The following is a 112,065-nucleotide window of genomic DNA, read 5'->3' on the forward strand; positions in this document are numbered from 1 at the left end:
CCTACTCGTAGGACCCGAGTTCACACTCGGCCGCCGGCCCCGCGTCGCACGCGTAGCCGAGGTCGTCGCGGCTGGTGATGTTGACGATGTTGAAGTACGATCCCTCGCCCTGCTCGGACGCCGGAAGCCCCTGCACGACCGGCACGTCGCGCTGCGCTTGGTGGTCGCACCCGCGCATCGTCTCCGCGCCCATGCCGATGTTGTCGTACTCGTAGTCTTCGAGCTGCTTGATGACCTCCGGCGGGTAGAACGTCCCCGCGCGCTCGACGGCGGCGGCGTACTGGAGCGTCTGGGCGTACGCCAACTGAGCGGGACCGGACGGCGTCCGGTCGTACTCGTCTCGGAACGCCTGCGTGAACTCCTGCGACGGCGTGTTGTCTATCTGGGAGTCCCACGCGACGGTGCCGTAGATGCCCTCGATCGCGCCGCCCGCCGCCTCCGCCATCGGGCGGTTGTACAGCGGAACGATGATTTCCATGTCCTCGTCGATACCGGCGTCGACGGCCTGCTGGACGGAGTTCGCGCCGTCGAGGCCGTAGTGGTTCAAGATGAGCACGTCCGCGCCCGAACTCTGTGCCCCCGAGAGATACGTCGAGTAGTCGGTGGTCCCGAGCGGGGTCGCGACGGATTCCACCTGCTCCCAGCCGGCGACGTCGGTCATGAACTGCTCCATCGACGCCTGCTGGGTCTGCCCCCAACTGTAGTCGGCGTAGAGCTGGTAGAACGTCAGGTCCTCGCCGTATGCGTCGCGGACGACGGGGGCGAGCGCCTGACCGGTCATGTACGCGTTGAACATCTCCCGGAAGGAGTAGCGGACGCAGTCCTTTCCGGTGGTGTCGTTCGAGTGCGTCAGACAGCACATGAACATGACCTTCTCGTTTTGACACAGCCCCTGGACCGCGATGGCGACCGCCGAAGACGACCCGCCCGAGATCATGATTGCGCCGTCGCGCTGGATCATCCCCGAGGCGGACTGCCGCGCCTGGTCCGCGTCCGTGGCCGTGTCGCCGTCCACGTGGTCGATGGTGTAGCCGAGGACGCCGTCGCCGGAGAGGTCGTCGAACTGCGAGTCGACCCAGCCGCCGCCCTCGTTGAGGTGCTTCACCGCGAGCTGATACGCCCGGAGCTCGTCTTCGCCCTCCGAGGCGTACGGTCCCGACTGCGGGACGTTGAACCCGAACGTGGCCGTGTCGCCCTCGATTGGGAAGTTGCCCAGCGCCGGGTACTCCTCCCCGCCGTCGCCACCGTCTCCACCGTCGCCGCCACCGCCGCCGTTGCCAGTGTCAGTGTCGGTGTCACCACCGCCGTCGCCTCCGCCAGTACATCCCGCCAGCCCTGCCAAGCCGGCGGTTCCGACAGCACCAGTCGCCTTCAACACGTCTCGTCGATTGAGCGGCTTGCTATCCCGTGCCATAACCACATCGGCGGATACATCCTTAATAATAGTTATGTATGAATTCCCTATTACATGTGCAATCAATCATTATAGATTGGTGCTGTCTACGGTATCATATAAGGTCCCCGTCGGGCGACGACTGCTGCCCGGCTCTCGAAGTGAGTCCTCCGCGGCACGGAACGCGCCACAGACGCAAAATACACGCCGGTGTCGGACTGGCCCGCCGCGTTGGTCCGACCCGTTCGGGCGTCGACGCCGACGAGTCGGCCGCGCGGGTCGTCTCCTCGCGGAACGCGTCGATCCGATTTCCTCGCGTTGGCGACCGCGTGAGCGGGTCGAACCGCGGGTGACCAACTATCAGAATACTAGATATATATCCCCGAATAGCACCGTTTCAACGCGCTTTCTGTTCGTGCACAGACCAGTTAATCTCGTGCCGTCGTGAATGTCCGATTTATAACTAACCCCGCAAAGCGCGAATAACGCGGCAGCCACGCCCGTGGCACCACTATGACAAACGACTCGAACGACGGATTCAGACCGACTCGGCGCTCCGTGCTCCGACTCGGCGCGATGTCGGCGCTCGGCATCGGTATCGGTATCCCCGCGGTCTCCGGCTCCGCGGCGGCGACCATGTGTCCCAAGACGCCCGGCTACTGGGCGAACAACCCGGACTACAGCAGTTCCACCGACAACTGGGCGGTCCTCGGCCCGGATGGCACGAACTATACCCTCCGCGGCGTCACCATGACCCACGACGAGTGGCGCGAGTTCCTCGTCGCGCCCACGAAGGGCGACAAGGCGAACATCATGGCGAAACACTACCTCGCCATCGTCCTCAACCTCCGGAACAGACCGGGCAGTGACCCGGGATGCACGAGCGACGGCGCGACCATCCAGTACGGCGACTACGCGGGCTACACCATCGAGGAAGTCAAGAATATGGCCGGTTCGTGGCTCACAAACTCCGCGTGGTCGAACGGCGGCAAACAGACGAGCTGGTACGTCAGCGTCGGCGGCGACATGGTCGACGGCGAGCCGCTCAAAGACACCCTCGACGCGTTCAACAACAACCCCGGGTCGCTCGGCCTCGACTGCCCCTGCAACGACCGCTGAACCGCGTTCGCTTCCGAAACGAGACACCTCGGCCGCGGTTAAGGTCCCGCTACGCCCCGAAAGGCGGGCTTAACGCGGTCGTTCCTATCCCTCACCCACCATCCGTCCCTCGTCTTCCCACTCGCGCTCGCGCAGTTCGTACTTCTGAATCTTCCCGGTCGCGGTCTTCGGGAGCTCGGCGACGAACTCGATTTCCTTCGGCACCTTGTACGTCGCAATCCGCTCTCGACAGAACTCGATGAGCGCCTCGGCGGTGACGCCCGGCGCGTCGGGGTCGCCGTTCGTCGGCACGACGAACGCCTTCGGCGACTCGCCCCACTCGTCCGACGGGACGGGAATGACCGCCACGTCGGCGACCTCGCCGTGGTCGAACAGCGTGTCCTCCAGTTCGATGCTGGAGATGTTCTCGCCGCCGGAGATGATGATGTCCTTCTTGCGGTCCTGAATGCTGACGAAGCCGTTCTCGTCGACGACCGCGAGGTCGCCCATGTGGTAGTAGCCCTCCAGCCGCGCCGAGAAGGCCGCTTCGGTCTCCTCGGGTTTGTTCCAGTACTTCTCCATCACCTGATTGCCCGCGACGACGATTTCGCCGATGGACTGGTCGTCTCTCGGCACGTCGTTTCCGTCCTCGTCGACGACGCGAACGTCGGTGCCGAGGTAGCCGATGCCCTGTTTCTTCTTCACGCCGAAGCGGTCGTCGCCGTCCGTCAGGTAGCGCCCGGCCTCCGAGGTCGTGATGAGCGGGCCGGTCTCGGTGGCCCCGTAGACGTGCATGAGCCGCCAGCCGAACTCGTCTTCGACGGTCCGAATCGTCGCCTCCGGCGGGGCCGCGCCCGCGGTCGCCGCGCGAACGGGGCTCGCGCCGGTCGTCTCGACGCCGCCTTCCTCTCGGTAGCGTTTCATCAGGATGTTCAGCACCGTCGGCGCGGCGCAGAGATACGACACGTCCTCGTCGCGGATGGCGTCCAACACGGCCTCCGCCTCCACCCCGCGGGTGCAGACGTGCTTCGCGCCGTGGCCGGTAATCGCGTAGATGTGGCCCCAACCGTTGACGTGGAACATCGGAAGCGTCCAGAGGTAGACGTCGTCGTCCGCGATGTCCTGATGCATCGAGATGAGATAGGCGTGAATCGTCTCGGCGCGGTGGGTGCGGCAGACGCCCTTCGGGTCGCCGGTCGTCCCCGAGGTGTAGTTGATGGTGGTTATCTCGTCTTCGTCCATCTCGGGGCGCTCGTAGTCGGTCGACTCCGCGACCAACTCGTCGAAATCGAGCCACTCGCCGTCGGTCGACTCCGCGGCCTTCTCGGGGTCGTTCGTGACGAATATCTCGGTCGGAATCTCGTCGCGGACCTCGTCTATCTTCTCGGCGAAGGCGTAGTCGGCGTAGACCGCCGTCACGTCCGCGTCGTTCAGCATGTACTCGAAGTCGGCCGGGACGAGCCGGTAGTTCAGCGGCATGTGGACGGCTCCGAGCTGCATCGACCCGTAGGCGGCTTCGAGGTGGTAGTGCGTGTTGGGGTCGAGCACCGCGACCCGGTCGCCCTTCTCGACGCCGCGGGACTGGAGCGCCGCCGAGAAGCCGTCGGCCCGCTCGCCGAGTTCGTCGTAGGTAAAGCGCTCGCCCGTCGTGGCCACGACCGCCTCCTCGTCCCCGTAGTACCGCCGCGCGCGGTCGAGGAACTCCGTCACCAGGAGTTGTTTCTTCATACGCGGTATCCTTCACTAACGTTCAAAATAAATATGCGGGCTGGTGTCAGACAGAACCCGAATGAGAATAATTGGCACATCGGGTCGCAATATAGCACGTCTCGCGCCGCGGGAGACTATATTACTATGCGAACTATGCAGGAAAATATCTTGTTCGGAGAGCCCGTAGCGCGCGTATGGCGCTTTCGGACTACACCGGACGCTCGCCGACGGGCCGGGACGAGACGATCGTCCGCGTCGTTCCCCATCGGCTGTGGCGACCGGGCGACGAGCGTGTCGAACCGTGTACCTACAGCGGCGAGGAGATTCGGCTCTCCGAGAAGCACCTCCTCGCCGTGGTGGAACGCGACGGCGTCCGCGAGCGACGCTACTTCCGCGACGAGCAGTCGCTGTCGGCGTGGATGGACGAACCGGAAAATTCGCGGTAGGGCCGACGGCGGCGGTGCCGAGAGTTACTCGTCTTCGACCTGCCGCTGAATCGACTCGACGATCTCTGGGTTCCGCAGCGTCGTCGTGTCGCCGAGTTCCTCGCCGTTCGCTATCTCTTCGAGGAGGCGGCGCATAATCTTACCAGACCGCGTCTTCGGCAGTTCGGGCGTGAACACGACCATCTCGGGGCGAGCGATTGGGCCGATGGCGTCCTCGACGCCCTCGATGATACGCTGTCGCATCTGGTCGTCTTCCTCCTGACCCTCCTCGGTGATGACGTAGGCGTAGACGGCCTCGCCTTTCACCTCGTGATTCCCGCCGACGACGGCGGCTTCGGCGACGCCCTCGACGCCCACGATGGCCGACTCGATTTCCATCGTCCCGAGGCGGTGGCCCGAGACGTTGATGACGTCGTCGACGCGACCGAGGATGGTGATGTAGTCGTCGGCATCGATTTTCGCGCCGTCCTCGGGGAAGTAGACCCAGTCGTCGGGGTCGTTACTGTCCACGTCGGAGTACTCCTGCCAGTACTCCTGAATGAACCGCTCGTCGTTGTTGTAGAGCGTCCGGAGCATCCCGGGCCACGGCCGGTTCACCGTGAGATAGCCCGCGCGCCCGGCGTCGACCCGCTCCCCGCTCGTATCGACGATTTGGGCGTCGATACCCGGCAGGGGCGGCCCGGCGGACCCCGGTTTCATCTTCTTGATGCCCGGCAGGGTCGTTATCATCATCCCGCCGGTCTCGGTCTGCCACCACGTGTCCACGACGGGGCAGTCCTCGTTGCCGATGTGCTTGTAGTACCACTTCCACGCGCGCGGGTTGATGGGTTCGCCGACCGTCCCGAGCAGGCGGAGACTCGACAGGTCGTGCTGTTCGGGGAACTTGCTGCCCCACTTCATGAACGCGCGAATCGCCGTCGGCGCGGTGTAGAAGATGTCGACCGCGTACTTCTCGATGATGTCCCACAGGCGGTCGCGGTCGGGGAAGTCGGGCGTCCCCTCGTACATCACCGTGGTCGTCCCGAGCGCCATCGGGCCGTAGACGATGTAGGAGTGACCGGTAATCCAGCCGATGTCGGCCGAGCACCAGTAGGTGTCTTCCTTCTCGATGTCGAGGACGGCGTGCGATGTCCACGCGGCGTACGCGAGGTAGCCGCCGGTGGTGTGTTTGACCCCCTTCGGTTGCCCCGTCGTCCCCGACGTGTACATCAGGAACAGCATGTCCTCGGCGTCGCGCTGGACGGGGTCGACGCGCTCGCCGGCGTGCTCGTCGAGGAGGTCGTCCCAGTCGTGCTGGTTGCCCTTCAGGTCGTGGCCGAAGCCGTCGTCGCCGAGGCGGTCGACGACGACCGTCGCGTCGACGCCGTGGTCGACGCCGTCGAGGCCCTCGTTGGCCTTGTCGAGGTGGTCGAGCGGGTCGCCGCGGCGGTAGTAGCCGTCGCAGGTGACGAGGAATCGGGAGTCCGCGGAGTTCATCCGCGTCGCCAGCGCGTCGGCCGAGAAGCCGCCGAAGACGACCGAGTGCGGCGCGCCGATGCGGGCACAGGCCAGCATGGCGATGGGGAGTTCCGGAATCATCGGCATGTAGAGCGTCACCACGTCGTCTTCCTCGACGCCGAGGTCGCGCAGGGCCGCCGCGAACTCGTTCACCTCGCGGTAGAGGTCCTGATAGGTGTAGGTCCGCGTCTCGCCGTGCTCGCCCTCCCACTTGATGGCGACGCGGTTCTTGTCCCCGTTTTCGACGTGGCGGTCCACGCAGTTGTACGAGACGTTGAGCTTGCCGCCCGTGAACCACTCGTAGAACGGCGGGTTCGAGTCGTCCAACACCTCGTCGTAGTCTTCGTCCCAGTCGAGCATCTCGGCCGCCCGCTCCCAACAGTCCGGCCAGTTCTCCTCGAACTCCTCGTAGACGGCCGGGTCGGAGACGTTCGCTTGCGCGACGAACTCCTCGGAGGGTTCGAACTCCTCTTGCTCGACCAGCCGTGCCTCCAGTTCGGTGTCTCCGTCTGCCATAGTACGTGTTAACTACACCAATCCTCCATGATAAATCTATGTAGTCCCGCAGTCCGGACGGGGGCGTCATCAGCGGGCGGTCGCCGGGCCGTCGGTCGGTTACGAACCCCCGTCGACGCTCGTTTCCATCAACGAAAGGTCATGTCATCCCGGTCGGTGATGGCGGTACCGCGTCGGAGCCCTCACATCACGCCGATGGTCTCGCGGTAGGTGCCGTACTCCTCGGCGAACACGTCCATGATTTCGCCCATCGTGACGTACTCCTTGACGGCGTCGACGAGCACCGGCATGACGTTGTCGCCGTCGCGGACCGCCCCGCGGAGGTCGGAGAGCGCGGCGTCGACCGCCTCGTCGTCGCGCTCGTCCTTGACGGCTTCGAGGCGCGCGAGTTGTCTGTCCTGCACCTCGTCTTCGACGTGGAGCAGGTCGGGGCGGGTGTCCTCGTCGGAGGCGTACTTGTTGACGCCGACGACGACCTCCTCTCCGTCTTCGACCCGCGACTGGTACTCGTAGGACGCCTCGCTTATCTCGCGGTGGTAGTAGCCCTCGTCGATGCCGGCGAGGACGCCGTCGCGGACGGAGCCGTCGCCCATCTCCCGAATCTCCTCGATGTAGGCCATCGCCTCGGCCTCGATCTCGTCGGTCAGCGACTCCACGAAGAAGCTCCCGCCGAGCGGGTCGATGACGTCGGCCGCGCCCGACTCCTCGGCGAGTATCTGCTGAGTGCGGAGCGCGACGGTGACGGCCTCCTCCGAGGGGAGCGCCAGCGCCTCGTCGAAGCTGTTCGTGTGGAGCGACTGCGTGCCGCCGAGGACGCCGGCGAGCGCCTGAATCGTGACGCGGACGACGTTGTTGAGCGGCTGTTGGGCCGTCAGCGACTGCCCCGCGGTCTGGGTGTGGAACTTCAACTGCGTCGAGCGCTCGTCCTCGGCGTCGTACCACTCCGACATCACGTCGTGGTAGATGCGGCGGGCGGCGCGGAACTTCGCCACCTCCTCGAAGATGGAGTTGTGGGAGTTGAAGAAAAACGACAGCTGGGGGGCGAACTCGTCCACGTCGAGGCCGCGGTCGACCGCGTCTTCGACGTAGGCGAAGCCGTCGGCGAGGGTGAAGGCGAGTTCCTGCACCGCCGTCGACCCGGCCTCGCGGATGTGGTAGCCCGACACCGAGATGGGCCGGATGCGCGGGGTCTCCTCGGCGGCGAACTCGACCGTGTCGGTGACGAGTTTGAGCGACGGTTCGGGGGGAATCACCCACTCCTTCTGCGCGATGAACTCCTTGAGCATGTCGTTCTGGAAGGTGCCGCCGATTCGGTCGCGGGAGACGCCGCGGTTGTCCGCGAGCGCGACGTACATGGCGAAGACGACCGGCGCGGAGGGGTTGATGGTGAAGGAGGTCGTCACCTCGCCGATGTCGATGCCGTCGAACAGCACCTCCATGTCGCGGAGGGTGTCGACCGCAACGCCCTCCTTGCCGACCTCGCCGTCCGAAAGCGGGTCGTCGGAGTCCTTGCCCATGAGCGAGGGCATGTCGAACGCCGTCGAGAGGCCGGTCTGGCCGTTCTCGATGAGGTAGTGGAAGCGCTCGTTGGTCTCCGTGGCCGTGCCGAAGCCGGCGAACTGCCGCATGGTCCACGTCCGCCCGCGGTACATCGTGGGGTACACCCCGCGCGTGTACGGGGCCTCGCCGGGGAAGCCGAGGTCCGACTCGTAGTCGAGGTCGGCGACGTCGGCGGGCGTGTAGAGGTCCCGCACCTCGTGGTTGGAGACGGTGGCGAACCGGTCTTTGCGCTCGCCGCCCTTCTCCACGAACGGGTCGCGGGTCTCCGATTCCCACTCGTCGCGCGCCTCGCGGATAGACGCCAAATCGTCCTCGTCGTACATGTCCACCAATCCGTATGGACGATGATTAAGGATTCGGGTCGGAGCCGGCCCGCTGGTCGGTTCGTCCCGGCCCCGAGGCTTCGACGCACAGACCATCGCACATATCACCCCCGGACCGCCTAGCCCTCGCCATGCACGACCGCGCGACAGCCACAGCGCGCCTCGACGCGGCGACTCAGCCCGCCGCAGGCCCCGACCCCGCGGGAGCCGAGCGCTGACCGATGGCGCTTCTCACGCCCGAGACGACCCGCTGGGTCGCCGCCGCGACGGCGCTCGTCTTCGTCCTCGCCAGCGTCTCCTTCGTCGTCCCCGCCTCCGGGTCCGTCTCGCCGGTCGCCTTCGACGATACGGTCAAGACCGGCGGAACCTCTGTCGACGTTCGCACGGCGGAGGTCGAGGGATTCGAGGTCCCGCTCGCGCAGGTCCACTTCTCGCGGTACCGCTACATCATCGGCTACTACGACGTTCGCACGGCCGCCGCCGACGTGTCCACCCCCGAGAGCGCCCGGCAGTTCGGCGACCCGCTCGCGGTGTTCGTCACCGACTACGCGGCGGTCTCGCCCGACCTCGACGACGACGGCTACCTCAGAACCGAACACAACCGCAACCCCGGCTGGACGAGGGCGTCAGAGGCGTCGTTCGTCGTCGACTCCGGCGCGCGAGTTCCCTCCGGCCCCATCGCCGTCCCGTTTTCCGACGCCGACGCGGCGCGCTCGTTCGCGGACGCCCACGGCGGCGAAGTCGTCGATTGGGCGACGCTCCGCGACCGCGCCGGCGACCCGCTTTCGTCCCGCCTCGCCGCCTTCGAGTCGTCGGTCGCCGCCCACCGCGAGTGGGGGAACCAGACCACCGCTGCGAGTGATGCGCTGTTCGACCGCCCCGTCTCGACCGTCGTCGGCGAGGACGCGCCGACCGTCGAAGCCGCGGTCGCCTCGGCCCCCGCGAACACGACCGTCTACGTCCCCGCGGGGACCTACTCGGTCGATGCGGTCGAACTGAACCGCTCGGTGACGCTCCGCGGTGCCGGAAGCGAGACGCGACTCGTCGGCGACGGAAACGGGAGCGTCGTCCGTCTCAGGGCCGACCGGAGCGCGGTCGGTGACCTCGCCATCTCCGGCGTCGGCGAGGTGGGGACACGACGGGTCCGCGCCCAAAACGAGTCCGTCGACTGGGACACCCGCGTCGAACTCGCCTACGGCCGCGGCGACGCCGGCGTCGTCCTCGACGGCGCGAACGAGTCGGCGGTCCGCGGGGTCGAAATCGACACGCCCGCGAGCGGTATCATCGCCCGCGAGAGCGCCGACAGCGTCGTCGACGATGTAACCGTCCGCGGGTCCGACGTGCCGTCCGACGGCTTCATGGGCGTCGTCCTCATCGGCGAGCGGGCGGTCGTCCAGGACTCGACGTTCCTCGGCGGCCGCGACGGCGTCTACACCCACCGCGCCGACGGGAGCGTCGTCCGCGGCAACCGCATGGAAGACGGGCGCTACGGCGTCCACCAGATGTACACCTCAGACGCGCTCGTCGCCGACAACGTCGTCCGCGGGGACCGCATCGGCGTCGTCCTCATGACCCGACCCGTCGGCAACCTCGTGGTCGGAAACGACGTGCGCGAGTCGGACTTCGGGTTCATGCCCGCCGGCAGCGACACCTACGTCGCAAACAACGTCTTCGCCGACAACGACTACGGCATGGACGTGAGCGGCGACCGACAGGTGTACGTCGGAAACGTCGTCGCCGGCAACGGCGTCGGCGTCCGCGGGAGTTCGACGTTCCCGACGAACGTCGTCGTCCGAAACGACATCGTCGACAACGACGTGCGCGTCGAGTCCTCGCTCGGCCCGATGCGGACGTGGACCGCCGGCGGCGCGGGCAACTACTGGGGCGCTCTCCCGCTCGAAGACGCCGACGGCGACGGCGTCTACGACCGGGCGTACCGGCCCTCCGGGCCGGTCGACGCCGAACTCGGCCGCGAACCCGGCGCGCTCGCGCTCTCGGAATCGCCCGCGATGCGCGCGCTCCGCCGCGCCCGCGACGCGGTGTCCGGGGTCCGCGGGTCCGGCGTGGTCGACGCCGCGCCCCGGACCGAGCCAGTTCGACCGGAGACGCTCGCCAGCCTGAACGCGACGGAGGAGACCGATGACTGACGAATCCACCACGATGCCGAACCGCGAACCCGCGACGACCGCCGAGACGGATTCCGCCGAATCGACGGGCGAGAACGCCGACGCCGACGCTGACCCAGAACCCGACCCGAACGCCGAGGGCGACCGGCCGGCCGTCGCCGCGACCGACCTCGGACACGCCTTCGGCGACCTGCGCGTCCTCGACGGCGTCTCGCTGTCGGTCGCGCCCGGCGAAATCGTCGCGCTCGTCGGCCCCAACGGCTCGGGGAAGTCCACGCTCTTACGGTTTCTCGCGCGTGTCCGCGCGCCCGACGAGGGGACCGTCACTCTATCCGGTCACGGCCACGCCCGCGTGGGCTACCTCCCGCAACAGCCCGGCTTCCGCGCCGGCTTCTCCGCGGCCGACACGCTCGAATTCTACGCGCAGTTCGTAGACGAAGACGTGGACGTGGCCGGGGTGCTGGAGCGTGTCGGCCTCGCGGACGCCGCGGACCGCCGGGTGGGCGCGCTCTCCGGTGGGATGACGCGCCTGCTCGGCCTCGGGCGGGCGCTCGTCGGCGACCCGGCAGTGGTCGTCCTCGACGAGCCGGCAAGCGGCCTCGACCCCGGCATGGTCGAGCGGCTGTTCGGTATCGTCTCCGACCTCGCCGACGCGGGCGTCGCGGTCGTCCTCTCGTCGCACAACCTCGGCCCCGTCGAGCGGACCGCCGACCGCGTGGCCGTCCTCGACGGCGGGCGGTTCGTCGCCGACGGCGACCCGCGGGCGGTGGTCGAGTCGGTCGGCGCGGCGGACCTCCAGACCGCCTTCGGCGACCTCGTGGCGACCGAGGAGGTGACGGGCAGATGAGCGTCGGCGACCTCGACGGCGTCGGCGACCTGTTCGCCATCGCGGCGCGCGAGCTTCGGACGGTCGTCAGAACCCCGGCGGTCGTCGCGCTCTCGGTCGTCTTCGCGCTGACCGTCGTCGCGGTCGCGGCCGCCGGGTCGGGCGCGCGCGGCGGCTACGTCCCGCTGGTGCTCGATTTGCTCCCGTTCGTGGAGGCGCTCGTCCCGCTTCTCGCGGTCGCGCTCTGCTACCGCGCGGTGCTGTCGGACCGCGAGTCGGGCGAACTCGACGTGCTCCGCACGTTCGACGTGTCCCGACCGGCCTACGTCGGCGGCGTCTACCTCGGCCGGGGACTCGCGCTCGCGTTCGTCGTCTTCGGGTCGCTCCTCGCCGCGGGGGCGACCGTCCCGGTGCTCTCGCCGCCGGACCCGACGTTCCTCGCGCTGAACGAGGCCGCAGACTCGCCGGTCGCGTTCCTCCGATTTTCCGTCCTCGCGGTGCTGTTCGCCCTCGCGGTCGCGGCCGTCGCGCTCGCGGTCTCCGCCGCCGACCGCGGGGCCGACGCCGGGCCCGCCCGCGAGGACGACCACGCGCGACTCGCCGTCGTAGTAGCTCCGCCCGAACGGCCCGGAAATCTCGACGTCGTCGCCGGCGACGAGCGAGTCGAGGTGCCGGCTGAACGGCCCGGCCTCCTCGGGGTCGATGCCGACGGTCACCTCGAAGGTGTCGCCGACGCCGGGCGACGACAGCGTGTAGAACCGCGCGTACGACTCGCCGTCGACCTCGGCGGAGAGCTTGACGAACTGGCCCGGCTCGGCCTCGAAGCCGTCCGGCGTCTCGAACTCGATGGCGACCGTGCCGGGACCGACGTCGCTGACCGCGGCGACGGTGACGATTGCGTCCATGCCTCCGGGTTGGTCGCAGGCTCACAAGGGCCTTGCCTTCCCGGACGCGCGCGCCGGGGGCGGGGCGAACCGCGTGAGCCGCCCGAACGGTGTGAACCGGAAATAATTGTCACGAGAGGGCGAAACACACCATGATTGGACATTCGTTCAGTAAAATGCCGCCCACACACCGTTTGGATAGACAAATGGGGCTCAATAGCGATATATAAACTTGTTCGTGAGGTTTCTATCGGTTATCAGTACCGACGTTTAACACCAATTTTCAGAAGGCTTTTGACCCGGCTATGGGTAGATTTCACCCAGCATGCCTGCGGACTTCAACTGGGCCATCGGCGGCGAGGCTGGCGATGGCATAGACTCCACGGGGAAGATTTTCGCTCAGGCACTCTCCCGGGCTGGACGCCACGTGTTCACCTCTAAGGACTTCGCTTCGCGAATCCGGGGCGGATACACGGCGTACAAGGTTCGGACTGCCATCGACCCCGTGCAGAGCGTCGTCGACAGACTCGACGTGCTCATCGCGCTCACACAACGAACAATCGACGAGAACCTCGACGAACTACACGAGGGCTCCGTCATCATCTACGACGGCGACCGCTCCACCATGGCGGACGTCGAAATCCCCGAGGGAATGGTCGGGCTGGACATCCCCCTCAAGGCGCTCGCCGAGGAGGCGGGCGGCGCAATCATGCGCAACGTCGTCGCGCTCGGCGCGGCGTGCGCCGTCGCGGACTTCCCCATCGAGAACCTCGACAGCGCGCTCCAGAAGCGCTTCGGCGGGAAGGGCGAGGCCATCGTCGAGAACAACAAGAAGGCGGCTCGCGCGGGACTCGAATACGTCCACGACGAGTACGACGTCGAGTTCGACTACGACCTCGAAACGACCGACGAGGACTACGTGCTCATCAACGGCGACCAGGCCATCGGCATGGGCGCCATCGCCGCCGGCTGTCGCTTCTACGCCGGCTACCCCATCACGCCCGCGACTGACGTGATGGAGTACCTCACCGGCCGCATCGAACGCTACGGCGGGCACGTCGTGCAGGCGGAAGACGAGCTCGCGGCCATCAACCTCGCGCTCGGTGCGGCGCGCGCCGGCGCGCGGTCGATGACCGCCACGTCCGGTCCGGGTATCGACCTGATGACCGAGACGTTCGGACTCGTCGCCACCTCCGAGACGCCGCTCGTCATCGTCGACGTGATGCGCTCGGGTCCCTCGACGGGGATGCCGACCAAGCAGGAACAGGGCGACCTCAACATGATGCTCTACGGCGGCCACGGCGAGATTCCGCGGTTCGTCGTCGCGCCGACGAGCATCGACGAGTGCTTCTGGAAGACCGTCGAGGCGTTCAACTTCGCCGAGAAGTACCAGGTTCCGGTGTACGTCGCCGCCGACCTCGCGATGGCGGTCACGGAACAGACGTTCTCCCCCGAGACGTTCGACATGGACGAAGTCGAAATCGACCGCGGCAAGGTCGTCGACGACGACTCCATCGACGAGTGGCTCGACGAGGAAGGTCGCTTCCAGCCGCACGCGCTCACCGACGACGGCGTCAGCCCGCGCGCGTTCCCCGGTACGGAACAGGGCGCGCACATGTCGACGGGGCTCGAACACGACGAGCTCGGTCGGCGGACCGAAGACCGGTCGATGCGCGTCGAGCAGGTCGACAAGCGCGACCGGAAGGTTGAGACCGCAAAGGAGACGGAAGACTTCTCGCCGCGCGAGTTCGGTGACGCCGACTCCGACACGCTCATCCTCTCGTGGGGCTCCAACGAGGGCGCGCTCATCGAGGCGCTCGACTTCCTCGAAGAAGACGGCATCGACGTTCGGTTCCTGTCGGTTCCGTACATGTTCCCGCGGCCGGACCTCACCGAGGAAATCGAGGCGGCAGACGAGGTCATCGTCGTCGAGTGTAACGCGACGGGGCAGTTCGCCAACGTCGTCGAGCACGACACATTGACCCGTGTCAAGCGCATTAACAAATACGACGGCGTCCGCTTCAAGGCGGACGAACTCGCAGACGAAATCAAAGCCACCCTCGACGCAGAGGAGGTCTCAGCATGAGCTCAAACGTCCGCTTCACCGACTTCAAGTCAGACAAACAACCGACCTGGTGTCCCGGCTGTGGGGACTTCGGGACGATGAACGGCATCATGAAAGCCCTCGCCAACTCCGGCACCGACCCCGACAACACGTTCATGGTCGCCGGTATCGGCTGTTCCGGGAAAATCGGGACGTACATGCACTCGTACGCCATCCACGGCGTCCACGGGCGCTCGCTCCCGGTCGCCGCCGGCGTCAAGCTGGCGAACCCCGACCTGACCGTCGTCGCCGCCGGCGGCGAGGGTGACGGCTACTCCATCGGCGCGGGCCACTTCATCCACGCCGTCCGCCGCAACGTGGACATGGCCTACACCGTCATGGACAACCGCATCTACGGTCTCACCAAGGGACAGGCCTCGCCGACCTCGCGCGAGGACTTCGAGACCTCGACGACCCCCGAAGGGCCCCAGCAGCCCCCGGTCAACCCGCTCGCGCTGTCGCTGGCCGCCGGCGGCACGTTCATCGCGCAGTCGTTCGCGACGGACCACAAGCGCCACGCGGAAATCGTCCAAGAAGCCATCGAGCACGACGGCTTCGGCTTCGTGAACGTGTTCAGTCCCTGTGTCACGTTCAACGACGTGGACACCTACGACTACTTCCGCGACAACCTCGTTGACCTCGCGGACACCGACCACGACCCGACCGACTACGACGCGGCCAAAGAGAAGATTCTCGACTCGTCGAAGGAGTACGAGGGCATCATCTACAAGGACGAGAGCTCCGTCTCCTACGAGGAGAAGTTCGGCGTCGACCAGAACATGTCGGACATCCCGTCGGGCGCGCCCGACGACGCGATGGACCTCGTCCGCGAGTTCTACTAACGACGACCGCCGAACTCGCGGTCGACGCCGCGCCGCCCGCTCACCGAACTTCGACCGTTCTTTCGACCGTCCCCGGATGCTCGACAGCGCCCGCGAGCGCCGCGACCGCCTCGGTCTCGTCCACGTCGGCCCCGTGGACCGCGACGACGACCACCACGTCGCCGTCGTGTTCGACGGTCGCGAGGTGGAGTCGCACCTCGGCCGTCCCGCCCCCGTAGGAGACCGTCTCGCCGTCGACGGCGGTCTCGCCGGGTTCGACCTCGACCGTCCCCGCGTAGGTGACGAGTTCCGTCTCCGACCCGAGCATCGTGACGTTCCGCGCGCCGACCTCGCGGACGCCGGTGACCTCGGGGACGTTCCCGAGCGCCTGCGCGTCGGCCAGCGCGTCGAGACCGGTAGCGACGAATTCGCGGTTGCCGAGGTTCGAAAGCGGGTTGACCGACTGCCCGGCGACCTCGGCGTTCGGCGACGAGACGACTACGAGGGCCGCGATATCGTCGTCGTCGGTCGTCTTCGAGTATCCGGACACCCAGACCTCCGCGCCGACAGAGCGGGAGGCGGGCCCGACGCCCACGTCGTAGGAAAGCGGGACGGCGGTGCTGTTGCCGTGGACGTAGCCGTGTGCCTCGTAGGCCGACGCGGGAATCGTCGCGGGCTGGGCCGCGAACGTGGTCGAACCGCCCACCCCGCCGAGGCAACCGGCGAGGGCGACGACGAGCGCGAGCGCGAGGGCTGTGCGTGGTTGAGGCATACCCTCTAGAGGCGCGCAGAGAGCATGACCGTCTCGCCGCTGGGAAAAAGAGCCGACCGACCGAGTCGGTCCGAGCGGGACCGAGCGGGTCCGGCCGACCGGGCTGACCGAACCGCTACCGGGAGCCCCGCCGACCCGCTCGTTACTCCACCGTCTCGATGTTGAGTCGGTAGCGCGTCCCGCAATCGAGACACCGCGCGTCGTCGGACTCGATGAGTTCCGTCACCAGCACCTCGCCGAACTCGCAGTTCGGACACTCGTAGACGAGCGAGTCACCCGCGATGCGGTGTGCGAACGCGTTCGTGTTCTCTTCTGTCAACGGCTCTGATGCGGACGACATTCCAGACCACCGTACAGATATGCTACCACACACCACATAAAATATCCGCCGCCGAGCGTCGGTCGGCGTCGAGTGACGAACGTCCGAGACCCCGTGTGACATACTCTCAGGCCGTGAAAGCCGGAAATTCGTCCGCCCTTTCGGAACGCCTTTTCAACTCGCGGCCCACCACTCACCCATGACGGAGAACCCCACCTCAGTAGACGACACACCGCGAGCGAACGGGATGCCGATGCTCGGCCTCGGGACGTGGCAGAACACGGACGCCGACGAGTGTCGCAACGCGGTGCAGACGGCGCTGGAGATGGGCTACCGCCACATCGACACCGCCCAAGCGTACGGAAACGAGGCGGAGGTCGGCGCGGGCATCGCCGCCGCCGACGTCGACCGCGACGACGTGTTCCTCGCGACGAAAGTGTGGATTGACGAGCTCTCTTACGACGACGTCATCGAGAGCACCGAAGCGAGCCTCGAAAAGCTCGGCGTCGACTACGTCGACCTCCTGTACGTCCACTGGCCGTCCCGCGAGTACGACGCCGAAGAGACCCTCGCGGCGTTCGACGAACTCGTCGAACGGGGGCTGACGGAACGCGTCGGCATCTCCAACTTCGAACCCGAACAGCTCCGCGAGGCCGTCGAACTGTCCGAGTCCGGCGTCTTCGCCAACCAAATCGAGATGCATCCGCTCCTCCAACAGGAGGAACTCCGCGAGGTCTGCGCCGAGGCGGACATCGAACTCGTCGCGTACTCGCCGCTGGCCCGCGGGGCTGTGTTCGACGTCGACGTGCTGTCCGATATCGCCGAGAAGCACGACGCGAGCGAGGCCCAGGTGTCGCTGGCGTGGCTCCGCGAGAAGGGCGTCACCGCGATTCCGAAGGCGACGAGCGAGGGACACATCCGCGACAACTGGGAGTCGCTCGCGCTCGAACTCGACGACGAAGACGTCGCGGCCATCGACGCCATCGAGACCGAAGAGCGCCGCATCGACCCCGATTTCGCGCCCTGGTAAGCGACCGAAACCGCGTTTTTCCGGTTCGACGCTCGATTCGCAGTTCGGAGCCGCAACGGATTTGTCGAACGAGCCCCGACAGAATTTCATGGAGTTCGACCTCCCCAAGACAGTCGCGTTGCTCGTCGCGCTCGTCGTCGTCGGAACCGCGGCCCTCGTCGGAATGGACGCGATGGCCACCAGTACGGTCCTGATGATGGTGACCCCCGCGATGCTCGTCTTCGGGGCCGTCTGTCTCGCCCTCGGCGTCAAACACGGCGAGTACCGAGCGTCGAACTAACGACACGGCACGGAGGGAGAAAGCGGAACGGAAGGACCTCAGCTCTCGTTTTCTCGCGGCGCATCGACCACGTCGTCCAGCGTCTCGTCCGAGACGCTCGCCGAGATGCGGACGCCCACGACGCTCACGACGATACCGGCGACGATGAACATCGCCAGCCGCTGGACCGGCGTGAGCGCGAGTCGCCCGAGGAGTTCGAGGTTCGCCAACTCGCCCTGTCGTTCGAGGAGGAAGCCGGCGAAGCCGCGGACGACCAGCCCGATGGCGACGACGCCGAACGGGAGGTTCATGTACGACGTGGAGACGCGCTCGCTCCCGATGAGTTCGTCCAAGAGGCGACCCGCGCTCGCGGTCAGCGCGGCGAGCGCCAGCCACGGGACGCTGTGGTAGACGAACAGGAGCGACGGGACGAGCACTTCCTCGCTCCCGCCGACGCCGGGCGTCCGAATGGAGAGCGCGCCGAGGAACAGCCCGACGATGGCCAATCCCGCGGCGACCGCGTAGGTGACGACCGACACCTGCCCGGAGTAGAGGGCGTCGCGAATCTGGTCGGGGGCGTCCGAGAGGAACTCGTCGATGGCTAGCCCCTTGTAGAGGAGCACCGCGCCCATCAGGGCGGCGAGGCCGGCCAGCGCGACCTCAGGCGTGAACTGGACGAGAAGTAGCGGGACGAGAAGCAGACCGACGCCGAGCGGGACGAGTATCGTCGAACGAAGCTCCTCGTCGCCGAGGAACTGCTTGAGCAGGTAGTACGTCGACTCGATGTCGTGGGCCTGCCGGACGACCACGCGGTCGACCGCGTCGACCCGGAGCCTGCTTTCGACGACGGGGACGAGTCGCTCGTCTTCCGCGCTGTCGATGACGATGACCGCGGACTCGACGTCGTACCGCTCGACGAGGTCGTCGAGCTGTCGCGCGACGGCGCGGTCGGCCCCGACGGCGCTGTCGTTCGTCCCCGAGACGACCGCGATTTCGGCGTCCTCGCGGTCGTCTCTGAGCTCGCGCGTCGTCCGCAGCGCCGCGAGAAGGCAGTTGACGCTCGAATCCTCGGGGTCCGCGAGCCCCACGTCCGTCACGAGCGACCTGACGGCTTCCCAGCCGACGACGGGCGTCGAGAGCCCGGACTTCCGGCCGATGTCGTTCGCCCGGTCGACACAGAGGACGAGCGTTGTCACGTGGCAGACGAACGCGGGCGCGGGCTAAAAAGCCTCCCAGTCGTCAGAACCGAAACGAGAAGCCGTCGTCGGAGTCGACCGACGAGGCGAGGCCCGCGCCGAAGGCGTACGCCGCCCCCTCGACGCCGCCGCGGAGGCGGTCCGCGAGGCCGACCTCGGGGGTGAACTCCTCGACCGACACCCCGTCGCGGCCGAGGAGTTCGGCGAGTCGGTCCTCCACGTCGTCGCGGGTACCCAGCGAGTCGACCAGCCCGAGTTCGCGGGCCTCCTCGCCGAGGTAGACGCGGGCTTCCGTGTCGCGGACGACCTGCGGGTCCATGTCGCGACCCTCGGCCACGCGCTCGACGAAGTCGTCGTAGTAGTCGTCGATGAGCCCCTGCAGGTACTCGCGTTCGTCCTCGGTCGGCTCCTTGAGCGCCATCCCGGCGTCCTTGTACTTCCCCGCGGCGAACCGCTCGTAGGAGAGGCCGAGTTTGTCGGCCAACTCCGAGGCGTTGACCGACGAGCCGATAACGCCGATTGAGCCGACGACGCTCACGTCGTGGGACCACAGTTCGTCGCAGCCGCTGGCGATCCAGTAGCCGCCCGAGGCGCAGGTGTCGGTGGCGTAGGCGACCGTCGGCCCGTCGAAGTCGGCGACGGCCCGACGGATGTCGTCGCTCGGCAGCACCTCGCCGCCGGGCGTGTTCAGTCTGACGAGCAGCGCGTCGACGTTCTCGTCGTCGGCCGCGGCGTCAATCTGTTCGACGATGTCGTCGGCGGGCGTGCCGCCGCCGCGACCCGGAACCGGCCCGCCGCCGCCGTCGCGGGATATCGGCCCTTCGACGGCGACTTCGGCCACGTCGTAGTCGGGGAACGCCGAGGCGGCGAGCCTGCCGCCGACGCGGAGCGCGGCGACGACGACTCCGACGACCAAGAGAAGCCCCGCGAGGTCCGCGAGCGTGTCGGGGACGCTGTAGAACAGAATCCAGCCGACCGCCGCCGCGACGACGGCGAACACGACCACGATGGTCAGCCGGTAGATGCGCGTGAAGCTATCGGTCACGGTGAATCACTCATGGCTGTCGCTGGGGCTTCGAACGGGATAAAAATGATACGTCGCAAGCGCGACGAAGAGAGAGAAAGTGACCGAAGTTTAGAGCAGACCGGACTTCTGGAGCTTCATCAGGTCCTCGGTTTCGAGGGTCTCGCCCTCTTTGAACTTCTGGTAGATCTCCTCGGCCTCGGCCTTGGCGGCCTCGCGCTCCTCGGCGCGGGAGTCCTTGCGCTGGCGCTCTTCTTTCTTGTCCAGCTCGCGGAGGCGCTTCTGGACGCGGACGAAGTCCTCGTGGTGACGGTCGGCCGCTTCCTGGGCCTCGACGAAGAGCTCGTGCATCTCGTCGGCCTTGTCGCGGATGTCGTCGGCCTCGCGGTAGGCCTCGATCATCTGGTTGTGGTGTTCCTGGGCGTCGTCGGCCAGCTCGGTCACCTTCTGGTGGTGCTGGGACGCCTCGGAGCGGACCTCTTCTGCCTCTTCGATGAGTTCTTCGAGGTCACCGCTCTCTTCGACCTTGTCCTTTTTCTGGCGAAGCTCTTCGCGCTTGTTCTCGATCTTCTCGATGAGCTCGCGCTCGTCTTCGGTCGAGAGGACTTCGGTCTGCTGGCGGAATTCGAGTTGCTCGATCTCCTCTTTGAGCTCGTCGATGTCCTTGCCGTCGTCGAGCTCGAGGTCGCTTTTCATCTCGTCGACCTCGTCGAACAGCTCGTTGGCCTTCGCGTTGAGCTCGTTGCGGCTCTGCTTGTGTTCCTGCACCTGCGAGTTCATCTCGTCGCGCTTCTCGCGGTGCTTCTGGGCTTCGTCGACCTTCTCGCGAGTCTTCGCGTTGAGGTCGTCGCGCTTGGACGCGCGCTCAGAAGCCATCTGGTTTAGTTCATTGCGGCGGTCACGGAGTTGACCGGCGAGTTTGATGAGTTCGCCTTTCGAGCCGCTCTCGAGCTTTTCGTCTGGGAGATCGATGTTTCGTGCCTCGTCGAGTTCCTGCACGTCGAACTCGCTAAGTACTTCCTGCTTCGTTACCATGCGTAATCAATCCTCGATACCATCACCACTCCGTGCGTGGCGGCTGCTCGTGGGAGTGCGACCGACCGTGGATAAGAATTCCCGATCATTCTGCGTGCGATGCCGCCGGAACGCCGGAGGCGCTCAGGTACATACACATACAGGCGACCAGTTAATAAATACTTCGGTGGAAATTCGGGTGAAAACAGTTACCACACCGCTCGTATCGACCGTATTCACTATGTTAGTCTTTGCCATGGCCATATATAAAGGGGATGCGAACCGTGGGGGCTAAACCGAGTCGGGTCGGATGCCACGCCATGAGAGAGGTCATTCGCGCACGCGGCCACGAACACGTGCGCGCCGAACACGCGAGCACGTTCGAGGTGACGACAGACGACTGGCTCACCCCCGCGGGCGACTGCATCATCGGCGTCGAGGCCGACCGCACGCCCGCCGACTTCGACTCGGCGTTCGTCGAGGCCTGCCAGTCCCGCGACGCGACTATCAACGTGCACGTCCGCGTGGGCGCGGGCGACGACGCCCACGAGCAGACCGTCAGCGCCCGCGGGCACCCGGACCTCACGTTCGAGGGCGACCGCAGCATCGTCTTCCGCACGAGCGACTACGTGGACGACCGGACGGGTGCGGTCGGCGCGGCACACGCCGCGGCCGGCTTCGACCGCGACCTCGTCTCGGCGCTCGCCGACGGCGCGGAACTGACCGTCACCATCGAAGTCGAGTAACTCCGCGCCCGCGACGGACCGACGCGAGACGACCGACGGCGTGGGCTTTTCACCGCGCGGTCGTAACCTCCGGACATGTCCGACGAACCCTCCGAGAACATCAGCGGCGGCGCGAGCGGTGGCGGCCGAGAGACGGCGTTCGACCCCGCCGACCCCGAGACCGCGACGCGCGCCGAGGTCGTCGTCGACCGGCTCGGCGAGCGCTACTGGCGGAAGGCCTACGGCGGGCAGGGCGGCTTCGAGTGTCTCGTCCGAACCATCCTGAGCCAGAACACGAGCGACAAGGCGAGCCAGCCGGCCCACGACGAACTCATGGCGCAGTACGGCGGCGGCGACCTCGCCGAGTCGCTGGCGGCGGCCGACCGCGAGGGCATCGTCGAGGCCATCCGCTCCGGCGGGCTCTACAACCAGAAGTCGAAGCTCATCCAAGGGGTCGCAGAGGAGGTGCTGGCCGACTTCGGGAGCGAGGCCGACTTCGACCGCTACGTCCGCGAGGAAGACCCCGCGACGGTCCGCGACCGCCTCTTGGAGATGAAGGGCGTCGGTCCCAAGACGGCCGACTGCGTCCTCCTCTTCGCGGGCGGTCGCGGCGGCGTCTTCCCCGTCGATACGCACGTCCACCGCATCGCTCGGCGAATCGGACTCGCGCCCGCCGACGCCGACCACGAAGGCGTTCGGGCGGCGCTCGAACGCGATATCCCCGACGAGAAATGCGGCTTCGGCCACACCGCGATGATTCAGTTCGGCCGCGAGTTCTGCAAGGCACGGAAGCCCGCGTGTCTCGACGGCCCCGAGGCGTGCCCGATGGCCGACGTGTGCGAGATGGTCGGCGTCGACGCGGCGGCGCAGTCCGTCACCGACCCCGCGGCCGCGGACGACTGACTAACAGGACTTCGTTTCGAGCCCGCTCACCGGCGAGCCGTCGTCCTCGTAGCTCGATTCGACGCCCGAGTCGGCGAACATCGGGAGATTCATCGAGTAGTCGTAGACGACGCTGAACCGCGAGAAGGGGTTCGAGAGGAACGCCGCGGCGGGGCCGACGCCGTCGAACGCGACGCCCGCCCGGAGTTGGACGATGGAGTCGTTGCCGACGGAGCCGCTGGCTTCCATCCCGAAGCCGCCCTCGCCGCCGAGGTTCTCGAAGACGGAGAGGAAGACCACGAGGTCGATGCCCGCGCCCTCGCCGCCGATGTCGAACTGGTGGCCTTCGCCGGGGAAACACGGCGAAGTCGGACCGGTCGCGGCGGCCGCGGCGGCGACCGGAGCGGTCGCGACGACGAGAATCACGGCGAGCGTCAGGGGCGCGCGGGTCGCGGCGTTCATACCGTCGCCTCCGGCGCGCTGCTAATTAAGGATACGCCGCGATTCTCAGGCGTGATACCGCGTGTCGAAGCGAAACGAGGCGGCGGGCGCGGCTCGGTACGACGCGTGCGACCAGCGCGGCGCGGCCCGGTGCCTGCGGTTACTCCTCGCCGTCGAGTTGCCGGATAAGTTCGTCGAGGACGGCGTCCGCGCTGGCGAGGTTGGTCGCCAGCGGCGTCTGGTGAACGTCGCAGATGCGGAGCAGCGCGCTGATGTCCGGCTCGTGGGGCTGGGCGGTCAGCGGGTCGCGGAGGAAGATGACGCCGTCGCAGGTCTCGCTGGCAATCTCCGCGCCGATCTGCATGTCGCCGCCGAGCGGCCCGGACTGCTTGCGCTCGATGTCGAGCCCCGTGGCGTCGATGAGTCGCTGACCGGTCGTGCCCGTCGCCATGAGCTCGAAGCGTTCGAGGTCGGCCTGCCGCTCCTCGGCGAACGAGATGAGGTCCGGCTTCTTCTCGTCGTGCGCGATAAGTGCGAGACGCATGGCAACCACTCGTTCGAGAGTCCTGATTAATGTTCGCCAATCGAAGTTCGTTCGCGGGGTTGACTACGCGCTAAACCGACCGACGAGTTCGCGTCCGTCGCCGCCCACGTAGACGAGTTCGACAGTCTCGCCGCTCGCAACGTCGAACGAAATCGAATCGCCCCGTGCTACGGGTCCGTCTTCTCCCGACAGCGACGCCCACGACTGTTCGGTCTCACCGACGACCACAATCATCTCACCCGCCGAAAACGAGTCACCGCCGGCGTGCGCTATCGTCGCCGTGCCGTCGCTGACGCCGAATTGGAACGACACGGACGGGGCGGGACCAACCTGCTCTCCCGCGCTGAGTACGAAGGTACCTAACACCGCCGCGAGAACCACTGCGCCAACGATGGCGAAGACAATTCCGACGAGGACGATAGCGATGATAACGGGGATGTCACTCCCGTCTGGTTTGCGGTTGAGAACGTTCATCGAGGTTCTATCGGCTCGCTGGTATTTATACTAGGCAGACAGGATAGCTGCCGAACGGGAAACGCGGTCCGTTACTTGAAGCGGAACGTTTCGAGGTTCTTCGGCGCGAACGTCCGCATGTTGTAGTCGTGGTAGAGCGCCGACGAGAGGTCCTGCACGGAGCGCTCGTCACCGTGGACGCACAGCACCTTCTCCGGGCGGGGGTTCATCGTCTTGACGAAGTTTTCGAGGCCCTGCCGGTCGGCGTGACCGGAGAAGCCGTCGACCGTCTCGACGTCCATCTTGAGCTTCAGTGTGTCCGACCGGCCCATGCCGTCGCGGCCGTTGACGGGAATCTCGTCCCAGCCGTTCTGGATGCGGCGGCCGAGCGTTCCCTGCGCCTGGTAGCCGACGAAGACCAGTCGGGACTTCGGGTCGGGGCCGACGTGGCGGAGCCACGACATGATGGGGCCGCCGGTGACCATCCCGGAGGTCGAGAGGATGATGGCCTGCTCGCCGTCGGCGACGTCCTGGCGCTCCTCTTCGCCGCCGTCGATGTGGTTGAACTCCTCGGCGAGGAACGGGTTTTCGTCCTCGTGGAAGATGCGGTCGCGGAGGTCGTCGCGGAGGTACTCGGGGTAGGTCGTGTGGATGGCCGTCGCCTCCCAGATCATCCCGTCGAGGTGGACGGGCATCTCCGGAATCTTGCCCGAGCGCATCGCCTCTTCGAGGACGAGCATAATCTCCTGGGAGCGACCGACGGCGAACGCCGGGATGACGACCTTGCCGCCGCGGTCGTACGTCTCGTTTATGACCTCGATGAGGCGCTTTTCGGAGTCCTGCTGGTCGGTCTGGTAGTCGTTGCGGCCGCCGTAAGTCGATTCGAGGACGAGCGTCTCCACGCGCGGGAAGTCGTTGACCGCGCCGTTGAACAGGCGGGTGTCCTCGTAGTGGATGTCGCCGGAGAACGCGACGTTGTAGAGGCCGTCGCCGATGTGGAAGTGCGAGACGGCGGAGCCGAGGATGTGACCCGCGTTGTGGAAGGTGAGCTTCACGTCGGGCGCGATGTCGGTCACGTCGCCGTACTCCAGCGGGATGGTGTGCTTGATGGCCTCGCGGACCATCTCGGACTCGTACGGCGGGGTGCGGCCTTCCTTCGAGGCGACGTCGAGGTAGTCGAGCGTGAGCAGACCCATGAGGTCGCGGGTCGGCTCGGTCGTGTAGATGGGGCCGTCGTAGCCGTACTTGAACAGAAGCGGGATGAGCGCCGAGTGGTCGAGGTGGGCGTGGGTGAGAACGACCGCGTCGAGAGAGTTCGCGCCCGACCCGAGCGCCTCGGGGACCTGCAGATACGGCACGTCGTCGGAGCCGGGCTTGTCGCCGCAGTCGACGAGGATGCGGGTCTCTGGCGTCGAGACGATAAAGGAGGCGCGGCCGACCTCGCGGCAGCAGCCGAGCGTCGTGATGCGGACCCACTCGTCGTCCGAGAGCTGTTCGCGGTGAATCTGCCGGCCGGTCCGTTCGAGGACGCGGCGGCGGTCCTCGCGTTCCTGCTTCAGGAAGTTGCGGACGTTCGAGACCGTCGAGGACTCGATGGGCGGCGTGCGGACGACTTCGGGCGTCCAGCCGACTTTCTGCGTGATTTCGCGGAGCGTCGAGCCGTGGCGACCGATGACCATCCCCGGCTTCTCGGCCTCGATGACGACTTCGCCGGTGTCGATGTGGAAGTCGAGGTCGGTGACGCCGGCCTCCTCGGGGATGACGCTCAGAATCTTGGGTTCGGCCTCGCGGGGGTCCGACAGCACGTCCGGGTCCGGGCGAACCGTGATCCGCTTTCGGAGCTTACTCGCGAGTTTCCGGATGAGGTCGCCGTTCTGAGCGAACTTCTTCGGGTCGCGCGTGTAGACGACGAGTTCGGGACCCTCGTACTTGACGTCGGAAACCGAGATGTCGCGGGGGAGTTCGTTCGTAATCTCTGCCTTCAGATTCTCGAGTTGTTTATCTACGGAGCTCATAGTTACGAGCGACCCGTCCGGTCCTGCGCCGGCAGGTCTCGGGAACCCCTACCTCAGGAGCGTCGACGCGAGCCGGTTCACGTGTACGAGTGCCAGTCTCGGCCGACTGCGGAGAGAGCATAGTGAACTGAATACGGTTGTATCTCGACTGCGGGAAGAGGTAGGGAAAACCCGCTTACCCGACAGTACCATGTCGCCAGTATAAAACCCTTCGCAAAGCCGAAGCGTCTCGGGGGCGTTCGACGACCATGAACCTCACACCGGCGGCCGTCTCGGCGGAGCACGACTGGGTCCGAGAGCGCGCCGACGTGGTCGTTCCGCTCATCAACGAGACGCGGCGGCGACTCGGCGAGCAGTTCGACACCCGCGTCGGCGAGGTCGACGACGCGGCCTACCGCGACGCGGTCGACGCGGTGTTCGCCGACGGCGAGGTCGGCGTCAACGTCGCGGCCTACGTCCGCATCCTCAAGGAGTTGGACGTACAGGACGACTACCCGGGCTTCGTCGTCGACGAGGTGCTCGGCCGCGAACTCGCCGCGACCATCGCCGGCGGCGAGCCGCTCCGACTCCTCGCGCAGGCGACGTTCCACTTCGCGGACGTGGCAGTCCACACCGACGGCCCCGCCGGGCGCGACGACCTCGACGTCGACGCCGCGCTCGCCGCGGGCTTTCAGACGCGCCTGCCGGGCTGGTCGTGGCGCGAGGGGGACTCGCCGTTCGACAGCCGGCGCTGACGGCGGAATGGTATCGTCGGAAAAGCGGATTTCGGGGCAGCTACCACTCGATTCGGACCGGGTCAGACGGCCGCTCGCGTTCGGCCGTCGAGTCGAGGTCGCGGAGCCGTCCGCGGAACGCGCCGACGCACTCCTCGCACGCTGTCACGTGCGCGAGCACGCCGTCTTCGTACTCCGCCATGATCGCCCGCGGCGTCCGCCGCGTCGGCCGCTCCGGTCCCATTCTGCCGACGCCGCGCACCGTGAGGTCGCCTAACCCCGTCAGCCGCTCGCCGCGCGTCGCCGCCCAGCGCGCGTACGACGCGAGCCGGTCGCGGGCGCGGCGCTCGCGCGGGCTCAACTCCCCACCGAGGTCCACGAACCGGTCCCACGTCTCGACCGTGTACTCCGAGACGAGGCCGCGCTCGACGGCGTCGTCCAGTCGCTCGATGACCGGAGTGAACTCCGCGCGCTGGCCGCTCGGAACCCACAGCTCGATTCGAACCGTCCCCTCCCGAGGAGTCGGCCGCTCGTCGCTCACAATTGTGTCCATTGTTAGCACGCCAACCACCACGTGCTGGTAGGGCAGCCGGCGATATGTATCTATGCGTCCGCCGGAACCGCCGAACGTCGCCCGCGAGAGATGGTCCGCGCGGCGGAGCGGCGCGCCGGCACCTTCGGGGCGTTTAAGGGTTCGCTACGGCTACCGATGGGCAATGAGCGACGAGCAGGAACTCGGTATCACCGAGTCGAAGCAGTACAACACCGGCGAGTGGTACGCCGAGGTCGTCCAGAAGGCGGGCCTCGCGAACTACGGCCCGGAGGGCATGAGCGGCTTCATCGTGACTCGCCCGCGCGGCTACGCGCTGTGGGAGTCCATCCAGAACTACCTCGACGCCGAGTTCAAGAAGACTGGTGTCCAGAACGCGTACTTCCCGCTGTTTATCCCCGAGAGCTACCTCGAACGCGAGAAGGACATCGTCGAGGGCTTCGACCCCGAGGTCGCGTGGGTCACCCACGGCGGCCACGAGGAACTCGAAGAACGCCTCGCCGTCCGCCCGACGTCCGAGTCCATCATCGCGCCCTACATGGCCCGGTGGGTCCGTAGCCACCGCGACCTCCCCCTCCGCGTGAACCAGTGGGCCTCCGTCGTGCGCTGGGAGGCCACGGAGACGAAGCCGTTCTTCCGCACCAAGGAGTTCCTCTGGCAGGAGGGCCACACGGCCCACGAGACCCGCGACGGCGCGTGGGACGAGACGATGACTCGCCTCTCGCAGTACCAGTCGCTCTACGAGGACGTGCTCGCCATCCCCGTGCTCCGCGGCGCGAAGCCGGAACACGACAAGTTCCCCGGCGCGGACACGACGACGACCGTCGAGGCGCTCATGCCCGACGGCAAGTCCGTGCAGGCCGGCACCTCCCACTACCTCGGAACCTCCTTCGCCGAGGCGTTCGACCTCACCTACACGACCGAAGACGAGGACGAAGAGCCCGCCCACACGACCTCGTGGGGGCTGTCGTGGCGCTCGCTCGGCGCGCTCATCATGACCCACTCCGACGACCAGGGCCTCGTCCTGCCGCCGACCATCGCGCCCGAGCAGGTCGTCATCGTCCCCATCTGGCAGGCCGACACGCAGGAGAAGGTCCTCGACTACGCCGAGGACATCGCCGACGAGCTCGAAGCCGCCGGCGTCCGCGTCGAACTCGACGCCCGCGACGAGCGCAACCCCGGCTTCAAGTTCAACGAGTGGGAGCTCAAGGGCGTCCCCGTCCGCTTCGAAATCGGCCCCAACGAGGTCGACGACGACGTCGTCACCGCCGTCCACCGCCCCGACGGCGAGTCGGTCGAACTCGACCGCGAGAACATCGCCGAGGCCGTCGAAGAACAGTTCGACGAGGTGTACGCGAAGCTCTACGCCGCCGCCGAAGAGAACCTCGAAGCGAACGTCCGCGAGGCGTCCGCCCGCAACGAGATTCTCGGCACCATCGGCCAGCACGGCGGCTACGTGAAAGCGCCGTGGTGCGGTGACGAGGACTGCGAGGACGAGATTAAGGACCAGATCGCCGCCGAAATCGTCATGGTGCCCCTGAACGACGAGGACGCGGAGATTCACGACGGCGAGGACTGTGCGGTCTGCGGCGACGACGCCGAGGAGACCGCGTACTTCGCGAAGTCCTACTGAACCGGCTCCCGAAGCGACCTACACGGTTATTCATATCTTTCGTCGTCCGTCGAATCATCATTAGTCGACATACTATGTATGGATACATCCTTATATGACATTGTAACACCCTTATGGTTTCAGGAAAAGTTGCTTATGGGGGTAGCTGTACCATTGGCGTATGACCAAGCCACACATAGACGCACCCTTCGCTCAGGACGGGTTAGCCGACCCGACCGACGAGCGGTCGAACTGCGGCGTTGGGGCCGTCGTAGACCTCGAAAACGGCGCCTCGCACCGAGTCGTCGCAGACAGCCTCGAACTCCTGGAGAACCTTGAGCACCGCGGCACCACGGGCGCTGAAGAGAACACCGGGGACGGGGCGGGCATCCTGTTCCAGCGACCGGACGAGTTCTTCGAATCCGTCCTCGACGGGGAGCTTCCGGACCTCTACGCGGCCGGTTCGGTGTTCATGCCGACCGACGACGAGGTCCGCGAGCGCGTTTCGGCGGTTGTCGAGGAGTCGCTGGCCGACCACGGGCTGTCCGTGTTCGACTGGCGCGACGTGCCGACCGACAACGCAGAGCTCGGCGCGACCGCGCTCGAATCGGAACCGGACGTCTGGCAACTGTTCGTCGAGCCGACCGACGAGCTGACCGAAGACGAGTTCGACCGGGCGCTGTACCTCGGGCGTCGAGCCGCCGAGAAAGCGGTCGACGACCTCGCCATCGAGGGCGCGGGACGATTCTACGTCTGCTCGCTCGACCGGAAGACCATCGTCTACAAGGGACTGCTCACGGCCGAACAGCTCCCGAACTACTACCCCGACCTCGGCGACGAGCGAATGGTGACCGAACTCGCGCTCGTTCACGCGCGCTTTTCCACCAACACGCTGGGCGCGTGGCACCTCGCCCACCCGTACCGCCAGGTCATCCACAACGGCGAGATAAACACCATCCGCGGCAACGTCAACTGGATGCGGGCCCGCGAGACGGACCTCCAACACGAGGCGTTCGGCGACGACATCGAGACGCTCAGGCCCATCACGAAGGCCGACCAGTCCGACACCGCGAGCGTCGACAACGCGGTCGAACTGCTCCTCAAGGGCGGCCGCGAACTCCCGCACGTCCTGCGGATGCTCATCCCCGAGGCGTACCGCAACGACGACGCGATGGACCAGGCGCGCCGCGACTGGTACGACTTCCACGCCTCGTTGGTCGAGCCGTGGGACGGCCCCGCGCTCGTCGCGGCGACTGACGGCGACCGCATCGCCGCCGTCCTCGACCGCAACGGCCTTCGGCCGTGCCGCTACGAGGTGACGACCGACGGCCGCCTCATCGTCGCCAGCGAGGTCGGCGCGCTCGACACCGACCCCGCGGAAATCGAGTCCCGCGGTCGCCTCCAGCCCGGCGAGATTTTCATGGCCGACCCCGAGGAGGGTCGCGTCATCCCCGACGCCGAGGTGTTCGACTCCCTCACCGACGAGAAGTACGGCGAGTGGGTCGACGAACAACAGCGCCACCTCGACGACATCGCCGGCGAGGTGGATTCCACCTCGCGCGGACAGGTCGAGTCGCTCCGCGCGACGCAGGCCGCGTTCGGCTACACGCACGACCAGCTCAACCACATGATAGAGCCGATGGCCCGCGACGGCAAGGACCCCGTCGGCTCGATGGGCGACGACACGCCGCTTTCGGTGCTGTCGGACCTCAACCGCCCGCTGTTCACGTACTTCAAGCAGCTGTTCGCGCAGGTGTCGAACCCGCCTATCGACTACATCCGCGAGAAGCTCGTGACGAGCCTGGAGTCGCGGCTCGGCTTCCAGCGGAACCTGCTCGACGAGTCGGCCGACCACGCGCGCCAGCTCGTCCTCGACTCCCCGGTCCTCACGGACGCCGAGACGGCGGCCATCAAGGACCTCGACGACGACATGCGCAGCGCCGTCGTCGACACCACCTACGAGAAAGGCGGCGACATCCGGGAGGCCATCGAGGCCGTCCGCGAGGAGGCCAAGGAAGTCATCGAAGACGGCGCGGACATCGTCGTCCTCTCCGACCGCGCGGTCGGCCCCGACCGCGTCGCCATCCCGAGCCTGCTCGCGACGGGCGCGGTCCACCACAGCCTCGTCCGCAACGGCCTCCGGAACCACGCCGGCCTCGTCGTCGAGTCCGGCGACCCCCGCGAGGTCCACCACCTCGCCACGCTCGTCGGCTACGGCGCGGGCGCGGTGAACCCCTACCTCGCCTACCAGACCATCGAGGACATCGTCGCCGGCCCCGACGGGGCCGACGAGGGCGAGGCCATCGACGCGTACGTCCACGCGCTCGAAGACGGCCTGCTCAAGACGATGGCCAAGATGGGTATCTCGACGGTCGAGAGCTACCGCGGCGCGCAGATTTTCGAAGCCGTCGGCCTCGACTCCGACTTCGTCGCCGAGTACTTCGAGGGCACCGAAATCCGCACCGAGGGTATCGGCCTCGACGTCATCGAGGAGGACCTGCTGACCCGCCACGCCGCCGCCTTCGGGGCGGACCCGAAGCTCGAACGGCAGGGCGAGTACGAGAACCGCTCGGCCGGCATCCACCACGGCTGGAACCCCCAGACCGTCGGCACGCTCCAGCAGTCCGTCCGCACCGGCGACTACGAGAAGTACGAGGAGTTCGCCGAACTGGTCAACGACCAGTCGAAACAGCTGAAGGCGCTCCGCGGTCTGCTCGAATTCGACTCCGACCGCGAGCCCGTGGACATCGACGAGGTCGAACCCGTCGAGGACATCGTCAAGCGCTTCTCGACGGCCGCGATGTCGCTCGGCAGCCTCTCGCCGGAGGCCCACGAGAACAACTCCATCGCGATGAACCGCATCGGCGGCAAGTCCAACTCCGGCGAGGGCGGCGAGCCGCCGGAGCGCTTCGGCACCGAAAAGGAGTGTAACGTCAAGCAGGTCGCCTCCGGCCGCTTCGGCGTCACCTCGGAGTACCTCTCGTCGGCCGACGAGATTCAGATCAAGATGGCGCAGGGCTCGAAGCCCGGCGAGGGCGGCCACCTCCCCGGCAAGAAGGTAAACGAGATGATCGCCCACGTCCGCTACGCGACGCCGGGCGTCGGCCTCATCTCGCCGCCGCCGCTGCACGACATCTACTCCATCGAGGACCTCAAGCAGCTCATCTTCGACCTGAAGTCGGCCAACCCCGACGCCGACATCAACGTCAAGCTCGTCTCCGAGGCCGGCATCGGCACCATCGCCGCCGGCGTCTCGAAGGCGAAAGCCGACGTGGTCCACATCTCGGGCTACGACGGCGGCACCGGCGCGTCGCCGAAGACCTCCATCAAGAACGCGGGGCTCCCGTGGGAGCTCGGCCTCGCCGAGGCCAACCAGATGCTCCGCGCGACGGGGCTTCGCTCCCGCATCCGCGTCTCCGTCGACGGCGGGATGAAGACCGGCCGCGACGTGGCCGTCGCCGCCCTCCTCGGCGGCGAGGAGTACGTCTTCGGGACCGCGTCGCTCGTCACCTCGGGCTGCGTGATGGCCCGTCAGTGCCACGAGAACACCTGTCCGGTCGGCGTCGCCACGCAGGACGAGAACCTGCGCCGCCGCTTCCCCGGCGAGCCCGACCACGTCATCAACTACATGACGTTCATCGCGCAGGAACTCCGCGAGATCATGGCCGACCTCGGCTTCACCTCGCTCGACGAGATGATCGGCCGTCCCTCGCTCCTCCGGCAGGTCGAGACGGACCACGAGAAGGCGAAGCACCTCGACCTCTCGTCGGTGCTGGCCGAGCCCGAGACGGGCGCGCGCCGCAAGACCGAAGACCAGGTCCACGCGGACATCGAGACGCACGTCGACCACAAGCTCATCGACGAGGCCGAAGACGCCATCGAGAACCGCGAGCCGGTCGTCATCCGCCGCGACCTCTCGAACGTCGACCGCGCGGTCGGCGCGATGCTCTCGAACCGCATCTCGAACGCCCACGGCGGCGAGGGACTGCCGGACGACACCATCCGCTGTGAGTTCGACGGCATCGCCGGACAGACGTTCGGCGGCTTCCTCGCCCGCGGCGTCACGATGCGGCTCACCGGGGCCGCGAACGACTACGTCGGCAAGGGGCTGTCCGGCGGTCGCGTCATCGTCGACACGCCCGCCGAGGCCAACTACGAGGCCGCCGAAAACATCCTCATCGGCAACGTCGCCCTCTACGGCGCGACGCAGGGCGAGTGCTACGTCAACGGCCTCGCCGGCGAGCGCTTCGGCGTCCGTAACTCCGGCGTGAAGGCGGTCGTCGAGGGCGTCGGCGACCACGGCTGCGAGTACATGACCGGCGGCGTCGTCGCCGTCCTCGGCGAGACGGGCCGCAACTTCGCCGCGGGGATGTCCGGCGGCGTGGCCTACGTCTACGACCCCGACGAGGAGTTCGCAGCGAAGGCCAACACCGAGATGGTGACGCTCGAAGACCACCTCGACGACAAGGACGAGGCGATGCTCACCCGACTCGTCGAGAACCACCTCACGTACACCGACTCCGACCGCGCGGCCGAACTGCTCGACGACTGGCAGTCGGTCCTCGGCGACTTCGTGAAGGTGATGCCCGACGCGTACGCCGAGGTCATCGCCGAGGACGGCCGCGAGGACGTCCGCAACGAACTCCCCGCGAAGGCGGGCGCAATCGTCGACGCCGGTGCCGACAAGGTCGGCGCGGCGACGACCAGCGACGACTGAGGGCCGACTCGACCGTCAGCGACTGACGGTTCGGTCGCCACCCCGCGTTTTCCTGCTGTTCGGCGTGTTTTCCCGGACTGTTTCGTATCACTTACCGAACAGATAATGATGTGCCGTCCGGGGCCATGTCGGCGTGGATATGTTCGGAGACCACTCGCGGCGGACGCTCCTCGCCACGCTCGGTGCCCTCGCGGCATCCGGCGTCGCCGGCACGTCGCTCGCGGACAGTCACTCGACGGCAGAATCGGACACGGTCACGACCGAGGATTGGTCGCAGTCTCGTGCCGAACCGGGGCGAACCGGCGCAGTCGCTCCCGAATCTGCACCCGACGACGAGTACGCAGACCTGTCGTGGCTCGACGGAACGTGGCATAAGACCAGCGCGAACGAGGTACTCGTCGACGACGGGGCCGTCTTCCAGACGTTCTACACCAACGACAGCACGTTCCGCGGGGGCGTCGTCGCCTACGAGGCCGACACGGGCGAAGAGCGTTGGAGATACATCGCCCCGGAGTACGGGGCATCAGAACCCGGAATCGGCCGTGTGACCGACACGCCAGCCGTGGCAGAAGGGACGCTCTTCGTGACGAGCGAGGCAGGGTACACCGATTCGGACGTCAAGTACGGTGGACTCCACGCGCTCGACCTGGATACCGGCGAAATTAATTGGCAGAAGACACCAACTGACTACGCGAGTCCGGACGCCAAGTGGCTCGGGACGCCGCTCGTCGCCGACGGCTCCCTCTACGTCCAACACCTGACAAACGCCAGCGCAGACCCGGACCAGCAGGAGTCGGTCATCGCGGAACTCGACCCCGAGAGCGGCGAAGTCGTGTGGCGCTCCGACGCGTCGTACCGGTCCTACCCCTACATCGGCGACGACGAGACCCTCTACGGGATGGCGACGTACACCGACGAGAAGAACGAACTCGTCGCGTGGAACGCGAACGACGGGAGCAGACGGTGGACGGCGGTGGTGGAAGACGGTGTGAGCTTCGTCGACTCGGCCCACAAAAACGGTCGTATCTACCGTTCCTCCGGGAACCGGTTCCGAACGGACGAGATAAACCGAGTCGTCGCACACAGCGACGAGGACGGGAGCGTCGAGTGGGAGACGAGACTCACGCCCGAAGGCGAGGAGTCGGCGCGGTTCATCAGCGCGCCGGCCGTCGCCGACGGCACCGTCTACGTCACCACCGCGCTCGACGTGGACTCGGTGGCCGAAGAGGGCGTCCTCTCGACGGTCTACGCGCTCGACGCCGACACCGGAGACATGCTGTGGACGCACGACACCTCGACGGAACTCCACGGCGACCCGAGCGTCGCCGGCGACACCGTCTACCTCGGCGGGAGCGCCATCCCCAAGGCTATCGGTGACCTCGAACGCGAACGACGACACCCCACGGTACACGCGCTCTCGACCGAAGACGGGTCCCAGCAGTGGGCCTATCTGGTTCGACACGAGCAGGGCGCACCGTCCCGAAAGGCATCGACGCCGGCGCTCGCGGGCGGGCGAGTCCTCACGGGCTATCTGGAAGAGGAGTCCACCGAGCAAGCCGGGGTGTTCGCCCTCGAAGGGAGTCCGGAGGCACCCGATTCGAGGAACCTCCCGCGCTCCTCGGACGCACCCGTTGCCCGCATCGTCACCGACCCCGAAGACGCCGAGACCGCGGACCTCGACTCCGGAACCACCGTCGGCCTCGACGGGACTGCCTCGACGGGCGAAGTCGAGACCTACGAGTGGCAGTTCGGCGAGGGCGCGTCGTTCCGAGAGCGCGGTTCGACGACCGAGATTACGCTCGACTTCTGTGGGACGCTCGACGTGACGCTCCGCGTCACCGGGCCGGACGGGAACCAGAGCACCGACACCGTCAGTCTCTCTACCGACGGATAGCGGACCCAGCCTTCGACCCCTCCCCGACGCCCCTTTTTTCACCGAGCGCCCGAACTCGACAGTATGACCCGCGAGTACGACAAACTCGTCCGCGACGACGTCCCTCGAATCATCCGCGAGTCGGGTGAGACGCCGGTCGTCCACGTCGCCGACGACGAGGAGTTCGACCGGCGACTGCGCGAGAAACTGGTCGAAGAGGCCGAGGAGTTCGCCGAATCCGGGACCGTCGAAGAACTCGCAGACGTGTTCGCCGTCGTCGACGCGATACTCGCCCGACGCGACGAGGACTGGGAGACTGTCGAGACGGCGGCACGAGAGAAGGCCGCAGAGCGCGGCGGCTTCGAAGACGGCGTGGTACTCGAACGGGTGGAGTGAAACCCACGCGGTCGAAGCGGGTTCCCGGCACCCGCCACCGATTCTCGCACGTTTTTCACCGCGCGCACCCTCGACCGGGACATGGACAACGCACTCGTCATCGGCGGCACGCGGTTCATCGGCCGCCACCTCGTCTCGGAACTCCTCGACAGCGGCTACGCGGTGACCATCTTCAACCGCGGGAACCACGACAACCCCTTCGAGGACGACCCGCGCGTCCAGCACGTCCAGGGCGACCGAACGGACGACGAGGCGCTCCGAACCGCGAAACTGACCGTCGAACCAGACGCGGTGTTCGACTGCGTGGCGTACAAGCCCGCCGAGGTCGCTTCGGCGGTCGATATCTTCGCCGACGTGGACGCGTACGTCTACATCTCAAGCGGCGCGGCCTACGGAAGCGAGGTCATCCCGAAGCGCGAAAACGAGACGCCGCTTTGCGACTGCACCGACGAGCAGGCGGCAGACGACTCGGGCGCGAGCTACGGCCCGCGGAAGGCCGAGGGCGACCGCGTCGTCTTCGAGGCGGCCTCGCGGGGCATCAACGCGATGTCCGTCCGCCCGTGTATCGTCTACGGACCCGAGGACTACACTGAGCGCCTCGACTACTGGATCGACCGCGTGCTGAACTACGACCGGGTCGTCGTCCCCGGCGACGGGACGAACGTCTGGCACCGCGCCTACGTCGAGGACGTGGCGAGCGCGATGCGAATCGTCGCCGAGGAGGGCGAGGCGGGCGAGGCCTACAACGTCGGCGACAGACGACTCGTCACGCTCGAAGAGATGGTCGAGGTCATCGCCGACGCCGCGGGCACCGACGTCGAGGTCGTCCACGCGGGCGAGCGCGAACTCGCCGCGGCCGACCTCTCGATGGACGACTTCATCCTCTACCGCGACTACCCGCACGTCCTCTCGACGGACAAACTCGCCAGCCTCGGCTGGGGGTCCACTCCCGTCGAGGAGGCGATGCGCCGGTCGGTCGCCGACCACCGCGAGAGCGACCGCGACGGCTCCGAACACGACCCCGGTCGCGACGCCGAAGAACGCGTGCTTTCGATTCTCGACACGCTCTGAGGCGGGGAGACTCGCTCGAAGAACCGAGGCGGCGAGGCGGCGAACCAGACGAACTCAGCCGCTGAACTGTCCGTCGTGGTCCATCTCGGGGACCTCCTCTTCGAGCCACTCGCGGAACCACTTGACGCGCTTGAGCCGCTGGTGTGCGAAGCTCTGGGCCGTGTCGGTTTCGAGTCGCGCGGAGGCGTCGCGGCCGCGTTCGAAGACGCGCTCGACCATCTCGGCGGCGTCCATGTGGGTCCGCGCCTCGTAGCCCATCCGAAGGAGCATCAACGCGGTGCCGTTCGCGCCGATTTTGTCGAGGATATCCGCCTCGATGAGACAGCGCGTCTCCAGCGACACGTCCGTCAGCGACCCCTGATACGAGTGGTCGGAGACGACCTGACACACCTGGTCGACGAACGACTCGGGGTAGTCGCCGTGGCTGCTGAGGAACTCGCGGGCGACGCGAGCCCCCTCCTCGGCGTGGACGTCCTGGTCGGCTTCGAGCTTCGAGATGTCGTGAAAGAGGGCGGCCACGCGGACGACGTTCACGTCCGCGCCCTCGCGGTCGGCGATGCGCGTCGCGAGGTCGACGACGTTGAGGATGTGGTTGAACCGGTACTCCGCGGAGTGCCACGGGTACCAGCGCATCCGCCCGCCGTCGTCTTCGTTTTCGACGCTCGCAGAGAGATAGTCCGAGACGAAGCGCTTCATGTCCTCGAACTCGGCGTCGGAGACCGCCGACTCTTTGATTTCAACGCCCACGGCAGAACCTCCGTCGGTGTTGGCACGTGCGTATTCTCATTACACGGAATGAGGGTCGTTCCACTCTTAGGCGTTACGACACCCTGAGTCGCGGGAACCGTGCTCTCGGGCGAACAGACCGGGTCTCGTGGCCGGTGGTGTGAACCCGTGGCACATCGGCGAGAGTTAACTCACCCGGCCGCATCGTCTCCGCCGTGACCGACGCACGATACCTCGACGACGCGGAAACACACGAGTTCGAGGCGACCGTCGAGACGGTCCGCGGAAGCGACCGCGTCGTCCTCGACCGGACCTATTTCTACCCGACCGGCGGCGGCCAACCGAACGACACGGGCACCCTATCGAGAGACGGCGAGAGCGGCGACGGCGAGACGTGGGACGTGACGGACGTACGGAAACGCGACCGAATCGAACACGTCGTCGCGGGCGACGCCCCCGAGCCGGGAACGGCCGTCTTCGGACGCGTCGACGCGGCGCGGCGGCGGGCACACAGCCGCTACCACACGGCCCAGCATCTCCTCTCTGCGGTCCTCCTCGACGAGTTCGACGCCGAGACGACCGGCAACCAACTGTACGCCGACCACGCGCACCTCGACTGCGCCTACGACCGCTTCGACGACGACGACCTCCGGACCATCGAGACGCGCCTGAACGACCTCGTCGCGTCCGATCTCCCCGTCCGGTGGTACAGCCTCGACCGCGAGGAGGCCGAGGCGACGCTCGACCCCGAGCGAACCCGCCTGCACCTGCTTCCGGACTCGATTCGCGAGGTCCGAATCGTCGAAATCGGCGACGCGGACGACCCCTTCGACCGAACCGCCTGCGCCGGGACCCACGCCGCGTCGACGGGCGACGTCGGCCCGGTCTCCGTCACCGGCCGGACGACCCAAGGCTCGGCGCACGAGCGCGTGAACTTCGTCCTCGAATAACCGATTCGGCCCGACCCCCCACCGACTACCCCGACTGGGTCGCGTCTGTCCGCGCCCGCGGCTCGCAGACCCAGCCCTCGCGGACCGGGACCAGTTCGTAGCCCGCCTCGCGGAGCAGGGCCTTCGCCGCCGCCTCGTCGTGGCTCCCGCGGGCGTCGTGCAGTTCGAAATACACCGTCGGCCGGTGCTCACCGAGGACCGCTTCCGCCCCTCGGAGCACGTTCAGCCCGAACCCTTCGACGTCGACTTTCAGGTGGTCCGGCGGCGGGACCGTCCCAGAATCGACGAGCGAGTCGAGCCGCCGCATCGACACCGACGCCGTGTCGACGACCCGCGCCGCCCACGCGCTCGCGTGGTCCCGCGAGAACGACCCCAGTTCGTCGTAGCTCGACAGGTGGAACGCCCGCGATTCGTCGGCTTCACCGAGGCCGCAGTCGAGCAGGTCCACCCGGTCGTCGAAGTCGTTGACCTCGACGTTCGCCCGCAACTGGTCGACGACCCCGGGATGCGGCTCGACGGCGACCACCCGCGCCGAGGGCTCGCTGGCCGCGACCGCGAGGGTGTAGGTGCCCGTGTTCGCGCCCACGTCGACGACCACGTCGCCGTCGTCGAGACCGAGCAACAGCGCCTGTAAGAGCACGTCGTTGCCGTGGCGGTTGTACAGTTCGTAGCTCCTGAAACTCGTCCGCCCGACGTGTTTCTTCGTGGCGACGAGCCGTCGCTCGTAGTTCGCCCGGACGAGCGCGTAGTGGAGGGAGTACGCGAGGTGGCGAGCGGCCGACACCGGGTGCAGGAGAGACACGTTGGTGTACTGTCATTGTGTGCCGATAAAAATCGCTCGGCGGCGAAGCGCCACGCTCTTCGCGGTAGGTCGTCGGAGAAGTGTCGAGTAGTCCCGGGCGGATTCGAACCACGAAGACTCGAATCCTCTCGTCTTCTGGGTGTCGAATCGCCTTCCGTGACAAATTCGTGGCTCACCGTTCGGTTCGCCACAGAATTAGTAGTCCCGGGCGGATTCGAACCGCCGTCAGCGGCTGTCTTCTCGGCACGCATTGAACCGTACCAATCCAAAGGCCGCTATGATTGGCCACTACACCACGGGACTTCGGTGATGTCGTCCACTCGTCGGTTGTCCGCTGGTAAATGAAAACGCTTCGGTTCCGGTCGGTCGCGTCAGCGACTAATCGGCGGCTTCCGTCTCCGTCTCGGGTTCCGCGCCGCACACGTCGAGATACTCGCAGGCGTCGGTCTCGGGGTCGAAACAGTCGGGACAGTCGGAGTTGCGGTCGATGATGGTGTCGAGTCGCTCCGCGATCATCCCGTCGATGACGGGTTCGAGCTCGCGGGCCTCCGCGCGGAACTCCTCGACGTCGAGGACGTTCGAGAGGAAGCGCTCGATGATGCAGTAGGTCTGGAGCGCGTCGCGGGCGCGGACGATGCCGTCGTCCGTGAGCGTGACGCCCTTGTACTTCTCGTGTTCGGCGAGGCCACGGGATTCGAGCTTGCCGATCATCTCGTTCGCACTCGCCGGACTCACCTCCATCATGTCCGCGAGCGCGCCCGTGGCTGCCGGGCCGTTCTCCATCTCCTGCAACAGGTAAATCGCCTTGACGTATTGGTCTGCCGTGTTCATCGTTTCACTCGCGGTCTTCCATGATTCGCGTCACTTCTTCTACGCCCTCGGCCTCCTCCTCGCGAATCGACGACAGCGTCGCGACGAGTTCCTCGCGGTCGATAGAGAACTGTACCTCGCTCGCCTCGATGGCCTCGATGACGTCGTCGTAGAACTTATACGCGGTCTCCTCGTTACAGAGCTGGTCGTAGAGAACGCCGTCGAAGTCCTCGGGTTTCGTCTGGCCGTACTGGGCCTCGACCAGCGCCTCGATCTCCTCGAAGGGGACGCTGTCGACGTCTAAACGCTCGATGACCGCTTCGAGTCGGTTTCGGTGGTCGGCCGACTCTTCGGCGGCGTGCGACAGGAGGTCACGAATCTCTTCGTCGAGTTCCTCGTCGTCGAGCTCTTCGTAGTGGTGGTAGGCGCGCGCCTCCACGACTTCTTCGAGGACGATTCCGATTTGGAGCAGCCGAGCGAGTTGGTGGTCCGACGTGACCTGATACCCGACGCTCATCGGCGGCGTCCTCCGTTTGCGTGCGATACCAGCTGAGTCATACTCAGAGGTGAGTCTGTTACGAACTTAAGCGGTTCCCCTTTCGGGTTCCGACTCGTCCGTCTCGGACTCCTCGGGAGTCGTCGAGCCTCTTCGGGCCCGTTCTACGTCCTCGTTCGGCGTCGTGCGGCGACCCATCCAGTGGTAGGTGCCAATTCTGCTGTATCCTTGTTCGTCGACGATTTGCTCGATGACCTTCCGGTCGTCGTCGTCGATAGAGACGACGTGCGCGATAATCTGCCCGGGGACGGTTATCGGGTTCGCGGCCATCCCGATGACGAGTCCCGTGAAGGGTGCTTCGACGACGTGTTCTTCGCGTTTGAAGTGGTCAGAGATGGTACAGACGGAGTTCCCCTCCTCGACGATCGGGTACGGCCCCCAGTCCATATCTACCCACCCGCCCGCAGTCGACCGAATCCACTTCTTCTCTTTCGGCCCGACGATGCGTTGCCACGCCGGTTCGGTCTCGAACTCCTCGTCTATCAGGCCGAAGTAGGCAAAGAGGTTGTGCAAGTTTTCGAGCGCGAGGTCGACCATCGCCGGTTGATACCGGTGGGCCTCGCCCATCTCGACGGTGATGGTTGGAATCCCGTCTTCCGACGCGACACGCCGCATCATCCCCTCGGCACCGGCCCCGTCGAGGACGATAGTCGAGAGGAAGGCGTTCGCAACCTCGGCCACTGCGGGGTCGCTCATGTCCGCGCGCGTGTGGAAGATGGTCACTTTGTTCCGCGTCGACGTGTGGAAGTCCACACCGATGTCGCAGTTGGAGACGAATCGGTCGTAGATGACCTTGGCGATGCGTTTTCCTTCGTTTCCGTTCTCGGACCCGGGGAACGACCGGTTCAGGTCGCGGTCGTAGATGGGCAGGTACCGCAGGTGCGCGCGGTAGCCCGGCACGTTGAGGACGTGCAGGCAGACGATAGTTCCGGACAGTTCCTGTGGATCGTAGCGGTCTGCCACCTCCTGGACGACTTTTACGCCGTTGACCTCGTCACCGTGCATCGCCGCACTCACGAACACCCGCGGTCCCTTGTTCACACCGTTGATGATTGTGACCGGAATCTCTATCGGGTCACCGAGGAAGGACTCTCCCACCTCGTACATGATGTGTCGTTTCTCACCGGGGCGAACCTCGGCGTCGTATCGGAATGACTCTCCGTCGTTGTTGCTTGACATTGTACTCCCTCCGGTTGGACGGTTGTACTCCACCCCGGACGGGAGAGAATACGTCGAGCGCAAGCAAAAACATTGGTAGATAGACATTTTCGTGACGGACCGCCATCCGGGAGTATCACGCCGAAACGACTGTTTTCCGACTATCTGCCGCTCCTGCGGAAGACAGGATATATAAAATCTGAGAATAAAGCAGCGAGCTATCGGGCGCGTCTCAGCGCAGCCGCGCGGCGATGAGCTCTTCGAGGTCGTCGCGGAACTCGTCGACTGCAATCTCTTCGAGGACGGGCACGAAGAAGCCCTCCACGAGCATGTTACGGGCCTGTTCTTCGGGAACGGACCGAGAGACCATATAGAAGAGGTCCTCGGCGTCGACCTGCCCGACGGAGGCGGCGTGGGACGCCTCGGTGTCGTGGTTGTTGATGATGAGCTTCGGCGACGCGTCGGCCTCGGACTGGTCCGAGAGCATCAGCGTGTTCTCGCGCTGGTAGGAGTTCGTGCTCCACGCGTCGCGGCCGACGTCCTGAACGCCCTCGTACACCGAGCGCGCCTCGTCGTCGAGGACGCCGCGGGTCACGAGGTCGGCCGTCGTGTTCTCGGCTTTGTGCCAGACGCGGGCGTTGACGTCGAGGTGCTGGTCGTCGTGACCGAAGAACGCGCCGACGATTTTCGTCTCCGACGCCTCGCCGTTGAGTTCGGTCTCGACGTCGCTGCGGGTGAGCCGCGAGCCGAGGTTCCCCTCGATCCAGTTGACCGTCGAGTAGGTGTCGGCGTCGGCGCGCTTGAGCGAGTACGTGTACGTCTCCTCGTCGAGGTTCTGCAGGGAGCCGTACTGGACGTACGAGTTCTCGCCCGCGTCGATTTCGACGAGGTTCGAGAAGTACCGCGCGTCGTCGATGCTGTCGCCGGACTCGATGGCCTCCAGGATGGTGACCGACGAGGACTGCTCGGTGACGACGAGCGTGTGGCTGAACAGCGACCGAGAGTTCATCTCGGCGCGAATCTTCACGTCCTCGGCGTCGACGCCCTCGGGGGCGTAGATGAACGTGCCCGTCGTGAACAGCGCCGCCGAGAGGGCGGTGAGGTAGTTCGTCTCGGGGTCGACGACCGAGCCGAAGCGCTCCTCGATGAGGTCGCCGTACTCGTCGAGCGCCTCCGTGAAGGGGAGGACGACGACGCCCTCGGGCGACTCGCGGGTCGTCTCGTCGGCCTGATTCAGCGGGTCGACGAGCGACTCGAAGTCGAGGGCTTCGAGGTTCGTCCAGCGGCGACCGGGCGTCTGGATGACGTCCGGCAGTTCGAGCTCGTCGAGTGCTTCGAGCGCTTCGAGGCGGGCCTCAAGGAGCCACTCCGGCTCGTCCCGTGCGTCCGAAATCTCTCGTACCGTCTCTGCGGACAGGTTTGCGGGAAGTTGCGCGCTCATTGGTTATCCGAGGCTACCCTCCATTTCGAGTTCGACGAGTCGGTTGAGTTCGACCGCGTACTCGATGGGCAGTTCCTCCGTGATGGGTTCGATGAACCCGGAGACGATCATCTGCTTCGCGTCGTCGTCGTCGAGACCGCGCGACTGGAGGTAGAAGATGTCCTCGTCGCCGATCTTGCCGACGGTCGCCTCGTGGGCGACGTCGACCTGCGACTCGTTAATCTCCATGTACGGCATCGTGTCCGAGGTGGACTCGTTGTCGAACATGAGCGCGTCACACTCGACCGCGGTCGAGGAGTTCTTCGCGCCGTTGGCGATGTGGACGAGACCGCGGTAGTTCGTGCGGCCGCCGTCCTTCGAGATGGACTTCGACTCGATGGTCGACTTCGTCTCGGGGGCGTTGTGGTACACCTTCGCGCCGGTGTCGATGTTCTGACCCTCGCCCGCGAAGGCGATGGTGATGTGGTTGTCGGAAGCGCCGCGGCCCTTCAGAATCGAGGCCGGGTAGAGCATGGTTGCCTTCGAGCCCATCGAGCCCGAAATCCACTCCATGCGGCCGCCCTTCTCGACGATGGCGCGCTTGGTGTTGAGGTTGTAGGTGTTCTTCGACCAGTTCTGGACGGTCGAGTACTGGACGTGGGCGTCCTCGCCGACGAACACTTCGACGCCGCCGGAGTGGAGGTTGAACGCGGAGTACTTCGGGGCCGAACAGCCCTCGATGTAGTGGACTTCGGAGCCCTTCTCCGCGACGATGAGCGTGTGCTCGAACTGGCCCATGCCCTCGGAGTTCATGCGGAAGTACGCCTGCACCGGCATCTCGACCGTCACGTCCTCGGGGACGTAGACGAACGAGCCGCCGGACCAGATTGCGCCGTGAAGCGCGGCGAACTTGTTGTCGCTCGGGGGGACGCACTTCGTCATGAAGTACTCCTTGACGATGTCTTCGTGCTCCTGGACCGCCTGGTCCATGTTCATGAAGACGACGCCTTTCTCCTCCCAGCGCTCCTGCATGTTCTGGTAGACGACTTCGGACTCGTACTGGGCGCCGACGCCCGAGAGGGCGTTCTTCTCGGCTTCCGGGATGCCCAGCTTGTCGAAGGTGTCCTTGATGTCGTCCGGCAGGTCGCGCCAGTCGTCGACGCCGCCGCGGACTTCCACGTCCGGGCGGATGTACGGGACGATTTCGTCCACGTTGACCTCGGAGAGGTCCGGCTGGCCGGGCCAGTCGGTCGGCATCGGCATCTTCTGGTACTGCTTGAGCGCGCGAAGGCGGCGCTCAAGCATCCATTCGGGCTCGTCTTTGTCCTCCGAGATGACGCGGATGGTCTCTTCGGTGAGACCCTTCTCGGCCACGAACGCGGCCTTCTGCTCCTTCTTGAACTCGAAGCGAGCTTCCGTATCTGTCTCTTTGAGGTGGTCTTGGTCGGAACTCATGATGTTGGGGGATTACGCGGCTTCGTACACTTCCTCACGGACCCAGTCGTAGCCCTTGTCTTCGAGTTCGGACGCGAGCGAGGCGTCGCCGCTCTTGACGACCTTGCCGTCCAGCATGATGTGGACGTGGTCCGGCTCGACGTATTCGAGGATACGCTGGTAGTGAGTGATCTGGAGGATACCCGTGCCCTGCTCGTCGCGCAGCGCGTTGATACCCTTCGAGACGTCCTGCAGGCGGTCGATGTCGAGACCGGAGTCGATCTCGTCGAGAACCGCAATCGACGGTTCGAGAATCGCGGCCTGAAGGACCTCGTTTTGTTTCTTCTCGCCGCCGGAGAAGCCGGCGTTGAGGTAGCGTTGCATGAACTTCTCGTCCATGTCGAGAAGCTCCATCTTCTCTTTGAGGAGCTTCTGGAACTCGGCGACGCCGACTTCGCCGTCATCGACGTTACCCTCCATCGGGGAGGTGTCGTAGCCGGCTTCCTCTTCTTCCTCGTCGTCGTCCTCGCCGAACAGGAGCTCCTCGCGCTCGTCGATCTTCGCGTTGAGCGCGGTGCGGAGGAAGTTCGTCATGGTGACGCCCTCGATTTCCGCGGGGTACTGGAAGCCGAGGAAGATGCCGAGCGCGGCGCGCTCGTTCGGCTCCAGTTCCAGAAGGTTCCACGTGCGGGCGTCGTCCGGGATTTCGAGGTCGCCGAAGTCGTCGTCCTCCAGGTGAAGGAGGATTTCGCCGTCGGTTACTTCGTAGGCGGGGTGCCCGGCGATGATTTTAGAAGTCGTAGACTTGCCGGACCCGTTGGGACCCATCAGCGCGTGGATCTCGCCGGATTTGACTTCCAGGTCGACACCTCGCAGAATCTGCTCACCGTCTTCCTCCGCGACTCGTGCGTGGAGGTTCTTGATCTCGAGAGTTGCCATCGTTGGTTCGTTGCCTCGTACTCGAACGGTGGGGAGTATCGCCCATAATGCTTGCGCATTCACCCCCGCCACCTTTTGTAGAAAGAAAATTTGTTTTCAAATCCAAAAAGAATTGCGCCGATTCGCGACGGGCGTCCGGGTTTCGGACAGCCGAACAACGTTACGAGCCGTCCACCTATGTAACCAAATATAGTTTCATTAGTCGCCGATGCGACCGCTCACATGAAACTTCCGAGGCCGGTCTGTTCCTGCCCGCTTTTCACCTCGTCCCACGACATGCCGAGCGCCTCGATGACGCGGGAGATGGGCCCTTCGAGCGTCTTGGTGAGCATCGTCTCCCAGTCGACTTCGAACTCTTCCGGAATCTGGTCTGCGTACTCGAAGCAGATGACGTCGGGGTCGCGCTTGAACTCGCGGTAGCGGTCGTCGACCTGCGGGTCGAACCCGCCGGACTCCATCTCGCGGAACCACGACGGGTGGACCTTCTTGAGGTAGACCCGCTTCGGCTTCGACCCGCGGCCGAAGTTCGTGCCGAGGAAGGCGTTCGCGTACTGCGCCCCGCGGACGTGCGCGGTTGGCGTCTCGTACGCCGAGAGGCGCTTGCCGATGCCGCCGGGGATGCCGACCTGTTCGAGCGGCAGGTTCCCCGACTCGAAGTCGGTGATGATGTCGTGGAGGTAGTCCTTGATGACCTCGGTGTCCTCGCCGTGGACGATCATGTCGATGACGTTCTTCTGGACCTCCTTGGTTATCTGCGCGATGTCCGAGCGCTTGTACTCGAAGCCCGTGATATCGATGTCGTCGACGTCCTTGCCCTCCTTCCAGACGATGTGACCGGCGTAGCGCTTCTTTTTCCCCGCCTGGAAGAACCGCCGGTAGAGCTTCTCGAACTCGATTTGGAAGCGGTGGTCGTCCGCGCCCAGTTCGTCGCGCGCGAAGTCGTCGTAGGCGGCGTTGATGTGCTCCTCGATGTCGAACGACTGCTCGATGGCCTCCTGTTTCGACACGTCGGGGCCGAGTTCGAGCATGACGCTGTCGGTGTTGTGAAGGACAATACCTCCAACACCGTCGACGAAGTTTTCGTTTTCTTCGACGCTCAGGTCGTACACATAGCCGTCGTGGTCGACTTCGGTCAGCACGGGGTCTCGGCCTTTCCGGTAGGTGCCACACGTCCGAATAGTGTACGAGTCTTTGCTGTTGCGATACTTGAGCGAGTGTTTTTGCCCCCGTTGCGTGAGCAACATCGAGAGACCGGCAGCAAGTTCTCGGCTCGTCGTCTCGAAGTCGAAGTTCCGCTGTGCGTACGCTTCGGTGTATCGTGGGAATTCGCGGGACCCGTCGCCTTCGACGAGCAACGTCAGGAACAGGTCTTGCTTCTCCTCAGGAAGGTGGAAGACGAATGAAGGAATCCGTTTACCACGCGACGTCTGCCCTGCGAACTCGCGGAAGAACACAGCAGCGAGTTCGTTCATCATCTGCAGTTTCAGCGTCTCGTCATTGTACGTGACCGACGCACCGCCTGTGTCCGTTTGATACTCGGCGGTTCGCTCCGCTCGTCGGTCGCTCGTAATGATACCGGCGGTCGTGTTCTCGAACAGTCGAGAGTAATCTCGCTGGAGTTGGGCTAGCCACTCACGGTCGGATTCAGCGATACTTGCCCCGAATTTCGACGTCGCCGTCTCGCCAGTGGATGCGCTTCCTTCAGGGACGTACGCACCGAGGAGCCGAATGAGTGCTGCACCATCTTCACTGTCGATATCGACGAATCGTTTGACTTTGACGGTCGAGTCGACGTCTCGGTGGTGCTCGTGGCCGAACCAGACATACTCGTCGTCCGCGTGGATTTGTTTCCGCTTCGTTATCGAATTATCGCTCCCGACGCTCCGTCCGTCCTCGTACTCGCGTTCGTACCCACGAAGGACCTCGTAGACGTCGACCCGCTCGACAGGCTCGACGTCGGGCACCCCGGAGACGCGATACGGCTCCGCCACGTCGTCCGGAGAGACAGTTGTGAGGCCGTCTTCACCGGGGACGACGTACGAGTGGTCTCTCGTCGTCGTCGACTCACCGAACTTGTGTTGGAGGTTCACCACCGGTTTGTCCGTTTTATGGCGAATCGCCTGCGCAATCGGTTGCCACTCCGCCTCTCCATCTTCGTTCACAGAGAGGGCGTCCCACCCGTCGAGCGCTCGGCGAGTCTTCCCGGGAGTGGCACTTGCGACGACGTCCCCGTCGGCAGCGATGAGCACCTCAGATTCAGTCGTTCCGCGGGCAAACAAGTCCTCGATAGGAAGGATTCGAACAGTCCCACCGGGGTCTCTGGCGACGACCGGGCGATCTCCCGTCACGCTGTCGCCGTAGGCCACGTCGTAGCCGATTTGGTTCGCGGCCTGCTCCGTGAACTCGATGACCTTCCGGCCGGTCGCCGTCACCGCCGCGCCCATCTCCTTGTCGTAGAGGCGGAAGCGGTCCCAGCCCAGCACGCCGTACAGCGAGTTCATGATGACCTTCACCGCGGCCTGCTGGCGGTCGAACTGCTCGTACTCCGACGAGCCGGGGTCGTGGGAGTTCCGCAGCGACTTCTTGTCCTCCCGCTCGGTGAGGAGTTCGTCGACCATCTCCCGAATCATGCCGTCCGGTTCCTGCTGGAAATGCGTCCCGTTGGGCGCTCGGAACATCTCCCCGTCGTAGCTCTCGGGGTCGACCTTCGTCTCCGGCGACGCGTTGATGGTCACCATGCACATCGGGTACAGCGACTTCAGGTCGAGCACCGTGACGTTCTCCTTGACGCCGGTGATGGGGTCGAAGACGGCTCCGCCCTCGTAGTCCTCCGACTCCTGTTTGCCCTTCGAGGGGAGCGCGAACTCGCCGTGGACCTTGTGGAGCACGTAGATGTCGACGGTGTCGCCGGGCGTCGGCGCGTCTTCGAGCTTACAGCCGACGAACGTCCGCACCTCGTCCCAGAAGGCGATGATGTCCTGTTTCCGGTCGATTTCGACGCACAGCTCCACGTCGCGGAGGTTGTATTCGAGCAGGCGCTCGGGGTCTTCCTCCCAGAGGTCGCCGATGTCGCCCGAGTAGCGCTCCTTGCCCGCGTCGAGTTCGAGTTCGCCGACCGCGTCGAGGCGGTAGGATTCGAGTTCGGTGAACTGGGTGCGCTTGTAGGCGTACAGCAGGTCGAAGACGACGCGGCCCTTGATGTCCGGGCCGCCCCAGCCGCCGCGCCAGACCTCGCCGAGCCGCGACATGCGGTTGTAGTCGAGGTTCAGGTCGGTCGTCGGGTCGACCTCCTCCAACCGGTCGAGGAAGTACGGCGCGTCGAAGTCCTCGAAGTTCCACCCGGTGAGGATGTCCGGGTCGGTCTCCTCGATGTAGGTAAGGAAGGCGTCGAGCATCTCGGCCTCCTCGTCGAACGTCCTGACCTCCACGTCCGCGTCCTCCCCGAGAAAGTCGTAGTTCGGCAACGAATCGGGGCGCTTGCCGAGGCCGTCTTCGGCGACGGCGTGCCAGACGACGTACTCGTCGCGGTAGGAGTCGTGGCTGGTCAGACAGATAATCGGCTCTTCTCCCTCCTCGGGGAAGCCGTTCCGGTCGTTGACCTCGATGTCGAAGGTGTTCACCCGGAGGTTCGCGTCGACCTCCGCGGGCGCGACCTCCTGGTGGGGAATCTGAATCGTCCCGTCGCCGTCGTCGAGGCGGCGCGCGGGGACGCGGACGCCGCTTTTGATGTCCTTGTCGATAAGCAGGCGGTTCGGAAAGAGGATGTCCGCCTCGTAGTGGTCGAACTCGTCGCGAATCTGGCCGACGTCGCGGGGGGTGCGGCCGAAAATCTTCGTCAGTTCCTCGCCGCGAATACTCTCGAACCCGTCCTCGGTGCCGGTGATTACGTCCTTGTCGAGCGCGTCGTCGTCGAGGCTGTCAGTGGGCGCGTAGAAGTACGGTCGGAACCCGAGCACGCGGACGTGCTCGGTCTCGTCGTCCGCCGTCCGACCGAAGATGTGAATCACCGGGTACTCGTCGCGGCCCGCGCCCTCGATGGTGTAGTCGACCTGCGTGACGGCCAGTTCGACCGTCCCGTCCGGGTCGGGAAACCGCACCTCGTCCGTGTCGATGACGTCGGAGACGTGCTGGCCGGCGTCGCCGGCGACGATGGCGGCCTCCTCGTCAGGCCGCGCGTCGCCCGCGCCGTCGGCGTCGTTCCCCCCGAAGTCGGTCAGACCCGTCTGCGTCATGGCAGTCGCTTCGGCGGCGCGGCTAAAAACCCCGGCGTTTCCGCGAACCGCACCCCGAATCACGGAAAGACATTTACCCATGTATGACATTCCTTGTCACACGATATGACCGACCACGCAACTCCGGAGCGGTGGGATGGCACGATCGACGGCGACGGACCGGCTGGTCCGACGGGAGCCGAGACGGTCGAATCCTACGATATCGACGGTGGCGTGGTGTTCTACGACGCGGAGAACCCACTCGCGTGGGTCGAGGCCACGCGCTCGATGCGCCTCGACGACTGCGCCTGACCCGGCCGAAACGGACACTTTTTCTCGGCACGGCGTCTCGACGCGAGCGTGACGGACGACGAGCGACGCGAGGGGACGCCCCCCACCGACGCGGCCGACGGTGACGACGACGCGGAGCGTCCGTCGGAGGACACGGCCTCGACGTTCGACCCGAAAAAACGGCGGGGCGACCGCAGGGCCCACTGGGCCGACCCGGAATCTCGCTGGGGCGATCCAGAACGGGACCTCCCGACGATACCCCGCGTCCGCATCCCCGGCGAAGACGCCAGCACTGGCGACGGCTTCGACGACGCACCGGAGTTCTCGGCCGACGTGAACCCCGCCGTCGCACGCCTGTTCTGGGCGAGCGTCGTGCTCGCGAACGTGGGCCTCGCGGGCATCACTATCGGCCCGATGCTCGTCTACTTCCGCGGCGAAACGCTCCTCGGCGGCGGCATCTTTCTGTTCGGCGCGGTCGCGCTCGTCCGCGTCTACTCCATCTACCGGGAGTTCAAGCGGGGGACGTGGAAGGACGACGAGAGCGACGGGGACGAAAGCGACGAAGACCCGAGCGACGACGGAACGAACGACGACGGAACGAACGACGACGGACTCGCCGAGGGAGAAGACGAGGCACGCGAACCCGCCGGAGACGCCGCCGAGCGCAATCGCTAACAGTCGTCGCGCCCTTCGCCGACACATATGCGAACCGTCCGCGGACCTGACGGCCGGACGTACCTCCTCGTCAAGCAGTCGAGCGACGCCAGTCGCGTCCGCGACCCGGAGACCGGCGAGTCCCCGCTCGAAACCGCCGCGCGCGCCGTCCCCGAATCGGTCCGGCGAATCCTCGTCGCGGTCCCGACCGAGCGCGGCCTCGGCCTGCTCGTCGACCTCGTCGACCGCGGGCCGCTCCCCGTGGTCGACCTCCTCGGGGCCTACGACCTCTGCGAGAGCGACCTCCACGGCCTCCTGACCGAGTTCCGGGTCGCCGGCCTCGTCGCCGAGACCACGGTCTACGGGGAGCGCGGCTACGAGGCGACCGACGCCGCGAGAGAGGGTGTCGAACTGCTGCGGGCGAACGGCGGCCGCGAGTAGGCTAGCGCGGCGGAATCGAACGGCTCAGTCGTCCCCGAGGGCGCTCGCCGAGAGCGTCGGCGCGTCGGTCCGCTCGACCGTCGAGCGGTTCGTCGTCGGGTTCTTCTCCACGCGGACGAGGTCGTCGGCCGCGCCGACCAGCTTGTCGTCGTGGCTGACGATGAGAATCTGCTTGACGCCGCGGCTCTGCATGTCCTCGACGAGGTCGACCAGCCGCGAGACGTGGCCGTCGTCGAGGAAGACCGTCGGCTCGTCGAGGATGAGCGGCGGAAGCGGTGCCGCGCCGTCGATTCCCTCGGCGAGGAGCCGGTAGATGGCACACCGGAGGCTGAGGTTGAACAGGGCGCGCTCGCCGCCAGAGAGCTGTTCGGGTTCGAGCGCGGTGCCGTCCTTCTGGAACACCGTCAGCCCGTACTCGCCGTCGAGCCGGATTCGCGAGTAGGCGTCGTTGGCGTAGACGAGGTCGAACGTCTCGTTGAGCATCCGTTCGAGCACCTCGACGTTGCGCTGGCGAAGCTCCGCCCGGAGGTCCCCGTAGGTCGATTCGAGCGTCGAGACCTCCTCGTGGACCGATTCGAGGGCGTCCACGCGCTCGGCGAGGTGTTCGCGGCGCTCTCGGAGGGCGTCCAACTGTTCGAGTTCGGCCTCGACGCCGCCGACGCGGCTCTGGAGTTCGTCGCGGTCGTCGCGCAACTCGGGAAGCACCTCGTCTTCGACCCGTTCGAGGTACGCCGCGGCCTTCTGCTTGCGCTGTCTCGCCCCCTCGACCGCCTCCTCGTCGACCGTCTCTCGGAGTTCGTCGCGGCGCTCGCGGCGCTCTCGGAGGTGTTCGCGGCGCTCGCGGTTCACCTCGGCGAGCGTCTCGCGCTTCTCGCGGAGCCGGTCCCGCGCGTCGATTTTCTCGGCCCGCGCGTCGACCACCGACTCGACGCGATCGAGTCGGTCGCGCCGGTCGCCGAGGGCGTCGAGGTCGGATTCGAGCGATGCGACCGTCTCTGCGACTTCCTCGGCCCGCTCGGCCTGCGTCGTCGCCGCCTCGCGTTTCTCTTCGGCTTCGGCTTCGAGTTCCGCGGCCGCCTCGCGCTTCTCCGCGGCGGCCTCGCGGCGGCTCTCGACGGTCTCCTCGCGGTCGTCGATGCGTTCGTCCACGAGGTCGAGTCTGTCGCGCTGGGAACTCGCGCGGTTCTCGACTTCGACCAGCGCCTCGGCCGCCTCGACGGCCGCCGAGCGCGACTCGACCGCCGATTCGAGCGATTCGCGGTCGGCCTCCAGCGACTCGACCGCGGCCTCGCGCTCGCTGATGGCGTCGACGTGGGGCGACCCCTCGACCGGCTGTCCGCACTCGGGGCACTTGCCCGCGTCGCGGAGGCGCTCGGCCTCGGCGAGCCGCTCGCGCGCGTTCTTCAGTTCGGTCTCCGTCTCCGCGAGCGACTCGCGGGCGTCGGACCGCGCCTCCCGTCGTTCTTCGAGGAGGTCGGCGGCCTCGCCGAGTTCGACGGGTGCGTCTTCGAACCGCGCTTCGGCGTCGTCGAGCGACGACCGAAGCTCGGCGCGCGTCTCGCGGAACGATTCGAGCTCTCGCTCGGCCTCGGCGGCGGTCTCCGCGTCGGCGTCGGCGGCCTCGCGTTTCTCCGCGGCGCGCGATTCGAGGTCGTCGGCGCGCTCCGCGAGCCGCTCGGCCTGCGTCTCGAACGCCTGCGCCCGCGTCCGCGCATCCGAGAGGTCGTCGCGAAGCTCCGCCTCGCGCTCCGAAAGCGCCTCTCGCGCGTCGGCTATCGCCCCGTCGCTCGCGTCGTCGAGGTCGGCCCGAGCGAGGGCGTCGTCGATGTCCGATTCGAGGTCGTCGGCGGCGGCGTCGAGGTCGCGGATTCGCTCCGAGAGGTCGTCGCGCTTCGTCTCGTCCGCGGAGATTTTCGCGGTCAGGTCCTCGATGGCCGACTCGATTTCGTCCAGTCGCTCCCGCTTTTCGGCGTGTTCGTCGAGCGTCGCCTCGGCGGCGTCGAGCGCCGACTTCGCCTTGTCGCGCTGGGCCTCGTAGTTCGAAATCTCCTCGTCGAGGGAGTCGAGTTCGGATTCGAGCGCGTTGAGCGTCGCGTGGAGGTCCGCGTCCTCCTTGGCTTCGATTTGCGACTCGACGTCTTCGAGGATGCTCCGCTTTTTCGTCAGCACGTCCTCGACCCCGAGCCGGGCGTTGCCGGCGCGCTCGCGGTAGGCTTCGAGCTTCCCGAGCTGGAGGAGGTCGTCTATCATGTCCTGCCGCTGGCTCGGCGTCGCGTTGATGAGCTTGTTGACCTCGCCTTGCTGGACGTACGCGCAGTTCACGAACGCCTCGGCGTCCATCCGCAGGAGCGACGCGACGTGCCGGCGAACGTCGCGCGCACCCTCGACGGTCCCACCGGGGCCGTCGAGGACGCACTTCGCGGTGGTCGCGCGGTCGCCGGAGACGCGAATCCGGCGGTCGATGCGGTACTCGCCGCCGTCGTGGACGAATTCGAGCGCGATTTCGGCGTCGTCCGCGCCCGTCGTCACCACGTCTTCGAGCGTCCCCGCGAGCGCCTTCGAGCCGTAGAGCGCGAAGAAACACGCTTCGAGGAGCGACGACTTGCCGCTGCCGTTGACGCCGTGGATGACCGTGACGCCGTCTCGGAGGTCGAGTTCGGCGTCCTCGTAGGGCTTGAAGTTCCGGATGGCGATGTGGGTGAACCTCACGCGAAATCACCCAGCGAGCTGTCGCGGCTCGCCACCGGGTCCGCGGCGGACTCCGAATCGGGTTCGGCGGTCGTTTCCGAGTCGGTGTCGGTCGTCGCGTCGGCGTCAGCCAGTTCCGAGTCGGTGTCGGTCGTCGCCTCCGGCTCGGGTTCGGTCTCAGCCGCGTCTTCGGCGGCTTCAACGTCTTCAGCGACCGCCGTATCCGCCGAGTCCCCGCTCTCGCCTTCGCCCTCGCTCTCGGCGGCGACGAAGGCGTCGGGGTCCTCCGAGAGGAGCGATTCGACGCGCTCGCGCACCTCGTCGCGGACGTTCGAGTCGGCGACCTTGCTCGCGCGGACCGTCTCGTCCACGTCGAGGGCGGCGCTCGACAGCCCCATCTCGCGGACCCGCTCGCGCACCGCGTCGTCGGGGTCGGCGAACGTCACGTCCGCCGCCAGTTCGGCGTCGTCGTCGATGTCGCGTTTGTCGTTGACGCGGGCGACGAGCGCGCCCTCCTCGACGGCGAACGATTCGACCGCCGCGGGCGTGACGGCGTCGCCCTCGCCCCGCAGTTCGACGATGACGACCGCGTCTTCGACGTCGAACTCGCGGACGCGCTGGCGGACGCGCTCGATGCCCTCGTCGCCGGCGAGGTCGACCTCGACGAACGCGAACGGGCGCGTTTCGAGGGTCCGCCGGCGGATGTCGACCGCGTCGGGCGTGAACTCGACGAGGTTGTACCCGCGGGGGTCGCGCTCGCTCGCGCTCGCGCGCTCGGTGGACCCGCAGTAGGTCACCCACGTCCCGTCGAGGTCGGCCGTGTCGGGGACGTGGTTGTCGCCGAGGAGGACCGCGTCGAAGTCGACGTTCGACTCGTCGAGGACGGTTTCCGTCTCCCAGTCGGCGTGCGCGAAGGGCGTAAAGAGGCCGTGGGCGACGAGCACCGCGCGGCCGGCGTCGGCGGGTTCGAACCGGTAGTCGAGTTCGTCTCGGCGGGAGCGCGGCACGTGGTCGAGGCCGTAGAACGCAACGTCGCCGACGACGTGGGGGTCGCGCCCCAGTCTCGTCGCCAGTCCGAGGCGCTCGAAGAGGTCGAGCCACTGGCCCCCGCGGGTCGACTCGTGGTTGCCGACGATGGCGAGGAAGGGAATCCCGGCGTCGTCGAGGCGACGGAGCGCGGCGAGCGTCCCGAGGAGGTCGGGGAGTTCGGGACGGCGGTCGTGGTAGAGGTCGCCCGCGTGGACGACGGCGTCCACGTCCCCGTCGAGCGCGTCCGCGACGACCCGCTCGAAGGCGTCGAGGAAGTCCTGTCGGCGCTCCGGCGAGTGGTACTGCTGATACCCGATGTGGGTGTCGCCGGTGTGTATCACCCGTGTCATCTATCACTCGGTTCGACACCGCCGCTGAAAACGGTTGTGCGACCGGAGCGGAAGTGGTCGGGGTCCCGCGGTCGTCCCTCAGCGGCACGGGAGTCCCGATTCGACCCGTCGGCCGCGTCGGCGAGCGCGACGTGGAGCCGGTCGAGGTCGGCGAGGAGCGCCCGCCCGGAACGCGCGCAGTCGTGGTTCCCGCGTCGGGCGGCCTCGCCGACCGCTCGGCGGAGCGTCAGTTCGCCGCCGTCGGAGAGAAAGCGGGCGGCGGAAGAAAGCGATTGGAAGGCGTCACGCGCGTCGGCGACGACCTCGGCGGGCGGACGGGCGCCGGGCCGGTCGTCGATATCGGCGTCGGCGTCGGCGAGCGCGGAGAGCGCGCGGCCGACGTCGTCGGGAGCGGGCGAAGACATGCGACGACGTGGCCGCGCGTTCGGACTTAAATGTTGAGCGTGTAGAGCCGCTTGCGCGCGTCGGAAAAGGAAAACCGGGAGTCGACCGCGCCCTCGTCTTCCAGCCGGGAGAGCGCGTAGCGGACGGTGCGCGGTGGTAGAAGCGATTCCTCGGCGATCTGACTCTGGGTGAGCGTGTCCTCGTAGTCGAGAATCTTCGCCACCAACTTCGCGCTCGGGGGCATGTCCCGAACCGACGCCCAGCGGTCGTCTGCGTCGGGTTCGGACTCGCGTTCGGCTGCTTCCGTAGTGCTCATCGTACGAGACACCAAGCGATGCTATTAGATAATATTTGCTATCCAGAATTATTACCGCTAGGAATTTATGTGACGCACGTCAGACTCGTCATCCGGGCGGGAGACGCGCCCTAGGCGGCGAATCCCTCACACACCCGAAGCCTCTTATGAACCTGCACCCTATGCCGGATGATGACCGATACTGTGGACGACGTCGACCTCCCCTACGATAAGGACTCGGCGTCGCAGCAGGAGAAGATCACCGCCCTTCAAGAGCGGCTCGAAGTTCTCGAAACGCAGAACGAGGAGATGCGCGACAAGCTCCTCGACACGAACGCCGAGAACAACAAGTATCAACAGAAGCTTGAGCGACTCACCCACGAGAACAAGAAGCTCAAGCAGTCGCCGCTCTTCGTTGCGACGGTTCAGGAAATCACCGACGAGGGGGTCATCATCAAGCAGCACGGTAACAACCAAGAGGCCCTCACCGAAGTGACAGACGAGATGCGCGAGGAGCTCGAACCCGACGCGCGCGTCGCCGTGAACAACTCTCTCTCCATCGTCAAGCGGCTCGACAAGGAGACGGACGTCCGGGCGCGCGTGATGCAGGTCGAACACAGCCCCGACGTGACCTACGAGGACATCGGCGGACTCGAAGAGCAGATGCAGGAGGTCCGCGAGACGGTCGAGATGCCGCTCGACCGCCCCGAGATGTTCGAGAAGGTGGGCATCGACCCGCCGTCCGGCGTGCTCCTGTACGGCCCGCCGGGCACCGGGAAGACGATGCTCGCCAAGGCCGTCGCCAACCAGACGAACGCCTCGTTCATCAAGATGGCCGGCTCCGAACTGGTGCACAAGTTCATCGGCGAGGGCGCGAAGCTCGTCCGCGACCTGTTCGAGGTCGCCCGCGAGAACGAGCCCGCCGTCATCTTCATCGACGAGATCGACGCCATCGCCTCGAAGCGCACGGACTCGAAGACCTCCGGCGACGCCGAGGTCCAGCGCACGATGATGCAACTCCTCGCCGAGATGGACGGCTTCGACGAGCGCGGCAACATCCGCATCATCGCGGCGACCAACCGCTTCGACATGCTCGACCCCGCGATTCTCCGCCCCGGTCGGTTCGACCGCCTCATCGAGGTGCCCAAGCCGAACGAGGACGGCCGCGAGATAATCTTCCAGATTCACACCCGGAAGATGAACGTCTCCGACGACGTGGACTTCGTCGAACTCGCCGAGATGGCCGACAACGCCTCCGGTGCCGACATCAAGGCCGTCTGTACGGAAGCCGGCATGTTCGCCATCCGCGACGACCGCACGGAGATATACATGCAGGACTTCCTCGACGCCTGGGAGAAGATTCAGCAGGAATCCTCGGACGAGGCGGAAGTCTCGCGCGCGTTCGCGTAACCGACGCGCGAGCCACGTTTCGTTCCGCCCGAGTTCGGGTTTCGACTCCGTTCGGATTCACTTTTCGCGCGACGCCGACCGCCGAGTGGCTACGCGGCGAACGCGAAGTACGGGAGGACGAACAGCGCGAGGAACATCGCAGTGAGGATGAGACCGTAGCCGCCGAGCGTCGCGGCCGCGGTCAGCCACGATTCGCGTCGGCCGGGGAGTTCGAGCGCGGACATACCCGGTCGGTCGCGGTCGTGAATCATAAATCGTCGGTATTTCGGCACCGGCGACCGGCCCAACCCGAACGACTGAAACCGACCGGGTCGAACCCACGGGTATGGGCACGCCACTCGAAAGCCGCGAGGCGCAGGCCGAGGAGGTCCTCGACCGACTGTACGAGGAGTACCCCGACACCACCATCTCGCTTTCCTACTCGAACCGCCTCGAACTGCTCATCGCCGTCATGCTCTCGGCGCAGTGTACCGACGAGCGCGTCAACAAGGTCACCGCGGAGCTGTTCGAGAAGTACGACGACGCGGCGGACTACGCCGCCGCCGACCAAGAAGAGCTGGCCGACGACATCAGCTCCATCACCTACTACAACAACAAGGCGAAGTACATCCGCTCCGCGTGCGCGGACATCATCGAAAAGCACGACGGCGAGGTCCCGGACACCATGTCCGCGCTGACCGACCTCGCCGGCGTCGGCCGGAAGACCGCGAACGTCGTCCTCCAGCACGGCCACGACATCGTCGAGGGAATCGTCGTCGACACCCACGTCCAGCGGCTCTCGCGCCGCCTCGGGCTGACCGAAGAGGAGTACCCCGAGCGAATCGAGGAGGACCTGATGCCGGTCGTCCCCGAGCGCGACTGGCAGCAGTTCACCCACCTGTTCATCAGCCACGGGCGAGCCGTCTGCGACGCGCGCAACCCCGACTGCGACGCGTGCGTGCTCGAAGGCATCTGTCCCTCCTCGAAGCGCGACCACGACGTCGACCTCGCCAGCGGCGAGGCGTGGTGAGCGCTCAGCCCAACACGTAGCCGCTCAGGTAGCGGTAGATGCCGAGCAGCCACGCGAGAATCCAGAAGATGACGTAACCGAAGACGCCGACGCGGAGGCGGCCGCGCCACGCCCCCATGTTCTCGTGGAGGTCGTCGAGCGACACGTCCGGGTCCGGGTCGCGGTAGAGGTCGGCCTCCCACTTGGCCTGGAAGATACGGACGATTCCCGTGAGCGCGAAGACGAGCATCGCGTACGCTTGTAGGCCGAGAATCGCGTGGAGGGCGCTGAGCCCGTTGAGCTGCTGAAAGAGCCGCGGGAGCATCCACGCGACGACCGGAACCGTGTTCAACACGAGCCCGGGGAAGATGATTTTGAGGTGGTAGACGAGCACGTCCCACGAGACCGTCTCGGCGTCGATCATTATCCACGCGCCGTAGATGTAAAACGGAAAGCTGGCCGTGACGGTGATCGCGGCGAGCGTGGCGAGGGTCGTCTCGTCTGCCATCGCACGGCGTTCGGACCCGGTCGGCCTAAAGGGACCGATGCGCGGCGCTCCGTTCGAGCGCTAGACCACTCGGCGAACTCCGAGCGCCGGGGCCGACGCCCCGGGTTCGAGTTTCGACCCACGTCTTTCGAGCGCCGGACCAACTGGACGCCACGTTTCGGAGCGTCGCACGGCGAGCCACACGCGACGAGGCGCTGTTCGGGGTCGGAACACGTTTACCGGCGTGGACCCTACTCCGGGGCGATGTCAGACTCGTCTTCCGCCCCGGCCGACGACGGCACGTCGCCGGACGCGGACGCCGACGCCGCGATGTCCGACGCGGAGCTCGCGGCCCTCCGCGAGGAGGTCGAAGCCAAGTACGACTTCGAGAACTTCGGCCCGGCCGACATGGCGAAGATGACCCCCGAGGAGTGGGACGCCGCGTTCGACCCCGACTCGTGGATTGTCGGCGAGGAGCTGCTCGACCGCGTCGAACAGGAGCTCCGCTACCGCGTCGCGATTCGCGAGGTGTTCGCCGTCCTCGAACGCGTGACCGAAGACGGCGAACCGCGGATTCTCGCGTACTCCGACGAGGGCTACGCCGTCGTCTACCCCGACGGGAGCGTCGAGGGCGAGGGGACCGTCCTCCGCGACGTGAAACCGACCGTCGCGCTCTGCTCGATGGAGGACTTCGAGGTGAACGACGCGCCGGAGACCGTCAGGCTCCCCGAACCCGACGAGGTCGCACAGGGGACCGGCGACTTCGGGAATCGGATGCTCCAAATCGTCGCGTTCGGCCAGGTAATCGGCGGACTCGCACTCATCGCGTCGTGGCCGTGGCTTCCAAGCCCGAAGACAATCGCCGCGCCGATTGCTGGCTTCGGCTTCCTACTCGTCGGCATCTTCCTCTTCGTCGTCGTCGCAAACGCTCGCTTGTCCGACCGCTTCCGCGCCGAGGAGTACCGGGACAGGCTCCGCGTCATAGGCCTCGAAGGCGACTCGCGGCCCGAGTTCGTGCCCGCGTTCGACGGGGACGAAACCGCCTCGCCCTTGGTCGAGGGTCCCGAGAGAGACGCCCTCAGTTCTGAGGGCTGAGGCCGACGCGAACCCGCCTCGCAAACACCCTCCGTGACGGCATAGTCGGTGGGTTTAAGCGCATCCCATCCTGACGAACGACCGTATGAAAAGGCGGGAGTTTCTCCGAACGGCTGGCGGTGCGACAGCCGCCGCGACCGCTGCCGCCGGGACCGCTGCTGCGCAGGAAGGCGGCGGTGGAGCGCAGGTTCAACCCGACTTCGATGGCCACCTCGACGGCGTCGACGGAGGCTACGAAGACCTCCGCGGCCAAAGCGAGGTCACCATCGAAGTCGGCGCGTCCGGCAACGGCGGGAACCTTGCGTTCGCACCGGCTGGCATCTGGATCGACACCGGTACGACCGTGACGTGGGAGTGGACCGGCGAGGGCGGCGGCCACAACGTCGTCGCGAGCGAGGGCGCGTCGCTCGACTCCGGCGCGGCCGTCTCCGAGGCCGGAAGTACCTACGAGTTCACCTTCGAGAGCGGTGGTATCACGAAGTACCACTGCGTGCCCCACGAGGCGCTCGGCATGCTCGGCGCGGTCGCCGTCGGCGACGACGTGGCGACTGTGAGCACCGGCGGTGGCGGCCGGAAGGAACTACACGAACTCGGCGTCCCGATTCAGGCACACTGGGTCGGCTCGGCGACGATTCTCGGCATCATCGTCACCATCATCTACACGTTCTTCATCTTGAAGTACGGCGAGTCCCCAAATACGGGTAACACCGGAGGTGGCGAGTAATGTCTTCGACCGGCAGCACGTACGGCGACATCCACCGGTACGAACCGGCGCGAGAGAGCACCGCGGCGGCCATCGCTATCGTCCTCCTGACGATTATCGAGGTCGTGTTCGTGTTCCTCTTTACCTACGGCTTCGTCTCCGGTTGGGGACTGACGGACACGGGGAACATGTTCCTCGGCGGCATCCTCGCCGTCGTCTTCGTGGACCTCGCGTTCATCCTCGCGCTGTACCGCAAGGAGTTCCTCCCCGACGTGATGATCGTCAAAAAGCGGCGTCGCAAGTGGGAAGACCTCTACGTCCGCGAGGAGGACGTCGACGGTGTCGCCCTCAGCAGCGACGACGCGTGGGAACAGGTCAAGCGCGCGGTGTACCCCTACTACAAGCGATAAACAATGAGTCTCGAACGCAAAGACGACTACGACCACAAGGCCTGGATGAAAAAGAAGGACCTCACCCCGGTCGAGGCCACCTTCCTCACCACGCTCATCTGGCTGGATAAGCGACTCCGCATCGTCGATTATCTGGAACTTCTGGAGACGCTCTACTACCGAGTCAACCTCCAGATGCCGAAGAGCCACACCGAGCAGTACAACCTCGACAACAAGTTCTGGTACTGGTATCCGCTGTACACGCTCGGGTTGTTCTCGACGCTCGCGTACGTCGTCGCGGCGATTAGCGGGGCCCTTCTCGGGTTCTACTACTCGCCCGCGACGACCGGCGACCCGACCACGGCCTACAACAGTATCGAGTTCATCATGCGCGACCTGCAGTTCGGCTTCATGCTCCGCTCCGTCCACCGCTGGTCGGCGCAGGTCATGGTCGCGGCCGTGTTCCTACACATGCTCCGTGTCTACTTCACGGGGTCGTACAAGGAACCCCGCGAGCTGAACTGGCTCCTCGGCATCGTCCTGATCAGCCTGACGATGGTGTTCGGGTACACCGGATACCTCCTGCCGTGGGACCAGCTCGCGTTCTGGGCCGGTCAGATCGGCGTCGAGATGGCGCTGTCGGTTCCGCTCGCCGGCGAGTGGGTCGCACAGCTCCTGTTCGGCGGCTTCTCGCTGGGCCAGTCGACGCTACAGCGCATGTACATCATTCACGTGTTCCTGCTCCCGTTCGTCGTGACGACGCTCATCGCGATTCACATCGGTATCGTGTGGGTGCAGGGCATCGCGGAGCCGCACTGAGGTGACAACTATGAGCGACAACGAACCCGAAAACGAGGAGATTCGATCCGACGGCGCGGGCATCGTGGCCCCGGACGACGAGACGCCGACGTGGAGCGAGCGCAAGGCTCGCAAGACCGGCCTCTCTCGGCTTACCTACGAGTACTTCGAGCGCGCACGCCGCGAAGACCAGGACCTCCGCACGGAGTCCGACTACGTCGAACGCGACGTGCTCGCGTTCCCCACGTGGCCCCACGAGACCGTCCGCAACCTCTCTATCGCGTCGTTCTTCGTCGGGATGATCCTGTTCCTCTCGGCGACGATGCCGCCGCACATCGGGGCCCCGGCGAACCCGTCGAGCACGCCGGCGGTCATCCTGCCCGACTGGTATCTCTACTGGTCGTTCGGCCTGCTCAAACTCGGCCCCCTCAACCCCGAGATCGCCATTCTGGGCGATCAGATGCTGATGGCCGACCGCACGTACGGCGTGCTGGCGAACGTCGTCGTCGTGGGCTTCATCGCCATCGTGCCCTTCCTGAACAAGGGCTCGGCCCGACGCCCCGTCGAGCAGCCGTTCTGGTCGGCGGTCGGCGTCTTCGGCGTGGTGTTCGCGCTGACCATCTCGCTTCTGGCCATCAAGAACCTCATGCCCATGAACGTCGACCTGCTGTTCGACCTGACGTTCCTGCTTCCGTTCGTCTTCGGGACCATCACCTACGCGGTGCTGAAGACGATGCGCGAGGGGTACATGTACAACCTCAACCGCCGCTACTACCGGCTTCGTCCGCCGAAATAGAGCGGAACCACTACCACCTGTCCCCTCTTAGCGCCACCAATGACAGACAGCGACGCGACCGACCGACTCCACGAGAGCGACGAGACGCGGCGCGGCCGCCGCGATATCGTCGTTCCCATGCGGCTCTACAAGACGATCACCGTCTTTTCGACGCTCATCGCGGTCGTCAGCGTGGTCCTCGGATTCGTCTTCCTCGACGCCGCGACGCTCCAAGTGAGCGCCCTCCGCGCGGTCGTCGCCGCCGCGCTCGGCGCGCTCGGCATCGGCGTCGCCGACGGCCTCCTCAGCACGGCGCTCGCGGTCGTCGGGCTGAGCGTCATCGCGTTCGGCGCGGTCGTCTACACGCTCGGGACCCGATTCCGCGCCCGAGGAATGGGAAAGTCTCAAGAGGACTCCGGCGAAGACTCGAACAATGGCTGACGAATTCATCAAGGGACTGGGTATCCTGACCGGGTCCGGACTCGCGTGGTTGGTGCTCGCGTCGTGGTACCGGACGAGCAGTTTCGAGAGCAGCAAACAGCTCATCGAGCCGCTGTCGTCCGGCGCGACCGAGGGACTGTTCAACATCATCGGCGTCACGCTGATGGACGTGTTCCTCTGGTTCGCGCTCCTCGGCGCGCTCACCTTCTGGGTGCTCATCCCCGCGGGCCACCAGATCATGTCCGCGCTCGAAGAGCGCCGCAACGCGCAGTAAGCCGGCCGAGGCGCAGTCAGTTCTCCTCTCATCTCGATTCGAGTCGCGGAAGAACCCCCTCACGATAGCGGTCGCGCTCCGGTCGACCTACCGCGTCGGATTGGAAAAACTCTAATGAGTCTCGCCCCGACGGTCCTGTATGCACCCACTACAGTTCCTCGTCCCGCTCGATCAGTTGACGGCGGTCGAGCCGATCGTCCCGCACCTGGCGCTCGCGCTCGTGCTCGCTAACTTCGCGACGCGCTTTCTCGCCCACCGGTCGCACGTCCGGCAGGCCGAGGAGGGTGGCGAGGAGGCCGTCTCTCGGTACCTCCCGCACTCGATCACGTCGGGCGCGGTCGTGTTGGCCTCGTTCCTCTATCTGCTCGTCGAACCGCACGGCGGCATGGTGCTGACCGTGCTGGTCGTCGGGATGTTCGTCACCGACTTCTTCGAGTTCGAAGCGCGCAAAGTCGAGGCTCGGACGGACAAGCCGCTCGAACGCCCGAACGGCTCGCTCGTCGCCGCCACGCTCGTGCTGTTGTACGCCGCGTTCCAGAGCCTCTTTTTCGTCGTCTCGGACTACTGGAATCTCATCGTCTAAGCACGCGACGCAGTCTTCTCCGCGTCGCCGCGCTCGCATCGCTCACGAGGAACACGTATTTTCGCCGCGTCGAGCGTCGCCGCTCGGCGGCGGCGGCGAACCGCCCCGCGCTCACTCGACGAGAACCGGGACGCTCCCGTCGCGGTCGATGACCACCGACTCGAACGGGCGTATCTCCCGGACGACTTCGTCGTCGGCGACGAGCGAGACGGGCGCGTCGTCGCGTTCGACCGACAGTCTAACCGGGGGTTGGAGGACCCACGAGTTCGTCTGGGTCGCGTAGGGCGAGACGGGAACGACGGCCAGCCCGGCGGCGGGACCGACGACCGCGCCGCCCGCGGCGCGCGCGTAGCCGGAGCTCCCGAGCGGGGTGGCGACGACGACGCCGTCGGCGCGGAACTCGTCGACCGGCGTCCAGCGCGCCGCCGCGCGCGACTCGTCGGTCGGGTCCGTCGAGAAGGGGACCGCCGTCTCCGCGTGGGCGACGCCGTACTCGGAGATGTGCGCCGGCTCGCTCGTGACGAGCATCGCGTCGAAGAGCGCGCGCGCCGACGAGTCCTCGCCGACCGAGAGCGTCGGGTGGTCGACGACGCGGCCGCCGCCGGCGACGAACGCGGACAGCCGCGACTCCAGTTCGTGCCGCTTTGGCGACCACGGCGCGGCGCAGTCGACGGGGACGACCGGACACGACCACTCGGCACCGAGCGCGACCGCCGAGAGCGCCGACTCGCCGACCGCGACGACGGCGTCCGCGTCGGCGGGCTCCGGCTCGACCGACGCACCGGCCGCTCTGACGGCGGTGGCGACCGAGTCGTCACCGACGATACCGAATCTCATCGTCGTCCACCCGCGGCGAGCCCCCGTAGCATCGTCCCGTGCTACGCCGCCGCGAATAAAAGCCCTCGTGGTTCGGTCCGGCGGTGGGAAAGAGAGATTCCGCGGACCGTCCGCGTCGCCGACGCCTCAGAACGGCCAGTCGCCGGTGACTTTCATGCCCTCGGCCTGGTCTTCGGCTTCGAGCGCCGCCGCGATGTCCGCGGGGTCGGCGTGGGGAATCTCGCGGTCGGCGTCGGCGAGTTCGACGGTCAGTTCCGTGAGGAGAATCGCCTGCTCGCGGAGCGTCCGCGACTCCAGTTTCTCGATGGTGTCGGCGTGGGTGTGGCCCCAGCCGCGGCCGCGGCCCTCCTTTTCACTGCCGACCATGTACGCCGGGACGCCGCGGGCGACGAACGGCCAGTGGTCGCTGTGGGGGAGCTGTTCGGGGAGCGTCGAGACGTCGTGGTCGAACCGCTCGGCGACGGCGTCGGCAGCGGCTTCGAGCTCGTCGAAGCCGTGGGTGGTGAGCTTGAGCGTCCGCCCGGCGACGACGCCGTCGTTGTTGACGATGGCCTTCACGTCGCTCCGAGCGTCGCCGAGGCGGTCGGCCTCGTACTCGGAGCCGACGAGGCCGACTTCCTCCGCCCCGAAGCAGACGAAGCGGACGCGCGTGTCGAGTTCGTCCTCGCGGGCGGCGAGCGCGCGGGCGACTTCGACCACCATCGCGGTGCCCGCGCCGTTGTCCATCGCCCCCTCGGCGATGTCGTGAGCGTCGAGGTGGCTCGTGACGAGCACCTCATCGTCGGTGTCGGGGCCGAGTTCGGCGTGGACGTTCCCGCTTTCGGCCGCGGGCGTCTCGCAGGTCACGTCGACGGTCACCTCGTCGCCGTCGAACCGACGGCGGAGGCGCGCGCCGACCTCCTTGCTGACGCCGACCGCGGGGATGTCACCGATGGGAGCCTCTGCGGTGCCGACGCTCCCCGTGGGCGGGAGTTGGCCGGGGACGTGGTTGGCGAAGACGAACGCGGCCGCGCCGGCCTCGACGGCGTAGTAGTACTTCTCGCGGCGGTGGATGAAGCGGTCGTAGTGGTCGGGGACCGTCGTGGAGACGACGACGACCTTCCCCGAGAGGTCGCGGTCGAAGTCCTCGGGCAGGCCGTAGCCGAGGTCGACCAGTTCGCCGCTCGCGGTGCCCGCGGGACTGCGCGGGAGCGCGATGCAGTCCTGCGTGGTGTCGGCGGCGTAGACTGCGCTGTCGCCGCGCTCCCAGCCCTGAATCTCGAAGGGGTCGATGCGGACGTTCCGCGCGCCGACGCGGTCGAGGGCGTCTCGGGTCGCCTCCATCGCCTCTCGCTCGCCGGGCGAGCCGGCCATCCGGTTGCCGATGTCGACGAGTCGCTCCAAGTGGTTCCAGCCGACCTCGCTCGTGAACGTGTCGCCTATCCAGTCACTCATAGTGGACCGTCTCGCGGGGCCGTGGTAACCGTTGCGATGGGTCGAAAACGAGCGTCAATCGAGGGCGAAAATCGACCGACGTCGATGGGGACCGCGGCCCGCCGCGTCGCGGCCGCGAGCGCGGGAAAGAGAGGGACGAGGCGCGGGGCGGACCGAGGGCGAGCGGCAGGTTCAAGGACCATCTATCACGTACGTTCATTCATGACTGACGTGCGAATCGCCGGGGTCGGACTGACGAAGTTCGGCAGTCACCCCGAGCGAACCGGCCGCGACCTGTTCGCGGAGGCCGCCCTCGCCGCCCGCGAGGACGCCGGCGTCTCCCGCGACGACTACGAGGAACTCTTCTACGGCAACTTCATGGGAGAACTCGCCGAAAAGCAGGGCCATCAGGGGCCGATTATGGCCGAGGCCGCCGGCCTCGACTGCCCCGCGACCCGCTACGAGCAGGCCTGCGCCTCCGCGGGCGTCGCCTTCCGGCAGGCGGTCGCGACGATTCGGAGCGGCGCGGCCGACGTGGTCCTCGCCGGCGGCATGGAGCGCATGAACAACCTCGGCACCGCCGAGGTGACCCAGTCGCTCGCCATCGCCGCGGACGAGCTGTTCGAGGTCCGCGCGGGAGTCACGTTCCCCGGCGCGTACGCGCTCATGGCCCGCGCGTACTTCGACGCCTTCGGCGGCGACAGCGAGGACCTCGCGCACGTCGCGGTGAAGAACCACGCCAACGCGATGCAGAACGACTACGCGCAGTTCCACCGCGAAATCACGGTCGACGACGCGCTCGAAAGCCCGGTCGTCGCCGACCCGCTTTCGCTCTACGACGCCTGTCCCATCACCGACGGCGCGAGCGCGGTCGTCCTCGTCAGCGGCGACTACGCCGAGCGACACGACCTCGACGCGCCCGTCTCCGTCACCGGGTCGGGACAGGGCGGCGACAAGGCCGCACTTCAGGACAGACCCCACCTCGCGCGGACGCCCGCCGCGACGAAAGCCGCCGACGCCGCCTACGCCGACGCCGGCATCGGCCCCGAGGACGTTGACGTGGCCGAGGTCCACGACTGCTTCACCATCGCCGAGGTGCTCGCGCTCGAATCGCTCGGACTCTACGACCACGGCGAGGGAGTCGGCGCGGCCGCCCGCGGCGAGACGACCCGCGACGGCGACCTCCCGGTGAACCTCTCGGGCGGCCTCAAGGCGAAGGGTCACCCGGTCGGCGCGACGGGAACCGCCCAAGTCGTCGAGATGACGAAACTCCTCCGCGGCGACCACGGCAACAGCGACGCCGTCCCGGACGCTCGGGTCGGCGTCACCCACAACGCGGGCGGGACCGTCGCCAGCGCGGTCGTCCACGTCTTGGAGGTGGACCGATGACCGACACCGGCTACGACGAGTGGCTGGCCGCAGTCGCGGACGGCGAGGGCTACTACCTCGCGTGTCCCGACGGTCACGGCTCGCTCCCGCCGCGGCGCTCCTGCCCGCACTGCGGCGCGGCCGAGTTGACCGAGGAACCGCTCCCCGGGACGGGCGAGATACTCACCTTCACCGAGGTGCACGTCCCCGCGCCGGAGTTCGCCGACGACGCGCCCTACGTGACGGCCATCGCGTCGTTCGGCCCGGTCAAACTCACGGGCGTCGTCCGCGACCTGCCCGCCGACGGGGTCGACCTCGGCACGGCCGTCTCGGTCGGCGCGGGCACGAACGCGACCACCGGCGAGCAGTTGCTCGTGTTCCGGCCCGCGAGCGAGTAGCCCCACACTCGTCGCGGGGTTATTCCTCGCGCGCCTCGACCGCCTCCAGCGGCGAGCGCCAGCCGAAGACGTACGAGCCGAGGAGCCACGCCCAGAAGCCGGCCGCGAGGAGCGCGATGGCTCCGTACAGGAACAGCGAGAACAGCGAGAGGGAGTCGAGCATCGGTTCAGTTCGGGTGGTTGGTTCGGGTTGGGGTCGGGTCAGGCCGGCTCGTGGCCGCGGCCGCGGCTTCGGTCCCGCTCAGTCGAGGGCGTTGCGGACGGTGTCGACGAAGGCGTTCGGGAACTCGACGTGCGGGAGCAACATCGCGTCGTCGAAGACGACGAGCCTGCAGTCCGCGGCGTCCGCGAGGTCCCGACCCCGCTTCAGCGGCGTGATGTCGCTCTCGCGGCCCCAGACGAGCGTCGTCGGCACGTCGAGGGACGACAGCGCCTCCGCGAGGTCGATGTCGGTGTTGAGGTAGCCGGAGATGAACGACGCCGGCGCGAAGCGCGCGCCCTCCTGATGGGCGGTGCGCCACTCGTACTCCTGCCACTCCTCGCCCGCCTTCTCGGGGTCGTAGTAGCCGTGGTCGGCGTTGAAGTAGCGAATCGACGGCCGGGAGGCGACGACGTTGAAAAGCGCCTCGCCGACGACCGGCGCGCGGACGAGTTCGCGGAGCCACTCCTTGGGGTCGGGGCCGCCGCGCGACGTGGGACAGACGAGGACGAACCGCGAGACCGACACGTCGTCCCGCGCCGCGGCGGCGACGGCGTAGGCCGCGGTGAGCGACGAGGCGAGGACCGCGGGGTCGTCGTACTCGGCGAGGAAGTCGCCGACGAAGTCCTCGTAGAGCGCGGGCGAGTAGTACAAAGCCGGGCGGTCCGACAGGCCGAAGCCGGGCAGGTCCGGCGCGACGACGTGGTAGTCCTCGGCGAGGTCCGAGAACACCTCGCGGAACTCGCCGGCCGAGCCCGCGGCGTTGATACCGTGGAGGAGGACGAGCGTCGGGTCGTCCTCGTTTCCGGCTTCGACGTACGACACGTCCATACCGCGCCAGCGGTACGTCCCGTGATTTCCGGAGAGCGGCGGTTCGAGGGGTCCAACGCGTTTCGAGAGGGCCGCGTTGGTCGCGGCGGTGAGACCGACGCCCGCGGCGGCCAGTCCGATGGCTCGTCGGAGTTTCATGTCACGTAGATGGCGCGCGGTGGCCTTAATTCGCCCGCCCGTGGTGGGGTGGCGGGCGGGGGCGTCCCGCCCGCACCCGGGTCGTCTCGGCGTCAGTCGTCCCGGTCGTCCCGGTCGTCCAGACACTCCCGGAACGGTTCGAGCACGTCTTCTGCGACCGCGTAGGGGTCGGTCTCCTTTTCGACGACCGCGTCGGCGAACTCCTCGACCCCGCCGCGACGGTCGAGTTCGGCTTCGAGGAGCCGGTTCACGTCGCTTCGGAGGAGCTGTCGAATCTCCTCGCCGGCGCGCTTGCGGGCCTTCTCTGCCAACTCGCCGGAGGCGTCGAGGTAGTCGCGGTGGTCGTCCAGCGTCTCGACCAACTCGTCGATTCCCTCGCCGGTCGTGGCGACGGTTTCGAGGACCTGCGGCGTCCAGACGAGCGGTTCGTCAAGGGCGTCGTCGGTCTCGGTATCGCCGGTATCGCCCGTATCTGCGTGCCCGCCGTGGCCGCCCCCGTGCCCGGCGTCGTCGAACGCCTCGGCCCCGTGGTGGCCCGTATCGAGGTTCGCCCGCGGGTCGTCGCGGAGGTGAATCATCTCCTGTAGCTCGGCGACGGTGCGCGACGCGCCCTCCATGTCGGCCTTGTTGACGACGAACAGGTCGCCGATTTCGAGGATGCCCGCCTTGAGCATCTGCACGTCGTCGCCGCTGCCGGGTTGGACGAGGACGACGACCGTGTCCGCGGTCTTCACCACGTCCACCTCGTTTTGCCCCGCGCCGACCGTCTCGATGATGATGCGGTCTTTCCCGAAGGCGTCGAGCGCCTTCACGGCGTCCGCGGTGGCGGTCGAGAGGCCGCCGAGCTGGCCGCGGGCGCTCATCGACCGGAAGAACACGTCCATGTCGCCGACGTTCGAGGCCATGCGGATGCGGTCGCCGAGGACGGCCCCGCCGGTGTACGGCGAGGAGGGGTCGACCGCGATGACGCCGACCGTCTCGCCCTGGTCGCGGTAGTGCTTCGCCAGCTTGTCGACGAGGGTCGATTTGCCGGCTCCCGGACTGCCCGTGATGCCGACGACGGACGCCCCGCCCGTGTGCGCGTGGAGTTCCGAGACGATGTCCCGGTAGCCGGGCGACTGCGACTCGATTTTCGTGATGGCCCGCGCGAGCGCCCGGTGCTCGCCGTCGAGGAGGCGCTCGACGAGGTCGGATTCGACCGCCCGACTCATCGTCACGCTCGCTCGGGCGCGTGTTCCTTCACGAAGTCGATGGTCTCCTGCATCGGCGTGCCGGGGCCGAAGATGGCGTCGACGCCCTCGTCGAGGAGTCCCGGTCGGTCTTCTTCGGGGATGATGCCGCCGACGATGACGAGCGTGTCGTCGAGCGCGCCGTACTCTTCGAGACCCGCCATCACCTTCGGGACGAGCGTGTTGTGCGCGCCGGAGAGGATGGAGATGCCGAGCACGTCGACGTCCTCTTGGACCGTCGCCTGGATAATCTCGTCCGGGGCGCGGTGCAGCCCCGAGTAGATGACTTCGAATCCCGCGTCGCGGAAGGCGCGAGAGATGACGTGTGCACCGCGGTCGTGGCCGTCCAGTCCCACCTTGGCGATGAGACACCGGATCGTTCGCTGTTCGGAGTCCGCGCTCATAGACGGGGGTTCGGCGTCCCGCGCTTTGACTCTAACGGAAAATAAGGCAGGTCCGGCTCAGTCGTCCGCGGCGGGCGCGCTCCGGACGTACTCGTCGAGGAAATCGGCTATCTGAGAGTACGCCTCGATGCGGTTCTCCAGTTTGGTAAAGCCGTGGCCCTCGTCGTCGAAGATGAGTTCGCGGACGTGGGCGTGTTCTCTCGCCTCCTCGACGAGTTGGTGGGCCTCGCTGACCGGCACCCGCGGGTCGTTCTCGCCGTGGAGAACGAAAAGCGGCGCGCGAATCTTCTCGACGTTGTTGAGCGGCGAGATGGATTCGAGGAACTCGCGGTCGTCTTCGAGCGAGCCGTACTCGGCCTCGCGGAGTTCGCGCCGCCAGTCGCCCGTGTTTTCGAGGAACGTCACGAAGTTGGCGATGCCGACGATGTCGACGCCGGCGGCCCAGAGGTCGGGGTACTCGGTCAGCGCCGCGAGCACCATGAACCCGCCGTACGAACCGCCCATGGCGACGATTTCGTCCGGGTCGACCGCCGGGTGGTCGTGGAGCCACTCGACGGCGGCCTCGATGTCCGCGACGGAGTCCATCCGCTTTTCCACGTCGTCGAGGTGGCCGTAGGCCTTCCCGTAGCCCGCCGACCCGCGGACGTTCGGCTCGAAGTAGGCGTAGCCCCGCGAGAGGAAGTACTGCTTGACCGACGAGAACGACGGCCGGCGCTGGGACTCGGGGCCGCCGTGGATGTCCACGATGACGGGCGTCTCGCCCTCCGGCGACTCCTCGGGGAGCGTGAAGAACGCCGGGATGTCGCGGCCGTCGAACGTCGGGTAGCGGACGAGTTCGGGCGGGACGAACGTGTCGCGGGGGATGCCCGCCGTCGCCGCGAGCGTCCACCGCTCGGCGTCGCCCGTGGCCAACTCGACCACGTAGACGTTGGCGGTGTCGGCGCTGGCGGTGACGGTGACCGCGGCGCGCTCGCCGTCCGGCGAGAACGAGACGCCGCCGGCGACGCCGTTCGGCAGGTCGGGCTGGGGGAGCGCGTCGATGCGGTCGGGGGCGGTGAGTTCGCCGAAGGTGAGTTCCGTGTAGCCCTCGACGTTCCGCGAGTAGACGAGTCGACGCGAATCGTGGTCGATGCTGATTCCCTCCAGTTCGTGGTCGCCGCCGGTCTCGACGGTCGTGAACTCGCCGGAGGCGAGCTCGTAGCGGACGAGTTCGAGCGTGTCGCTCCCGCGGTCGGTCACCATGTAGACGTTCTCGCCGTCGGGGCCCCACTCGGGGCTCTGGAAGCGAACCGTCCCCTGATGCGGCGTGAGGTGGGTCAGCTCGCCCGTCGCGAGGTCGAGAACGGACACGTCCTGGTCGAAGTTCGAGTACGCCTCCTGGACGATGAGCTTCGAGTCGTCGGGCGAGAAGCCGCCGACGGTGAGCCAGCCGTCGCCCTCGTGGACGAGTTCGGCGTCGGTGCCGGTCCCGTCCCGAGCCTGCACGTACACGTCGAAGACGGCGTTGTCGCGGCGGTTCGAGGTGAACGCGAACCGCTCGCCGTCGCGGCTCCAGCCGCCCCAGAGGTGCTTGGCGTCGGGGTGTTCGGTCAGGTTCTCGATGACGCCGGTGTCGGGTTCGAGTCGGAACAGCTGCGCGCGCTCGTTGCCGCCGTTGTCCATGCCGAAGGCGACTTCGGGGCGCTCGGGCGACCACGAGGCGAAGGTGACGCGCTCCTCGTAGAACGTCCGCTGTTCGGGCCACGCGCCGGGCGAATCGACCGTCCAGACCTGCGGGACGCCCGTCGTGTCCATGAGGAACGACAGGCGCTCGCCGTCGGCCGAGAAGGACGCGCCGTAGGCGCTCCTGATGTTCAGGTAGCGCTCGATGTCGTACGTTCGCATACCTCGAATTGCCCCGGCGACGAGAAATCGGTTTGGGTGTCAGAAGTCCGAAAGCCGCGCGTCCTCGCGGTCGGTCCAGCCGCGCATCTTCGCGTAGGCCTCGGGGTTCGTCGGCACGCCCTCGGTGTTGAGCAGGCGCTCGGGGTACAGTTCGAAGGCGATGCCGATGAGCTGGTACTCCAGTTCTTCGAGGTACGGCCGCGTGTCGGGGTACGGCCCCTCGGTGCCGACCGCCCACGGTTCGACCCAGAAGTACACCGGCTCGCGGAGCCGCGGCGGGTCGGTCGAAGCGAACAGCGCGTCCAGCCAGCGGTCGTACTTCCCCGACCCGTCGTCGCGGAAGGCGGCCGACGAGAGATCGCCGAAGTGGTAGTAGTTCCCGTAGCCCCAGCGCGCGAGCTTGCCGTCGTTGGTGTCGACGTTCTTCAGGTTGCTGTTGAGGTCGGTGCCGGACGCGCCGAACTTCCCGCACTTGCCGAGGTACCGGGGGACGACCTCGTCGCCGTCGAGGGTGTACATCATGTAGACGAGGCCCTCGTAGCGACCCTCGCGGCGGTCGTAGTCGGCGACGACGCGGCCGCCGGCCTCGCGGAGCCGGCGCTCCATGCGTTCGCCGCGGCGGAGCGTCCGCCGGCCGGAGCGACCGTACGCGATGGTCTCGACGGTCCCGTCGGCGGTCGTCTCGAAAAGTGAAATCGGGTCCGCGGCGTCGACGAAGCGGTCGACGAAGCGGTCCCAGAGCGCGCGTTTGGTCTCGGTCACGCGACGGCCGAACTCAGATGACGCCTTCGGCCTTGAGGCCGGCGATGATGTCGTCGACGAGGCTCTCGGCGTCCTCGTACGGGAAGTCCTGATGCTTGCCGAGCTTCGCGGCCAGCTCCATCGCCGTGACGGTCACCTCGTCCGTCTTGAACTTCGTGCCCGGACCGTTCGGGAGCGCGGGGACGAGCGACATCTGGTTCTTCACGGGGAAATCGGCGTTTTCGAACGCGTCCATGAACTGCTCGCGGAGCTGAGATTCGGTGTCGGACATACTGTGTACCTTCGGAGAGAAGTGGAAAAGGGTTCCGGAAAAACAAAGATCATATTTATAGTTCTTACGAGACGGCGCGGCGGGCGGTCGCGGTGTCGGCACGACCGCCCGGGACTGGTGGACTTATCTACACCGGCAATTCATGCACTCGCATGGACTTCGACTTCGACCGCCTGAAACAGCTCACCGAGACCAGCGGCGTCCCGGGCTACGAGGACCGAATCCGCGCGCTCGTCCGCGAGGACCTCGAATCGACGACCGACTCCGTCCGGGTCGACGCGATGGGTAACGTCGTCGGCACCATCGAGGGCGAGGGAGACTACGAGGTCGCCGTCGCCGCCCACATGGACGAAATCGGCTTCATGGTCCGCCACGTCAACGACGAGGGCTTCCTGCAGCTCGACGCCCTCGGCGGCTGGGACCCCCGCGTCCTGAAGGCCCAGCGCGTGACCGTCCACGCCGAAGACGAGGACCTCACCGGCGTCATCGGCTCGGTCCCCCCGCACACGCTGACTGAAGAACAGAAAAAGAAGGAGCCGAAAGTCGAGGACGTGTACGTCGACCTCGGCCTGCCCGCCGAGACCGTCGAGGAGACCGTCTCCGTCGGCGACCTCGTGACGATGGAACAGACGACCGTCCGCATGGGCAACCACGTGACGGGCAAGGCCATCGACGACCGCGTCTGCCTGTTCGCCATGCTGGAGGCCGCCCGGCGGGTCGAGAACCCCGAGGTGACGATTCACTTCGCCGCGACGGTCCAGGAGGAAGTCGGCCTCCGCGGCGCGCAGGCGCTCGGCGTCGACCTCGACCCCGACCTCGCGCTCGGCCTCGACACCACCGTCGCCAACGACGTGCCCGGCTTCGACCCCGCCGACCACGTCACGAAACTCGGCGAGGGCGCGGGCATCAAGCTCAAGGACTCAAGCGCCATCGCCAACCCGAAGGTCCACCGCCGCCTCCGGCGCGTGGCCGAGGACAACGACATCGCCTACCAGATGGAACTGCTCCCCGCGGGCGGCACCGACACCGGCGGCTTCCAGAACACCTACGGCGCGAAGCCCGTCGGCGCGATTTCGATGCCGACGCGCTATCTCCACACCGTCACCGAGAGCGTCCACGAGGACGACGTGGTCGCCTACATCGACCTCCTGACGGCGTTCTTGGAGAGCGAGACGGGCGAGTTCGACTACACGCTGTAGGCGGTCCCTGTCGGCGACCTCCCGGCGCAGACGCGAACGACGCCGACGGCGGCGCGGCCGACATCGGGGAGATATCCCCCTATATCGAGGCGCGGCACCCCCGACCGTCGGACGAGAACCAAAGTATTCACTACAGGCCCACACCAAGCGGCGGACATGACCGACGGCAACGTGGATATGTCTCGGCGGGCGTTCCTCGGGGCGGCCGCTGGCGGCGCGGCGGTCGCCGCCACTTCCGGAACGGCCGCGGCGCAGACGGAAGAACCAGATTTCGGCGGCCACATCGACGGTATCGACGGAGGCTACGAAGACCTCCGCGGCCAAAGCGAGGTCACCATCGAAGTGGGCGCGGAAGGTAACGGCGGGAACCTCGCGTTCTCCCCCGCCGGCGTCTGGATAGACACCGGAACGACCGTGACGTGGGAGTGGACCGGCGAGGGCGGCGGCCACAACGTCGTCGCGAGCGAGGGCGCGTCGCTCGACTCCGGCGCGGCCGTCTCCGAGGCCGGGAGCACTTACGAATACACCTTCGAAGAGGGCGACGCGGGCATCACGAAGTACCACTGCGTGCCCCACGAGGCGCTCGGCATGCTCGGCGCGGTCGCCGTCGGCAGCGACGTGCCGACCGTCAGCACCGGCGGCGGCGGCGGGTCGAGCCTCCCGCAGGTCCCCGACAGCGCGAAGTCCCTCGGCGTGGCCACGACGTTCGCGATGGTCGCGACGCTCGGCCTCGCGTACTTCTTCATGAAGTACGGCGGCGACTACGACGTCCAGGACTGACGCGGCCGTCGCGCCTCTCGATTTTCACCAGTTGCGAGCGGCCGCGCTCGCCCGAGTTCGGTCGCCGCCGCGACAGCCGCCGGCGCGATGGCCGACTCAGAAGAAGCCGTAGTCGTCGCGCTCGGTCTCGTAGACCGACACGTACTGCTCGATGACCCGCCGGAAGTCGTAGGCGGCGAAGTCGTCGTCGACCGTCTCGTGGTCGTACCTGCGGGCGGCGACGATTTCGTCCGCCAGCTCTTGGGGGCTCGTGACGAGCGACCCGCGCTCGCGCCCCTCGACGAGTTCGTGGGCCGACGACCGGGCCTGATACTCGACGATGGAGACACAGCCGCAGGCGAGCGCCCACAGCAGGTTCGTCGCGAACGGCTCGACCGTCGCGGTCTGCGCGAAGACGTGCGCGCCCTTCATGATGGGCACCGCCTCGTCCGCGGGGAGTTCGCCGAGGAACTCGACGCGGTCGTCGATGCGGAGGTCGCGGGCGGTCTGTTCGGCCGTCGAGCGCTCGGGACCGTCGCCGATGACGACGGCGGACCAGTCCTTGTCGCGGAGCTCCGCGAGCGCGAGGAGGAAGCTCTCGACGTTCGCGTGCTCGTCGAGGTCGCGGGCGTACACCACGTCCGCGCGCTCCTCGGCGTCGGCGCTCCGGACGAGGTCCATGCTGATGGGTTCGGGGACGAGGTGGGTGGAGTCGACCGCCGCGCCGAGTTCGCGGACCTCCGTGCGGACCATCTCCGAGGGGACCAAGACGGCGTTCGGGGCCTTCGCCGCCCGCCGGTAGGCCCGCGAGCCGCCGCGGTCGTCGCGGGCCCACCAGTCGGCGACGACCGGCGTCCGGAGGAACCGCGCCGCGGTCCTGACCGCCGTGACGTGCGACGGCGGGTAGCTCGCGACCTGAATCACGTCGGGGGAGACTTCGCGGAGGGCGAAGGGGACGCGGGAGGCGAAGCCGCCGACGGAGGGCGCGTCGGTCACGCGGTGATAGGTCACCCCGTCCTGCTTGAACTCGACGACCTCGCCGTCCCACCACCTCGCACAGAGCACCGTGACCTCGTGGTCGCGCTCGGCGAGGAGTTCGGCCGTCCGTCGGAGCCGTCTGGTCGCTCCCGTCTCCTCGTGGTGCGTCGTGTACATCGAGACGAGCGCGACTCGCATATTCGCCGCCACTACGCCGCGCAATAAAAATCCACAGTTTTCGAGGACGCGACGCGACCGGGAGCCGGAGCGCCGCGGGGGGGAAGCGAGACGCTGCGACGCGCCTCAGACCCCGACGACGGGCGCGAGGAGCGCGCCCGCGGACTCGACGGCGGTGACCGTGTACTCCCAGCTATAGACGTGGTTGAGAAGCAGGTACGTCACGACGCCGAGCGCGAGGGACACGAGCCACGCGCTCGCCGCGATGCGGCCGACTTTGCGGTGGGGCGTCTCGGTCCGCAGTTCGCGCTCGGAGTGGGTTATCCCGAGGATGAGCGCGTAGAGGACGACCGGCACCGAGACGATAGAGAGGATGATGTGAATCGCCAGCATCGCCAGGTACGGGTAGTACGCGAACGCGGGGCCGACGAACTCCTTGGTGCCGCCGCCGCCGATTTTCGCGAGGTACATCACGAGGAAGACGAGGATGAGGCCGAACGACGTGACCATCGCGGCCGCGTGCTTGCGGACCTCGTTGCGGCGAATCCAGCGCCAGCCCGCCGCGATGACGAGGACGTTCACCGTGTTCACGACGGCGATGGCGTCCGAGAGGAGGTTCACCTGTGGGAGCGACAGGTCGGGAAAGACCCTCCCGGGGACGACGCCGAGGAACGTCCCGATGACGAGGGCGTACCCGACGACCGAGAGGACGGCGGTCGCGGCCGCGGGGTGTTCCTTCAGGGGGTTGTCTGCGCTCGCAGTTGCCATGGCCGGGGGTTGGGAAGACGGCGTATTCCGTCTTCGGGTTCCGGACGGGCTTCGAGGGGCGGACCCCCCGCTCGCGGAGCGACCGACCGAGTCAGATGACGCCCGTGATGGTCGCGGCCTCGATGGCCGCCTCCTCGCTGACGCCGTTGCCGAGAATGGTGTAGCGGTCGCGTATCTCGTGGGCGGTCGTGAGCGCCTCGATAATCGTCTCGCCGTCGATGCCGAGTTCGTCGGCGGTCGTCGGCGCGCCCATCGTCGACAGGGCGTCGCGGATGTCGGTCCACTCGCCGCGCGCGCCGCTGTGGAAGTACTCGGTCATGATGGAGCCGACGCCGACCTGGTGGCCGTGGAGGGCGCGGCCGGGGGCGATTCGGTCGAGCTGGTGCGAAAAGAGATGCTCCGCGCCCGAGGCGGGCCGCGAGGAGCCGGCGATTGACATGGCGACCCCCGAGGAGACGAGCGCCTTCGTCACTATCCAGGCGGACTCTTCGAGCCCCGGTTTGATGGAGTCGGCGCTGCCGACGAGCATCTCGGCGGTCATCTGCGAGAGCGCGCCCGCGTACTCGGAGTACTCGACGTTCTTCAGGCGGTGGGCGAGCTCCCAGTCTTTGACCGCGGTGTAGTTCGAGATGATGTCGGCGCAGCCGGCGGTCGTGAGCTCCCACGGGGCCTCCGCGAGCAGTTCCGTGTCGGCGACGACCGCGAGCGGCGGGTCCGCGGCGACCGAGTGGCGGGTGTCGCCCTCGGGTATCGACGACCGCCCGGAGACGATGCCGTCGTGGCTCGCCGCCGTCGGGACCGAGATGAAGCCGCAGTCGAGGCGGTCGGAGGCCATCTTCGCCACGTCGATGGGCTTGCCGCCGCCGAGGGCGATGAGGTAGCCCGCGTCGGCCTCGCGGGCCGCGTCGACGACGCGCTCGACCGACTCGAAGCTCGCGCGGTCGAGGGAGACCGAGGAGATACCGTCGAACTGCTCGCGGACCCGGTCGCCGGCGATTCGGTCGGGCGACGGACTCGTGACGAGAAACGGGTCGCCAGAGAGGTACAGCTCGTCGACCGCGGCCGAGAGGTCGTCAAGCACGCCGTGGCCCTGAAGCACGTTCCTCGGGAGCTTAATCCACGTCGATTTATCGAACATACCCGGAAATCGGCCACGGCGGTTCATAGTGTTTCTCGTCTCGGCGGACGAAACTGAACCGTCTCGCCCGCCACGACGGGGATGCTGTGCGGCGGTTTCGGAACCCAGTGAGACAGTATCTCAACGTATCGAACCGTAGTTTGATTTATCACATTCCGGCCCGCACAAAAGGTGCCCGAAGGCGTTCGGGTAGGAAATCCATGGCACACAGACGGCAGTTTCTCGCGACGACAGCAGCAGCGCTCTCCGGACTCGCGGTCGTCGGAAGCGGCCCCGCGGCCGCCGCGTCGGTCCCCCACGTCTCGACGCGCGACCACTTCGACGACGACGGCTCGCTCGCGTCCGGCCACGCCGCCCGCGGCTACGACACCTCCGGCGACGTGCCCGGTGTCGACGCCGGGTGCGCCGCAGACCTGACCGTGTTCGTCCACGGCTGGGACAAGGACGGCGACGACCCCGAGGCGGCCGCCCTCGACAAGATAGCGTTGGCCGACGCCGAACTCGCCGACGCCGGCTACGGCGGGACGCTCGTCGGCTACACGTGGGACAACGGCAAGGGCGGTGGCCTGGACTTCGGCTGGGGCGAATCGCAGGACATCGCCCAAGGGAACGGCCGCAAGCTCGCGCAGTTCGCCGTCGACCTCAAGGCGGCCTGCCCGGACGCGACCCTCCGGTTCGCCAGCCACTCGCTCGGCGCGCAGGTGGTCTTCAGCGCGCTCCGCAGCCTCGACGGCCGAAGCGACTGGACCGACCCGGGCTACGAGGTGGCCACCGTTCACTCGTTCGGGGCCGCGACCGACAACGAGGTCCCCGGTGAGGAAGAGGGACGCGCGACCTACGAGGCCATCCGCGACCGGACCGGCCGCGTTCACAACTACTACAACGAGGCCGACGACGTGCTCCAGTGGGTGTACAACGCCATCGAGTTCGATCAGGCGCTCGGCGAGACGGGACTCGAAGACGGCGACACGCCGCCGGCGAACTACACCGACCACGACGTGGAGGGGCAGGTCGGCGACGACCACAGCAACTACCTGAACACGATTGCCGACGACATCGTCGGCGACATGTAGCGACTCAGAAACTCATTTTTTCGTGCGTCAGAGCACGAGCGACCGCACCGCGTCCCAGATGAAGACGACGCCGAAGCCCCCGAGGACGACGGCGCTGACGGCGGCGACGGCCGGCGCGAAGGAGTCGACGCGCTGTTCGGCCGCGACGAGCGCCGCGGGGAAGCCGGTCACCCAGACCGCGATGCCGCCGAAGAAGCCGAGGATGAGCGCCGGGCTTCCCGTCTCCACGACGAGGAGGTTCGCCAGCGACGCCCCGAGATACGGCGTGTGGGCGAGCACGTCGACGGTCCCGGTCTCCAGCAGGCCGACGCCGATGGTGAGCCAGAACAGAATCTGGTAGGGGTTCGTCAGCGCGAGCACGAACGCCTTCGTGAAGCCGGCGCTGTCCTCGTCGGGGTCGGCGGCCTCGCGGAACGTGGTGTCCATCTCCTGTGCCGCGCCGTAGGCGAAGTAGAGCATGAGGACGCCGCCCGCGCCGACCATGACGGCCTGCACCGTCGGGAACTGCTTGACGAACGCGACGAGGCCGAGCGCCGCGAGGACGAAGAAGAGCGCGTCGGCGCTCATCGCGCCGAGGCCGGCGCGAGCGCCCGCGGTCCACCCGCGGATGACGCTCTCCTCGGCGATGACGGCGTTCATCGGGCCGGGCGGCGCGGCGAGCGCCAGGCCGAACACCAACCCGGCACCCAGGGACGGCAGAAGGGTAGACATGGCTCTCTCTTGGGCGCGATGCCGTGAAAAATGGCGCGGAAGCGACGGCGTGGGGGAGTAGACCGCCCAGAGGCCGCGTCAGAACAGCCCGAGGACCGCGTCGCTGACAGCGCCGACGAGCGTCTCCCAGACCGAAAAGTCGGTGGCGATGTAGAGGAGGGTGTCGGCGGCGAAGAAGGCGAACAGGGCGGCCGCCCCGAGGTACGCTTTTCGCGTGTCGAACCGGCCCGAAAAGCGGTGGAAGAAGTACGCGTTGGCGATGCTCACCGGGATGATGGCGAGCATCTCGCCCGCCCAGATGGCCGAGGTCGCGCCGTACTGCACGGCCAGCCCGATGGTGACGAGCTGGGTCTTGTCGCCGAACTCGCCCACGGCCATCATGGCGAAGATGGGCAGGAAGCCGCCGAAGCCCTGCGTCGACAGTTCGCGGCCGAGCACGGTCGGCGCGTCGTCGAACGCGGAGACGCCGCCGTCGGTGGTCGCGGCCTCGCTCCCCGCGGCCGCGTCGGGCGCAGATCGGTAGAGCAACACCGCGAACGTGGCGAACAGGACGGCCGTGATGGCGTCGAGCGCGGCCGGCGGGAGCGCGCTCTTGAGCGCCTGCCCGAGCACGATTTCGAGGGCCGTCCAGATGGCGAACGCCGAGCCCGCGGCCGCGACGACGACCTTCGGGTCGAAGCGGGTCGACAGGCCCGCGATGATGAACTGGACCTTCTCGCCCGGCAGGACCGCGAGTTGGGAGACGAGGGCGACGACGAGAATCTCCCACCAGCCGGTCACGCGGGCGACACCTCCTCGTTACTCGGCTCGTCGGGCGGTCGGACGCGAATCGTTCGGGCCACCGACTCCGGGAGGCTCTGCTCGCGGCCGCCGTCGCCGACGCGCACGGTCACCATCCCGAACGGGGCGACGTCGGTCACCTCGATGGTCGTGCCGGGCGTGACGCCCGCCTCGGAGAGATACTCCAACTCCGCGGGGTCGCGGTCGCTGACGCGGGCGACGACGAGGCGGTCGCCCACCTCGCAGTCCGACAGCGCCGACAGCTCCGAGGAGTCCGGCGGCGTGAGGTCGGCGCTCGGGATGGGGTCGCCGTGGGGGTCGACCTCCGGCTCGCCGAGGGCGGCCGCGACCCGCTTTTCGAACTCCTCGCTGATGTGGTGTTCGAGCGCGTCGGCCTCGTCGTGGACCTCGCTCCACGAGTAGTCGAGGTGTTCCGTGAGGTACGCCTCAAGGAGGCGGTGGTGTCGGAGCACTTCGAGCGCGACGGTCTCGCCCTCGGTGGTCAGCTCGACGCCCTTGTACTTCTCGCGGTCGACCAGCCCGCGCTCTTCGAGCTTGCCGACCATGCTCGTCACGGTCGGCGGCGTCTTTCCGAGATACTCCGCGATGTCGGAGGTCGAAACCGGCGGTCCCTGCTCCATCTGGAGCGTGTAGATTGCCTTCAGATAGTCCTCCATCACGTCGCTCAACATACCACGGATTAGATGCGTCTAAAGGAAAAGTCTGATGGAGGTAACGTGGACGTTCGAACGGGGAACCAGTCGGCCGACGCGGGCTCAGACGCCCTGTCCCATCAGGTGGCTGCGGAGGATGTCGGCGTTCTTCGTCCCGGACTCGGTGTTGACGACGACGACCGTGTCGTCCTCGTCGAACTCGTCGGCGAGTTCCCACGCGCCGGCGAGCGCGACGCCGCCCGCGGGGCCGACCTCGACGCCGGCGGTCTGGGCGGCGGTGACGGCGGATTCGAGCGCGTCGTCGTCGCTGACGGCGACGGCCGCGCCGCCGGACTCGCGGACGGCGCGGAGCGCGAGCGACCCGCCGGCGGGGTCGGGAATCTCCAGTTCGCCGACGATGGTGTCCGGCTGGTTCCACGCCTCGTGGGCGTCGCTGTCGGCCTCCCACGCGGTGGCGACCGGCGAACAGCCGACCGACTGCGCCGCGACGAGCTTGGGAACCGACTCGACTAATCCGAGTTCGACGAGGTCGGAAAAGCCCTTGTAGACGCCGTAGGCGAGTTCGCCGGTCGAGACGGGGACGACGACCCAGTCGGGGACCGACCAGTCGAGTCGCTCCGCCACCTCGTAGGCGACGGTCTTCGCGCCGTCGTGGCGGTAGGGGGTGTCGAACTCCTGGAGCGTGTACCAGTCGCTTTTGAGCTGTTCGTGGAGCGCCGAGAGCGCGTCGGGGTAGCGCCCGCCGACGACCTTCATCTGGCCGCCGTGGACGTTCACCATGGCCTTGTTCGGGAACGGCGTCCGCGAGGGGACGAAGCCGTAGGAGCGGGCGTCCACGAGGCCCGCGTAGGAGGCCGCCGACTGCGCGCCGTTGCCGGGCGAGGCGTGCGCGACGACCTCGGCGTCGGCCTCGCGCGCCGCGGTGACGGCGAGCGAGAAGCCGCGGTCGAGGAACGTCCCGGTCGGGTTGCGACCCTCGTCTTTGATGAGAAGCGACCCGACTTCCGCCTCCTCGCCGAGCGCGTCGGCCGAGACGAGCGGCGTCGCGCCCTCATTGGCCGTCACCGGCTCCGCGAAGGGGAGCAGTTCGCGGTAGCGCCACATCGTGTCGAAGGGGCGCTCGGCGAGCGTCTCGGCGTCCCACTCGACCGCGTCGAGGTCGTAGGCGGGGTCGAGCGGCGCGTCGGCGTCGCTCGCGCCGGTCGCGTCCGCGTCGTACTCGTCGCCGGTCTCGGTGCACACCAGCCCGGAGAAGCTGTCGGACGTCTGCATGGCCGGGGGTTACGGGGGGAGGGACTAAGCCCTTCCCGTCGGTCGATGGCCGCCACCCGTAGCGGCTTTGTGTCGCCCGTCCGAGAGACGAGGTATGGACGATAGCCACATCGCGGTCGTCGGCGCGGGCCTCGCGGGCCTCGTCGCCGCGCGACACCTCGCCGCCGACGGGGCCGACGTGACCGTCGTGGAGCGGCGCGACGGCGTCGGCGGGCGGGTCCGAACCCGGACGAAAGACGGCTTCACGCTCGACCGCGGGTTTCAGGTCCTCTTCACCGACTACCCCGCCGTCCGGCGGGAACTCGACCTCGACGCGCTGGACCTCCGGCGGTTCACGCCCGGCGCGACCATCTGCCGGCCGAGCCGACGGGCGGTGCTGTCGGACCCCCTCCGCGACATCGGCGGCCTGTTCGAGTCTGTCCGCAACCCCGAGGTGACGACGAGCGACAAGCTCCGGACGCTGGCGCTCAGACAGGACGTGAGCACCCGCGGCGAGGCGGACATCTTCGCCTCGGCGGACCGGAGCATCCGGTCGTACCTCCGCGACTGGGGCTTTTCGGAGGACTACATCGAGCACTTCGTCGCGCCCTTCTACGGCGGCATCACGCTCGACCGCTCGCTCTCGTCGTCGAAGCGGGTGTTCGAGTACACCTTCAAGATGCTCTCGACGGGGAGCACCGCGGTCCCCGCGGCGGGCATGCGGGCGGTCCCCGAGCAACTCGCCGACGCCGCCCGCGACGAGGGCGCGACCCTCCGCCTCGGCGAGCGCGTCGAGTCGGTCCAGTCCGACGGCGACGGCGCGGTCGTCACCACCGGCGACGAATCGCTCGAAGCCGACGCGGTCGTCGTCGCCACCGACCCCAAGGAGGCGCGCCGGCTGACGGGCGTCGGGTCCATCCCGACCGAGGCCCACGGCTGTGTCACCCAGTACTACACGCTCCCGAGCGGGAGCGGCCTCGACGCGGGCAAGCGCATCATGCTCAACGCGCCGAGCCCCGACCCCAACACGGTCGTCCCGCTGTCGACCGTCGCGCCGGAGTACGCCCCGCCGGGGACGGAACTCCTGAACGCCACGTTCCTCGGCGCGGCCGCACAGGACGAGTCCGAAGAGGAACTGTTCGAGAAGACCCGCCGGACGCTCGAAGCGTGGTACCCAGAGCGCTACTTCGACGACCTCGAACTGCTCCACACCGACTACATCTCCTTCGCGCAGTTCGCGCAACCGCCGGGCGTCCACGAGTCCCTGCCCGACGCCCGCGACGCGCCCGGCCGGACGTACCTCGCCGGCGACTACACCGCGTGGTCGTCGATTCAGGGCGCGATGCGGAGCGGGAAAGAGGCGGCCGACGCCGTCCGCGACGACCTCTCGTAACTGCGCGCTTCGCCGACGTTTTTCCACTCGCCGCCCGCCTCGGCTCCTCAGAGCAACCGTCGAAGCTTCCCCAGCGGCGGGAACGTGAGGGTCTCGCCCGCCTCAGCGTCGCGGACGAGCGGTCGGAAACGACCCGCGTCGGTGACCAGCGGCGAGTCGAAGTCGGTCGTCCGCATCCCGTTGATTTCGACGCCCGCGGCGAGGCGGGTGAACGCCGGGAGCATCAGCACGTCGCCGCCGCGGTAGGCGTCGGGACCGTAGAGGACGCAGGGCCGCCGCCGACCCTCGACGGCGAGCGTCGGGTGGTCGTGGCCGACGACGTAGCGGTCGGCGTCGCCGTCCGGTTCACGGTGGCCGTGGCAGACGAGCGTCCCGTCGGCGAGGCGGTACTCGTCGTGCACGTCGCCCGACCAGACCTCGGCGAGCATCGTGTCGTGGTTGCCGGCGACGAACACCGGGTCGGCACCGGCGTCGTCGCACGTCTCCGCGAGGGTTTCGAGGGCCGCGACGTGGCGCTCGGAGACGCGGTCGAACCGGTGGAGCACGTCGCCGGCGAAGACGACCTCGCGGGGGGCGAACTCGGCGCAGGAGGCTCGCAGGCGCTCGGCGAGGTCGGTCCCCTCGCCGAGCGGGAAGTCGACCGCCGAGGCGTCCGCTCGGCCGACGTGCAGGTCCGCGAGGACGAGCGCGTCGGCGTCGGGGAGGAAGACGGCGCGCTCGCGGACGGAGACGCGTGTCACGACCGAGGGGAGGGGCGTCGAAGACAAGTCTCCACCGAAGGCGCGCGTCGCACCGAAGGCTCCCGAGAGGGCGGTCGAACTCCGTGGTGGAGCAGGGGCCTTTTTAATCGGTGCGTCCCACGTTCGGCACATGAGCGGCGCACTGGAGGACAAGCGCACCGCGACCCGCTTTCGCATCCTCGCCGAGATAGCCGACCGACAGCCGGCGGTGAGTCAGGGCGAGATTGCCGAGGCGGTCGGGGTGACGAGTCAGGCGGTCTCCGAGTACATCCGCGACCTCGTCGAAGACGGGCTCGTCGACAAGCAGGGCCGGTCGCGCTACCGCGTGACGAAAGAGGGCGTCGACTGGCTGTTTCAGGAGGCGCGCGCCCTCCAGCGGTTCGCCGAACACGTCACCGACGACGTGCTGGAGAGCGTCAACGAGGACGCCGCAATCGTCACCGACGACGTGGCGGCCGGCGACACCGTGACGCTATCGCTCCGCGAGGGGCTGCTCCACGCCACGCCCGGCGACGACGGGCCGGCCATCGGCGTCGCCACCACCGACGCCGAGGCGGGCGACGCGGCCAGCGTCACCGGCTTCGAGGGCGTCATCGAGATGGAACCCGGCTCGGTCCGCGTCCTGCAGGTGCCGCCCGCACGGGTCGCCGAGGACGACGCGGTCGATTCGGACGCGCTCGCCGCGGCGTGCGCGGACCGCCACCTCGTCGCCGCGGTCGTCGCCAGCACGGACGCCGCCGGGCGCGTGACCGACGCGCTCCGCGACGCGGGCGTGCTGTTCGAAGTGACGGAGCCGTAGCTCCGCGCCGGTCTCGATTTTTCAAGTCGAACTCGCCACTCAGCCCTCGGCGTGTTCCCGCGCCATCGTGTACGCCTCCCGTAGCTCGCGGAACCGCTCTCGGTCCCCGCCGTGGTCGGGGTGCACGTCTTTCACCCGCGCTCGGTAGGCGTCCTGAACGGCCTCAGAGGAGGCGTTCGCGGGGAGGTCGAGGCGGTCGAAGGCGGCCGACACGGGGTCGTCGAGGTCGGCCAGTTCGGGTTCGATGTCCGGCACGTCGAAGGGGAGGCGGCGGCCGAGTTGGCCGCCGGGCATCTCGTGTTCGCAGAGGACGGCGTAGACGCCGGCGCGTTCGAGGCGGAAGAACGCCTGCGCGTCGAACGTGATGGCGACGCCGCGGTCGGGGAGGAAGAACGCCACGGTCTCGCCGCGGACCGGGCGGTCCTCGACGAACCGCTCGCCGATGGCGGTGAGGTAGTCGCGGATTTCGACGCGGCGGCGACCCGTCCCGTCGACGCGGGGGCCGCGGGAGACCCGCCGCTCCGGAAACACGCGACTGCCGACGACGAAGACGCCGGCGACGACGACGGAGGCGACCGCACCCGCCGCGAGGCCGACGACGAGCCACGGCGGGAGCAGAAAGACCCACTCCGGAAGCACGCTAGAAGTCACGTGGCGAGCGATTATGAACCCCTCGCTGCCCGTAGCGATTTGCCGCGGGAGCACCAAGCGCCGGTATGCGACCGATTCGCTTCGAGGAGGCCGACAGCGCGGAGCGCACCCAAATCGGGGAGGGACTGACGCGACCGGCCGTCGCCGCCGGACGGCTGGAGACGGGCCGCGCGGAGGGGAAGTACTTCCTGCGGCACGACGACGGCTGTGCGGTCTGCGGGAGGCCGGTCGAAGCCGGGTCGCCGTTCTACCTCGACCCCGACGCCGGCGACGTCCTGTGCGAGGAACACGGCCGGAAACGCCGAGAGGGCTGAGAGCGGCCGTCTCCCCGCTGACGCCGCAATTTCATACTCGCCTTCGAGTGAGTTTTCATTCATACTTGTTTCGTTCGCAAACTTCTTTATCGGGGTGCGGGACCATACGAACATCACATGGCTGTAGTCTGGCTGGACGACGTACGGGCCGACGACCTCGACCTGGTCGGCGGGAAAGGCGCGTCGCTGGGCGAACTAACCGGTGCGGGGCTTCCCGTCCCGCCGGGATTCGTCGTGACGGCGAGCACGTACCGCGCGTTCATCGAGGACGCGGGCATCGACGACGAGCTGTTCGCCGCGGTCGAGGTCGACCACGAGGACTCCGCGGCGCTGCAGGCGGCCCACGAGACGGCGCACGACCTCATCATGGAGACGCCGATGCCGGACGACGTGCGGGAGGAGATTCTCGACGCCTACCGGAGCGTCGGCGAGGGCGACGCCTTCGTCGCCGTCCGGTCGTCCGCGACGGCCGAGGACCTGCCTGACGCCTCCTTCGCGGGCCAACAGGAGACGTTCCTCAACGTCACCGAGGAGGACCTCCTCGACCGCGTCAAGGAGTGTTGGGCCTCGCTGTTCTCCGAGCGCGCCATCTACTACCGCAACCGCAAGGGCTTCCCCCACGACAAGGTCGACATCGCGGTGGTCGTCCAGCAGATGGTCGACGCCGAGAAGTCCGGCGTGATGTTCACCCGCCACCCCTCGACCGGCAAGAAGGAGATTATCATCGAGGCGGCGTGGGGTCTGGGCGAAGCCGTCGTCTCCGGCACCGTCTCGCCCGACAACTACGTCGTCAGCCGCGAGACCGGCGAGGTCGAGACCGCGACCATCGCGGACAAGAAGACGATGTGCGTCCGCGACGAGGAAAGCGGCGAGACCGTCATGCGCGACGTGCCGAACGACCGACGCCACGAGCGCGTCCTCACCGACGACGAGGTGTCCCGCCTCCTCGAACTCGGCGAACTGGTCGAAGACCACTACGAGACGCCGCAGGACGTGGAGTGGGCCGTCTACGACGGCGAGGTGTACATGCTCCAGTCGCGCCCGATTACGACCATCGCCGAGGGCGACGACGGCGAGGAAGGCGAAAGCGACAGCGGCGGGAGTTCGCGGGCGACCGCGACCGGCGACGACGTGCTCATCCGCGGCCTCGGTGCGAGCCCCGGCATCGCCTCCGGCCGCGCCCGCATCGTCACCAAGCTCGACCACCTCGACCAGGTGGCCGAGGGCGACATCATCGTCACCGAGATGACCATGCCGGACATGGTCCCCGCGATGAAGCGCGCCGCCGGCATCGTCACCGACGAGGGCGGCATGACCTCCCACGCGGCCATCGTCTCGCGCGAACTCGGCGTGCCCGCGGTCGTCGGCACCGGCGACGGGACGAAGACGCTCGAAGACGGCGAGATCATCACCATCGACGGCGACAAGGGGACCATCCGCGAGGGCGAGGAACCCGAGGAGAAACAGCGCCAGCCCGTCGAGGAGGCCCGCCCCAAGACGCCCGTCAAGCCGATGACCGCGACCGAGGTCAAGGTCAACGTCTCCATCCCCGAGGCCGGCGAGCGCGCCGCCGCCACGGGCGCGGACGGCGTCGGCCTGCTCCGCATCGAGCACATGGTCCTGACGCTCGGCAAGACGCCCGAGCGGTTCATCGAGCAGAACGGCGAGCGCGCCTACGTCGACGAAATCGTCTCGGGCGTCCGCGAGGTCGCAGAGGAGTTCTACCCGCGGCCGGTGCGCGTCCGCACCCTCGACGCGCCGACCGACGAGTTCCGACAGCTGGAGGGCGGCGAGAACGAGCCGCGCGAGCACAACCCGATGCTCGGCTACCGCGGCATCCGCCGCGGCCTCGACAACCCGAGCGTCTTCCGGCTCGAACTGCAGGCGTTCCGCCGCCTGTTCGACATGGGCTACGACAACCTCGAAGTCATGTTCCCGCTCGTCAACGACGCCGAGGACGTGCTCCGGGCGAAAGAGCACATGCGCGAGGCCGGCATCGACCCCGAAAAGCGCGAGTGGGGCGTCATGATAGAGACGCCCGCGGCGGCGCTCTGCATCGAGGAGCTCGCCGACGCCGGCATCGACTTCGCCTCGTTCGGCACGAACGACCTGACGCAGTACACCCTCGCGGTGGACCGCAACAACGAGCACGTCGCCGACATCTACGACGAGCTGCACCCGGCGGTGCTCAAGCTCATCGGCGACACCATCGAGACGTGCCGCGAGGTGGGCGTGAAGACGAGCATCTGCGGGCAGGCCGGCTCGAAGCCCAAGATGGTCCAGTTCCTCGTCGACAAGGGCGTCAGCTCCATCTCGGCCAACATCGACGCCGTCCGCGACGTGCAACACGAGGTCAAGCGCGTCGAACAGCGGCTCCTCCTCGACTCGGTCCGCTGAGGCCCGACGAGAGCCCGCCGACCCCCCGCGTTTCCGCCGTTTCACGTCCGCGTAGCGGCGGCTGTCGGCTGGGCGACGCGGCGCAACGGAGCGGAACCGATATACTGGGTGTGGTTATAATGGGATGCATGCAGCGCGCGGCACCGCAGGAGTTCGACCGCGTCCTCTCTTCGATGTGCACCCGACCGCACCCGGCCGCCCGGAAGGCCGCAGAGCGGTTCTTTGCCACAAACCCCGGCGACCCGGCGACCTATCAGGCCGTCGCCGCCCTCGAAGAAGACGCACTCTCGTACCTCGGCGATATCACCGGCCTCTCGGCCCCCCACGGCTACGTGACGAGCGGCGGGACCGAGGCCAACATCCAGGCCATTCGCGCCGCGCGAAACCACGCCCGCGACGACGACCCGAACGTCGTCGCCCCCGAGAGCATCCACTTCAGCTTCCAGAAGGCCGCCGACGTGCTCGACGTGGAACTCCGAATCGTGCCCGTGGACGACGACTACCGCGCGAACGTCGCGGCCGTCCGCGAGGCCGTCGACGAGCGCACCGTCCTCGTCGCCGGCGTCGCCGGCACGACCGAGTTCGGCCGCGTCGACCCGATTCCCGAGTTGACTGCGGTCGCCCACGACGCCGGCGCGCTGATGCACGTCGACGCCGCGTGGGGCGGCTTCGTCCTCCCCTTCACCGACCACGAGTGGTCGTTCGCCCACGCCCCGGTCGACTCGATGACCATCGACCCCCACAAGTACGGGCAGGCGGTCGTCCCCGCCGGCGGCCTGCTGTTCCGCGACAAGTCGGTCGTCGACTCGCTGGCGGTCGACACGCCGTACCTCGAATCCGCGTCGCAGGCGAGCCTCACCGGAACGCGAAGCGGCGCGGGCGTCGCCTCCGCGGCCGCCGCGATGCGCGAACTCTGGCCCGACGGCTACCGCGACGTCTACGAGCGCCAGCAGGCCAACGCCGACTGGCTCTACGACGAACTCCGCGCCCGCGGCTACGACGCCGTCGAGCCCGAACTCCCGCTGGTCGCCGCGAGCGTCCCCGACGGGCAGTTCGAGTCGCTCCGCGACCTCGGCTGGCGCATCTCGCGGACCGCGAGCGGCGAGCTCCGCATCGTCTGCATGCCGCACGTCTCCCGCGAGTCGCTCCGGGCGTTCCTCTCGGACCTCGACGACCTCCGGTCGGGACCGGCGCGCAACTGAGCCGGTCCGAACCTGAAAACTTACAACCGACTGGCTTCGACCCTCTCGTGTGTCCCTCACCGCGTTCGCATCGCTCGCAGACCTGACGCTCGGGCTGTACCCCGACTTCTCGTGGCTCTCGTCGCTCGTCGAGACGGCCACCGGCTGGGTCGGGTTAGTCATCATCTTCGCGTACTCGTTTCTCATCGCCTTCGCCCTCCCCGGCGTGAGCGAAATCGTTCTCGCCGCGCCGCTCGACCTCGGGCTCCCCTACAGCGCGAAACTCGCGGTCATCATCCTCGTCAGCGGCGCGGGCAAGGCCGCCGGGAGCGTCTTCGCGTTCTATATCGGCCGCCAGACGACGGAGTCGGGCTACGTCGAGCGGGCGCTCGAACGGCTCCCGGTCGACGTGATGGGCTGGACCGAGCGCACGGCCGTCCAAATCGCACAGAACTGGGGCTTCGCCGGGCTCGCGGCCGCGCTCTGCGTGCCGGGGTTCCCCGACACGCTGTCGATTTACGCGTTTTCGGTCCTCGAAGACGACTACCTCAGGTTCGCCGCCGCGACGTTCGTCGGCTCCTGCGGCCGCCTCGTCGTGACGGTCATCGGTATCGAGGCCGCGCTGGCGTTCCTCTGAGCGGGGCGAACGCGCGGGTCGACTCACCCCGCCGTCGTTGTCGCGTCGCCGTCAGTACCGCTGTCAGCCACTTGCTTCGAAGCCCGTCGCGGTCGGTCGACTGCGGCGGTCCCGATGATTTATACGCGCGCTCGGCTTCAGTACCGGTGTGACCGCGACGGGTCTCCCCGACAACATGCGTATGCGCGCTTCCTTTTAGCCGCGGGTGGACCCGCCTCCGGCCGTCGCCTCGGTAACGTGAGTCGACGGTCGGACCCGGCGAACCTCGGGGCGGAATCGCACCGCCAGCCGGACGCATCCGAAGCGGCGGGCTTTAGGCCCGCTTCCGAGATACACGACACATATGAGTCACGAGGACTTCCCCACGGAGAAGCCAGCAGTGGTGACGTGTGGACTGCCGTACGCGAACGGCGACCTCCACATCGGCCACCTCAGAACGTACGTCGGCGGCGACATCTACAGTCGCTCGCTGCGAACACTCGGCCAAAAGACGGCCTTCGTCAGCGGGTCTGACATGCACGGCACGCCCGTCGCCGTCAACGCCGAGAAGGAGGGCGTCACGCCCGAGGAGTTCGCGCTCCGCCACCACGAGAAGTACGAGGCGACGTTCCCCCGCTTCAACATCGAGTTCGACAACTACGGCCACACCCACGACGAGACGAACACCGAACTGACCCAGGAAATCGTTCGGACGCTCGAAGACGAGGGCTACGTCTACGAGAAGGAGATTCCGGTCGCCTACGACCCCGACGCGGACCAGTGGCTCCCCGACCGCTTCGTCGAGGGGGCCTGTCCCTACTGCGGCGCGCACGCCCGCGGCGACGAGTGCGACGAGGGCTGCGGCCGCCACCTCGAACCCGGCGAAATCGAAGACCCGACCTCGACGCTCACCGGCAACCCCGCGGAGTACCGCGAGCGCAAACACAAGTTCTTCGCGGTCTCCGACCTCCAAGACTACCTCCAGGAGTTCATCGACCGCCTCGAAGGCACCTCGAACGCCCGGAACCAGCCCCGCGAGTGGATCGAGGGCGAACTGCAGGACTGGTGTATCACCCGCGACATGGACTGGGGCATCGACTACCCCGGGGAGGAGGGCGACGACCTCGTGCTGTACGTCTGGGTCGACGCGCCAATCGAGTACGTCTCCTCGACCAAGCAGTACACCGAACGCGTCGGTGCCGACACGTTCGACTGGGAGGCCGCGTGGAAGGACGCGGGCGTCTCCGAATCCGACGCGGGTTCGGAGGCTCGCCGGACGGAGTCCGGCGGTGACATCGTCCACATCATCGGCCGCGACATCATCCAGCACCACACCGTCTTCTGGCCGGCGATGCTCCGCGGCGCGGGCTACGTCGAGCCGCGCGCGGTCATGGCCTCCGGCTTCATCACGCTCAACGGCAAGGGCTTTTCCACCTCGCGCAACCGCGCCGTCTGGGCCGACGAGTACCTCGACGAGGGCTTCCACCCCGACCTGCTGCGGTACTACCTCGCCACCAACGGCGGGTTCCAGCAGGACGTTGACTTCTCGTGGTCGAAGTTCAGAGACCGCGTGAACAGCGAACTCGTCGGCACGGTCGGCAACTTCCTCTACCGGTCGATGCTCTTCGCGTACCGCAACTTCGAGGGGACGCCGGACGCGGAGGTGTCCGAGGAAGTCGAAACCCGCATCGAGGAGGCCATCGACGAGTTCGAAGCCGGCATCAACGACTACTCGGTCCGGAAGTCCGGCAACGCCGCCGTCCGCCTCGCGCAGTTCGGCAACGAGTACATCCAGCGCAACGAGCCGTGGAAGCTCACCGACGAGGACCCCGAGGCCGCGGCGCAGGTCATCCGCGACTGCGTCCAGATCGCGAAGGCCATCGCCGTGCTGTTCTTCCCCGTCGCGCCGGGCAAGATGCAGGCGCTCTGGGAACAGCTCGGCGAGGACGGCTCCGTGACCGACACCGGCGTCGACGACGCCTTCGAGGCCCCGCCGGCGACCTTCGGCGAGCCCGAGGCGCTGTTCGAGAAAATCGAAGCCGAGCGCGTCGAGGAGCTCAACGAGAAGCTCGAAGCGCGCGTGGCCGAGACGGAATCCGAAAGCGACGAGTCCGACGAGGACGCGGAGGAGAACATGGACGCTGACACCGACTCCGACGCCGACATCGACTTCGAACCCATCGCGGACGACCGCATCTCCTTCGAGGAGTTCCAAGACCTCGACCTGCGCGTGGGCGAAATCGTCGCCGCCGAGGGCATCGACGGCGCGGACAAACTCGCCAAGCTCACCGTCGACATCGGCGTCGAAGAGCGCCAAATCGTCGCCGGCATCAAACAGCTCCACGACCTCGACTCGCTTTCCGGGTCGAAGGTCATCATCGTCGCCAACCTCGAACAGGCCGAACTGTTCGGCGTCGAGTCCAACGGGATGCTGTTGGCCGCGGGCGACGAGGCCGACCTCCTGACGACCCACGGCGACGCCGTCCCCGGCACGAAAGTCCAGTAAGCGACCGCCCGCGAGCGACGTTTCGACGCGCCGTTTTTTCCGACGCCGCCCCGTTCCAGACGCGGACCACAGCGCCTAACTGCGCCGACTCCCGAGCGTCGCCCATGCGAATCGGAAGACGGGAAGCGGTCGGAATCGTCGTCGCGCTCGCGGTGTTCGCGGGCGTCGTCGCCGCGGTCACGGGCGGCGGCGCGGGCACGCTGACCGTCGAGCGCGTGGACGAACTCCCGCAGGGACAGGGCGCGGTCGCCTTCGGCAACCTCGACCCCGACCAGCGCGAGGCGTTCGAGGAGGCGGTCTCGACCGGCGAACCGGCGGCGCTACCGAACGAGGCGGCGCGAAACGAGTTCGTCGACCCCGGCTACGTCCGGTACGACGGCGGTGTCTACCGGACGACCGTCTCCTCCTGAGCAGGCGTTCGGCGCTCGAATCCCGCGCCGAGACCGGAGCCGATTTGAGCGATGACGCTGGAGCGCCGGCTATGCGAATCAGCGTGTTGCTCGCCGCGGCGCTCGTCCTCTCGACGGGCTGTCTCGGCGGCGGAAGCGGGACGGCGAGGCTGAGCGTCACCCGAGTCGACGACCTCCCGCAGGGCGAGGGAGCCGTCTCGTATCAGAACCTCGCGCCCGACCAACAGTCGGCGTTCCGGCAGGCGCTCGGGGGCGAGACCGTGACGCTCCGGAAGGGAACGGACAGAAACGAGTTCCGCGACCCCGGCTACGTCAGATACGACGGAGAAATTTACCAAACGACCATTATAGTTGCGTGAGGTCGACCGAGCGGTCAGTTCGGTGGGCGAACTATAGAGAGTACGTATGCGAACCCGTTACTCGGCACCGAGTTCATCATCGGGCTTTTTTATCAGTCACTCGTAGGCGATGCCATGAGAAACGCAAAAATCGTCTGCACCCTCGGTCCCGCGTCCTTCGACCGGGAGACGATTCGCGGGCTCGCCGACGCCGGCATGAGCGTCGCCCGGATGAACGCGAGCCACGGCAACGTCGAACACCGGTCCGACGTCATCGACAGCATCCGCGCCGTCGACGACGCGACCGACGAACCGCTCGCGGCCATGCTCGACCTGCAGGGCCCCGAAGTGCGAACCGCCGAAATCGACGAGGACATCTACCTCGAAACCGGAAGCGAGGTCCGCTTCTACGAGGGCGACGACGCCACCCCCGAGGCCGTCGGCCTGTCGTACTCCATCACCGCCGCCGAGGCCGGCGACACCATCCTCCTCGACGACGGCCGCATCGAGGCCACCGTCGAGTACGTCGAGGACGACTCGGTCCACGCGACCATCGTCTCCGGCGGGAAGCTCAGTTCGCGCAAGGGCGTGAACGTCCCCGGCGTCGACCTCGACATCGACCTCATCACCGACTCCGACTACGAGAACCTGAAGCTCGCCGCGGAGAAGGAAGTCGACTACGTCGCCGCCTCGTTCATCCGCGACGCGGAGGACGTCTACACCATCAGCGACACCCTCGAAACCCTCGGCGCGGAGATTCCCATCATCGCCAAAATCGAGCGCGCCGGCGCGGTCGAGAACCTCGACGAAATCATCCAGGCGGCCCACGGCGTGATGGTCGCCCGCGGCGACCTCGGCGTCGAGTGCCCCCTCGAAGAAGTTCCCATCATCCAGAAGCGCACCATCCGCAAAGCGCAGGCCGCGGGCGCGCCGGTCATCACCGCGACCGAGATGCTCGACTCGATGGTCCGCTCGCGCCGCCCGACCCGCGCGGAGGCGTCTGACGTCGCCAACGCCGTCCTCGACGGCACCGACGCCGTGATGCTCTCGGGTGAGACCGCCGTCGGCGACCACCCCGTCCGCGTCGTCGAGACGATGTCCCGCATCGTCGAGGAGGTCGAAGCCAGCCCCGAGTACGACGAGAGCCAAGAACAGCGCGTCCCGACCGCCGACGAGGGGTCCCGCACGGAGGCGCTGGCCCGCTCGGCGCGCTACCTCGCCCGCGACGTGAACGCCGCGGCCGTCGTCGCCGTCTCCGAGTCCGGCTACACCGCCCGGAAGACCGCGAAGTTCCGCCCCGGCGTCCCCGTCGTCGCCGTCACGCCGAACGACCGGACGCGCCGCCAACTCGCCGTCTCGTGGGGCGTCTCGGCGCAGTACGCCGACTACAGCCCGAGCGTCGAGGGCGTCATGGACGACGCGGTCACCGCCGCGCTCGACGCCGGCGTCGCGGAGTCAGGCGACACCATCGTCGTCCTCTCCGGCATGATGACGGAGCTCGAAGGGACGAACACGACGAACATGCTCAAGGTCCACGTCGCCGCCGAACCCGTCGCCACGGGCCGGAAAATCGTCGGCGGCCGCGTCGCCGGCCCACTCTACCGCACCGAGGACGGCGACCTCACGGACGTCCCCGAGGGCGCGATTCTCGCGCTGTCGGCCGAGTTCGACGGCGAGTTCAACGGCGACGCCGACAAGCTCGCCGGCATCGTCGACGCCCGCGCGGGCATGACCGGCTACCCGGCGCTCGTCGCGCGCGAACTCGACATCCCGATGGTGTCGGGCGCGCCGCTTCCGAAAACCATCGCGCAGGGCGCGACCGTCACGCTCCACGCCGAGCGCGGCATCGTCTACGAGGGCGACGTCATCAACCACGACCGCGACAGCCGGTAGGAGTGCGGTAGCCCTTTCCCGACGCGACGCCTACGCACGAATCGATGTCCCGCGCACCCTCTCCCGAGGCCGACGACGACCGCGACGCTGACGGCGACGGCGAGTGGCGCTTCGGCGTCGACGACGTCGGTCCCGACGGCATCATCGACGACGAACCCGAGGTCGAACAGCTCCCCATCGAGCCGGAGTCGCCGCGGGCCGAAAACGTCGCGTTCGTCCTGCTCGGCGTCCTCCTCGCGGTCGGACTCATCGTCGTCACCGTGTTCCCGGGCGCGTTCTGAGCGACCCGCCGGACGCCGACCGCGACCTGTTTCGAGCGCCGAGTTCGGCCGCCGTCTCGCCTCCGACTTTCCGTTTTGATAATCGGGACTGTTGATTTATGTGACCCCGAGGGAAACCACCGCCAACCACCCGACCGGGACGGACGGAATGACCGACAAAGCGCACCCTCCGCGTCGGTCGCCGCGTCGATTCTCCCCGCGGCGCTCCGCGCTCCGACGCCGACGGTCCCGAACCGGGACGGACGCGGCCGCGGCGACGACCCCCCTCCCAGTCGTCTCGCGGCCGCCGGAGCCGGCCGCCGCCGGGACGAACACCGAGACGACAAGATGACACACGACCGACGACGCGGACACGACCGACGACCCGCCCCAACCGAGCCGGAGGGACGCGAACAGTGACGAGACTCGTCGAACTCGACCCGGCGAAGTTCGTCCGGTTCCTCGCGGACCTCTGGACCCAGCGGAACTGGCAGACGAACGTCCAGCCCCGCGGCGAGGGGAGATACCTCGTACAGGGCCAGCGCGGCGACGGCACGAAGGGACTCATGCTCGCGCTCCCGGCCGTCGAGACGACGGTCGAGAAACAGCACGTCAAGGGCTTCGTCGCGCACGCGAAAAAGCGCGATATCGACACCGTCGTCGTCGCCACGCAGGGCGAGTTCGCCGACGCGGTCCGCGGGTTCGCCACGAGCCACGACGTGACGCTGTTCGACCGCGACGAACTCGGCCGGACCGTCGCCGACGAGGGCCTCGAACAGACCGTCAAGCAGTACACCGACGGCGAGGTGTTCGAGACGGCGGAAGTCGAGTTCGGCCTGCCGTTCGACCTGCCCGAACCGTTGGAAGAGGCGCTCGCGTCGCTCCCGATAGCCGCCGCGCGCGAACGACTCGCCGGACTCGCCAGCGGCATCGGCGTCGGCGGTGGTGACGGTGACGGCGACGGCGGAGGTGACGGCGGAGACGGAAGCGGAGGCGGAAGTAGCGGTGACGGTGACGGCGGAAGCGGCGGCTGGAAATCCGTTGGGAACACCCTCCGCGACGGACTCCCGTCGTCGGTCGGCGACCTGAAATCGGGGTCGCCGCCGAGCGTCCGCGTCGTCGTCGTCGCCGTCCTGTTGCTCGTGCTCGCGCTCGGCTTCGTCGCCGTGCTCGGCCCGATGGTTGACGGACTCGGCGGACCGACCGGCGACGGCGGCGGAGACGAAGGCGGCGTCTCCGTCTCCGCCCTCTCGGGTGCGAGCGCCGACTCCGCCGACGTAGTCGCCCGGTGGAACGCCCGGACCGCCGACACGCTTCGGGTGGGCAACCGAACGTACGCCGCGCCGGAGGGAGAGCGGTTCGTCGTCGTCGGACTCAACGCCACGGCCGGAGGCGACGCGCCGGGGTCGCTCCCACAGTCGGCGCTCGTGTTCGAGTCCGACGGCGTCAGCTACGGCTACCAACCGCTGTCGAACGCGACCGGCTTCCGCAACGGCGGGCTGTTCGCCCCCGACGAGCGCGCGCACGTCTGGACCGTCTTCTCCGTGCCGACGAACGCGACCACCGGGACCGTCTTCGTCCGGCCGACGAACGAGGACTCCGTGGCGTTCGTCCACGACCGGTCGGTCTCGACCGACCCGAACGACGAGGACTGAGCGGGGAGCGGCCGCCCCCGCTGAACCCGCGCCGCGTTCGACCCTCAATCCTTAATCGGGCGACGGCCCTAGACCCGGTATGGCACACCCGCCGCTCCCGTTACAGACCGGTCTCGTCAGTCCCGAGACGCTCCCGCTTTTGCTCGTGCTCGCGGGGCTCGGCCTGTCGCTCGCGGAGGCCATCGCCCCCGGCGCGCACTTCGTCGTCCTCGGCGTCGCCCTCCTCGCGGCGGGGCTGGTCGGCCTCTTTATCGCGCCGCTCGCAGGCCCGATAGCCCTCGGCCTGCTCGTGTTGGTCTTCGGCGCGCTCGCGCTCTACGGCTACCGAGAGCTCGACATCTACGGCGGCAAGGGAGAGGGGAAGACGAGCGACTCGGACGCGCTGACGGGGAAGATGGGGCGCGTCACGGAGCGCGTCACGCCGACCAGCGGCGAGGTCAAACTCGACGAGGGCGGGTTCAACCCTTACTACGCCGCCCGGTCGGTCCACGGCGAGTTGGAAGTCGGAACCGAGGTCATCGTCGTCGACCCCGGCGGCGGCAACGTCGTGACCGTCGAGGCAGTCGGCCCCGGCGAGGACGAAATCGACCGCGAACTCGCCCGCGAGCGGGCGCGACGACGGCGCGAGGAGTCCGCGGAGCGAGACGAAGAACTCGAACGCGAGGGTACGGAAGGCGTCTGACCGGCGTCCGCGACGCCGCGGTCGGCCCGAACCGCATCGACCCGAACCGCCGTTGGCCGCCCCGTCACCCCGAAACCGTCCGACGTGACGGCCGAACCACACGAATACTTATCATTCTGCCAACCCAAGGCGGGCTTATGGACCTACTTGCCCTCCAGGCGGGGCTGGGTATCGGAGGCGTCGTCGCCGGCCTCCTCGTGCTCGTCCTCGCCATCGTGACGGTGTATCAGATGGTCGAAATCGTGGACGCCTACGAGAAGAAGGCGCTCACGGTGTTCGGGGAGTTCCGCCGGCTCCTCGAACCGGGTATCAACTTCATCCCGCCGTTCGTCTCTCGGACCTACGCGTTCGATATGCGGACCCAGACGCTCGACGTGCCCCGGCAGGAAGCCATCACGCGCGACAACTCGCCGGTCACGGCCGACGCGGTCGTCTACATCAAGGTGATGGACGCGAAGAAAGCGTTCCTCGAAGTCGACGACTACAAGCGCGCCGTCTCCAACCTCGCCCAGACGACGCTCCGGGCCGTCCTCGGCGACATGGAGCTCGACGACACGCTCAACAAGCGCCAGGAAATCAACGCCCGCATCCGCAAGGAACTCGACGAGCCGACCGACGAGTGGGGCGTCCGCGTGGAGTCCGTCGAGGTCCGCGAGGTCAACCCCAGCGCCGACGTCCAGCAGGCGATGGAACAGCAGACCTCCGCCGAGCGCCGCCGCCGCGCCATGATTCTCGAAGCGCAGGGTGAGCGCCGCTCCGCCGTCGAACAGGCCGAGGGTGAAAAGCAGTCGAACATCATCCGCGCGCAGGGCGAAAAGCAGTCGCAGATTCTCGAAGCGCAGGGCGACGCCATCTCGACGGTTCTCCGCGCGAAGTCCGCCGAGTCGATGGGCGAACGCGCCATCATCGACAAGGGGATGGAGACGCTCGAACGCATCGGACAGGGCGAGTCGACGACGTTCGTCCTCCCGCAGGAGCTCACGTCGCTCGTGGGTCGCTACGGCAAACAGCTCACCGGCTCCGACGTACAGGACACGGAGGGCCTCTCCAGCAAGCAGTTCGACGAGGAGACCCGCGAGCTCATCGGCCTCGACGACATCGAGGAGATTCTCGGACAGATAGACGAGGCCGCGGAGATGAACGTCGAACAGCTCGAACAGGAGGCGGAGGCCATCAAGGCCGGCGCGGAGGTCAACGACATCAAGTCGCCCGACGAGGTCATCGCCGAGGCCGACGAGAACGAGACCCCCATCAAGTCGTCCGACGAGGTCGTCGCGGAAAGCGAGGGCGCGGACGCCGCGGCCGACGAGTCGGCGGACGCGAACTCCGCGGGCAACGGCCAACCGGCCACAGACGCCGGCGACGAGGACGACGGCGACGACGAAAGCGAGATGTCCTTCGAGAAGGACCTCGAATAGTCGCATCGACCGACCGTCCCGGGTTCGGACGGGTGTGAATGCCGAAGCCCTTTTCTTCGCGCCGTCTCGTATGTGGGTGTAGATGTCGAACCGCCGGGTAGACGAAGACAAGCGCGCGACCCTCCGTCGGTTCGCCGCGCTCGGGGCCGCGACGCCGCTCGTGGGCCTCGGGGGCGGCGACGACGGCGACGACGACTCGTCCGGGTCGAGCGACGCGCGGGACGCCATCGTCGGCTACGTCGCGTCGACGCCCGGCGCGCACTTCTCGAAGGTCCGCGACGACCTCCAGTTGGGAACCGGCGAGACGCAGTACCACCTCCGGAACCTCGTCGACGACGACACGCTCGAAGTGCGCCGCGACGGCGACTACAAGCGGTTTTTCCCCGCGAGTCGGTTCTCCGAGTTCGAGCAGGTCGCGCTCGGCTATCTCCGCCGCGACACGCCGCGCGGGATGCTCGTCCACCTGCTTCGCGACCCCGACGCGACGGGAAGCGAACTCGCCGACCGCCTCGGCGTCTCGCGGGCGACGGTGAGCACGTACGCGAAGAAACTCGACGCCGTGGGCCTCCTCTCGCGCGAGGACGGCTACGCGGTCCGCAACCCCGAGACGGTCATCACGCTCCTGATTCGCTACGCCGACTCCTTCGGCTCCGACGCCGCGGCGTTCGCCGACGACGCGGCCGAACTCATCCGGTTCGACCCCTGACGAGGTCGGACGAGTCGAGGCCGGCGGTCGAGACGGGCGACTGACGCTGTACCGTGTGACGGTTCCGTGTCCATACCGACTCCCAGCGGCGGGGCTGGGACGCGAGAAAACCCGAAAAACGGGGATGGAACGACGCGTGGGTGGGAGACGACGGCGTTCCGGGTGGGAGCGGCGCGAGGGAGGACGCGCCGGGGTGCACGCCGAGGACGGCGTGCGGCGGGGCCTGAGTGAAACGTCAGCGGGGGCTCAGACGGTCACCTTCCACGTGGTGCCCGAGGAGTAGCCCCACTTCTCGACGCTCACGTCGAAGTCGCCGTCGAGGATGGGGCGCATGTTCGCGCCGACCTCCTTCGCCGAGAGGTCGAGGTCGTCGGCGATGAGGCGGGACTTGAAGTACGTCTTCGCCCCGGCGTTGGAGCGGAGGTAGTCGAGGATGCGGCGCTGTTTCTCCGAGAGACTGCGGTTGGCGTCGAGGACCTCGCCCTCGACTGCGGTCGCGGAGGCGGTCGTGCTCATACCTACACAGAGAGACGAGACGCCTATCAGGGGTTTGGTACGGGAACTTAACACGGCGCTGTCTTGCGATTTTTACCGAAAACGAGCCGCCGGGAGGGCTCCACCGAGCCGTCGCAGGTACAGTCGCCTAACACCCACGCGACGCGGACACACCAACGAGGGAACAGGCCGGACGCATCGGAGCGCGTCGGGCCGCGCCGGGGCGCATCGAAGCGGTCGCCGAACACCCGAACGTTCCGAACTGTCCGTCTCACGGACCGTACCTGTCCCAAGACAGAAAATTCATACGCGGATAGCGGCCATACGACGACAATGGGTCGCCCGACAGAACGACGCCCGACCGCCGCGACCGCGGCCGGCGTCGAAGTGAGCGTCGTCCTCCCCGCCTACAACGAGGCGCGGACCATCGAAAACACGGTCCGCGTCACCGTCGAGACGCTCGAATCGTTCCTCCCCGCCGACGCCTTCGAAGTCATCGTGGCCGAAGACGGCTGCGACGACGAGACGCCGGAGATAGCCGACCGGTTGGCCGCCGAGGACGACCGGATTCGCCACTACCACAGCGACGAGCGCCTCGGCCGCGGCGGCGCGCTCGAACGCGCCTTCGAGGCCGCCGACGGCGACACGCTCGTCTACTTCGACACGGACCTCGCCACGGACATGCGCCACCTCGAAGAACTGGTCGAGCGCGTCCGCTCCGGCGAGTACGACGCCGCGACCGGGTCGCGCTGGATGCCCGACCGCGTCGCCGACCGACCGCGGAAACGCGGCGTGCCGAGCCGCGTCTACAACGGGCTGGTCCGGCTGTTCCTCCGGTCTGACCTCCGCGACCACCAGTGCGGCTTCAAGGCGTTCAGCCGCGAGACGTTCGAGGTGCTCCGCGACGACGTGGAGGACAACCACTGGTTTTGGGACACGGAGATGCTCGTCCGCGCCCAGCGCGCGGGCTTGCGGGTCGCCGAGTTCCCCGTCGACTGGGAGCCGAAAGGCGACACGAAAGTCGACCTCGTCCGCGACGTCCTCGGGATGGGGAGCCAGATTCTCCGGACGTGGTGGCAACTGTCGGTCCGGCCGCGCATCACCCGCCGGGTGACAATCGTCGCCGGTCTGCTTTTGACCGTCTTCGCGCTCGCGCTGATGACGCTGTACATCGACCCCTCGGAGGTCATCTCGGTGCTCGGCGACGCCGACCCCGCGCTCGTCGCCGCCGCCGCGGTTATCTACGTCGTCTCGTGGCCGCTCCGGGGGATTCGCTACCGCGACATCCTCGGCGAGCTCGGCTACCGCGAGAAGGCGAGCTTCCTCACGGGGGCGATATTCATCAGTCAGACCGGGAACCTCGTGTTTCCCGCCCGCGCGGGCGACGCCGTGCGCGCCTACGTCGTGAAGGCGCGCCGGAACATCCCGTACCCCTCGGGCTTCGCGTCGCTCGCGGTCGAGCGCGTCTTCGACCTGCTCACCATCGCGGGGCTCGCGGGCGTCGTCCTCGTCGGCCTCGCGGCGACCGGCGGCCTCGACGACATCGCCACGGTGCTGGCGACCGGCGTGAGCGGCGGCTCGGTCGACGTGTCCGCCGACGACGTGCGCACCGTCGCCTACGTCGCCACGGGCGTCGGCGTCGTCGCCATCCTCGGCGTCCTCGGCATCGCGCTGTCGGCCCGCGCGGACCGGAACGTCGTCCGGGCGTTCGTCGGCCGGTTCTCATCGGACTCCTACGTCGACCTCGTCGCGGGCGTCATCGAGCAGTTCGTCTCCGACCTGCAGGCGGTCGCCGGCAACCGCGCCGCCTTCACCCGCGTCGGCCTGACGAGCCTCGCCATCTGGACCGTCGACGTGGTGACCGCGGTCGTCGTCCTGCTCGCGCTCGGCGTCGATATCGACCCCGTCGTCCTCGTCGGCGTCTCGTTTTTCGCCGTGAGCGTCGGCAACCTCGCGAAGGTGCTTCCCCTCTCGCCCGGCGGCGTCGGCCTCTACGAAATCGCCTTCACGGTGTTCATGGCCGCGCTCGCGCCGGTCACGCCCGCCGCCGCGCTCGCCGCGGCGGTCCTCGACCACGCCGTCAAAAACGCCGTCACCGTCGTCGGCGGCGTCGCCTCGATGCTGTCGCTCAACGTCTCGCTGACGACCGCGGTCGAAGAGAGCGCGGACGTGCGCGACCACGAGCGCGAACTCGCCGAGTCGGAGTAACGGGAGTCAGTACAGCTCGCAACGGAACGGCGCGAACGCGCCCGTCACGGCCGATTCGAGCGCGTCGGTTCGGGTGAGTCGACCGCCGGTGAACACGCCCGCCGCGCCCTCGTTTTTCGCGATGTCGTCGGTGCCGAGCACGTCGTCCATCACCGGCCCGAGTTCTTCGCCCGCGTCGATTCGGTCCGCGATGCGGGCGGGAAGCGGGAGGCTCGGCCCCGCCGCGCGGCCGACGCGCTCGCCGTCGGTCACGGCCGCCCACATCACGAGGTACAGGTCGGTCTCGTCTGTGCCGTCGCCGGCCGAGAAGGTCGCCACGCCGCCCTCGATGCCGACGCCGAGGTCGTAGTCGCCCGCGTCGAGCGCCCGCTCCGCGCGGGTGACAGCGCCCGCGATGGTCTCGTCGTGGCCCGTCGGCTGTTCGGAGACGCCGGAGTCGACGGCGACCGCCGCCACGGAGGCGTCGGGACAGGTTCGTTCGACCGCGCGCCGCTTCACCGGGTTGCCGCTTCCGACCGCGATGTCCATGTCGGAAGCGCGTCGCCCGGTTATTTCCCTTCGTCGGATTCGGTCGCCGAGGGAACCCACGGCTCGGGGAGGTCGGCGTCGGGGTGCAACAGTCGCGCGAGTCGGTCGACGCCGGAAACGACGGCCGGACTCGGCTGATTGAGAAGCGAGTCGTCGACGGCGTGGACCGCGGCGTCGACGTTCCACCCGCGGGCCGCGAACGCCTCGGGGTCGCCGCGCGTCGGCGACGCGGGCGAGGACGCCGCGGCAGTCCTCGGCGAGCGTCGCCCCCGCGCCGGCGTCGCCCGCGGCGTCGCAGACGACGGGGAACGAATCGAACACCTCGTCGAGCGTCGCGGGCGCGACGTGGACCACGTCGTAGCCGCGGTCGCGGGCCGCCGCCGCGACGTCCGACTGGAGGTCGTCGCAGGTGCAGACGGCGTCGGCGGCGAGTTCGGCGACCCGGTCGAAATCGGGGTTCAACCAGCCGCCGACGACCGGCTTGTCGGTCGGCGAGTGGACGGTCGCCCCGACGACGTGGGCGTCGAGACCGGCGGCGGTGAGAATCGCTGTCGCGCTCGGCGCGAGCGAGACGACGCGGGGATTCGCGGCCATGGGTAGTCGTGGCAACGACCCTTCGGAAAAAGTATGTGTCGCGTCGGCGGTCGCCGGCGAATCGTCGATGAATGCCGATGCGTCCCCGAATCCATCACGAACCTCAATTACCCGTGCGACGGCCTCACACAGGTAAACGCCGCCGCTCGCCGAAAGCGATACCAAACCATTTATGCGGTCGTCTGCGGTTGCTGGTGTTACGGACAGCATCCGGGTTCTATCCGCCTCTAACCACCCATTCCCGGAGCACCCGCCGTCGTATCCATGAGTGAACGAATCTGGACCCGAAACCCCGGCGCACAGGAGCAGGAACGAAACACGCAGAACGGCCGACAGGAGGCCGAGGAACAGGAAGAGACGAAGGGCGACACGCTGCAGTGTCCCGAGTGCGGCGGTCACGTCGTCACCGACGACGAACACGGCGAGACCGTCTGTAACGACTGCGGCCTCGTCGTGACCGCGGACTCCGTCGACCGCGGCCCCGAGTGGCGCGCGTTCGACGCCCGCGAGAAAGACGAGAAGTCCCGCGTCGGCGCGCCGACGACCAACACGATGCACGACAAGGGGCTGTCGACCAACATCGACTGGCGCGACCGCGACGCGTACGGCAACTCCCTCGGCGCGCGGCAGCGCCAGAAGATGCAGCGGCTCCGCAAGTGGAACGAGCGGTTCCGCACCCGCGACTCCAAGGAGCGCAACCTCAAGCAGGCGCTCGGCGAAATCGACCGCATGGCCTCCGCGCTCGGCCTCCCCGAGAACGTCCGCGAGACGGCATCGGTCATCTACCGCCGCGCGCTCGACGACGACCTCCTGCCGGGTCGTTCCATCGAGGGCGTCGCCACGTCGTGTACCTACGCCGCCGCCCGCATGGCCGGCGTCCCCCGCTCGCTCGACGAAATCGCGGAGGTCTCGCGCGTCGAGAAGAGCGAGGTCGCCCGCACCTACCGCTACATCGCGCGCGAACTCTCGCTTGAGGTCAAGCCCGCGGACCCCGAGCAGTACGTCCCGCGGTTCGCCAGCGAACTCGGCCTCTCCGACGAGTCGAAGATGCGCGCGCGCCAGCTCCTGAAGAACGCCAAGGAGAAGGGCGTCCACTCCGGCAAGTCGCCGGTCGGCCTCGCCGCCGCCGCCGTCTACGCCGCCGCCCTCCTCACCAACGAGAAGACGACGCAGGCCGCCGTCAGCGACGTGGCCGACATCTCCGAGGTCACCATCCGCAACCGCTACCACGAACTCCTCGAAGCCGAGGAGAACCTCGGTCTCGTCTGAGCGCGCGCCAGACGCCCGCGCCGAGCGACGGTTCGACCGGACGAAACGACTCGATTTTCGGTTATTCGCCCGCCAGCGGCGGCGCTCGACGCGACGCGCCACCGGCGAGTCGCGGGTCGCGGTCGCCCGTCGCGGCGCCGACCGCCCCCGCGCCGAGGCGAAGGGTTTTGTTTCGGGGCGAACACGTCCGGACGATGCGCACGACGCACGCCCTCGCGGTGGGCGACGCCGCCGACACCGGACTCGCCGACGAGAGCGTGAACCTCGTCGTCACGTCGCCGCCCTACCCCATGATAGAGATGTGGGACGACCTCTTTTCGGCGCGCGACGACGCCGTCGACGCGGCGCTCGACGCGGGCGACGGGGACGCCGCCTTCGAGGCGATGCACGAACAGCTCGACGCCGTCTGGGACGAGGTGGCCCGCGTGCTCGCGCCCGGCGGGATGGCCTGCGTGAACGTCGGCGACGCGACGCGGAGCCTCGACGGGTCGTTCCGCCAGTACGCCAACCACGCCCGCGTGCTCACCGCGCTCGCCGAACGCGGGCTGACGCCGCTCCCGGACGCCATCTGGCGCAAACCGACCAACAGTCTGACGAAGTTCATGGGGTCGGGGACGCTCCCGCCGAACGCCTACGTCACGCTCGAACACGAGTACGTCCTCGTGGTCCGCAAGGGTGCCCCGCGGTCGTTCCCGCCGGGCGACGAGCGGCGCTACGAGAGCGCCTTCTTCTGGGAGGAGCGCAACCGCTGGTTCTCCGACCTCTGGGAGTTCGGCGGGACCGACCAGCGCCTCGATTCGGGGACCAGAGAGCGCTCGGCGGCGTTCCCCGTCGAACTGCCGCTGCGCCTGATTCGGATGTACTCCGTCTACGGCGACACCGTCTTCGACCCCTTCGTCGGCACCGGGACCACGACGCTCGCGGCCATGTTCGCCGGCCGGGACTCCGTCGGCTACGACCTCGACGCCGACCTCGTCTCGGGGTTCGAACGCCGACTCGACGACCTCCCAGAACGCTCGCGCGCGGAGGTCGAACGCCGACTGGACGCACACAGAGAGTTCGTCGCCGACCGCGACGACCGCCCGGGTCACGACGCCGAACACTACGACTTCCCGGTCGTGACGAAACAGGAGCGTCGCATCCGACTGTACCGCGCGTCGTCGGTCGAGGCGTCGGCCGACGGGGCGGACCGCGAGTTCGTCGTCGAACACGAGCCGTTCGACGGGGCAGAGGCGGCCGAGGCGTCGGAGCGGCCCGAACTCTCGGAAGACGCGACGACGACCGACTGAGTTCGGAAGGCTCGAATTCGCGGGTATCAGGCACTCATCGGCGTGCTTCGGTACTGGTTGGTCGACTGTCCGACAATCCAGACGTTTAAGAGCGCGGACGACGACGCCAACGAACAATGCCCGATGCTCGTCGTCGCGCGGTCGTCGCCGCCCTCGTCGGCGTGGTTGGTGCCTCGCTCGGAATCGCCGGGGCCGGCCACGTCTACCTCCGCGAGTGGCGACGCGCGATCGCGTGGTTCACCTTCGTCTTCGGCGCGGCGCTGGTGTTGCTCTCGACGTTCGCCGACCCGGCGACCGTGACGGTGGACTCGCTCCCCAGAGAGGTGCTGTTCCCCGTCCTCGGACTGCTGTTTCTGAGCGCGCTCGACGCCTACCGCGTCGGGCGTCGACCGCGCGGTCGCAACGCGAACGGCGAGCCGACCTGCCCGGTCTGCGGCGGCGAACTCGACCGGAACCTCGACTTCTGTCCGTGGTGTGCGACGGAACTCGAATGGTACACGGTCGAGGGATAGAGAGACGGACGACGGACACCGACCGCCGTCCTCGCCCTCGGCTTCGAAAAAACGGCCCTCCGGAACTACTTCTCGATGATGCTCTCTTCGACGGCCTCGCCGAAGTGGCGAGCCGTGTCCTCGTAGTAGATGAGCATCTCGTCGCCGGGTTCGAGGTCGGTGACGGCCGTCCGCCCCTCGCGGGTCTCGACCTTGATGGTCTCGGCGTTCTGGAGGAGCGTGGTGACGCGGTCGCCCTCGTAGTCGGCGGAGATGCGGAACATCGGTCGCTTTTCTATCTTCACGCGCCCGACGATGGCCTCGCGGGTGCGTCCGTTCGTGTCGATGAGCTGAACCTCGTCACCGCTTTCGAGTTCGGAGAGGTAGACCGTGCCGCCGTCGGGAGTCCGCGCGTAGGCGTGGACCGCGCCGGCGTTGACTCTGAACGGCCGAGACGCGACGTACGGGGACTCCGCCGTCTCGGCGTGGACAAAGAACAGGCCGCGGGCCATCGAGCCGACGAGCATCCCCTCGTCGTGGTCCATGATGGTGCCGGTGTCGACGCAGACGCGGTCGGCCATCCCCGTGCGTTCGACCTCCGTGACCTCGGCCCAGACGAGGTCGAGCGACTCGCGTTCGGCCTCGTCGCGGACCTCGACGGTCTTGCGTATCTCGTCGGGGTCGTCGCTGTCGAGGAGGACGCCGTCGGAGCCGAGTTCGAGCGTCTCGAAGGCCGTCTTGGCCTCTTCGGCGGTCGTGACGCCCGCGATGAGGTCGGTCTCCTCGCCGATGCGGGCGATGAGGTTTTCGAGCGGGATGATGGTCCAGTCCTCGCCGATGACGATGGTGTAGTCGCCGTCGCGGGCGGCCTCCTCGGCGAACGCCTCGTAGTCCTTGCTCAGGATGCGGACGTACGACCCGTTTGCGAGGTCGTCGCCGCGGCGGAGCGTCGTCAGGTCGGCAGACCCGGAGAAGTCCGAGGGGAGTTCGACGGTCGCGTCGCCCTCGCCGCCCTTGCCGACGATGTAGGCGTCGGCGAGCGCCTCGGGCTCGGTGTCGTCTTCCTCTGCTTCCATCACGTGGACGTCCGCGTCGGTTCGGAACGCGGCGACGTTGACGTCGCCGAGTTCGCGCACCCGTTCGACGTCGCCCTCGTCGACGAGAACCCAGTCGACGCCGGCTTCCAGTCCGGCCGTGATGCGTCGCTTCCGCGTCTCCCAGTCGCCGACTGCGTCGTCGGCCTTGAGCCAGACGCTTCGTGTCATTATCGACTTCACTCGGTGGGCGGGCTTGAACGTGGCGAATGAATCAACGGACGGCGAACGGGTCGCGTCGAGACGATGCGGACGCGCTTTGGGAATTCTGTATCGCATTATGTGGTATATATGGGGTGAGATGGTGGGTGAACAACGACGATTCAGCACCACTCGGCGCAGTGATGCGAGTCGAAGTTCGGTAAGCGAGCGTATCAGGACGCGACGGCAGACTGTGCCGAACACGAGGGTGGGCGTGTAAATCGAGAACGACCAGCGCGTTGGCTGGCCGACACCACGAATCGACGTTCAGTCTCTCGCGGTCGAGTCGAGATATCACCACTCGGTTCCGGAAGCCAGCCAACGGACACCGATTCGAGGTCGGTCGACTGCCGACGTTGGAATAGTTGGAAGCGGGTCGACCAGGATTCGGGCCGACTGGCCGCGGTTGCACCCCACGGGTTCGGAGCGCACGCGACCCGATATGCCGAACAAAAACCCCGGGGTCGAGGCCGGAACGACGCACCTCGGCATCGAAGCGGGAGGTGTTCGAGTCGTGCACGCGGCAAGGTCGGGGGGCACTCAGTCGCGACGACCCCATCGTTCGAGTCCGCAACCGAATTCGAACCGAGGAGGACGGAGAGTGCGAATTCAATCGAATCGGTGGAAGCACCTCTCCAGTGCGCGTGGCGTCGCTCGACTCCTTCGACCGCAGAATAAATCAATTACGGCGATATGAAATCGGTCAGAACGCGTCCAGCCCCGTCTGGACCGCGCCGCGCTCGTGGTCGAGGAGCGCGCGCTTCAGGTCGACGCCGCCGGCCGCGGAGAAGCCGCCGAGGGAGTCCGCGCCGACGACGCGGTGACACGGGACGACGAGCGGGACCGGATTCCGCCCGCAGGCCTGGCCGACGGCGACCGCGTGGCTGTCGAGTTCGGCCGCGACCTCGCCGTAGGTGCGCGTCTCGCCGTGCGGAATCGACGCCATGACGCGCATCACCTCGCCGTGAAGGAGTCGGGAAACCGAACGTCTACGTCGAACTCGCGGCGCTCGCCGTCTTCGTACTCGGCGAGTTGGTTTCGGAGCGAGTCGGCAGAACAGCCGACGAGTCGGTCGTCGATATCGACCGCGAACCCCCACATCGTGACGCGCATGCTCGGAGTTCGCGCTCGGCGGGTATCTATCTGTAGGCCGGGTCGAAAAAGCCGAAAAGCGTCGGAACGCCGCGGCCGCGTTACGCCTCGATGCCGAGCCCGGCGCGTTCGAGCGCGGTGTCCACGTCTGCGTCGTCGTGGATGACGGCGCTGACGGCGCGGGTGATGGCCTCGGGGTTCTCGTGCTGGAAGATGGAGCGACCCATGGAGACGCCGGCCGCGCCGGCGTCCATCGTGCCGCGGACCATCTCGACCGTCTCGCGGTCGGTGCCGCGACTGCCGCCGGCGATGACGACCGGCAGGCGCGTGGCCTCGACGACGCGACCGAAGGAGTCGGCGTCGCCGCTGTAGGCGGTCTTCACCACGTCGGCACCGACTTCCTCGGCGAGGCGGACGGCGTGGGCGAGCGCCTCGGGGTCCTGTTCGTCGATGCCGGGGCCGCGGGCGTAGGACATCGCGAGGACGGGCACGCCGAAGTCGGCGGCGCGGGAACAGAGGTCGGCGAGTTGCGTCATCTGGTCGGGCTCGTAGTCCGAGCCGACGTTGATGTGGAAGGAGACGGCGTCGGCACCGACGCGGAGGGCGTCTTCGACGGTGCCGGTGAGTCGCTTGTCGTTTTCGTCCGGGCCGATGACCGTCGAGCCGTTTACGTGGACGATGTAGCCTTTGCCGTTCTTGTTCGGGTGGACGCGCGGCGCGGTGCCCTTGTGCGTGAGGACGGCGTCGGCGCCGCCGCGCGTGATGCCGTCGATGGTGGATTCGATGTCGACGAGGCCCGTGACCGGGCCGAGGGTGATGCCGTGGTCCATCGGGACGATGAGGTATCGCCCGTCTGTGGAGATGCGGTCGAGTCGTGCGGAGAGTCCGATGTCTGTGTTCATGTATGAGAAAGGGTGGCAGAGCAGTTATGTGCGTTCCGGATGCGGTGGGCGTTGCGACGCGCCTGCGACCGCGCCGTCTTTCAGCTCGCGGGCGAGCGTTTCGAGGCGGTCGGCGACCGTTTCGGCGTCGTCGCCGTTCTCGTGGCCCTCGGCCACGATGTCCACGAGCGCGCTGCCGACGATGATACCGTCAGCGCCGCTGGCGACGATGCGCTCGGCGTGGTCGCCGCTACTGATGCCGAAGCCGACCGCCTTGGGCACGTCGTAGTCGGCGAGTCGTTCGAGCGACGAGCCGGTCTGGTCGGAGACGCTCGACTGCGCGCCCGTCGTGCCGAGGCGCGCCTGCACGTAGACGTAGCCCGAGACCCGTTCCATGATGCGGTCGAGGCGGTCGCCGCGGGTCGTCGGCGCGACGATGAAGACGAGGTCGAGGCCGAACTCGTCGCAGGCCTCGCGCAGTGGGTCGGCCTCTTCTGCCGGCAGGTCGGGGACGACGAAGCCCTCGATGCCGACCTCGGCCGCCTTCTCGACGAACGGCCGCGGACCGGGTTCATCGCCGTAGCGGTAGATGAGGTTGTAGTAGGTCATACAGACCAGCGGCACCGACACGTCGAGGTCCTCGACGAACTCGAAGAACCGAGTCGGCGTCATGCCGCCTTCGAGCGACCGGACCACCGCGTTCTGGATGGTCGGCCCCTCGGCGATGGGTT

The 112,065-nt window shown here is 67.5% G+C and carries 106 protein-coding genes, 1 tRNA gene and 4 pseudogenes (1 of these 111 running past the window's edge); 55 read left to right on the top strand and 56 right to left on the bottom strand.

Features of this window, described 5'->3' with window-relative positions:
• Position 1: 1 nt before the first annotated feature.
• Entirely contained in the window at positions 2-1,342 is a 1,341-nt protein-coding gene (locus BN996_RS10315; protein WP_193310954.1) for a substrate-binding protein, read from the bottom strand.
• 564 nt (positions 1,343-1,906) lie between these two features.
• On the opposite strand from BN996_RS10315, the gene BN996_RS10320 reads away from it, so the two are divergent.
• Complete coding sequence (locus BN996_RS10320) at positions 1,907-2,512, top strand: hypothetical protein (protein ID WP_042662678.1); 606 nt, start codon at positions 1,907-1,909, stop codon at positions 2,510-2,512.
• An 84-nt stretch (positions 2,513-2,596) separates the two neighbouring features.
• Here BN996_RS10320 and BN996_RS10325 read toward each other — a convergent pair whose 3' ends face one another.
• Positions 2,597-4,219 (bottom strand): long-chain-fatty-acid--CoA ligase, encoded by a 1,623-nt coding sequence (locus tag BN996_RS10325; RefSeq protein ID WP_089778779.1) that lies wholly within the window; start codon positions 4,217-4,219, stop codon positions 2,597-2,599.
• A 176-nt stretch (positions 4,220-4,395) separates the two neighbouring features.
• On the opposite strand from BN996_RS10325, the gene BN996_RS10330 reads away from it, so the two are divergent.
• Positions 4,396-4,647 carry a hypothetical protein gene (locus BN996_RS10330; protein ID WP_042662676.1) on the top strand — a complete coding sequence of 84 codons (252 nt, stop codon included), beginning with the start codon at positions 4,396-4,398 and terminating at the stop codon, positions 4,645-4,647.
• A gap of 24 nt (positions 4,648-4,671) precedes the next feature.
• On the opposite strand, the gene acs is transcribed toward BN996_RS10330, so the two are convergent.
• Both acs and BN996_RS10340 read right to left on the bottom strand, forming a co-directional pair.
• Entirely contained in the window at positions 4,672-6,660 is a 1,989-nt protein-coding gene (gene acs, locus BN996_RS10335) for an acetate--CoA ligase (RefSeq protein WP_089778781.1), read from the bottom strand.
• A 182-nt stretch (positions 6,661-6,842) separates the two neighbouring features.
• Positions 6,843-8,543 (bottom strand): acyl-CoA mutase large subunit family protein, encoded by a 1,701-nt coding sequence (locus BN996_RS10340; protein WP_042662675.1) that lies wholly within the window; start codon positions 8,541-8,543, stop codon positions 6,843-6,845.
• 221 nt (positions 8,544-8,764) lie between these two features.
• Here BN996_RS10340 and BN996_RS10345 point away from each other — a divergent pair, with 221 nt between their 5' ends.
• The 3 genes and pseudogenes from BN996_RS10345 to BN996_RS10355 form a co-directional block, all read left to right on the top strand.
• Positions 8,765-10,690 (top strand): NosD domain-containing protein, encoded by a 1,926-nt coding sequence (locus BN996_RS10345; RefSeq protein ID WP_089778784.1) that lies wholly within the window; start codon positions 8,765-8,767, stop codon positions 10,688-10,690.
• Positions 10,683-11,516, top strand: a complete 834-nt coding sequence (locus BN996_RS10350) for an ABC transporter ATP-binding protein (protein WP_089778786.1) — start codon at positions 10,683-10,685, stop codon at positions 11,514-11,516. The genes BN996_RS10345 and BN996_RS10350 overlap by 8 nt, the downstream gene beginning before the upstream one ends.
• A pseudogene (locus tag BN996_RS10355) lies at positions 11,513-12,049 on the top strand (ABC transporter permease); the annotation flags it as partial. The gene BN996_RS10350 and the pseudogene BN996_RS10355, both read left to right, overlap by 4 nt.
• A 114-nt stretch (positions 12,050-12,163) precedes the next feature.
• Here the strand turns inward: BN996_RS10355 and BN996_RS10360 are convergent.
• Positions 12,164-12,400: pseudogene (locus tag BN996_RS10360) on the bottom strand (oxidoreductase); the annotation flags it as partial.
• 304 nt (positions 12,401-12,704) lie between these two features.
• Between BN996_RS10360 and BN996_RS10365 the strand changes: the two are divergent.
• Both BN996_RS10365 and BN996_RS10370 read left to right on the top strand, forming a co-directional pair.
• On the top strand, positions 12,705-14,465 hold the full coding sequence (locus BN996_RS10365) for a 2-oxoacid:acceptor oxidoreductase subunit alpha (protein WP_089778788.1): 1,761 nt from the start codon (positions 12,705-12,707) through the stop codon (positions 14,463-14,465).
• Positions 14,462-15,325, top strand: a complete 864-nt coding sequence (locus BN996_RS10370) for a 2-oxoacid:ferredoxin oxidoreductase subunit beta (protein WP_089778790.1) — start codon at positions 14,462-14,464, stop codon at positions 15,323-15,325. The genes BN996_RS10365 and BN996_RS10370 overlap by 4 nt, the downstream gene beginning before the upstream one ends.
• A 40-nt stretch (positions 15,326-15,365) precedes the next feature.
• On the opposite strand, the gene BN996_RS10375 is transcribed toward BN996_RS10370, so the two are convergent.
• Positions 15,366-16,076: a DUF6517 family protein gene (locus tag BN996_RS10375; protein WP_089778792.1), complete on the bottom strand. Its 711-nt coding sequence runs from the start codon at positions 16,074-16,076 to the stop codon at positions 15,366-15,368.
• A 142-nt stretch (positions 16,077-16,218) separates the two neighbouring features.
• Positions 16,219-16,416 carry a hypothetical protein gene (locus BN996_RS10380; protein WP_042663541.1) on the bottom strand — a complete coding sequence of 66 codons (198 nt, stop codon included), beginning with the start codon at positions 16,414-16,416 and terminating at the stop codon, positions 16,219-16,221.
• A gap of 226 nt (positions 16,417-16,642) precedes the next feature.
• On the opposite strand from BN996_RS10380, the gene BN996_RS10385 reads away from it, so the two are divergent.
• Both BN996_RS10385 and BN996_RS10390 read left to right on the top strand, forming a co-directional pair.
• Entirely contained in the window at positions 16,643-17,425 is a 783-nt protein-coding gene (locus tag BN996_RS10385) for an aldo/keto reductase (protein ID WP_089779912.1), read from the top strand.
• 88 nt (positions 17,426-17,513) lie between these two features.
• The gene (locus BN996_RS10390) at positions 17,514-17,705 is read left to right on the top strand and encodes a DUF7333 family protein (protein WP_042663539.1); all 192 of its coding nucleotides are present in this window, start codon (positions 17,514-17,516) and stop codon (positions 17,703-17,705) included.
• A 38-nt stretch (positions 17,706-17,743) separates the two neighbouring features.
• Here BN996_RS10390 and BN996_RS10395 read toward each other — a convergent pair whose 3' ends face one another.
• The 3 genes from BN996_RS10395 to BN996_RS10405 form a co-directional block, all read right to left on the bottom strand.
• Complete coding sequence (locus tag BN996_RS10395; RefSeq protein WP_089778794.1) at positions 17,744-18,880, bottom strand: DUF373 family protein; 1,137 nt, start codon at positions 18,878-18,880, stop codon at positions 17,744-17,746.
• 43 nt (positions 18,881-18,923) lie between these two features.
• Positions 18,924-19,925: a signal peptide peptidase SppA gene (gene sppA, locus BN996_RS10400; protein ID WP_089778796.1), complete on the bottom strand. Its 1,002-nt coding sequence runs from the start codon at positions 19,923-19,925 to the stop codon at positions 18,924-18,926.
• 90 nt (positions 19,926-20,015) lie between these two features.
• The gene (locus tag BN996_RS10405; protein ID WP_004064289.1) at positions 20,016-20,939 is read right to left on the bottom strand and encodes a coiled-coil protein; all 924 of its coding nucleotides are present in this window, start codon (positions 20,937-20,939) and stop codon (positions 20,016-20,018) included.
• A gap of 299 nt (positions 20,940-21,238) precedes the next feature.
• Here BN996_RS10405 and BN996_RS10410 point away from each other — a divergent pair, with 299 nt between their 5' ends.
• Both BN996_RS10410 and BN996_RS10415 read left to right on the top strand, forming a co-directional pair.
• On the top strand, positions 21,239-21,664 hold the full coding sequence (locus tag BN996_RS10410; protein ID WP_089778798.1) for a DUF371 domain-containing protein: 426 nt from the start codon (positions 21,239-21,241) through the stop codon (positions 21,662-21,664).
• 75 nt (positions 21,665-21,739) lie between these two features.
• On the top strand, positions 21,740-22,546 hold the full coding sequence (locus BN996_RS10415) for an endonuclease III domain-containing protein (protein ID WP_089778800.1): 807 nt from the start codon (positions 21,740-21,742) through the stop codon (positions 22,544-22,546).
• Here BN996_RS10415 and BN996_RS10420 read toward each other — a convergent pair whose 3' ends face one another.
• From BN996_RS10420 to BN996_RS10435, 4 genes are all read right to left on the bottom strand, one after another.
• Entirely contained in the window at positions 22,547-22,987 is a 441-nt protein-coding gene (locus tag BN996_RS10420) for a DUF7332 family protein (RefSeq protein WP_089778802.1), read from the bottom strand.
• A gap of 139 nt (positions 22,988-23,126) precedes the next feature.
• The gene (locus BN996_RS10425; RefSeq protein WP_004971138.1) at positions 23,127-23,510 is read right to left on the bottom strand and encodes a methylglyoxal synthase; all 384 of its coding nucleotides are present in this window, start codon (positions 23,508-23,510) and stop codon (positions 23,127-23,129) included.
• A 63-nt stretch (positions 23,511-23,573) separates the two neighbouring features.
• On the bottom strand, positions 23,574-23,984 hold the full coding sequence (locus BN996_RS10430; RefSeq protein WP_089778804.1) for a type IV pilin N-terminal domain-containing protein: 411 nt from the start codon (positions 23,982-23,984) through the stop codon (positions 23,574-23,576).
• Between the two features lie 71 nt (positions 23,985-24,055).
• Entirely contained in the window at positions 24,056-25,978 is a 1,923-nt protein-coding gene (locus BN996_RS10435; RefSeq protein WP_089778806.1) for a beta-CASP ribonuclease aCPSF1, read from the bottom strand.
• A 248-nt stretch (positions 25,979-26,226) separates the two neighbouring features.
• Here BN996_RS10435 and BN996_RS10440 point away from each other — a divergent pair, with 248 nt between their 5' ends.
• Entirely contained in the window at positions 26,227-26,712 is a 486-nt protein-coding gene (locus BN996_RS10440) for a DUF7984 family protein (RefSeq protein ID WP_089778808.1), read from the top strand.
• A 40-nt stretch (positions 26,713-26,752) separates the two neighbouring features.
• On the opposite strand, the gene BN996_RS10445 is transcribed toward BN996_RS10440, so the two are convergent.
• Positions 26,753-27,244 carry an HTH domain-containing protein gene (locus BN996_RS10445; protein ID WP_089778810.1) on the bottom strand — a complete coding sequence of 164 codons (492 nt, stop codon included), beginning with the start codon at positions 27,242-27,244 and terminating at the stop codon, positions 26,753-26,755.
• A 163-nt stretch (positions 27,245-27,407) separates the two neighbouring features.
• On the opposite strand from BN996_RS10445, the gene proS reads away from it, so the two are divergent.
• The 5 genes from proS to BN996_RS10470 all read left to right on the top strand — a co-directional run bounded on the left by proS (position 27,408) and on the right by BN996_RS10470 (position 36,910).
• Positions 27,408-28,874: a proline--tRNA ligase gene (gene proS / locus BN996_RS10450; RefSeq protein ID WP_089778812.1), complete on the top strand. Its 1,467-nt coding sequence runs from the start codon at positions 27,408-27,410 to the stop codon at positions 28,872-28,874.
• 160 nt (positions 28,875-29,034) lie between these two features.
• Complete coding sequence (gltB, locus tag BN996_RS10455; RefSeq protein ID WP_089778814.1) at positions 29,035-33,570, top strand: glutamate synthase large subunit; 4,536 nt, start codon at positions 29,035-29,037, stop codon at positions 33,568-33,570.
• 139 nt (positions 33,571-33,709) lie between these two features.
• Positions 33,710-35,464, top strand: coding sequence for an outer membrane protein assembly factor BamB family protein (locus tag BN996_RS10460; RefSeq protein WP_089778816.1), 1,755 nt, complete (start codon positions 33,710-33,712; stop codon positions 35,462-35,464).
• Between the two features lie 63 nt (positions 35,465-35,527).
• Positions 35,528-35,839, top strand: coding sequence for a nucleoside triphosphate pyrophosphohydrolase (locus BN996_RS10465; RefSeq protein ID WP_089778818.1), 312 nt, complete (start codon positions 35,528-35,530; stop codon positions 35,837-35,839).
• Positions 35,840-35,920: 81 nt separating this feature from the next.
• Complete coding sequence (locus BN996_RS10470) at positions 35,921-36,910, top strand: NAD-dependent epimerase/dehydratase family protein (RefSeq protein ID WP_089778820.1); 990 nt, start codon at positions 35,921-35,923, stop codon at positions 36,908-36,910.
• Between the two features lie 54 nt (positions 36,911-36,964).
• Here the strand turns inward: BN996_RS10470 and BN996_RS10475 are convergent, their stop codons facing one another.
• Entirely contained in the window at positions 36,965-37,657 is a 693-nt protein-coding gene (locus BN996_RS10475; RefSeq protein ID WP_089778822.1) for an HD domain-containing protein, read from the bottom strand.
• A gap of 194 nt (positions 37,658-37,851) precedes the next feature.
• Between BN996_RS10475 and BN996_RS10480 the strand changes: the two genes are divergently transcribed.
• Positions 37,852-38,586, top strand: coding sequence for an alanyl-tRNA editing protein (locus tag BN996_RS10480; protein ID WP_089778824.1), 735 nt, complete (start codon positions 37,852-37,854; stop codon positions 38,584-38,586).
• A 25-nt stretch (positions 38,587-38,611) separates the two neighbouring features.
• Here the strand turns inward: BN996_RS10480 and BN996_RS10485 are convergent, their stop codons facing one another.
• The 9 genes from BN996_RS10485 to BN996_RS10525 form a co-directional block, all read right to left on the bottom strand.
• On the bottom strand, positions 38,612-39,370 hold the full coding sequence (locus tag BN996_RS10485; protein ID WP_089779914.1) for an FkbM family methyltransferase: 759 nt from the start codon (positions 39,368-39,370) through the stop codon (positions 38,612-38,614).
• A gap of 217 nt (positions 39,371-39,587) precedes the next feature.
• A tRNA-Gln gene (locus tag BN996_RS10490) sits at positions 39,588-39,691 on the bottom strand.
• 75 nt (positions 39,692-39,766) lie between these two features.
• Entirely contained in the window at positions 39,767-40,219 is a 453-nt protein-coding gene (locus BN996_RS10495; protein ID WP_089778826.1) for a metal-dependent transcriptional regulator, read from the bottom strand.
• A gap of 4 nt (positions 40,220-40,223) precedes the next feature.
• Positions 40,224-40,715 carry a rubrerythrin gene (locus BN996_RS10500; RefSeq protein ID WP_042663528.1) on the bottom strand — a complete coding sequence of 164 codons (492 nt, stop codon included), beginning with the start codon at positions 40,713-40,715 and terminating at the stop codon, positions 40,224-40,226.
• Between the two features lie 66 nt (positions 40,716-40,781).
• Complete coding sequence (locus tag BN996_RS10505; protein WP_082256368.1) at positions 40,782-41,933, bottom strand: succinylglutamate desuccinylase/aspartoacylase family protein; 1,152 nt, start codon at positions 41,931-41,933, stop codon at positions 40,782-40,784.
• Positions 41,934-42,144: 211 nt separating this feature from the next.
• Entirely contained in the window at positions 42,145-43,353 is a 1,209-nt protein-coding gene (gene sufD, locus BN996_RS10510) for a Fe-S cluster assembly protein SufD (protein WP_089778828.1), read from the bottom strand.
• Between the two features lie 3 nt (positions 43,354-43,356).
• Positions 43,357-44,787 carry a Fe-S cluster assembly protein SufB gene (sufB, locus tag BN996_RS10515; protein WP_007275079.1) on the bottom strand — a complete coding sequence of 477 codons (1,431 nt, stop codon included), beginning with the start codon at positions 44,785-44,787 and terminating at the stop codon, positions 43,357-43,359.
• A 12-nt stretch (positions 44,788-44,799) separates the two neighbouring features.
• Positions 44,800-45,705 carry an ABC transporter ATP-binding protein gene (locus BN996_RS10520; RefSeq protein WP_089778830.1) on the bottom strand — a complete coding sequence of 302 codons (906 nt, stop codon included), beginning with the start codon at positions 45,703-45,705 and terminating at the stop codon, positions 44,800-44,802.
• A 218-nt stretch (positions 45,706-45,923) separates the two neighbouring features.
• The gene (locus BN996_RS10525; protein ID WP_089778831.1) at positions 45,924-49,937 is read right to left on the bottom strand and encodes a DNA polymerase domain-containing protein; all 4,014 of its coding nucleotides are present in this window, start codon (positions 49,935-49,937) and stop codon (positions 45,924-45,926) included.
• Between the two features lie 105 nt (positions 49,938-50,042).
• On the opposite strand from BN996_RS10525, the gene BN996_RS10530 reads away from it, so the two are divergent.
• From BN996_RS10530 to BN996_RS10540, 3 genes are read left to right on the top strand one after another with little or no spacing between them, the layout of a single operon-like run.
• Complete coding sequence (locus BN996_RS10530; protein WP_089778833.1) at positions 50,043-50,228, top strand: DUF7331 family protein; 186 nt, start codon at positions 50,043-50,045, stop codon at positions 50,226-50,228.
• A 48-nt stretch (positions 50,229-50,276) separates the two neighbouring features.
• Positions 50,277-50,882 (top strand): DUF7322 domain-containing protein, encoded by a 606-nt coding sequence (locus tag BN996_RS10535; protein ID WP_089778835.1) that lies wholly within the window; start codon positions 50,277-50,279, stop codon positions 50,880-50,882.
• 27 nt (positions 50,883-50,909) lie between these two features.
• Positions 50,910-51,302: a DUF7346 family protein gene (locus BN996_RS10540; RefSeq protein WP_089778837.1), complete on the top strand. Its 393-nt coding sequence runs from the start codon at positions 50,910-50,912 to the stop codon at positions 51,300-51,302.
• 24 nt (positions 51,303-51,326) lie between these two features.
• Here BN996_RS10540 and rad50 read toward each other — a convergent pair whose 3' ends face one another.
• The 4 genes from rad50 to BN996_RS10560 are packed head-to-tail and all read right to left on the bottom strand — an operon-like array spanning position 51,327 to position 56,069.
• Entirely contained in the window at positions 51,327-54,011 is a 2,685-nt protein-coding gene (gene rad50, locus BN996_RS10545) for a DNA double-strand break repair ATPase Rad50 (RefSeq protein ID WP_089778839.1), read from the bottom strand.
• Positions 54,008-55,369, bottom strand: a complete 1,362-nt coding sequence (gene mre11 / locus BN996_RS10550; RefSeq protein ID WP_089778842.1) for a DNA double-strand break repair protein Mre11 — start codon at positions 55,367-55,369, stop codon at positions 54,008-54,010. The genes rad50 and mre11 overlap by 4 nt, the downstream gene beginning before the upstream one ends.
• The gene (locus BN996_RS20125; protein WP_167344125.1) at positions 55,366-55,773 is read right to left on the bottom strand and encodes a DUF7966 family protein; all 408 of its coding nucleotides are present in this window, start codon (positions 55,771-55,773) and stop codon (positions 55,366-55,368) included. The genes mre11 and BN996_RS20125 overlap by 4 nt, the downstream gene beginning before the upstream one ends.
• A 26-nt stretch (positions 55,774-55,799) precedes the next feature.
• The gene (locus BN996_RS10560; protein WP_089778846.1) at positions 55,800-56,069 is read right to left on the bottom strand and encodes a helix-turn-helix domain-containing protein; all 270 of its coding nucleotides are present in this window, start codon (positions 56,067-56,069) and stop codon (positions 55,800-55,802) included.
• Positions 56,070-56,240: 171 nt separating this feature from the next.
• Between BN996_RS10560 and pan1 the strand changes: the two genes are divergently transcribed.
• On the top strand, positions 56,241-57,458 hold the full coding sequence (gene pan1 / locus BN996_RS10565) for a proteasome-activating nucleotidase Pan1 (RefSeq protein WP_089779916.1): 1,218 nt from the start codon (positions 56,241-56,243) through the stop codon (positions 57,456-57,458).
• Between the two features lie 89 nt (positions 57,459-57,547).
• On the opposite strand, the gene BN996_RS20680 is transcribed toward pan1, so the two are convergent.
• The gene (locus BN996_RS20680; RefSeq protein WP_256364947.1) at positions 57,548-57,682 is read right to left on the bottom strand and encodes a hypothetical protein; all 135 of its coding nucleotides are present in this window, start codon (positions 57,680-57,682) and stop codon (positions 57,548-57,550) included.
• A 101-nt stretch (positions 57,683-57,783) separates the two neighbouring features.
• Here BN996_RS20680 and nth point away from each other — a divergent pair, with 101 nt between their 5' ends.
• Positions 57,784-58,467: an endonuclease III gene (nth, locus tag BN996_RS10570; protein ID WP_089778848.1), complete on the top strand. Its 684-nt coding sequence runs from the start codon at positions 57,784-57,786 to the stop codon at positions 58,465-58,467.
• A gap of 4 nt (positions 58,468-58,471) precedes the next feature.
• Here the strand turns inward: nth and BN996_RS10575 are convergent, their stop codons facing one another.
• Complete coding sequence (locus tag BN996_RS10575; RefSeq protein ID WP_089778850.1) at positions 58,472-58,954, bottom strand: DUF7321 family protein; 483 nt, start codon at positions 58,952-58,954, stop codon at positions 58,472-58,474.
• A 243-nt stretch (positions 58,955-59,197) separates the two neighbouring features.
• Between BN996_RS10575 and BN996_RS10580 the strand changes: the two genes are divergently transcribed.
• From BN996_RS10580 to BN996_RS10615, 8 genes are all read left to right on the top strand, one after another.
• Positions 59,198-60,028 carry a DUF7319 domain-containing protein gene (locus BN996_RS10580; protein ID WP_089778852.1) on the top strand — a complete coding sequence of 277 codons (831 nt, stop codon included), beginning with the start codon at positions 59,198-59,200 and terminating at the stop codon, positions 60,026-60,028.
• An 85-nt stretch (positions 60,029-60,113) separates the two neighbouring features.
• Entirely contained in the window at positions 60,114-60,752 is a 639-nt protein-coding gene (locus tag BN996_RS10585; RefSeq protein WP_089778854.1) for a halocyanin domain-containing protein, read from the top strand.
• Positions 60,752-61,141: a DUF7318 family protein gene (locus BN996_RS10590; protein ID WP_089778856.1), complete on the top strand. Its 390-nt coding sequence runs from the start codon at positions 60,752-60,754 to the stop codon at positions 61,139-61,141. The genes BN996_RS10585 and BN996_RS10590 overlap by 1 nt, the downstream gene beginning before the upstream one ends.
• A 3-nt stretch (positions 61,142-61,144) precedes the next feature.
• Positions 61,145-61,939: a cytochrome b gene (locus tag BN996_RS10595; RefSeq protein ID WP_089778858.1), complete on the top strand. Its 795-nt coding sequence runs from the start codon at positions 61,145-61,147 to the stop codon at positions 61,937-61,939.
• Between the two features lie 10 nt (positions 61,940-61,949).
• The gene (locus tag BN996_RS10600; protein WP_089778860.1) at positions 61,950-62,714 is read left to right on the top strand and encodes a cytochrome b family protein; all 765 of its coding nucleotides are present in this window, start codon (positions 61,950-61,952) and stop codon (positions 62,712-62,714) included.
• Between the two features lie 39 nt (positions 62,715-62,753).
• Positions 62,754-63,134, top strand: a complete 381-nt coding sequence (locus tag BN996_RS10605; RefSeq protein WP_089778862.1) for a DUF7315 family membrane protein — start codon at positions 62,754-62,756, stop codon at positions 63,132-63,134.
• Positions 63,127-63,408 carry a DUF7314 family protein gene (locus tag BN996_RS10610; protein WP_004971174.1) on the top strand — a complete coding sequence of 94 codons (282 nt, stop codon included), beginning with the start codon at positions 63,127-63,129 and terminating at the stop codon, positions 63,406-63,408. The genes BN996_RS10605 and BN996_RS10610 overlap by 8 nt, the downstream gene beginning before the upstream one ends.
• Before the next feature lie 139 nt (positions 63,409-63,547).
• A complete protein-coding gene (locus BN996_RS10615) occupies positions 63,548-63,991 on the top strand; it encodes a DUF7313 family protein (RefSeq protein WP_089778864.1) in 444 nt (147 codons plus the stop codon).
• A gap of 111 nt (positions 63,992-64,102) precedes the next feature.
• Here the strand turns inward: BN996_RS10615 and BN996_RS10620 are convergent, their stop codons facing one another.
• Together BN996_RS10620 and BN996_RS10625 are read right to left on the bottom strand one after the other, a co-directional pair.
• Complete coding sequence (locus tag BN996_RS10620) at positions 64,103-64,828, bottom strand: NAD(+)/NADH kinase (RefSeq protein WP_089778866.1); 726 nt, start codon at positions 64,826-64,828, stop codon at positions 64,103-64,105.
• Positions 64,829-64,954: 126 nt separating this feature from the next.
• Positions 64,955-66,262, bottom strand: a complete 1,308-nt coding sequence (locus BN996_RS10625; RefSeq protein ID WP_089778868.1) for a M28 family peptidase — start codon at positions 66,260-66,262, stop codon at positions 64,955-64,957.
• 201 nt (positions 66,263-66,463) lie between these two features.
• Between BN996_RS10625 and BN996_RS10630 the strand changes: the two genes are divergently transcribed.
• Both BN996_RS10630 and BN996_RS10635 read left to right on the top strand, forming a co-directional pair.
• Positions 66,464-67,630, top strand: coding sequence for a thiolase domain-containing protein (locus BN996_RS10630; RefSeq protein WP_089778870.1), 1,167 nt, complete (start codon positions 66,464-66,466; stop codon positions 67,628-67,630).
• Entirely contained in the window at positions 67,627-68,007 is a 381-nt protein-coding gene (locus tag BN996_RS10635) for a Zn-ribbon domain-containing OB-fold protein (RefSeq protein ID WP_089778872.1), read from the top strand. Before BN996_RS10630 ends, BN996_RS10635 begins: the two co-directional genes overlap by 4 nt.
• Before the next feature lie 19 nt (positions 68,008-68,026).
• On the opposite strand, the gene BN996_RS20130 is transcribed toward BN996_RS10635, so the two are convergent.
• The 7 genes from BN996_RS20130 to BN996_RS10665 all read right to left on the bottom strand — a co-directional run bounded on the left by BN996_RS20130 (position 68,027) and on the right by BN996_RS10665 (position 73,725).
• Entirely contained in the window at positions 68,027-68,170 is a 144-nt protein-coding gene (locus tag BN996_RS20130) for a hypothetical protein (RefSeq protein WP_167344126.1), read from the bottom strand.
• Between the two features lie 78 nt (positions 68,171-68,248).
• Positions 68,249-69,175 (bottom strand): alpha/beta fold hydrolase, encoded by a 927-nt coding sequence (locus BN996_RS10640; RefSeq protein ID WP_089778873.1) that lies wholly within the window; start codon positions 69,173-69,175, stop codon positions 68,249-68,251.
• 92 nt (positions 69,176-69,267) lie between these two features.
• Positions 69,268-70,386 (bottom strand): methylmalonyl Co-A mutase-associated GTPase MeaB, encoded by a 1,119-nt coding sequence (gene meaB, locus BN996_RS10645; protein WP_089778875.1) that lies wholly within the window; start codon positions 70,384-70,386, stop codon positions 69,268-69,270.
• Positions 70,387-70,388: 2 nt separating this feature from the next.
• On the bottom strand, positions 70,389-70,808 hold the full coding sequence (locus tag BN996_RS10650) for a cobalamin B12-binding domain-containing protein (RefSeq protein ID WP_089778877.1): 420 nt from the start codon (positions 70,806-70,808) through the stop codon (positions 70,389-70,391).
• Positions 70,809-70,865: 57 nt separating this feature from the next.
• Positions 70,866-72,692: a S9 family peptidase gene (locus BN996_RS10655; RefSeq protein ID WP_089778879.1), complete on the bottom strand. Its 1,827-nt coding sequence runs from the start codon at positions 72,690-72,692 to the stop codon at positions 70,866-70,868.
• Between the two features lie 39 nt (positions 72,693-72,731).
• Positions 72,732-73,454 (bottom strand): hypothetical protein, encoded by a 723-nt coding sequence (locus tag BN996_RS10660; RefSeq protein WP_089778880.1) that lies wholly within the window; start codon positions 73,452-73,454, stop codon positions 72,732-72,734.
• Between the two features lie 13 nt (positions 73,455-73,467).
• Positions 73,468-73,725 (bottom strand): MTH865 family protein, encoded by a 258-nt coding sequence (locus BN996_RS10665; RefSeq protein ID WP_004971185.1) that lies wholly within the window; start codon positions 73,723-73,725, stop codon positions 73,468-73,470.
• 152 nt (positions 73,726-73,877) lie between these two features.
• Here BN996_RS10665 and BN996_RS10670 point away from each other — a divergent pair, with 152 nt between their 5' ends.
• Positions 73,878-74,924, top strand: a complete 1,047-nt coding sequence (locus BN996_RS10670; protein WP_089778882.1) for a M42 family metallopeptidase — start codon at positions 73,878-73,880, stop codon at positions 74,922-74,924.
• A 156-nt stretch (positions 74,925-75,080) separates the two neighbouring features.
• Complete coding sequence (locus BN996_RS10675) at positions 75,081-75,704, top strand: halocyanin domain-containing protein (protein ID WP_089778884.1); 624 nt, start codon at positions 75,081-75,083, stop codon at positions 75,702-75,704.
• Between the two features lie 96 nt (positions 75,705-75,800).
• Here BN996_RS10675 and BN996_RS10680 read toward each other — a convergent pair whose 3' ends face one another.
• The 3 genes from BN996_RS10680 to BN996_RS10690 all read right to left on the bottom strand — a co-directional run bounded on the left by BN996_RS10680 (position 75,801) and on the right by BN996_RS10690 (position 78,744).
• A complete protein-coding gene (locus BN996_RS10680; protein ID WP_089778887.1) occupies positions 75,801-76,859 on the bottom strand; it encodes a glycosyltransferase family 4 protein in 1,059 nt (352 codons plus the stop codon).
• A gap of 105 nt (positions 76,860-76,964) precedes the next feature.
• A complete protein-coding gene (locus BN996_RS10685; protein ID WP_089778889.1) occupies positions 76,965-77,606 on the bottom strand; it encodes a DUF420 domain-containing protein in 642 nt (213 codons plus the stop codon).
• Between the two features lie 91 nt (positions 77,607-77,697).
• Positions 77,698-78,744 carry an NAD(P)-dependent glycerol-1-phosphate dehydrogenase gene (locus BN996_RS10690; RefSeq protein ID WP_089778891.1) on the bottom strand — a complete coding sequence of 349 codons (1,047 nt, stop codon included), beginning with the start codon at positions 78,742-78,744 and terminating at the stop codon, positions 77,698-77,700.
• Positions 78,745-78,944: 200 nt separating this feature from the next.
• On the opposite strand from BN996_RS10690, the gene BN996_RS10695 reads away from it, so the two are divergent.
• Entirely contained in the window at positions 78,945-79,817 is an 873-nt protein-coding gene (locus BN996_RS10695) for an alpha/beta hydrolase (RefSeq protein WP_089778894.1), read from the top strand.
• A 27-nt stretch (positions 79,818-79,844) separates the two neighbouring features.
• Here BN996_RS10695 and BN996_RS10700 read toward each other — a convergent pair whose 3' ends face one another.
• The 4 genes from BN996_RS10700 to BN996_RS10715 form a co-directional block, all read right to left on the bottom strand.
• On the bottom strand, positions 79,845-80,492 hold the full coding sequence (locus tag BN996_RS10700; RefSeq protein WP_089779918.1) for a LysE family translocator: 648 nt from the start codon (positions 80,490-80,492) through the stop codon (positions 79,845-79,847).
• Between the two features lie 114 nt (positions 80,493-80,606).
• A complete protein-coding gene (locus BN996_RS10705) occupies positions 80,607-81,308 on the bottom strand; it encodes a TMEM165/GDT1 family protein (RefSeq protein WP_089778896.1) in 702 nt (233 codons plus the stop codon).
• A complete protein-coding gene (locus BN996_RS10710) occupies positions 81,305-82,000 on the bottom strand; it encodes a metal-dependent transcriptional regulator (RefSeq protein ID WP_089778898.1) in 696 nt (231 codons plus the stop codon). Before BN996_RS10710 ends, BN996_RS10705 begins: the two co-directional genes overlap by 4 nt.
• Before the next feature lie 84 nt (positions 82,001-82,084).
• The gene (locus BN996_RS10715; protein WP_089778900.1) at positions 82,085-83,254 is read right to left on the bottom strand and encodes a threonine synthase; all 1,170 of its coding nucleotides are present in this window, start codon (positions 83,252-83,254) and stop codon (positions 82,085-82,087) included.
• A 94-nt stretch (positions 83,255-83,348) separates the two neighbouring features.
• Between BN996_RS10715 and BN996_RS10720 the strand changes: the two genes are divergently transcribed.
• On the top strand, positions 83,349-84,626 hold the full coding sequence (locus BN996_RS10720) for an NAD(P)/FAD-dependent oxidoreductase (RefSeq protein WP_089778902.1): 1,278 nt from the start codon (positions 83,349-83,351) through the stop codon (positions 84,624-84,626).
• A 47-nt stretch (positions 84,627-84,673) separates the two neighbouring features.
• Here the strand turns inward: BN996_RS10720 and BN996_RS10725 are convergent, their stop codons facing one another.
• The gene (locus BN996_RS10725; RefSeq protein WP_089778904.1) at positions 84,674-85,366 is read right to left on the bottom strand and encodes a metallophosphoesterase; all 693 of its coding nucleotides are present in this window, start codon (positions 85,364-85,366) and stop codon (positions 84,674-84,676) included.
• 130 nt (positions 85,367-85,496) lie between these two features.
• Here BN996_RS10725 and BN996_RS10730 point away from each other — a divergent pair, with 130 nt between their 5' ends.
• Positions 85,497-86,165 (top strand): DUF7839 domain-containing protein, encoded by a 669-nt coding sequence (locus BN996_RS10730; protein ID WP_089778906.1) that lies wholly within the window; start codon positions 85,497-85,499, stop codon positions 86,163-86,165.
• A gap of 39 nt (positions 86,166-86,204) precedes the next feature.
• Here the strand turns inward: BN996_RS10730 and BN996_RS10735 are convergent, their stop codons facing one another.
• A complete protein-coding gene (locus tag BN996_RS10735) occupies positions 86,205-86,804 on the bottom strand; it encodes a J domain-containing protein (RefSeq protein ID WP_089778908.1) in 600 nt (199 codons plus the stop codon).
• Positions 86,805-86,881: 77 nt separating this feature from the next.
• Here BN996_RS10735 and BN996_RS10740 point away from each other — a divergent pair, with 77 nt between their 5' ends.
• From BN996_RS10740 to BN996_RS10805, 13 genes are all read left to right on the top strand, one after another.
• Positions 86,882-87,130, top strand: coding sequence for a DUF8075 family protein (locus BN996_RS10740; protein WP_089778911.1), 249 nt, complete (start codon positions 86,882-86,884; stop codon positions 87,128-87,130).
• A gap of 117 nt (positions 87,131-87,247) precedes the next feature.
• Complete coding sequence (gene ppsA, locus BN996_RS10745; protein WP_089778913.1) at positions 87,248-89,527, top strand: phosphoenolpyruvate synthase; 2,280 nt, start codon at positions 87,248-87,250, stop codon at positions 89,525-89,527.
• A gap of 128 nt (positions 89,528-89,655) precedes the next feature.
• Positions 89,656-90,729 (top strand): tyrosine decarboxylase MfnA, encoded by a 1,074-nt coding sequence (gene mfnA / locus BN996_RS10750; protein ID WP_089778915.1) that lies wholly within the window; start codon positions 89,656-89,658, stop codon positions 90,727-90,729.
• 49 nt (positions 90,730-90,778) lie between these two features.
• On the top strand, positions 90,779-91,345 hold the full coding sequence (locus BN996_RS10755) for a YqaA family protein (protein ID WP_089778917.1): 567 nt from the start codon (positions 90,779-90,781) through the stop codon (positions 91,343-91,345).
• Positions 91,346-91,688: 343 nt separating this feature from the next.
• Complete coding sequence (metG, locus tag BN996_RS10760; protein WP_089778919.1) at positions 91,689-93,830, top strand: methionine--tRNA ligase; 2,142 nt, start codon at positions 91,689-91,691, stop codon at positions 93,828-93,830.
• A gap of 104 nt (positions 93,831-93,934) precedes the next feature.
• Positions 93,935-94,240 (top strand): DUF7979 domain-containing protein, encoded by a 306-nt coding sequence (locus BN996_RS10765; protein WP_089778921.1) that lies wholly within the window; start codon positions 93,935-93,937, stop codon positions 94,238-94,240.
• Positions 94,241-94,311: 71 nt separating this feature from the next.
• Complete coding sequence (locus BN996_RS10770) at positions 94,312-94,599, top strand: DUF7979 domain-containing protein (protein ID WP_007275122.1); 288 nt, start codon at positions 94,312-94,314, stop codon at positions 94,597-94,599.
• A gap of 114 nt (positions 94,600-94,713) precedes the next feature.
• Complete coding sequence (gene pyk / locus BN996_RS10775) at positions 94,714-96,471, top strand: pyruvate kinase (protein WP_089778923.1); 1,758 nt, start codon at positions 94,714-94,716, stop codon at positions 96,469-96,471.
• Positions 96,472-96,515: 44 nt separating this feature from the next.
• Complete coding sequence (locus tag BN996_RS10780) at positions 96,516-96,752, top strand: DUF7312 domain-containing protein (RefSeq protein ID WP_089778925.1); 237 nt, start codon at positions 96,516-96,518, stop codon at positions 96,750-96,752.
• Between the two features lie 395 nt (positions 96,753-97,147).
• Positions 97,148-98,386, top strand: a complete 1,239-nt coding sequence (locus BN996_RS10790; protein ID WP_089778929.1) for a restriction endonuclease — start codon at positions 97,148-97,150, stop codon at positions 98,384-98,386.
• A gap of 79 nt (positions 98,387-98,465) precedes the next feature.
• Positions 98,466-99,068, top strand: coding sequence for an NfeD family protein (locus BN996_RS10795; RefSeq protein ID WP_089778931.1), 603 nt, complete (start codon positions 98,466-98,468; stop codon positions 99,066-99,068).
• Positions 99,069-99,205: 137 nt separating this feature from the next.
• Entirely contained in the window at positions 99,206-100,486 is a 1,281-nt protein-coding gene (locus tag BN996_RS10800; RefSeq protein WP_089778933.1) for an SPFH domain-containing protein, read from the top strand.
• A gap of 82 nt (positions 100,487-100,568) precedes the next feature.
• On the top strand, positions 100,569-101,192 hold the full coding sequence (locus tag BN996_RS10805; RefSeq protein WP_089778935.1) for a winged helix-turn-helix transcriptional regulator: 624 nt from the start codon (positions 100,569-100,571) through the stop codon (positions 101,190-101,192).
• 246 nt (positions 101,193-101,438) lie between these two features.
• Here BN996_RS10805 and BN996_RS10810 read toward each other — a convergent pair whose 3' ends face one another.
• Positions 101,439-101,708 carry a DUF7123 family protein gene (locus BN996_RS10810; protein ID WP_004972643.1) on the bottom strand — a complete coding sequence of 90 codons (270 nt, stop codon included), beginning with the start codon at positions 101,706-101,708 and terminating at the stop codon, positions 101,439-101,441.
• Positions 101,709-102,020: 312 nt separating this feature from the next.
• Here BN996_RS10810 and aglD point away from each other — a divergent pair, with 312 nt between their 5' ends.
• Positions 102,021-103,895: a flippase domain-containing glycosyltransferase AglD gene (gene aglD, locus BN996_RS10815; protein WP_089778937.1), complete on the top strand. Its 1,875-nt coding sequence runs from the start codon at positions 102,021-102,023 to the stop codon at positions 103,893-103,895.
• Between the two features lie 6 nt (positions 103,896-103,901).
• Here aglD and yjjX read toward each other — a convergent pair whose 3' ends face one another.
• Together yjjX and BN996_RS10825 are read right to left on the bottom strand one after the other, a co-directional pair.
• Positions 103,902-104,423, bottom strand: coding sequence for an inosine/xanthosine triphosphatase (yjjX, locus tag BN996_RS10820; protein ID WP_089778939.1), 522 nt, complete (start codon positions 104,421-104,423; stop codon positions 103,902-103,904).
• A gap of 20 nt (positions 104,424-104,443) precedes the next feature.
• Positions 104,444-105,017: pseudogene (locus BN996_RS10825) on the bottom strand (cobalamin-binding protein).
• A gap of 264 nt (positions 105,018-105,281) precedes the next feature.
• On the opposite strand from BN996_RS10825, the gene BN996_RS10830 reads away from it, so the two are divergent.
• The 3 genes from BN996_RS10830 to BN996_RS10840 all read left to right on the top strand — a co-directional run bounded on the left by BN996_RS10830 (position 105,282) and on the right by BN996_RS10840 (position 108,087).
• Complete coding sequence (locus BN996_RS10830) at positions 105,282-106,286, top strand: transcription initiation factor IIB (RefSeq protein ID WP_187367311.1); 1,005 nt, start codon at positions 105,282-105,284, stop codon at positions 106,284-106,286.
• A 194-nt stretch (positions 106,287-106,480) separates the two neighbouring features.
• Positions 106,481-107,575 carry a DNA-methyltransferase gene (locus tag BN996_RS10835; RefSeq protein ID WP_089778940.1) on the top strand — a complete coding sequence of 365 codons (1,095 nt, stop codon included), beginning with the start codon at positions 106,481-106,483 and terminating at the stop codon, positions 107,573-107,575.
• Between the two features lie 116 nt (positions 107,576-107,691).
• A complete protein-coding gene (locus BN996_RS10840; RefSeq protein ID WP_089778942.1) occupies positions 107,692-108,087 on the top strand; it encodes a DUF7575 domain-containing protein in 396 nt (131 codons plus the stop codon).
• A gap of 65 nt (positions 108,088-108,152) precedes the next feature.
• On the opposite strand, the gene BN996_RS10845 is transcribed toward BN996_RS10840, so the two are convergent.
• The 4 genes and pseudogenes from BN996_RS10845 to trpA form a co-directional block, all read right to left on the bottom strand.
• A complete protein-coding gene (locus tag BN996_RS10845) occupies positions 108,153-109,331 on the bottom strand; it encodes a 3-dehydroquinate synthase II (RefSeq protein ID WP_089778944.1) in 1,179 nt (392 codons plus the stop codon).
• A gap of 733 nt (positions 109,332-110,064) precedes the next feature.
• Positions 110,065-110,474 (bottom strand): annotated as a pseudogene (locus tag BN996_RS10850) (methylated-DNA--[protein]-cysteine S-methyltransferase).
• Positions 110,475-110,554: 80 nt separating this feature from the next.
• Positions 110,555-111,355, bottom strand: a complete 801-nt coding sequence (locus BN996_RS10855; protein WP_089778946.1) for a 2-amino-3,7-dideoxy-D-threo-hept-6-ulosonate synthase — start codon at positions 111,353-111,355, stop codon at positions 110,555-110,557.
• A gap of 24 nt (positions 111,356-111,379) precedes the next feature.
• On the bottom strand, positions 111,380-112,065 hold the 3' portion of the coding sequence (trpA, locus tag BN996_RS10860; RefSeq protein WP_089778948.1) for a tryptophan synthase subunit alpha. It continues 148 nt past the right edge of the window; only the last 686 of its 834 coding nucleotides appear in the window; its start codon lies off the right edge, out of view; it ends in the stop codon at positions 111,380-111,382.

Source organism: Haloferax massiliensis, from assembly GCF_001368915.1.
GTDB lineage: Archaea > Halobacteriota > Halobacteria > Halobacteriales > Haloferacaceae > Haloferax > Haloferax massiliensis.

What these genes read in the sequence shown, in the direction of transcription:
- BN996_RS10665 (WP_004971185.1), bottom strand. Translation starts at nt 73,725, where the DNA reads ATGTCCGACACCGAATCTCAGCTCCGCGAGCAGTTCATGGACGCGTTC.
- BN996_RS10670 (WP_089778882.1), top strand. Translation starts at nt 73,878, where the DNA reads ATGGACTTCGACTTCGACCGCCTGAAACAGCTCACCGAGACCAGCGGC.
- BN996_RS10835 (WP_089778940.1), top strand. Translation starts at nt 106,481, where the DNA reads ATGCGCACGACGCACGCCCTCGCGGTGGGCGACGCCGCCGACACCGGA.
- BN996_RS10365 (WP_089778788.1), top strand. Translation starts at nt 12,705, where the DNA reads ATGCCTGCGGACTTCAACTGGGCCATCGGCGGCGAGGCTGGCGATGGC.
- BN996_RS10810 (WP_004972643.1), bottom strand. Translation starts at nt 101,708, where the DNA reads ATGAGCACGACCGCCTCCGCGACCGCAGTCGAGGGCGAGGTCCTCGAC.
- BN996_RS10465 (WP_089778818.1), top strand. Translation starts at nt 35,528, where the DNA reads ATGACCCGCGAGTACGACAAACTCGTCCGCGACGACGTCCCTCGAATC.
- BN996_RS10690 (WP_089778891.1), bottom strand. Translation starts at nt 78,744, where the DNA reads ATGTTCGATAAATCGACGTGGATTAAGCTCCCGAGGAACGTGCTTCAG.
- BN996_RS10650 (WP_089778877.1), bottom strand. Translation starts at nt 70,808, where the DNA reads ATGAGCGCGGACTCCGAACAGCGAACGATCCGGTGTCTCATCGCCAAG.
- BN996_RS10415 (WP_089778800.1), top strand. Translation starts at nt 21,740, where the DNA reads ATGTCCGACGAACCCTCCGAGAACATCAGCGGCGGCGCGAGCGGTGGC.
- BN996_RS10625 (WP_089778868.1), bottom strand. Translation starts at nt 66,262, where the DNA reads ATGAGTGACTGGATAGGCGACACGTTCACGAGCGAGGTCGGCTGGAAC.
- BN996_RS20680 (WP_256364947.1), bottom strand. Translation starts at nt 57,682, where the DNA reads ATGTCCGCGCTCGAACTCCCCGGCCGACGCGAATCGTGGCTGACCGCG.
- BN996_RS10560 (WP_089778846.1), bottom strand. Translation starts at nt 56,069, where the DNA reads ATGAGCACTACGGAAGCAGCCGAACGCGAGTCCGAACCCGACGCAGAC.
- BN996_RS10520 (WP_089778830.1), bottom strand. Translation starts at nt 45,705, where the DNA reads ATGGCAACTCTCGAGATCAAGAACCTCCACGCACGAGTCGCGGAGGAA.
- BN996_RS10385 (WP_089779912.1), top strand. Translation starts at nt 16,643, where the DNA reads ATGCCGATGCTCGGCCTCGGGACGTGGCAGAACACGGACGCCGACGAG.
- pyk (WP_089778923.1), top strand. Translation starts at nt 94,714, where the DNA reads ATGAGAAACGCAAAAATCGTCTGCACCCTCGGTCCCGCGTCCTTCGAC.
- BN996_RS10740 (WP_089778911.1), top strand. Translation starts at nt 86,882, where the DNA reads ATGCGACCGATTCGCTTCGAGGAGGCCGACAGCGCGGAGCGCACCCAA.
- aglD (WP_089778937.1), top strand. Translation starts at nt 102,021, where the DNA reads ATGGGTCGCCCGACAGAACGACGCCCGACCGCCGCGACCGCGGCCGGC.
- BN996_RS10640 (WP_089778873.1), bottom strand. Translation starts at nt 69,175, where the DNA reads ATGAAACTCCGACGAGCCATCGGACTGGCCGCCGCGGGCGTCGGTCTC.
- BN996_RS10635 (WP_089778872.1), top strand. Translation starts at nt 67,627, where the DNA reads ATGACCGACACCGGCTACGACGAGTGGCTGGCCGCAGTCGCGGACGGC.
- mfnA (WP_089778915.1), top strand. Translation starts at nt 89,656, where the DNA reads ATGCAGCGCGCGGCACCGCAGGAGTTCGACCGCGTCCTCTCTTCGATG.
- BN996_RS20130 (WP_167344126.1), bottom strand. Translation starts at nt 68,170, where the DNA reads ATGCTCGACTCCCTCTCGCTGTTCTCGCTGTTCCTGTACGGAGCCATC.
- acs (WP_089778781.1), bottom strand. Translation starts at nt 6,660, where the DNA reads ATGGCAGACGGAGACACCGAACTGGAGGCACGGCTGGTCGAGCAAGAG.
- BN996_RS10695 (WP_089778894.1), top strand. Translation starts at nt 78,945, where the DNA reads ATGGCACACAGACGGCAGTTTCTCGCGACGACAGCAGCAGCGCTCTCC.
- BN996_RS10830 (WP_187367311.1), top strand. Translation starts at nt 105,282, where the DNA reads ATGAGTGAACGAATCTGGACCCGAAACCCCGGCGCACAGGAGCAGGAA.
- BN996_RS10390 (WP_042663539.1), top strand. Translation starts at nt 17,514, where the DNA reads ATGGAGTTCGACCTCCCCAAGACAGTCGCGTTGCTCGTCGCGCTCGTC.
- BN996_RS10420 (WP_089778802.1), bottom strand. Translation starts at nt 22,987, where the DNA reads ATGAACGCCGCGACCCGCGCGCCCCTGACGCTCGCCGTGATTCTCGTC.
- BN996_RS10580 (WP_089778852.1), top strand. Translation starts at nt 59,198, where the DNA reads ATGTCAGACTCGTCTTCCGCCCCGGCCGACGACGGCACGTCGCCGGAC.
- BN996_RS10685 (WP_089778889.1), bottom strand. Translation starts at nt 77,606, where the DNA reads ATGGCAACTGCGAGCGCAGACAACCCCCTGAAGGAACACCCCGCGGCC.
- BN996_RS10715 (WP_089778900.1), bottom strand. Translation starts at nt 83,254, where the DNA reads ATGCAGACGTCCGACAGCTTCTCCGGGCTGGTGTGCACCGAGACCGGC.
- BN996_RS10530 (WP_089778833.1), top strand. Translation starts at nt 50,043, where the DNA reads ATGACCGACCACGCAACTCCGGAGCGGTGGGATGGCACGATCGACGGC.
- BN996_RS10630 (WP_089778870.1), top strand. Translation starts at nt 66,464, where the DNA reads ATGACTGACGTGCGAATCGCCGGGGTCGGACTGACGAAGTTCGGCAGT.
- BN996_RS10540 (WP_089778837.1), top strand. Translation starts at nt 50,910, where the DNA reads ATGCGAACCGTCCGCGGACCTGACGGCCGGACGTACCTCCTCGTCAAG.
- yjjX (WP_089778939.1), bottom strand. Translation starts at nt 104,423, where the DNA reads ATGGACATCGCGGTCGGAAGCGGCAACCCGGTGAAGCGGCGCGCGGTC.
- nth (WP_089778848.1), top strand. Translation starts at nt 57,784, where the DNA reads ATGGGCACGCCACTCGAAAGCCGCGAGGCGCAGGCCGAGGAGGTCCTC.
- BN996_RS10585 (WP_089778854.1), top strand. Translation starts at nt 60,114, where the DNA reads ATGAAAAGGCGGGAGTTTCTCCGAACGGCTGGCGGTGCGACAGCCGCC.
- BN996_RS10445 (WP_089778810.1), bottom strand. Translation starts at nt 27,244, where the DNA reads ATGGACACAATTGTGAGCGACGAGCGGCCGACTCCTCGGGAGGGGACG.
- BN996_RS10605 (WP_089778862.1), top strand. Translation starts at nt 62,754, where the DNA reads ATGACAGACAGCGACGCGACCGACCGACTCCACGAGAGCGACGAGACG.
- ppsA (WP_089778913.1), top strand. Translation starts at nt 87,248, where the DNA reads ATGGCTGTAGTCTGGCTGGACGACGTACGGGCCGACGACCTCGACCTG.
- BN996_RS10800 (WP_089778933.1), top strand. Translation starts at nt 99,206, where the DNA reads ATGGACCTACTTGCCCTCCAGGCGGGGCTGGGTATCGGAGGCGTCGTC.
- mre11 (WP_089778842.1), bottom strand. Translation starts at nt 55,369, where the DNA reads ATGACACGGGTGATACACACCGGCGACACCCACATCGGGTATCAGCAG.
- BN996_RS10855 (WP_089778946.1), bottom strand. Translation starts at nt 111,355, where the DNA reads ATGAACACAGACATCGGACTCTCCGCACGACTCGACCGCATCTCCACA.
- BN996_RS10460 (WP_089778816.1), top strand. Translation starts at nt 33,710, where the DNA reads ATGTTCGGAGACCACTCGCGGCGGACGCTCCTCGCCACGCTCGGTGCC.
- metG (WP_089778919.1), top strand. Translation starts at nt 91,689, where the DNA reads ATGAGTCACGAGGACTTCCCCACGGAGAAGCCAGCAGTGGTGACGTGT.
- BN996_RS10655 (WP_089778879.1), bottom strand. Translation starts at nt 72,692, where the DNA reads ATGCGAACGTACGACATCGAGCGCTACCTGAACATCAGGAGCGCCTAC.
- BN996_RS10440 (WP_089778808.1), top strand. Translation starts at nt 26,227, where the DNA reads ATGAACCTCACACCGGCGGCCGTCTCGGCGGAGCACGACTGGGTCCGA.
- sufB (WP_007275079.1), bottom strand. Translation starts at nt 44,787, where the DNA reads ATGAGTTCCGACCAAGACCACCTCAAAGAGACAGATACGGAAGCTCGC.
- BN996_RS20125 (WP_167344125.1), bottom strand. Translation starts at nt 55,773, where the DNA reads ATGTCTTCGCCCGCTCCCGACGACGTCGGCCGCGCGCTCTCCGCGCTC.
- BN996_RS10495 (WP_089778826.1), bottom strand. Translation starts at nt 40,219, where the DNA reads ATGAACACGGCAGACCAATACGTCAAGGCGATTTACCTGTTGCAGGAG.
- BN996_RS10340 (WP_042662675.1), bottom strand. Translation starts at nt 8,543, where the DNA reads ATGTACGACGAGGACGATTTGGCGTCTATCCGCGAGGCGCGCGACGAG.
- gltB (WP_089778814.1), top strand. Translation starts at nt 29,035, where the DNA reads ATGACCAAGCCACACATAGACGCACCCTTCGCTCAGGACGGGTTAGCC.
- BN996_RS10610 (WP_004971174.1), top strand. Translation starts at nt 63,127, where the DNA reads ATGGCTGACGAATTCATCAAGGGACTGGGTATCCTGACCGGGTCCGGA.
- BN996_RS10710 (WP_089778898.1), bottom strand. Translation starts at nt 82,000, where the DNA reads ATGTTGAGCGACGTGATGGAGGACTATCTGAAGGCAATCTACACGCTC.
- BN996_RS10370 (WP_089778790.1), top strand. Translation starts at nt 14,462, where the DNA reads ATGAGCTCAAACGTCCGCTTCACCGACTTCAAGTCAGACAAACAACCG.
- BN996_RS10505 (WP_082256368.1), bottom strand. Translation starts at nt 41,933, where the DNA reads ATGTCAAGCAACAACGACGGAGAGTCATTCCGATACGACGCCGAGGTT.
- sufD (WP_089778828.1), bottom strand. Translation starts at nt 43,353, where the DNA reads ATGAGCGCGCAACTTCCCGCAAACCTGTCCGCAGAGACGGTACGAGAG.
- BN996_RS10595 (WP_089778858.1), top strand. Translation starts at nt 61,145, where the DNA reads ATGAGTCTCGAACGCAAAGACGACTACGACCACAAGGCCTGGATGAAA.
- BN996_RS10575 (WP_089778850.1), bottom strand. Translation starts at nt 58,954, where the DNA reads ATGGCAGACGAGACGACCCTCGCCACGCTCGCCGCGATCACCGTCACG.
- BN996_RS10375 (WP_089778792.1), bottom strand. Translation starts at nt 16,076, where the DNA reads ATGCCTCAACCACGCACAGCCCTCGCGCTCGCGCTCGTCGTCGCCCTC.
- BN996_RS10345 (WP_089778784.1), top strand. Translation starts at nt 8,765, where the DNA reads ATGGCGCTTCTCACGCCCGAGACGACCCGCTGGGTCGCCGCCGCGACG.
- BN996_RS10330 (WP_042662676.1), top strand. Translation starts at nt 4,396, where the DNA reads ATGGCGCTTTCGGACTACACCGGACGCTCGCCGACGGGCCGGGACGAG.
- BN996_RS10525 (WP_089778831.1), bottom strand. Translation starts at nt 49,937, where the DNA reads ATGACGCAGACGGGTCTGACCGACTTCGGGGGGAACGACGCCGACGGC.
- BN996_RS10425 (WP_004971138.1), bottom strand. Translation starts at nt 23,510, where the DNA reads ATGCGTCTCGCACTTATCGCGCACGACGAGAAGAAGCCGGACCTCATC.
- BN996_RS10435 (WP_089778806.1), bottom strand. Translation starts at nt 25,978, where the DNA reads ATGAGCTCCGTAGATAAACAACTCGAGAATCTGAAGGCAGAGATTACG.
- BN996_RS10500 (WP_042663528.1), bottom strand. Translation starts at nt 40,715, where the DNA reads ATGAGCGTCGGGTATCAGGTCACGTCGGACCACCAACTCGCTCGGCTG.
- proS (WP_089778812.1), top strand. Translation starts at nt 27,408, where the DNA reads ATGAGCGACGAGCAGGAACTCGGTATCACCGAGTCGAAGCAGTACAAC.
- BN996_RS10720 (WP_089778902.1), top strand. Translation starts at nt 83,349, where the DNA reads ATGGACGATAGCCACATCGCGGTCGTCGGCGCGGGCCTCGCGGGCCTC.
- BN996_RS10730 (WP_089778906.1), top strand. Translation starts at nt 85,497, where the DNA reads ATGAGCGGCGCACTGGAGGACAAGCGCACCGCGACCCGCTTTCGCATC.
- BN996_RS10615 (WP_089778864.1), top strand. Translation starts at nt 63,548, where the DNA reads ATGCACCCACTACAGTTCCTCGTCCCGCTCGATCAGTTGACGGCGGTC.
- BN996_RS10845 (WP_089778944.1), bottom strand. Translation starts at nt 109,331, where the DNA reads ATGACACGAAGCGTCTGGCTCAAGGCCGACGACGCAGTCGGCGACTGG.
- BN996_RS10410 (WP_089778798.1), top strand. Translation starts at nt 21,239, where the DNA reads ATGAGAGAGGTCATTCGCGCACGCGGCCACGAACACGTGCGCGCCGAA.
- BN996_RS10675 (WP_089778884.1), top strand. Translation starts at nt 75,081, where the DNA reads ATGACCGACGGCAACGTGGATATGTCTCGGCGGGCGTTCCTCGGGGCG.
- BN996_RS10795 (WP_089778931.1), top strand. Translation starts at nt 98,466, where the DNA reads ATGGCACACCCGCCGCTCCCGTTACAGACCGGTCTCGTCAGTCCCGAG.
- BN996_RS10590 (WP_089778856.1), top strand. Translation starts at nt 60,752, where the DNA reads ATGTCTTCGACCGGCAGCACGTACGGCGACATCCACCGGTACGAACCG.
- BN996_RS10380 (WP_042663541.1), bottom strand. Translation starts at nt 16,416, where the DNA reads ATGTCGTCCGCATCAGAGCCGTTGACAGAAGAGAACACGAACGCGTTC.
- BN996_RS10470 (WP_089778820.1), top strand. Translation starts at nt 35,921, where the DNA reads ATGGACAACGCACTCGTCATCGGCGGCACGCGGTTCATCGGCCGCCAC.
- BN996_RS10405 (WP_004064289.1), bottom strand. Translation starts at nt 20,939, where the DNA reads ATGGTAACGAAGCAGGAAGTACTTAGCGAGTTCGACGTGCAGGAACTC.
- BN996_RS10350 (WP_089778786.1), top strand. Translation starts at nt 10,683, where the DNA reads ATGACTGACGAATCCACCACGATGCCGAACCGCGAACCCGCGACGACC.
- BN996_RS10320 (WP_042662678.1), top strand. Translation starts at nt 1,907, where the DNA reads ATGACAAACGACTCGAACGACGGATTCAGACCGACTCGGCGCTCCGTG.
- BN996_RS10600 (WP_089778860.1), top strand. Translation starts at nt 61,950, where the DNA reads ATGAGCGACAACGAACCCGAAAACGAGGAGATTCGATCCGACGGCGCG.
- BN996_RS10770 (WP_007275122.1), top strand. Translation starts at nt 94,312, where the DNA reads ATGCGAATCAGCGTGTTGCTCGCCGCGGCGCTCGTCCTCTCGACGGGC.
- BN996_RS10805 (WP_089778935.1), top strand. Translation starts at nt 100,569, where the DNA reads ATGTCGAACCGCCGGGTAGACGAAGACAAGCGCGCGACCCTCCGTCGG.
- BN996_RS10680 (WP_089778887.1), bottom strand. Translation starts at nt 76,859, where the DNA reads ATGCGAGTCGCGCTCGTCTCGATGTACACGACGCACCACGAGGAGACG.
- BN996_RS10430 (WP_089778804.1), bottom strand. Translation starts at nt 23,984, where the DNA reads ATGAACGTTCTCAACCGCAAACCAGACGGGAGTGACATCCCCGTTATC.
- pan1 (WP_089779916.1), top strand. Translation starts at nt 56,241, where the DNA reads ATGACCGATACTGTGGACGACGTCGACCTCCCCTACGATAAGGACTCG.
- meaB (WP_089778875.1), bottom strand. Translation starts at nt 70,386, where the DNA reads ATGAGTCGGGCGGTCGAATCCGACCTCGTCGAGCGCCTCCTCGACGGC.
- BN996_RS10325 (WP_089778779.1), bottom strand. Translation starts at nt 4,219, where the DNA reads ATGAAGAAACAACTCCTGGTGACGGAGTTCCTCGACCGCGCGCGGCGG.
- BN996_RS10780 (WP_089778925.1), top strand. Translation starts at nt 96,516, where the DNA reads ATGTCCCGCGCACCCTCTCCCGAGGCCGACGACGACCGCGACGCTGAC.
- BN996_RS10765 (WP_089778921.1), top strand. Translation starts at nt 93,935, where the DNA reads ATGCGAATCGGAAGACGGGAAGCGGTCGGAATCGTCGTCGCGCTCGCG.
- BN996_RS10620 (WP_089778866.1), bottom strand. Translation starts at nt 64,828, where the DNA reads ATGAGATTCGGTATCGTCGGTGACGACTCGGTCGCCACCGCCGTCAGA.
- BN996_RS10840 (WP_089778942.1), top strand. Translation starts at nt 107,692, where the DNA reads ATGCCCGATGCTCGTCGTCGCGCGGTCGTCGCCGCCCTCGTCGGCGTG.